Below are 113,373 nucleotides of genomic sequence, written 5' to 3'. Positions count from 1 at the left end.
GTCTGGATGATCCGGGTCTGGCTGGGCAGAAGCAGCCCGCATTGCTCGGAGAGCCGCGTCGCGTCCAGAGGTCCCTGCTCTTCGAGGACCGTGAGAATCCGCCACTGCTGTTCCGTGAGATGGGACCGCGAGGCAAAGGCGCGGATCGGCGAGATCACGCGTTCGCGGGCACGGTGGATACGCATCGGCAGGGAATCGGAAGTGCCGCCGAAGAGCGGCGAAATGACGTTCATTCTGGTTTCCCCCGGTGAGCCGCCGGTTTTGGTTAACTGGCTAACAACACGTTATCGCGATGTGAACTTATTGTCTATGAATTCGAAACGAATGAACAGCTTTACCGGGAATTTCGTCACGGCAACCTGAAGTTGTTCATTTTTTTGGCGCAAAACAGGGGCATGAGCGGATTAGCGCCCCGCAAGGCCACGCTACACCATGATTTTCCGGGAGTGTACTGCGGGCGGGACCGGACCTTGTCCGTATCCCTGCCCTGTCAGGATTGGTGCGGTCGAGAAGACTCGAACTTCCACGGGAGTTACCCCACAGCGACCTCAACGCTGCGCGTCTACCAATTCCGCCACGACCGCACTCTGTCCTGACTGGCAGTGGCGGGTTACTACCCTCGGCTTCCGGGAGCCGCAAGAGGGGAAATGCAACTTTTCCTACAAAAGTGGACAGCCCCTCCCGCAGGCGGTAATCCGCCCTTGAAATACAGGAGTCCGACGATGTCCCTTACCTGGAAAACCTCTGAAAATCTCGTACCTTACCCTGAGGCATTGGCCGAAATGGAGCGCATCGCCGACGGAATCGCGCAAGGGTCGGAATCAGAGACGCTGTGGCTCCTCGAGCATCCGCCGCTCTACACCGCCGGAACCAGCGCCGATCCCCGCGATCTCGTCGATCCCGAGCGCTTTCCGGTCTACGGCACCCGCCGCGGCGGCCAGTACACCTATCACGGTCCGGGCCAGCGCGTGGCCTATGTGATGCTCGACCTGTCGAAGCGCGGCCGCGATGTCCGCCAGTTCGTCCACCAGGTCGAGGAGTGGGTGATCGCGACGCTCGCGGAGTTCAACGTCAAGGGCGAGCGCCGCGAGGGCCGGGTCGGCGTCTGGGTCGTGCGCCATGACAAGCCCGCCGGGCCGGACGGACAGCCGCGCGAGGACAAGATCGCCGCGATCGGCCTGCGCATCCGCAAATGGGTCAGCTTCCACGGGCTGTCGATCAATGTCGAACCGGACCTGTCGCATTTCTCGGGAATCGTGCCCTGCGGCATCTCCGAGCACGGCGTCACCTCGCTGGTGGATCTCGGCCTGCCGGTGACGATGGAAGATGTCGATGTCGCGCTGAAGAAGACCTTCGGCGAGGTGTTCGGCGAAGAGCCCGCGGACGCCGTTCCGTCCATCTAGGGCGCGGCCAGCCAAAGCTCCATCCGCCCGGTCGGCAGGTTGCGGTAGCGGTCGCCGAGATAGATCAGCTTCGGCTTGCCGAAGCCCCCGGTCGCGGCGATGTCCTGCGCCAGCTGTTCGGCGCAGGCCAGCTGTTCGGCATGGTAGTAGCGGATATCGCCGTTGCTGGGGCTGGCGGAGACGACCTCGGTCGCCAGCAGCACCCAGCCCTTGTCGCCGAGCGCGCTGCGCAGCGTTTCCGCCCGCGCCTTGCCGTCCTCGCTGCCGGCCTGCGGATAGATCACCGGGCGCACCGCCTCGGGTCCGCAGGCCGCGGCCTCCGTGCCGTCCTCGCCGGACGGCTCGCCCGGATCGCAGGGCGTAGCCATGTCGGCACCCGCGCCTGCGACCGGAACGATGACCCGCATGATGACCCGCCGCTCCCCCGTCCGGACAGCCTGCAGGAACGCCCGCGCCGCGGCTGCCATGCAGCGCCCGGCCGTTCAGGACCAAGCCGCAAACGACCGGTTGCAGCGCGCCGTCCGCGGCGCCGGAGCGCTTCCCTGTGGGCATTGATGATGTAACCGCCCCCCGACGGCATCGAGGTGCCAAGGTGGGATCGCAACACTCCGAATTAGGAGGCGGTCATGTCGGAGATTGTCACGGTCGGGCTCGATCCGCTGACCGGCAGGCGAATGCAGGGCAATCGCCGAAAGGTTGGCGAAGAATGCGGTCCAGGTCCACGGCGCTGACGCCAGGGGCGCTGCAGTCCTGCGCAGGAAACTCCGACGGGCCGAGGTGCTGGAGTTCTTCGCGAAGCTGCCGTCCTGCCTGGTGGCGATGGAAGCCTGCGGCGGCGCGCATTTCCGGGGGCGCGAACTGTCCAGGTTCGGTCACGACATCAGGTTCGTCCCGCCTGCCTATGTGAAGCCCTTCGTAAAGCGGCAGAGTGAGGCGGGGTCCGGAACAGTCCGGGGGGCTCCGGTCCGCGCAAGCGGAAAATTCTCCGGCGGGGTTCCCTCCTCACATTGTCCCAGCGGACAGTGTGAGGAGGGAAAGGGCGGAGCCCCTAAGGGCCGGACGGGCGGAGCCCTGCCCGGCACACGCCATCCATGTCCATGTCTGGCAGATGGCGAAGGTCCTGTTCGGTCTGCCGCTCCGGCAAATCTGGCCATGGGACCGCCACGGGTCCGAATGACCATGGCGCAGCGGCATGGGGTCCAGCATCCGCGAAATGGCAGGGCTGGACTGGCCGGTGCCGGACGTCTCCACGCTCTGCCGCCGTCAAAGGGAGACGGGGCCATGGCCCCAGCGGGGCCGCGCGAAAACCCGTTCGAACGATCACCGTCGCGCTTTCGTTCCGCCGGGCCCAGGGTCACCTCGAAGGAGACCGGCCGCGAGACCGCCGAAATCCGCATCCGCGTCATTCCCGGCTGCGCTCGGACCAAGGACGCTTGCCGCTCAGTCTCGAGCCGCGTCGACGCCCCCGGCACCGCCGAGAGCGAGCGGGGAAGGCTCAGCTAGGGAAAGGCGCATCACGTCCCGACGCCGGCGTCTGCAACAATGCCCCCGGTTCATCCTCCGGACGTGCGTCGCCCTGATCCGCAGGATGGCCGTTGTCCCGCCTTCTGTTCCGCAGCCATCTTCCAATGGCCCCTCCTGCTGACGCGGACCTGACGGCCGCTCCTGCCCTGCTCCGGCCTGCCCTCCGCTTCGCCCGGATGTCGGCCATCGGCAAGCCGCAGCCGCAGCCGCAGCCGCAGCCGCAGCCGAGAGTTTGACCCGAGGAAGATACTGGCCAATCCCTCAGTCCTTGCGGAGCGGCCACGGGGGACGGCGGCTGCGCCGCGCGGCGGGCACCGCTCTGGCGCACGGGAACAGCCGGACGGCGCAGCGCATCAAGACCGACGGCACCCGCCGGATCGAGGGAACTGCCGGGGGATCGCATCCGAATGCAGGAACGACGGGCACAGCCACCGGAGACATGGCCGCGGCGGGACCGGCTGTCCGACCGCCCCCTTGCCGACCCTTCCCTCGGGAGGCGGGACTGGCGCGTCCTGACGGCACGCTGATTGGAATTCGGCCGGCCCTCTCGGCAAACCCTCAGGATGCCGCGCCGGATTGCACCCAGCCGAAGGAGGATGGGACCCGGCCAGCGGACAGACCCCGCGCCGCCGCCATTGGCATCCCGCCGGGGCGCGGTTCAAGCCCCCCGCAAACCGCAGTTTTCCGCCTGCCGGAGCGCTTCCGGAGAACGGCGCGCAGATGGAGCTGCCTGCGCGTCGCGGACGGCCATGGCAATGACCGGGAGCCCCGCAGCAACCGCGGCGTGCCACCGAAGCGGCTCTGCGGGCGCGCAATTCCGTCAGCGGTCCCGACGGTTCGAGCCCCGCCGGTGACGAAGGCGGCGCGTCCCTCGAAGCCGGTCAGGCGCATGCCGGTTCTCCGGCCAGCACCTCTGCGGTCGCCGTCACCCCGCCGCAGCAGCCCGCGACCCAGGCCATCGCCATGTCGTGCCGCGCCCGGTCGAAATCCGCCTGGGCATCGGCGATGGCAAAGGGCTGGATGTCGCGCTGGAAGGCCTCGGCCGCGGTGGCGAGGCAGCCGATATGGGCATAGATGCCCGCGATCATCAGCTGGTCGCGGCCGCGGGCGCGCATCAGCGTTCCGAGATTGGAGCGCTGGAAGGCGCTGTAGCGGTGCTTGACCAGAACGATGTCGCCCGGCTCCGGCGCCAGCTCCGGCAGGATCGCCGTATCGCCGGGATCGGGGCTCATTCCCGGTCCCCACAGGTCGGCCTGCAGCCCGCGGTCGGGCCGGAACTGGCCGCCCTCCTGCGCGGTGTAGAAGACCGGGATGCCCGCGCCGCGCGCCATGCGCAGCAGCCGGGCGATGTTCTGCGTCACCGGTTCCAGCGGCGCGCCGCCGAACGGACGGCAGAAATACCGCTGCATGTCATGGACGAGGAGCGCCGCGCGCGCGCGGCAAACGCGCCGCATGTGCCGGGCCGCCGGGCCGGAGCGTTCAAGATGCAGGCCGTCCCCGGCTGCCGAAAACAGTTCCGGGCCCGGCGCGCAGCGGAGAGCCGGCCGACTCAACCCGCGGCGGACCCGTCGACCGCATTCCCCCGCCCGGCGTGCAGGCGCCGAGATGCCTGCTTGCCGAAGCATTTGCAGCATGCGAGAGCCGGACCGAAAGCTTCCCCGGGAATCGCCATGACGACCTCCGCGCATCTGCGCCTGACCCCGCTCGCCCTCCTTGCCCTTGTCGCCGCCTGCGGCACGCCGGTGCATCTGCAGACGCCGCCCGAGCCCGCGCCGCAGCCCCTGCCCGCCCCGGTCGAATCCTCCGACCCGCTGGCGCCGCATACCCCGCTGAGCTCGCGGGACTACGGCGCCTGCGCGGTGGTGCTGCTGACATCGCGGGCGCTCGACGATCCCGACGGCTTCGACGCGCGCCGCCGGGAAATGCAGGCCGCCGCAAGCAGCCTGATGTCCCAGGCCCCCGATCCGGACAAGGCCCAGGCCACCGCCGAGGCGGTCAGCGCCACCGAGGACGGCCGGTTCTTCAGCTATGTGCAGGCGAACCGCGACGGCTGCCGCAGTCGCTATCCCGCCTATGCGCGCCAGATCGGCGCCTGACCGGCCGACGCCGGCAATTCAAGGCAAAGTCCCGGCATCTTCCCGCCGGGCACTGCCGCCCGTCCCGCGAAACCCGTTGCAGGCGCGCCGCGGATCCCCGAGGCTGGCGCCGCCATTTCCCGCCGCCCGGTGCGGCCCCGATCGATGAGCCCGCCATGACCGACCTCCTGCCCCGCTGGGCGATCGCCTTCCTGCTGGTCGCCGCCACCTTCAACCCGACGCCCTACAACTACATCTCCTGGTCGCTGCATCACGGCTGGAACACGCTGTCGGTCGCGGTGCTGGCGGGGCTCCTGCTCTTTGCCGTCTGGGTGGTGTTCCTGCGCGCCACACTGCGCTCGATCGGGCCGTTCGGCATGGCGCTGGTCGCGGCGATCTTCGCCGCCGCGGTCTGGGTGCTGCACGATCTCGGCGTGCTGACGCTGGAAAACGACGCCGCCACCGCCTGGCTGGGGATTCTCGGCCTGTCGCTGGTGCTGGGCACCGGGCTTGGCTGGAGCCATGTCCGCCGCCGGGTTTCGGGCCAGGCCGATGTCGACGATGTCGAGGATAACTGAGGCAAAGCGGCGCCGCTCCGGCGCCTGTCTGCGCGGCACGGCCCGCTAAGGGTTGCGTCCGCGCGCCGCGGGCTCTAGTTAGGCCGCGATCCGAACACCAGGTCCCACGCATGCAAAACGTCCTACTCATCATCCACCTGATCCTCGCTCTCTGCCTCATCGGGGTCGTGCTTCTGCAACGGTCCGAAGGCGGCGGCCTCGGGATCGGCGGCAACAGCGGCGGCGTGATGTCGAGCCGGGGCGCGGCCACCGCGCTGACCAAGCTCACCTGGGCTTTCGCGGCAGCCTTCATCGCGACCTCGATCGCGCTGACGATCATCGCGGCACAGACCTCCTCGGGAAGCTCGGTCCTCGACCGCATCCAAGAGGCCCCGGCGACCGCGCCGGCAACCGGCAGCGCACCCGCCCTGCCCGGCGGCGACCTGCTGCCGCCCTCCACCGGCGCCGAGCCCGTCGCTCCGCCGCGCGCAGAATAACTGCGCAAACACAACACCTTGTAAAATCACGACATCCCGCAACAGCATGTTGCGGGATCACTGCGAATCCTATATGGGTTTAATCCCGTGGTCAGGTTTCGCAGCCATCACTTTTTCGGCCGACATCTACGGGGGTTCCGAGCAACATGACGCGCTATATCTTCATCACCGGCGGTGTGGTGTCCTCGCTTGGCAAGGGCCTGGCTTCGGCGGCGCTCGGCGCGCTCCTCCAGGCGCGCGGCTTCACGGTCCGCCTGCGCAAGCTCGACCCCTACCTGAACGTCGATCCGGGCACGATGTCGCCCTTCGAGCATGGCGAAGTCTTCGTCACCGATGACGGCGCCGAGACCGACCTCGACCTCGGCCATTACGAGCGCTTCACCGGCGTCGCCGCGCGCAAGACCGATTCCGTCTCCTCGGGCCGCATCTATTCCAACGTGCTGGAGAAGGAGCGCCGCGGCGACTATCTGGGCAAGACGATCCAGGTGATTCCGCACGTCACCAACGAAATCAAGGACTTCCTCTCCACCGGCGAGGGCGAGGTCGATTTCATGCTCTGCGAGATCGGCGGCACGGTCGGCGATATCGAGGGCCTGCCCTTCTTCGAGGCGATCCGCCAGTTCGGCCAGGACCGGCCGCGCGGCCAGTGCATCTTCGTGCACCTGACGCTGCTGCCCTACATCGCCGCCTCCGGCGAGCTGAAGACCAAGCCGACCCAGCACTCGGTGAAGGAGCTGCGCTCGATCGGCATCGCGCCGGACGTTCTGGTCTGCCGCTCCGAGGGCCCGATTCCGCAGAAGGAGCGCGAAAAGCTGGCGCTGTTCTGCAACGTGCGCCCCGAGGCGGTGATCGCCGCGCAGGACCTGAAATCCATCTATGACGCGCCGCTGGCCTACCACGCCGAAGGCCTCGACCAGGCGGTGCTGGACGCGTTCCAGATCTCGCCCGCGCCGAAGCCGGTGCTGACCAAGTGGAAGGACGTTTCGGACCGCGTGCACAACACCGACGGCGAGGTCCGCATCGCCATCGTCGGCAAGTACACCCAGCTCGAAGACGCCTATAAATCCGTCTCCGAGGCGCTGACCCATGGCGGCATGGCCAACCGGGTCAAGGTCCGCACCGAATGGCTCGATGCCGAGATCTTCGAGAAGGACGACGCGGCGGCGCGGCTCGAAGGCTTCCACGGCATCCTGGTGCCCGGCGGCTTCGGCGAGCGCGGCACCGAGGGCAAGATCAAGGCGGCGGAATTCGCCCGCACCCGCAACATCCCCTATCTGGGCATCTGCCTCGGCATGCAGATGGCGGTGATCGAGGCGGCGCGCCACCTCGCCGACCTGGAAAACGCCGGGTCCGAGGAATTCGACGACGAGAAGGGCAAGAAGCGCTTCACCCCGGTCGTCTACCACCTCAAGGAATGGGTGCAGGGCAACCACAAGGTCGAGCGCAAGAAATCCGATGCCAAGGGCGGCACGATGCGCCTGGGCGCCTACACGGCCTATCTCGCCGAGGGCAGCCGCGTCGCCGAAGTCTATGGCGGCACCGTCATCGAGGAGCGCCACCGCCACCGCTACGAGGTCGACATGACCTACCGCAAGCAGCTGGAGGAACGCGGCCTGATCTTCTCGGGCGTGTCGCCGGACGGCCGCCTGCCGGAGATCGTCGAGGTCAAGGACCATCCGTGGTTCATCGGCGTGCAGTTCCACCCGGAGCTGAAGTCGAAGCCCTTCGCGCCGCATCCGCTGTTCCGCGACTTCGTGCGCGCCGCCAAGGACCTGTCGCGGCTGGTCTGACCGGGCAGCCGGATTCCGGCTTCCCCGCGGCAACAGGACATGCAAGCATTCCCCAGCGTCATCTGATCCTGGGGGCTTGCATGCCGAAGCTGAAATTCAAGATCGCCTTCGCCGCCCGGTCCGACAACACGCCCTCGGAGGGCGGCTGGACCTACCATCACGTGCTGCCCTGGCGGTACTACTACCTGATGGGCTACGTGATCGCGAACGTGGCGCGGCTGCGCTACCTGACCACGGACTACACGATCAAGGACGACGCGCTGGCAGCGGCCATCAAGGCCGAGAAGGCCGCGTCGGGCAGCAAGACCAAGGACGAATTCGGCGACGAGGCGGCGGATTTCCTGCGCGAGATCCGCGAAAGCGGGCCCGCGCTCCTGCGGCTGCTCCAGCCGCTGCACGGATCGGCCGCCGGCCGCGAGCCGAATTCGATCCAGCAATCGATCATCTCGGCAGGGAAATTCGACCTCGGCGCGATCGGCAATCTCTGCGGCGCGCCGAGATTCGGCGGCTTCCTCGGCATGGCCCCGGAACACCGCGCCGCCGATCCGGGCGACCTGCCCGAGCGGCTGAAGCCGCTCTCGGCCGACGAGGGCTGGTGGGGTCTGCTGGCGGTGCTGTCGGAGACGGTTTCGGGCATCTGCCCCGCCATCGCCGGAACGAAAGCCGGAGAGACCAAGGATGCCGCGCTGGACGTGAAGCAGTTCCGCCTGCTCCTGGAAACCGTGCGCAAGCTGACCGACAGCCACAATTCCAAGCCGAAGAAGATGGATGCCGCAGACTGGTACATCGACAATACCGGACACGGGTCGCGCCACGACTGGGCCTATCTGAGCGGCATCCGCGACGCGCCGGGGGCCGGCACCTGCGGCAAGATCTTCGCGATCCGCACCGGCGACATCCCGCAGTCGGGCCTCGTCGTGCCCGGGGCCGAGATCGAGGGCTGCAGGCTGGACTACCGGGTGTTCAGCCCCAGCGCCGGCGACCGCAAGCACCTGAAATTCTATCCGCGCCCGAAAGGCTGAACCCCGCGTCAGTCCGCGGCAGCAACCGCGATGCCCCGGATCCGGCAGGCCGCGGCCACCGCCGCCGCGACCTGGTCCTCCGGCGTCGCCGGAGCCCCGCCCGCCTCGGCGAGGTCGGAATAGGTCTCCTTGGGCGCCTGCCCGCCGCCGACCTTCTTGAGCACCTGGGTCAGCTGCGACAGCCCGCTGAACACCTTGTACCAGAACGGCCCGCCGAGCCCGATCAGGAAGCCCGCGATCGCCACATTGGCGAACCAGATCGGCAGGCCCGACCACCAGGGCTCGCGCAGTTCGCCCGCCACGCAGGCAAGTGCCGGGCGGTCCGCCGCCACGCCCTGCTCGGCCGCCAGCTGCTGCGCCTTGTTGATCGCCGGGGCGATCAGGCAATGCGGGTAGTAGGTGAAGCCGATCGGCAGCGCGGCATTTTCCGCAAGCAGCCCGAGATTGTCGTCGACGAGCTTGCGCAGTTCCGCCAGCTCGTCCTCCATGGCGCGGATCTCGCCGGCCCCGGCGCCCTCCTCCCTGGCCGCGGCCAGCGCCTGCTCCCGCTCCGAAATGCTCGACAGGATGTCCGGCGACGCATCCAGCAGCGCCTCGCGGGCGCTCCGGTCGGTCATCACATGGACGAAGACCCGCCCGGCATCGATGTTGAAGGCCAGCGCCACCAGGAAGGCCATGAGGATCGACATCGACTGCGCCTTCTTGCGGTAGCGCTCCTGGCCGAGCAGGCGGTAGCGGGCATAGGTTTCGACCAGGAGCCGCCATTCGCCCTCGGTCGCGAGCTGGCTGCCATAGGGCTCGAGCCGGGCGAAGCGCTCGGCGAAGCCGCGGGGGCTGAGCGTGTCCACCCGCAGCACATTGCGCAGCTTCACCTCCGTGTCCGCCTCCCCGTCCGGCGCCGCGGCCGGGGCCAGGCTGTCGAGGAAGACCTTGTAATGGCTGGCCGGCGCCAGATCGGCGATCCATTGCCTGGCGGTTTCGGCGACGCCCGGCTTGCGGCGCAGCTCCTCCAGCGGGCCATGGACCGGATTGAAGGTCAGCTCGTCGACGAGGCGCGGGATCCAGTCGCGGCGCGCACCGCCGTTGCGCAGCGCCAGCTGCGGGACCTGGCCCGCCGCCACGTCCCGGATCATCCGCGCCAGCGCGACCGCGAGGAAGGCCTGCCGCGTCCGCCGGTTACGCAGCCAGGCTTCGGTCAAGCCGCTGACGATCGTCGCCAGCACGATCATCACGACGGAAAATGCCAAGGCGCCTTCGAGAATTTCCATGCCGCCCTCCCGATGACAGCCCCGGGCAACGCACCCTTTCCCTAACGGAATACCGCAGCGGTTCCGGTCCTGGCAAGCATGGCCTTCCCGGCCGGACCATGGCAGGGAGGCGGCATGGCCCTGTCCAGACGCTCCCTGTTCCTCGCCGCCGGCGCCGCTGCCATCGCCCTCGGCGTGCCACGCGCGATCCGGCATTTCGCGCCGCTGCCCCCGGCCCGGCCGATCCCCGGGCTCTCCGGCTTCTCGCAGATCGAGACCGGCGGGATCAGCCTGCCCCCCCGTGTCGAGCACGGCCTGTGTTCCGCGGCTGCGGAACGGCGTGGCGGCCGGGTCGGGCAGGACCGGCGCGGCGGCCGCGGGCGGGTTGTCGCGGAAGAAGATGCGCAGGTCGCGGGCATCCATCAGCGGTTCCAGCTCCTGGATCAGCCGCAGCGCCGGGGTGTTCACCAGCTGGACGATCTGCAGCCCCGGCAGCCGGGCCAGCACGTCGATATCGGTGATCCCGGTATTGCCGAGGTCGAGCGAAGACAGCCGGTCGAGCTGCGCCAGCTCCGGCGGCAGCCGGTCGAGCCCGGCAAGCCCGTATAAGCTCAGCTCGGCCGCCCCGCTGGCCTCTGCCTCGCGGATGCGCCGCAGCGCCTCTGCCTGATCCGTTCCGTTGTCCCCGGGCATGGCCGCTGTCCTTCCGCTGGCTCTCCGGCGCGGAAACTGGCGCTGCGGCCTGCCGGGGTCAAGCCGTCTCAGGCGGCGCGGGCGGCGGGCAGCACCGTGTCGGCGAAAAGCGCCATCAAATCGCCGAAATAGCCCTGGCTGCGCGCCGGGCGCGTCGGGTCCGAGGTGATCACCACCGACAGCGCGAGGTCCGGCACCACCGCCACGACCTGGCCGCCATAGCCGCGCGCCAGCGCGTACCCTGGCGGTTGCCGCCGCCGGCTGGGCGGGTGTCCGTTCACCCGGAGATTGCCCCGCCATCCAATTTCCGCCACCTCCGAGACACGACCGACCATCGAAGCCTGCCGGACTTCGCGGACAATGCCGCTCGTCCGGCACTCCTTGCTCCGGAAGGATCGCTTTTCCCCGGCGGACTCGGCGACCTTGCCTGCGCCTGCCGCCTGGGCATTCGGCACGGCCGAGCGTTCCCGGGAAGATCGTCTCGGCAGCACCGACCGCGTCCTCCATCCCGGACCGCCGCTTGAATGCCTGTGGAAGCGCCGCCCGGATTCTGCGGAGGAAAGCGATGACGGCCGTGTGGCAGTCCTCGGTCTGCCCAAGCCGCGGAAGCCGCGGAGCAGGCGGGTGCCGCTGAGCCGGGGGGCGCTCGGCACGCGCTGCGGTTTATCGGCCTCATGGGGGGCGATGGCGCTGATGCCCAGTCCCGTGTCCGGGCTCTTCCGGAGCGATGTCTGCTCACGTCGGGGAACCAGGCGCCCCCGCCGATCGCCACGCGGCCCGGAGCGGCGGTGCGACATGGCCGCCGTCATCTGTGGGCCCGTACCCCGTCCTTGGGACACATATGGCAAGTGCCACCCGGCGCCGCCATGTTCCGGAGCCTGGCGCTCCGGAAATCGAAGAGCCTTAACTCGTCCGGGGAAATTTTTCCCTCACTCGGGCGAGATTGTGCCCGTTGCCTCGCCGGATATGCTCCGGGCTTCCCGCTTCGGAAACCTGCGGCGTGCGACCGGGCCGGGCCGCGGCCCGGCACGCTGCGGCACATTGCGATGCAGGGCCGATTGCCGCTTCGGCGCGATTGCGTCGTGCCGGACGAAGATGCCCCGCTCCGGCGCATCAAGCTGTCAAGAGGGTCTTGGCGGAGCTCGAGGGCCGCCCATGCCTGGGGCGGGGCCGCAGCCCGCGTTCCTCCGCAGCCTCCATATCCCGGCGGAGGGCCGCGACACGGCAGATGCCGTCCGCAGCGACGGCTGTGCGATCAGGATCGCATGGAGCTGTCCGAGCCCCGCGGCTCGTTCGGCGGCGGCGTCCCAGGCGGATTGCGCGGAAAGCCGCGGCGCGGCGAGGAGGGCGGGCAGGGCGAGGAGCGTGGCGCGTCTGGTGATCATGGCGCGATCATGCGCGAGCCGTCTCCGCCCGGCCAGTCACGAGCCGGTGAGATCAGGCGATGCCGCGCGCCCTGAGGACCTGCATTGCCGCGCGTTCCTAAGGGGGGCGGGACTCCCCTTTTGCAATCCGGCGGGCTCATGGCCTTGCATCACGAAGTCCGGACCTGGCCTGGCTGGACAAGGATAGACCTGGCGCGCCCTGAAGGCGGCAAGCCGGGGCGTCTGCCGGTGTTCCCTGAATGAGCAGGACCCGCAGGCGGTCAGGGCGAGTCCGGTCCGGTCCGCGCAGGCGGCAAATCCTCCGGCGGGGTTCGCTCCGGTCCTCTGCGGAAGGCAAACTGTCCCGGCGGACAGTTTGGGGAGGGAACGGGCGGACCCCCTGAGGGCCCGACGGGCGGAGCCCTCCCCGGCGAATGCCATCCGGGTCTGCCTCACGGTGACGGTCCTGTTCGGCTTGCTGATCCGGCAGATCGAGCCACGGGAACGCCATCGGTCCGAGTGAGTTGTCCATCGTGGCGCCACCGGTTCGAGCCCGATGGGCGACGGCGCGGCGGAATGGTCGCCAGAATCCTCCAGGTGGCAGGGCTGGACTGGCCGATGCCTGATGTCTCCACGCTCTGCCGCCGTCAATGCGTGACGGCCCGTGGCCCCAGTGGGGCCGCGAAGGCCCGTCGAGCAATCGCGGTCCAGCTTTCGTCGCGCCGGGCACAGGGCCCGCTCAGCCTCCGCGTGGACAGCTCCGGCATCAAGTTCCTTGGTGACGGAGAATGGCTGGCCAGGAAGCACGGCACGCAGCGGCGACGCCGGGACCGCAAGGTCCATCTGGCGATGGACCCGGCCACCGACGACATCCGGGCGGCGGAGTTCACGTCCGGCCGAGAGGGCGACAGCCCCGTGCTGCCGGACCTTCTGGCCCAGAGCCCCGAGAACGGGGACCTCGGCACCGTTGCTGGCGAGTTGCCAGCGGATGCGCCGTCACCCATCGGGCTCGGACCGATGGCGCCGCGATGGGCGCGACGCCCGACGGCCCGGTCCTGCAGGTGGCTTTCGATGCAGGAGCGACCGCGGAGGCGGCACCGCGCTGCTGCAAGCTGCCGGAGCCAAGGTGGTCGATGGCCCGAGCGCGATCGGGCTCTACACGCTGGGCTTCGCGGACGAGGCGGCGCGGTCAGCGGCCGAAGCCTCCCTTGCCGCACGGCCCGACCTGGTTGCCGCGGTCTCGCGCCCCTGATCAGGCGCGCCTCCCCAGGCAATGCATCAGCGCCCGCTTGGCGTGGAAGATCCGGGTCTTGACGGTGCCTGCGGGAATGCCCTCGATCTCGGCGATCTCGTCATAGGGCAGCTCGTCGTAGAAGGCGAGGCGGATCACCGCCAGCTGCGCCTTCTTCAGCTTGGCAAGGCAGGCGCGCAGTTTCGAGGCGTCCTGCGCAGCGCCGATCACCGCAACCGCATCCGGCGCGTCATCGGCGCTTTCGGGGACATCCTCGACATAGGACAGGCGCGAGGAGCGGCGCCACTGGTCCGAGAGCTTGTTGCGCGCGATCGCGAAGATCCAGGTCCGCACGCTGCTTTTCCCGGCGAATTTCGGGGCGCTCCGCCAGACTTCGAGCATCGCCTCCTGCAGAACGTCCATCGCGGTCGCGTCATTGCCGCAGCGCAGGCGCAGGAAGGCGTATAGCGCGTCGTGATGGCGCGCATAGAGGCGGCGCATCGCGTCGCGGTCGCCGCGGGCCGCGCCCGCGAGCAGCGTCCTGTCTTCCTCGGGGGGCGGCACAGCCATGGCGGTCGGTCATCCCGGTTGCAGGTGGTTCCTGCCAAGCGCATACCCCCTGCGGGGCCCGCTTGGCAAATAGCCGCATGCCGCATGGCCCGGGCCGCCGCCCCGCCCCCGCCGGATCAGGCCGAGAGGGCGGCGGGATAGCTGAAGGTGCCGGAAGTATAGACCAGGCTGCGGGCGCTGTCGTCCTGCCGGATCGCGGCGACGCGGCCGATCAGGATGGCATGGGTGGGCGAGTCGTGCTCGCAGTCGAGATGGCAGTCGAAGACCGAAAGCGCGTCCTCGAGCACCGGCGCCCCCGTCGCGAGCCGGGACCAGGCCCCGCCCGCGAAGCGCTCTGCGCCATAGACCTTGGTCATCCCGGCAAAGCGTGCGGCGACGGCGCTTTGCGCCTCGGTCAGGAAATTCGCCGAGAAGCATCCATTGGCGCGGATCGCGGGCAGGACCTTGCTGTTGCGGTTGATGCAGGCGAGGATCATCGGCGGGGCATCCGAAAGCGAACAGACTGCCGAAGCCGTCAGGCCCTGGCGCGCGTCGCCCTCGCCGGTCGCGATCACCGTGACGGCGGTGGCGGGCAGGCGCATCGCCGCGCGGAAGGCGGCGGCATCGACGGGCGGGATGTGATCGGTCATCTTGGGTCCTCTCTGTCTGTCGCGGCGCTGCCGCCGTTGAGCCATGTCAGGATCGCCGACAGATGGGTGCGCATCACCCGTTCTGCTTCGGCGGCATGGCGGTCGCGGATGGCGGCGGCAATCTGGTCGTGATGGCGCCAGCCGGTTTCGTCGGTATAGGCGGGCAGGCGCGTCCGGAACGCCTCGTCCCGGGTCAGTTCCAGGATCTGCGCCAAGAGGTTGGCCGCCAGCGCATTGTGGCAGGCGGCGGCAACCGCGCCGTGGAAGGCGATGTCATGTTCGAGATCGAAGACGCCGGGCTCGGCCGCGGCATGGGCGGCGAGGATGGCGTCGATCTCGGCCGGGGTGCCGCGCACCGCGGCCAGCCGGGCGATCTCGGGTTCGATGAGCAGGCGCACCTCCCAGACCTCGGCCGGGCTGGTCAGCTCGGCGAGCTTCTGGCGCCCGCTGCGCCCCGCCGCTGCCCCGGCCGAGACCGCGCCTGCCCGTCCGCGCGGTTCGCTGAACGGCACCGATGTCCACGGCGCCGCGCTGGATGCGCGCTACACCTTCGACACCTTCGTGGTCGGCAAGCCGAACGAGCTGGCCCATGCCGCCGCGCGCCGCGTCGCCGAGGGCGGTCCCGTGACCTTCAACCCGCTGTTCCTCTATGGCGGCGTCGGCCTCGGCAAGACCCACCTGATGCACGCCATCGCCTGGCACATGCGCCAGCAGCAGCCCGACCTGAACATCCTGTTCCTGTCGGCCGAGCAGTTCATGTACCGCTTCGTGCAGGCGCTGCGCGAAAAGCAGATGATGGATTTCAAGCAGCTGTTCCGCTCGGTCGACGTGCTGATGGTCGATGACGTCCAGTTCATCGCCGGCAAGGACTCCACCCAGGAGGAGTTCTTCCACACGTTCAACGCGCTCGTGGACCAGAACAAGCAGATCGTCATCTCCGGCGACCGCACCCCGACCGAGATGTCGGACATGGAGAACCGCATCGTGTCGCGGCTCCAATCCGGCCTCGTCGTCGACCTGCACCCGACCGATTACGAGCTGCGCCTCGGCATCCTGCAGCAGAAGGTCGAAGCCTATGCGGAGCAGTATCCGCAGCTCTCGATCGAGAACGGCGTTCTGGAGTTCCTCGCCCACCGGATCAGCACCAATGTCCGCGTGCTCGAAGGCGCGCTGATGCGGCTCTTCGCGATGGCCTCGCTGGTCGGCCGCAAGATCGACATGGCGATGACCCAGGACTGCCTGGCGGACATCCTGCGCGCCTCCGAGCGCAAGGTCTCGATCGACGAGATCCAGCGCCGCGTGGCCGAGCACTACAACATCCGCCTCTCCGAAATGATCGGCCCGACCCGCGTGCGCACCGTCGCCCGGCCGCGCCAGATCGCCATGTACCTGTGCAAGTACATGACCACCCGCAGCCTCCCGGAAATCGGCCGCCGCTTCGGCGGGCGCGACCACACCACGATCATGCATGGCGTGAAGCGCATCGAGGAACTGAAGGAGAAGGACACCCAGATCGCCGACGATCTGGAGCTGCTGCGCCGCTCGCTCGAGGCCTGACGCCCGCAGCGGTGTGGTCATTCTGCCGCATCCGCGGGCATTCGGCGTTAGCGCCTGTAAAACCGGCCGAAAAGGGCTTGAGCCGACGGGCCGTTAGGATAGTGTCGCAATCCCGTCCCACCGGAAAAGGTTGCGCGCCATGAGGATCAGCATCGAACGTGCCGCACTGCTTCGCGCGGTCTCCCAGGCACAGTCCGTCGTCGAGCGGCGCAACACGATTCCGATCCTCGGCAACGTGCTGATCGAGGCCGAGGGCGCCGACGTCACCTTCCGCGCGACCGATCTCGACATCGAAGTCGTCGACAAGGCCCCCGCCATGGTGGAGCGGGCCGGCTCGACCACCGTCTCGGCCGTGACCCTGCATGAAATCGTCCGCAAGCTGCCCGACGGCGCGCTGGTGACGCTGAATGCCGACCCGTCCTCGAACATCGTCACGGTGGAAGCCGGCCGGTCGCAGTTCCAGCTGAACACCCTGCCGAAGGAAGACTTCCCGGTGATGCCGTCGAGCCAGTACAGCTCGACCTTCACGGTGAAGGCCGAGGTGCTGCGCCGCCTGTTCGACAAATCGAAATTCGCGATCTCCACCGAGGAGACCCGCTACTACCTCAACGGCGTCTACATGCATGTCGCCGAATCCGAGGAGGGCCGCGTGCTGCGCTGCGTCGCCACCGACGGCCACCGGCTGGCCCGGATCGACGCGGAGCTGCCCTCGGGCGCCGAGGAAATGCCGGGCGTGATCGTGCCGCGCAAGACCGTGGGCGAACTGCGCAAGCTGCTTGACGAGGACGAGGCGGAGATCGAGGTCTCGGTCTCTGAAACCAAGGTGCGCTTCGCCACGCCCGACGTGACGTTGACCTCCAAGGTCATCGACGGCACCTTCCCGGACTACACGCGGGTGATTCCGGCCAACAACCCGAAGCGGCTGGAAGTCGATGCCAAGGATTTCGCCAAGGCCGTCGACCGCGTCGCCACCGTGTCTTCCGAGCGCTCGCGCGCCGTGAAGCTCAGCATGGACGAGGACCGGCTGGTCCTGTCGGTCAACGCCCCCGACAGCGGCGCCGCCGAGGAAGAGCTGGCCGTGGCCTATGGCGACGAGAAGCTGGAGATCGGCTTCAACGCGAAATACCTGCTGGAGATCGCCTCCCAGGTCGACCGCGAGAATGCCGTCTTCATGTTCAACAGCTCCGGCGATCCGACCCTGATGCGCGAAGGCTCCGACACCTCCGCCGTGTATGTCGTGATGCCGATGCGGGTCTGACGCCGCCCCACCCCGAAATTCCGAACCGCGCCCCGGAGGCGCGGTTTTTTTTGGCCCTGCGGGAGCGCGGCCATCCCCCTTGGGACCGTAGCAGGCAAAGCTGCCCTCCGGGACCAATCCCTGCGCTCCGCCCAAGACCGGCCGCGCCCGCCCCGATGGCCGCGCCCGGAGAACAGGCACCGGCCTGCCCCATGCCGAAACCGGCGCGGTCGGCATCCACCGGGTTCTCTGCAACCGCGGCCAGAAGCAGATCGGCGCCAACGGCCCGCTGTCCAAGGCGAGCGCGCCACCTTGGACTGTCACAGGTGGCGCGCACGGCTTGGACCACGACCTTCCGGGAGCCGTCACGGCTGGCGCCGCGCCCTGCAGGACGCGGCCTTCTCCGAAGCGAGCCGACCGCTTCCCTCCTTGGGCGGCCTTCACATCCCTCCGCCTCTTGGCGGACCCGGTTGCGGACCTGGTCCGGACCGCGATGCAATGCACCAGATTGGCCAGCGCCCGGCATGGCCTGATGTACCCCAGCCGCGTTCGCCCCCACCATGCGCCGCATTTCCGACCCTCCGGCCTGCGGCGCCACCGATCCGGGCGCCACTGGCCGCCGCGCAGCCGGCAAACTGACCGCAACGCTCCATGCCAGGCCCCGGTGAAGCCGCTACCATTTTGGGCGCCCGGTATCCGGCAGGGGCACGCTGACCGGTCCGGCTGGCGCAGCTCGCAGGCCATCAGGCGTTTGCCGGGGCTGTGGCCGGGCCCCACCAGCAGGGCTAGGCTCCACATGCCTGACAAGGCGCAGCGCCGCCGCGGATGCCTCGGAGACGCTCCGCCGGAGCCGCATGGCCCTTTTTCCGGGATCGCGGACGGGCTGGCCTCGTCAGGCCGGGAGGCACGAACCGTCATGATCCTTGCCATGTTGCTCAAGGTCCAGAGGACAGCCCGCCGCCGGGCCATGACCATGGCAAGCCCGGGCGGTTGAACGGGCCGAACTCGCGGATCGGGCCGTCGACCGGCATCCGCCTGTCAGCGTCGCTCTCGCAGGACATGCGGCGCAATGCACGGCCAAATGGGCGAACGCATGGCGCGCGTCTTGGCCGGCGCGACGCGCGGCATCCGGGCGCGGAGGCGAACCGGATTGCCTCCAGGGCGGACGCAACGGCGCCTGCCGCTCATCTCAGCCCGCTGAAGGTCAGAGCCCCCTCCGGGCCGACGGACTTGCCCAGGGAGGCCGCGCGGGAACACCTGGGCGGCGCGCCACCGGCGTGCCTGCCGGTTTCGGCGTGCTCGGCACGGCCTTCAGGACCGGCTTTTCGGCTTTGGGCGCTGCCGCGGCAGGCGCGGGCTTCGCTGCGGCGACCTTCGCCTTCGGGGCGGGCTTGGCCGCCTCTTCCCTCAGCTGGCGCGCGGCGGTCAGCCCGATATCCCAGGCGGTGCAGGCGCTCATCATCTTCATGGTCATGTCCATCTGCGCCTCGGCAGAACGGAGCCACAGCTCCATGCCGTTGCGCCACATGTCCATCGGTGTCACGAATTGTTTCTGCATGTCTCCCCAGACTCCAAGTTTGGCCGGCTTGCCAGAGCACATATTCAAGAACATCAGTCAAGCGCCCCCATCACGGCCTGGTTGAACCCGTAGACCTTGCGCGCGCCCGACAGCGGCACGAGCGTCACGGTCCGGCTCTGGCCCGGCTCGAAGCGCACGGCGGTGCCGGCCGCGATGTCCAGCCGCTTGCCGCGCGCCGCGGCGCGGTCGAACTGCAGCGCGGCATTGGTTTCGGCGAAATGATAGTGGCTGCCGACCTGGACCGGACGGTCGCCGGCATTGGCAACCTCCAGCTCGGTGACGTCTGCGCCATCGTTCAGGGTGATGTCGCCGTCGGCGGTCATCACTTCTCCAGGAATCATGCGGAGCTCTCCGTTCTCTGCCGGTCCGGCGTCTCGGCCGGTCCCGTTATCCCCTGCGCCGGCGGCGCATGTCTCTGCGGAGGTGCGCCCCTGCACGGGGGCGGCGGCCTCCGGGACAGGCCGGCCGTTGCTGCCGCCCTGTCCATATTACCTTCGCGAAACCGCTGCCTGCTTCCAGTCCGGCGATGCGCAGGCCCAAACTAAACGGAGCTCTGCCCAAAGAATAGCCGAAAGCGAATGGGTGGCGCCATTTCTGCAGCGTTACTTGGTCGCGAACCCGGGCTCAGCGGATCGGGTGATGGACGGTCACCAGCTTGGTGCCGTCCGGGAAGGTCGCCTCCACCTGAACGTCATGGATCATCTCGGGGATGCCCTCCATGCACTGCTCGGCGGTGACGACATGGGCGCCCGCTTCCATCAGGTCGGCGACCGAGCGGCCGTCGCGCGCGCCCTCGACCACGTAGTCGGTGATCAGCGCGATGGCCTCGGGGTGGTTGAGCTTCACCCCCCGCTCCAGCCGGTTGCGGGCGACCATCGCGGCGAGGCTGACCAGCAGCTTGTCCTTTTCGCGGGGGGTCAGGTTCATGTCGTTCCGTCCTTCTTCAGATCGTCCAGACGCGGGGCAAGGGCTGGCCCCGCAATTCGTCGAGAACCCGCGCCATCCAGCGGCGCAGGTCGAATGGCTTGGCCGCGAGGGCGCGCAGCACCAGCTTGCCGTCCCAGCCGGAGGCCGCGGCGCGGATGCCGGGCGCCTCGCAGAGCGGCAGAACGCGGGTCACGAGATCGGGCGCATGCGGCGCGATCAGCGCCGGCGCCGGGCGGCGGCGCGGTGCGGTTCGGCTTCGGCGGCACCGGCTCCGAGAACCCCTCCGGCGTCTACCATGTCGGCGACAATCCGGTGATCGACATCCGCCTGCCCGAAGGGGTGTCGGACGGCTATCTCTGGGTGTCGATCGTCGATGTGAAGGGGCTGGTGTTTCACTTGCTGCCGAACCGGGTGCGGCCGGAAAACGCGGTGGCGGAGCTGCGCGGCGAGGCCGAGGACGGCTGGCTGCGCGTCGCCTATCCGGCGGCGCGGGCGCAGGCCGAGGGGGTGATCGCCTTCTCGGTGGATGACAGCGTGCTGGGCAAGTCGAAGCTTTTGGTGCTCTGGACGCCGGACCGGATTTTCGGCGAGCTGCGGCCGGTCACGGAATCCGCCGAGAGCTATGCCGATGCGCTGGCGGCGGCCGTGGCGGAGGGCGGGAGCGGCGGCTACCGGCTGGACAGCGCGATCCTGGTGACCGAGCGCTAGCCCGGCCCGGCCGCCGGGGGCAAGCCCGGCGGGCAGTTCGTCATTCCCCGCGCGGGCGGTGGCTTCGACGGCCTCGGGCGCGCGGCCTTCCTCGACCCAGGCTTCGAGCGCGGCGAACAGGTCGAACCCGTCGGCGGCCGGGCCGCCGGTGCAATGGGTCATCCCGGGCACCGGATGGAAACGCGCGAACTCCGCCGCCGCGAAGCCATTGTTCCTGTCGAGCTTCGCATGCCAGTCCGCGGTGTCATTGACCGAGAAGACCGGGTCCGACACGCCGTGGAACAGGATCATCTTCCCGCCCGCCTCGCGGAAGGCCGCTAGCTCGGGGTCGTCCGAGCCGGGCGGCGTCATCAGCGCCATCGGGCTTTCCGGGAAGGCGTCCGAGACGGCATGGATCCGGCCTGCTTCCGCAGCGAGGTCGAAGACCATCAGGAAGGCCTCGAGCGCCTCGGGGGTCCCCCCGACCTCGCTCGGCGGCACGGTGAAGACGCGGGCCAGCGAGGCCGCCCCCATGGTTGCGATGACCGGCCGGTGGCCCCAGGCCGGGATCGGGCTTTCCAGCTTCCACATCCGCCAGTCTTTCGCTTCGATCCCGGCATCCCAGGACCACTCCGCATAGAGCGGCGCGCCGACCGGTCCGCGCGGCCCGTCGAGCACGGCCTCGAGCGCCGCGAGCTTCTCCGGCGCGAGGCAGGCGCCGGCCTGCAGCGGCAGCCCCCGCGGCGGCCCCGGCTCCGGCGCCGTCCCATGGCGGCGGCGTCTTCTCGACCGTCTTCGGCGGCGTTCTCGCCGCGCTGGTCGGCTTCGGCGCCGCACAGTTCATCAAGGTCGACTGGATGGCGATGACCGGCCTCGGCAAGGACCCGGTCGCGGCCCAGCTGGAACAGGTCGAGGCACGTCTCGGCCAGCTCGAGACCGACAATGCCGGCTCGGTCGAAGCCGCCGTCGGCAATGTCGCGAGCGGGCTGTCCGGCGAGTTCGGCAGCATGTCCGGCCAGTTCGAAGAGCTGGTCTCGACCCTCGGCGGGCTGCAGGAGTCGGTCTCGGGCACGCTCGGGTCCGTCAACGAAACCCTCTCGGGCGCGCGGGACCAGATGGAGACCGTTGCCACCGCGATGGGCAATGTCGATTCGCGCCTGGCCAGCTTCGGCGAGCGGATCGGCGGGCTGGACCAGCGGCTTGCCGAGGTCGACCAGCGCCTCGTGGCGGTCGAGCAGCGCCCGCTGGTGGAAAGCTCCGACACCGCCCGCGCGGCGTTCGATTCCTATGAGCGGCAGCTCGAGGAGCTGCGGGCCATCCTGGCGCAGCAGCGCGAGGATGCGGACGGGCTGGAACAGCGCCTGACCGACATCTCCGCCGCCTCCGCCGCCGAGCTGACCGCGATGCAGGAAGCCGCGCAGGAAGACTTGGCCTCTGCCCAGGACGCGGCGGCCGCCCAGGTTGCGGCGGCCGAAGAGCGCCCGACAGAACCCGCGCAACCCGCCCTTGTCGCGGAGCCCCCGGCGCAGGGCCAGCGCTCAGGGGTGGTAGCGCTGGTTGGCTTCGATGGAGAGCGGCGAGAGCGGCTTGGCTTCGGGCAAGGTCCAGCCCGAGCGCCCCCGGCCGACCAGATCGCGCATCGCGACGGTGTCGCCACTGTCCAGCATCGCCAGCGGCACGCCCATGCTGCGCATCCGGTCCCTGAGCCCGCGGCCGTCTCCGACCAGCCAGATCCGCTGTGCATAGGGGCCGACCAGCTGCGCCGTCGATGCCGCGCCGAGAAAGGCGAAACTGCGCATGCCGTGATGCTTCATCGCCAGGGTCGCCATGTCCTGGGCCCGCCGTCCGGTGCAGGTCACGGCAGCGCGCAGTCCCAGAGCCTCGCAGAGCCAGAGTGCCCAGTCCTGCGGCAGGGATGTCAGGAGCTCGGCCTGCCCGCGGAACCGCCGCCAGAGCCGGAGAAGCTCCAGCGCCGGACGGTTGATGCGCAGATCCGCCGGATCGGGCGCCGCCAGCTGCGCCTCGGGCACCGCCAGCAGCCCGTGATCGAGATCGACCACCAGCGGCTTGGGATAGCGCAGGTGGAAGGGCGGCTGGGACAGGGTCGGGGCGGGCACGGCGGACCTCGTTCGCAAGGACCGCCCCAGCATGACCGGGCGCCGCTAATTTTCGGTTGCCGCCGCCTCTGGCCGGAGCCGCCGCTGCGGACTACCTGAGGGGCGTGACAGAGATGCCCGATCATATCGCCCGCTGGATGGCCGCGCGTGGCTGGACGCTGCATCCCCACCAGGCCGGGATGCTGGCGGCCAAGGACCTGCCTGCGCAGCTCCTGATCGCGCCGACCGGGGGAGGCAAGACGCTGGCCGGGTTCCTGCCGACGCTGGCCGAGCTCGGCCCCGCGCCCGGACCGGGGCTGCATACACTCTATGTCTCGCCGCTGAAGGCGCTGGCCGCCGATATCCGCCGCAATCTCGAAGCCCCGATCGCGGGCAGCGGCGCCGCGATCCGGGTGGAGGACCGCACCGGCGATACCAGCTACACGGCCAGGCGGCGGCAGCGCGCCGACCCGCCGCATATCCTGCTGACCACGCCGGAAAGCCTGGCGCTGATGATCTCCTATCCGGATGCGCCGCGGATCTTCGCCGGGCTGCAGCGCATCGTGCTCGACGAGATCCATGCGCTGGCCGCATCGAAGCGCGGCGACCAGCTGATGCTTGCGCTGTCGCGGCTGCAGGCGCTGTGCCCCGGGCTGCGCCGGGTCGGCCTCTCGGCAACGGTGGAGGACCCGCCCGCGCTGGCGCGCTTCCTCGCCCGCCATCCCGATCCCTGCCCCGTCCTGACGGCGGATCCCGGTCCCGAGCCGGATATCGCGATGATGGCGCTGCCCGAGCCGCCGCCCTGGGCGGGGGGCGGCGGGCGCTACGCCATCCGCCAGGTGCTCGAAGAGGTGAAGCGCCACCGCACCACGCTGATCTTCCACAACACCCGCGCGCAGGCCGAGATCTTCTTCCGCGAGCTCTGGCTGCAGAATGCCGACGGGCTGCCGATCGGCATCCATCACGGCAGCCTCGCCCGCGAGCAGCGGCAGAAGGTCGAGGCGGCGATGGCCGAGGGCGCCCTGCGCGCCGTGGTCTGCACCGGCTCGCTCGATCTCGGCATCGACTGGGGCGATGTCGATCTGGTGATCCAGATCGGCGCGCCGAAGAACGTCAAGCGGCTGGTGCAGCGGATCGGCCGCGCCAACCACCGCTACAACGCGCCGTCGAAGGCGCTGCTGGTGCCTGCCAACCGCTTCGAGGTGGTCGAATGCCAGGCGGCGCTGGAGGCGGCCGCGGCCCGCGACCTCGACGGCGATCCGCGCGGGCCGGGACCGAAGGACGTGCTTTGCCAGCATATCCTGATCGCCGCCTGCGCCGGAGATTTCCATGCGGACGACCTCTATGCCGAAGTCACGCAGGCCGGGGCCTATGCGGGTCTGAGCCGGGAGGATTTCGACGCCTGCCTCGATTTCTGCGCCACCGGCGGCTACGCCTTCCGCGCCTATGACCGCTGGCAGCGGCTGAAGCAGCGCGACGACGGCCGCTGGGGGCTGCGCGATCCGCGCGCGGCGAAGCTCATCCGGATGAATCTCGGCACGATCCAGGACAGCGATCTGGTCAAGGTGCGGATGCGCGGCCGCGGGCCAAGCCTGGGCGAGGTGGAGGAGGCCTTCGCCGCGACGCTGACCCAGGGCGACAGCTTCCTGATGGGCGGCCAGGTGGTGCGCTACGAGGGGCTGCGCGAGATGACAGTCGAGGTCAGCCGCGAGAAAGGCCGCGAGCCCAAGGTCGCGGTCTTCGGCGGCACCAAATTCGCCACCTCGACGCAATTGTCGGACCGTATCCTCGCCATGCTGGCGCAGCAGGACTGGCCCGCCCTGCCCGGCCATACCGCCGACTGGCTGCGGCTGCAGGCCGAGGTCTCGCAGATGCCGCGGCGCGACCGGCTGCTGGTCGAGAGCTTCCCGCATGACGGACGGCACCATGCCTGCATCTACGGCTTCGCAGGCCGCAACGCGATGCAGACGCTGGGGCTGCTGGCGACGCAGCGGATGGAAAGCCTCGGGCTGGCGCCGCTGGGCTTCGTTGCCAGCGACTATGCCGTGCTGATCTGGGGGCTGGAGCCGCTCGAGGATCCGGCGCCGCTCTTCGCCGCCGGAAACCTGCGCGAGGGGTTCGAGACCTGGCTCCGGGGCAATGCGGTGATGAAGCGGACCTTCCGCTCCGTCGCCACCATTGCCGGGCTGATCGAGCGCAACCATCCGGGCAGCCGCAAGACCGGACGGCAGGCGACCTTCTCGACCGACATCCTCTATGACACGCTCAGGAAATACGACCCGGACCACCTGCTGATGCAGATCACGCGCGAAGAGGCGCTGAAGGGCCTCGTCGATTTCGGCCGGATCGAGGAGATGCTGGCGCGGATCGGCGGGCGGATCGACCATGTTCGGCTCGGCCGGATCACGCCGCTGGCCGCGCCGCTGTTCCTGGAAGCGGGCCGCGTGCCCGTCGACGGCGCCGGACGCGACCGGCTGATGGAGCAACAGGCGGCGCGGGCGATGGACCCGGCCGGGCGACAGTCCCGGGAGACCCCATGACCGACATGACCGCCCCCCTGACACAGGCCCGCCCGAGGGCCCTGCGGCAGGAGCCCGATCTCGAGGCCCGCCGCCGCCGCGCCGCCTTCTGGTTCCTCGCCCCGATGCTGGCCATGCTGGTCTGCGTCGCCGCCTGGCCGCTGGCCCGCTCGATCTATTTCTCCTTCACCGACACCACGCTGACCAGCCTCTATGACGGCCGCTGGGTCGGCTTCGACAACTACCTGAGCTACCGCCAGCTCTCCTCGGGCCGCGCCGTCTGGCGCGGCACGCTGGCCGATCCGGCCTGGTGGAACGCGGTCTGGAACACGGTCCGCTTCGCCGCGATCTCGGTGTCGCTGGAAACCGTGCTGGGGCTGATGGTGGCGCTGGTGCTGAATGTCCGCTTCCCGATGCGCGGCCTCGTGCGGGCGGCGATCCTGATCCCCTGGGCGATCCCGACCATCGTCTCGGCCAAGATGTGGGGCTGGATGCTCAACGACCAGTTCGGCATCCTCAACGACATGATGCTGCGCGCCGGGCTGATCTCGGAGAAGATCGCCTGGACCGCCAATGCCGAGACGGCGATGGCGGCGGTGATCCTGGTCGATGTGTGGAAGACCACGCCCTTCATGGCGCTGCTTTGCCTCGCCGGGCTGCAGATGGTGCCGCGTGACATCTACGAGGCGGCGAAGGTCGACGGCGTCCACCCGGTCAAGGTGTTCTTCCGCGTGACCCTGCCGCTGGTGCGCCCGGCGCTGATGGTGGCGGTGATCTTCCGGATGCTCGACGCGCTGCGCATGTTCGACCTGGTCTATGTGCTGACGCCGAATTCCTCGGCCACCAAGACCATGTCGATCCTCAGCCGCGAAAACCTGATCGAATTCGACAAGTTCGCCTATGGCTCGGCGCAGTCGACGCTGCTCTTCGCGCTGATCGCGGTTTTCGTGAGCCTTTACATATGGCTCGGCAAGGTGGATCTCGGCGGGAGGAAACCGGCATGACCGCGCTCGACATGACGAAGAAGGCCGGTTTCGCGCTGGCCGTGGCAACCATCGTGACCGTCTCGGTCTTTCCCTTCTACTACGCCGTCATCACCAGCTTCGAGACCGGCACCGCGCTCTTCGAGGTGAACTACCTGCCGCAGGGCTTCGATTTCGGCAACTATCTCGCGGTGCTCGGCCAGCAGGCCTTTCCGCGGAATGTGCTGAACTCGGTCTTCATCGCCACGGCGACGGTCGGCGCCTCGCTGCTCCTCGCGGTCACTGCCGCCTATGCGCTGTCGCGGGTGCGGTTCCGCGGCCGGGGGCTCCTGCTGATGACCATCCTCGCGGTGTCGATGTTCCCGCAGATCGCGGTCCTGTCGGGGCTTTTCGAAATGGTCCGCTTCCTCGGCCTCTTCAACACGCCCTGGGCGATGATCCTCAGCTACACGATCTTCACCCTGCCCTTCACCGTCTGGGTGCTGACCACCTTCATGCGCGACCTGCCGGTCGAGATCGAGGAGGCCGCCATCGTCGACGGCGCCTCGCCCTGGGTGGTGATCACCCAGGTCTTCCTGCCGCTTCTGTGGCCTGCGCTGGTCACCACCGGCCTGCTGGCCTTCATCGGCGCCTGGAACGAGTTCCTCTTCGCACTGACCTTCACCGCCTCGGAAACCACCCGGACGGTGCCGGTCGCCATCGCGCTGCTGTCCGGAGCGTCGCAGTTCGAAACCCCCTGGGGCACCATCATGGCGGCGTCGGTGATCGTCACCGTTCCGCTGATCGTCCTCGTCCTCATCTTCCAGCGCAAGATCGTCGCGGGCCTGACGGCCGGCGGGGTCAAGGGCTGAACCGGGAGACCCGAAACATGGCACATATCCAGCTCAACGACATCCGCAAATCCTACGGCGCCGCCGAGGTGATCAAGGGCGTCGACCTCGAAATCCGCGCGGGCGAGTTCATGGTCTTCGTCGGCCCCTCGGGATGCGGGAAATCCACGCTGCTGCGGCTGATCTCGGGACTGACCAGCATCAGCTCGGGCGACCTGATGTTCGACGGCGCGCGGATGAATTCCAAGGTGCCCTCGGACCGCGGCATCGCGATGGTGTTCCAGTCCTACGCGCTCTATCCGCACATGACCGTCTACGAGAACATGGCCTTCGGCATGAAGCTCGCTAAATCCGGCAAGGCGGCGATCCGCGCGCGCGTGGAGAAGGCGGCCGAAATGCTGCAGATCGGCCATCTGCTCGACCGGCTGCCGCGGCAGCTGTCGGGCGGGCAGCGCCAGCGCGTCGCCATCGGCCGCGCCATCTGCCGCGATCCGCGGGTCTTCCTGTTCGACGAGCCGCTGTCCAATCTCGATGCCGCGCTGCGCGTCGCCACCCGCCTGGAAATCGCCAAGCTGCATCACGAGATGGAGCAGACCACCATGGTGTATGTCACCCATGACCAGGTGGAGGCGATGACGCTGGCGGACCGGATCTGCGTGCTGCGCGACGGCAAGGTGGAACAGGTCGGCACCCCGGCCGAGCTCTACGAGAAGCCCAATTCCACCTTCGTCGCGGGCTTCATCGGCTCGCCCAAGATGAACCTGCTGACCGGCGAGGTCGCGGGAGACTTCGGCTGCCGCACGCTGGGCATCCGCCCCGAGCATGTCGACATCACCGCCGAAGGCGCGCTCTGGACCGGGACGGTCGTCCATGCCGAGGATCTGGGCTCCGACACCTATCTCTATGTCGATGTCGGCGCGGAGGAGCCGGTCGTCGTCCGCCGCGAGGGACGCCGCGCCGTGGCGCTCGGCGAAACCCTGGGCCTGCGCCCCCGCCCCGAGCACCTGCACCGTTTCGATGGCGGCGGCCTGCCGCTGCACTGAGCCCCGGAGGACACCCCATGCTGCATGATCCGCCCCCCCTGAAGGACGCGACGCGCTGGTGGCACGCCGCCACCGGCTACCAGATCTATCCGCGCAGCTTCGCCGACAGCAACGGCGACGGCATCGGCGACATTCCCGGCATCCTCTCGAAGCTCGACTACCTCGAAGAGCTGGGGATTGGCTTCATCTGGCTCTCGCCGGTCTACCGCTCGCCGATGCGCGACAACGGCTACGACATCTCGGATTACCGCGGCATCGCCCCGGAATTCGGCACGCTCGAAGATTTCGACCGGCTGGTGGCCGAAGCCCGGGCGCGCGGCATCGGCATCGTGATGGATCTTGTGGTCAATCACAGCTCGGACGAACACGCCTGGTTCCGCGCCGCCTGCCGCTCGCGCGAAGCGCCCGAGCATGACTACTACATCTGGCGCGACCCCGCCCCGGATGGCGGCCCGCCGAGCGATCTTCAGGCCTGCTTCGGCGGCTCCGCCTGGACCTATGTGCCGGAAACCGGGCGCTGGTATCTGGGCTATTTCAGCCCCGGCCAGCCGGACCTGAACTGGCAGAACCCGGAGCTCCGCCGCGAGATCCACGACATGATGCGCTGGTGGCTCGACCGCGGCATCGCCGGGTTCCGGATGGACGTGATCAGCCTGATCGGCAAGGACGTCGATGCCGGCATCTTCGAGGAAGGCCCGCATCTGCACGGCTTCCTGCAGGAGATGCACCGCGAGGTGCTGGCCGGGCGCGACCTGCTCGCGATCGGCGAAAGCTGGTCGGTCAGCCGCGATACCGCACTGCTCTATTGCGGGCGCGGCCGGGCCGAGCTCGACATGGTGTTCCAGTTCAACCACGTGGTCGAGGGCTGGGACCCCGAGCACGGCAAGTGGCAGCCGAAACCCTTCGATCTCGGCCGCTTCCGCGCGGTGCTCGACGGCTGGCAGGAGACGCTGGGGCGGGATGGCTGGAACGCGCTCTTCCTCGGAAATCACGACCTGCCGCGCCAGGTGTCGAAATATGGCTGCGACGGACCGCTCCGGGTCGCGGCCGCCAAGATGCTGGCCACGGTCACGCACCTGATGAAGGGCACGCCCTTCGTCTACCAGGGCGAGGAGATCGGCATGACCAATGCCGCCTTCTCCGACATCGGCGAGTTCCGCGACGTGGAGACGCTCGGGCATTACGAAGCGGCGATGGCGCGCGGCATGTCCCCCGAGGCCTTCATCGCGGGCGCCAACAGCAATGGCCGCGACAATTCCCGCACGCCGATGCAATGGAGCGCAGCCAGCCAGGCGGGCTTCACCGCGGGCACGCCCTGGATCGGGGTCAATCCGAACCATGCCGCGATCAACGTGGCCGCCGAACAGGCCGATCCCGGCGGGATTCTCGCGCATTACCGCCGCCTCATCGCGCTGCGCCGCGAACTTCCGGTGATCGTCCATGGCCGCTACCGCCCCGTCGCGCCGGACCATCCCCAGGTCTTCGCCTATCAGCGCGAACTCGAGGGCGAGCGGCTGGCGGTGATCGCGAATTTCTCCGCCGAGCCTGCGGTGTTCGAGGTGCCGCAGGAGATGCAGGGGACCGGGCGCTGCCTGCTCGCCAGCCACGCGCCGCGCGCCGCGCTCGGAACCCGGATGGAGCTTGCCCCGTATGAGAGCTTCGCGCTCCTCTGTCCCGGCACCATGTGAACGGAGTTCGCCNGCAGAGCCGGGGCGCCCAGCCGCTCGCCTCCGGCCCGCTGGAGCTGACCGGCCGCAGCCTGATGGAGGCCGGGATCGCCCTGCCGCTGTCCTGGCCCGCGACCATGTGGGTGATCGAGGGCGAACGGCTGTGACCTCGGTCCGGTCTGGGCAGGACACGGGGGCGGCCATTGCGCCGGCCCCGGCAACCGCAGGGAAAGGAGGGATCGCATGCCCCTGACACTCGACGGCAAATGGATCTGGGACAGCTGGTACCTGCAGCAGGACGGGCGCTGGCATGCCTGGTTCCTGCAGGCCGACCGCGCGCTCGGCGATCCCGAGCTGCGCCATTTCAACGTCTCCCAGGGCCATGCGGTCAGCGACGACCTGAAGAGCTGGAGCTACCTGGGCACCTCGCTCGCGCCGCAGCAGACCGGCTTCGACAGCATGGCAACCTGGACCGGCTCGGTCGTCACCGGACCGGACGGGCTGCACCACCTGTTCTATACCGGCTGCGACCGGGCCGAAGGCGGGCTCTGGCAGCGCATCGGCCACGCGGTCAGCCGCGACCTGCACGCCTGGGAGCGGGTGGGCAGCGGGATGTGCCTCGACCTGACCGGCCCTGCGGCGGTGCATTACGAGGCGGAACACGCCGCCGGCCATTGGCCCGACCGGGCGATGCGCGACCCCTGGGTGATGCCCGATCCCGAAGGCGGCGGCTGGCTGATGTACTTCACCGCCCGCGTGCCCGGCCGGGCGGAGCCGAACGAGGGCGGCGCCATCGGCTTCGCCACCTCGCCGGACCTGGTCGAATGGACCCTGCCGATCCTGTCGCGCGACCCGGACGGCGGCATGTTCGGCCCCGAGCCGGTGCCCGCCGATCTCCATGTCGACCCGGACCACCCGGTCGCCCGCCGCATCGCCGCGCTGTCCGAGCCGCGGCTGAGCCTGCTGCGCCGTCCCTTCGACGAGAAGACCGGGCGGCTGAAGGCCGAGATCCCGGTCGATGCGGTGCGCGCGCTGAAGCGGTTCCTCTCGATGTCCGCCGCCGATGGCGGCGCCCGCGTGGTGATCGTCGATGCCGCCGACGAGATGAACACCTCCGCCGCCAACGCGCTTCTGAAACTGCTCGAGGAGCCGCCGAAGGACACGGTGCTGATCCTCGTCAGCCACCAGCCCGGACGGCTGCTGCCGACGATCCGCTCCCGCTGCCGGGTGCTCAGGCTGCCGCCGCTGGCGCCCTGGGCGATGGCCGAGGCGCTGGCCCATACCGGCGCCGACATTCCCGGCGAGCAGGCCGCGGTCGAACGGCTGGCGCTTCGCCATCCGCGAAGGCGGCCGCACCGTCGGCGCAGGCGTCGTCTCCAAGATCATCGAGTAATCTCGGCGATCGCCGCTGCTCTGCGGAGCGGACAGGTTTCCGAAAGGCCCCGGCATTGCCGGGGCCTTTTGCGTTCCGGGCGCGCGAGACCGAGACAATTCAAGGTAAATTTCCGGCCGGGAGCGGGCGGGAATAGGGACTATCTTAGGAAAATCCGCGGCACCCTCGGAACGCGCATTCCAGGGAGGCTCGCATGGCCCAGGCCCGCTATCTGTCCGTCTTCCGGTATCCCGTCGCCGCGGATCTGCCGGTCAACATCACCCATATGGCGCCGACGCTCTTCGGCTATGCCGACGGCACCCGGCAGGTGCTGATCCAGGGCAGCTTCTCCTACCAGTATTTTCCGGGCTATGTGCTGCCGATCGGCACCGCGGCCAGCTTCACCGTCAGCGAGAGCGGCGTCGACATCTACACCGTGACCGGCAGCTTCCTCGATGCTTTCGCCTTCGGCTACACGCCGATCCACGACCATGGCGGCCTGGGCATGCTGCAGGTGCTGGAGGAGTACCTGTTCCGCGAGGCCGACGAGATGACCGGCACCGACCTGGCGGATTCGCTTCAGGGCTTCGGCGGCGACGACGTGATCTTTGCCGGGCTGGGCGAGGACACCGTGCTGGGCGGCATCGGCCAGGACACGATCGACGGCGGCATCGGCTCGGACCATGTCGACGGCGGCCGCGGCGACGACCTGATCATGGGCCAGAAGGGCATCGACACGCTGATCGGCGGGGCCGGACGGGACACGATCCATGGCGGGCTCGGCCCTGACTGGATCGAGGGCGGCGAGGATGACGACGATATTTCCGGCGACGAAGGCGCCGACAGCATCAAGGGCGGCGAGGGCAATGACCGGATCTTCGGCGGCTTCCGGTCCGACGTGATCAGCGGCGGGCCGGGCGATGACGACATCATGGGCGGGCTGGGTGCCGACGCGCTGTCGGGCGACGAGGGCGACGATTTCCTGTTCGGCTTCAACGGCCGCGACACGCTCATCGGCGGGACGGGCAACGACACGCTGATGGGCAGCGCGGGGGGCGACTGGCTCAGCGGCGGCGAGGGCGATGACGAGATCGTGGCCGGCATGGGCCATGACAATGTCTGGGGCGGCGAGGGCAATGACCGCATGTTCGGCCGCCTCGGCAACGACACGCTGCGCGGCGACGACGGGGACGACCGCATCTTCGGCGGCGCCAGCGACGACCTGATCTTCGCCGATGCGGGCAATGACGTGATCCGCGGCGGGCTCGGCACCGATACCTACACTTTCCAGACCGACCGCTACGGCGTGGCCTTCTCGCTGGCCATCACCTCGGTCCAGGCCAGCGGCAGGTACGGACGGGACAAGGTCTCGGCGATCGAGAACCTGACCGGCGGCTCGGGCGACGACACGCTGGCCGGGGACGGCCGCGCGAATGTCGTCGATGGCGGCGGCGGCGACGACCGGATCGACGGCGCGGACGGCAATGACAGCCTCGAGGGCGGCCATGGCGACGACACGCTCGAAGGCGGCACCGGCAACGACACGCTGCATGTGGCCAGCGGCTACGGCTACGACATGCTGCGCGGCGGCGAAGGCGACGATCTGCTGGTCGCGGCCGAGATGGGCCATGTCGCCTATTTCGAGGGCCATGACCAGCTGCATGGCGAGGCGGGCGACGACACGCTCTGCGGCGGCTACAACGCCCGCATGACCGGCGGCGAGGGTGCGGATGTCTTCGTCTTCTCGATCCCGGTCACCCGCGACGGCTCGATGACGATCACCGATTTCGAGCCCGGCATCGACCTTCTCGACCTCAGCCAGCTGCCGGCTGGCGCGGCGGTCTCGCTCGGCAACGACTGGGGCGCCGAGATCACCTATGACGGCTACACGGTCGAGATCCTCGTCCGCATGGCCCTGTCGGAGGACGACGTGCTGCTCGCGCTCTGACCCGGCTCAATGCGCGGGGGCGGATTTGCGCTCCCCCGGCTTCTGCATCATCAGCGTCATCGCCGCGAGGCCAGGGAACAGGAAGGTGAAGAGCGGGAAGACGTCGATGAAGGACATCACGCCGGCCTGTCCAAGGACGATGCCCTGAATCTGCGACAGCGCCGCGGTGCGGGCATCCAGTCCGTGCGCGGCATTGTTCGCCGCCATCGCATTGAGCTGTGCCAGCGCCTCGGGGTTCGACCAGGTGACATGCTCGGCCAGCCGCCCGCAATGGAAGGCGCGGCGGTGGCTCAGCACGGTGTTGATCACGGCCAGCCCCACGGCGCCGCCGAGGTTGCGCGTCAGGTTGAACAGGCCCGAGGCGCTCTTCAGCTTGTCGGGCGGCAGCGTGCCGAGCGCGAGGTTGTTGATCGGCACCATGCACAGCATCAGTAACACGCCGCGCAGGATCTGCGGCAGCAGCAGCTCGTTGAAACCCCAGTCCGCGGTCAGCCCGGTCAGCAGGTGCGAGCTGGCCGCGAAGCCGAGGCCCATCATCACCCTCGGGTCGGGATTCGAGGACAGGACCCCCGCCAGCGGCGCGGTCAGGAACATCGCCAGCCCCGAGATGAAGGCCGCCTCGCCGATCATCAGGCTGTCATAGCCGCGGATCTGCGCCAGGTAGAGCGGGCAGAGACAGGTCATGCCGTAGAGCCCGCTGCCCATGACGAAGGAAACAGCGGCCCCCTCGCGAAGTTGCGGTCGCCGAAGGCCGTGAGGTCGACCGCTGGCTCGCCGCGGTTCAGCGCCCGCCAGAAGAACAGCACGCTGCCCGCGCACATCACCGCGACGGCGAGGACGACGATCTCGTCCTGCATCCAGTCATTTGCAGGGCCTTCCTCCAGCGCGAATCCCATCGCGCCGCGGAAGGCGGGCATCGCCGCCAGCCCGGTCCAGTCGGGCTCGTCGAAATCCACGAGCAGGAAGGTCGCGACGGCGACGCAGATGCCGGGGATCACGTTGACGAGGAACAGCCAGTGCCAGGAAAACCGTCGGAAAGATAGCCGCCGGCGGTCGGGCCGACGGTTGGCGCCAGCGTGGCGATCAGCCCGATCAGCGGCGAGGTGACCGAGCGTTTCGAAGCCGGGAAGATCGTGTAGGCGGCAGCGAAGACCGACGGGATCGTGCCGCCGCCGATGAAGCCCTGCGCCGCGCGGCAGACGATCATCTGGTCGATGGTCTGCGCGGTGGCGCAGAGGAAGCTGGCCGCCGCGAAGCCGAGCGCCGAGACGGTGAACAGGAGGCGCGTCGACATCACCCGCCCGAGGAATCCCGAGAGCGGGATCATGATCACTTCGGCGATCAGGTAGGAGGTCTGCACCCAGCTGATCTCGTCGGCGGATGCGCCGAGCCCGGCCTGGATTTCCGGCAGCGAGGCGGCGACGATCTGGATGCCGAGGATCGCCATGACCATGCCGAAGATCATCGCCGCGAAAGCGAGGATCCGGCGCACCGGGATCGGCTCCTCGGGGGCGTTCATGGCGTCAGGACCCGGTGCGGGCATCGACCGGGACGACGGTGGAGCGCCCGGTGCGCAGCCGCCCGTCCGCCGACGCCCCGGCGGGCAGGGCGATCCGCACCCGCGCGGCCTGCGGGCCGTGCCGGACGGGACGCGCGCCGCGCCCGCCGCATTGGGCGCTGCAAAGCAGAAGGGCCGCCCCGGAGGGCGGCCCTTCGTCGTTCAGGGGACGCGGGACGCTTATGCGCCGGCGCGGCCGAATTCCGGATAGGCTTCCATGCCGAGTTCCGCCATGTCGAGGCCCTCGATCTCGTCCTCTTCCGGCGCGCGGATGCCCATCACGCCCTTCAGGATCAGCCAGACGATGCCGGAGGCCACGAAGGTGAAGACGGTGATGGAGAGGAAGCCGGTCAGCTGGGTCACGTAGTTGGCGTCCGAGTTGGTGAACGGAACCACCAGGGTGCCCCAGAAGCCGCAGACGAAGTGCACCGGGATGGCGCCGACGACGTCGTCGATCTTCATCTTGTCGAGCATCGGGACGACCAGCGTGCAGAGGATGCCGCCGATGGCGCCGATCAGGGTTGCGGTGCCGAGGCCCGGGGCCAGCGGTTCCGCGGTGATCGACACGAGGCCGGCCAGCGCGCCGTTCAGCACCATGGTCAGGTCCGGCTTGCGGTAGAGGACCGTGGTCATGATCAGGGCTGCCAGCGCGCCGCCTGCTGCTGCGGTGTTGGTGTTGGCGAAGATGCGCGACACGTCGGCCACGTCGGAGACGGTGCCCATGGCGAGCTGCGAGCCGCCGTTGAAGCCGAACCAGCCGAGCCACAGGATGAAGGTCCCGAGGGTGGCGAGGGTCAGGTTGTTGCCCGGCATCGGGATGGTGCGGCCGGCCGAGTCGTACTTGCCGATGCGCGGGCCGAGGATCAGGACGCCTGCCAGCGCTGCTGCGCCGCCGCAGGCATGCACGACCGTCGAGCCGGCGAAGTCGGAGAAGCCCATCTCGGACAGGAAGCCGCCGCCCCACTGCCAGGAGGCGGTCAGCGGGTAGATGAAGCCGGTCAGGACGGCCGTGAAGATCAGGAACGGCCACAGCTTGATGCGCTCGGCCAGGGTGCCGGAGACGATCGAGGCGGTGGTTGCGCAGAACATCAGCTGGAAGAAGTAGTCCGAGCCGGTGGAGGCATAGGCCAGGTCGTCGACCGCATCGACGGCGACGCCGACGGGCTCAAGAACGGCCACGGCCGGGAACAGCGCCGAGAAGTAGCCCTCGATCGCCCAGTCGCCCAGCGGGTACATCAGGTTGTAGCCGATCAGGTAGTACATGATGCCGGCGATGGCGAAGAGCGCGACGTTCTTCAGGCACTGCATCGTGACGTTCTTGGAGCGGACGAGGCCCGCTTCGAGCATGGCGAAGCCCGCGGCCATGAACATGACCAGGAAGCCGCCGACCAGGAAGAGGACGGAGGTCAGGATGAACTTCACCTGATCGGTTGCCTCGCCGGTCGGGGCGGCTGCTTCGACGGCCTCGGCGGCCTCCTGGGCATACCCGATCGCGGGCAGGGCAAGCGCAGCAGCGGCCGCCACCAGCAGGGTTTTGTTGAGTTTCATTTCAAAAAGGTCCCTCACTTCACTCTTACTGTCAGAGCGCGTCTTCGTTTTCTTCGCCCGTCCGGACGCGCACGGCCTGCGCGACATCGAGGACGAAGATCTTGCCGTCGCCGATCTTCTCGGTGCGCGCGGTCTCTTCGATGGTCTTGACGACCTGGTCGGCCATGTCGGCCTTCACCACGATCTCCAGCTTGACCTTCGGAACGAAGTTCACCGCGTATTCCGCACCGCGGTAGATCTCCGTATGACCGGACTGCGAGCCGAAGCCCTTGATTTCCGTCACCATCATGCCGCGAACGCCGATGGAGGTCAGCGCCTCGCGGACCTCCTCCAGCTTGAACGGCTTGATTGCAGCAATGATCAGTTTCACGATTGTCCCCTTCCAGTATGCGCGCCTGCATCGGCATGGATCGGCCTATCACAGGCTTGAGACGCTGATGGCCGGATCTGCGGCTCTTGCGGTAGGTGACACAAGCGACCACCTGTGGATTCACGGGGTTTACCGGGGTGCTGGCGCCTAATATCTGTGCATGAATCGCAATAACGATATATTTTAGGCACTATGAAAACTCCGGGAGCATCCCGTGGCGGGCTACCGCTGCGCCTGCGAAAAGGTTAAAAAGGATGCGAATGCCCGAAGACAGAGCGAGCAGAACATGAGCAGGCCAACCACGCCGCGGCGCCCCGTGCGCGCCACGGGAGAGCGCCCCGCAGCCAGGCGGACGGCGCCTGCTTCCGGACAGAAGAAACCCGTTCAGAAGAAACAGGTTCGCAAGAAGGCAGCCCCGTCCCGCAGGGGCCGGGGCGGTTCCGGCGGCGGCCGCAGGACGCCCTGGCCGGTGCGGCTGGTGCGCGGCATCTTCGGCGCCGTCTGGGGCGCGGGCTGGCGGCTGGCGGTGTTTGCCGGGATGATTCTCGCGGGCTGGGTGGCGGTGGTCTATTCCACGCTGCCGCCGGTGTCGCAGATGATGGACGGGCGGGTGCGCGGCTCGGTCACGCTGATGGACCGCGAGGGCGAGACCTTCGCCTGGCGCGGCGACCAGTATGGCGGCGGGGTCCATGCCGACAGCGTTTCGCCCGATCTGAAGCACGCGATCGTCGCCACCGAAGACCGCCGGTTCTACATGCATCCGGGCGTCGACCCGATCGGCATCGCCGGGGCGATGCGGATCAACATGTCCGAGGGGCGCTCGCCGCTTTCGGGCAACGGCGGCTCGACCATCACCCAGCAGACCGCCAAGCTGCTCTGCGTCGGCCGTGCCTTCGACCCGTCCTCGGGCCAGACCGAGGCGCAATACGAGGCCGAGTGCCGCGAAAGCTCTCTGGCGCGCAAGGCGCGCGAGGCGATCTATGCGCTGGCCATGGAGGTCAAGTACTCCAAGGACGAGATCCTGACGATCTACATGAACCGCGCCTATCTGGGCGCGGGCACGCGCGGCTTCGAGGCCGCGAGCCAGCTCTATTTCGGCAAGCCGGCAAGCCAGGTCGGCCCGGCCGAGGCGGCCATGCTGGCGGGCCTGCTGAAGGCGCCGAGCCGCTTCGCCCCGACCGCGAATCTCGCCCGCAGCCAGGAGCGCGCCAACGTGATCCTCGGGCTGATGGAGGACCAGGGCTACCTCTCGCATGAGGAGGCCGAGGATGCCCGCGCGCATCCTGCCACGCTCTCGGCGGCGGCGGCGAACCGCACGGGCGGCTATTTCGCGGATTGGGTGATGGGCGTCGTGCCGGAATATTACGGCAAGGGCACCACCGAGGACGTGACGATCCGCACCACGCTCGACATGAAGATGCAGCAGCAGGCCGAGGCGGCGCTGGCCGAGGTGTTCCGCACCAAGGTGCGCGCAGGCTCCGAGGCCGAGGCCGCGATCGTGGTGATGGGCGCGGACGGCGCGGTGCGCGCCATGGTCGGCGGCCGCGATGCCGACGTGCCGGGCGGCTTCAACCGCGCGGTGCAGGCCAAGCGGCAGACCGGCTCGGCCTTCAAGCCTTTCGTCTACGCCACGGCGCTGGATCTCGGCTATTCCTACAATGACCGGGTCGAGGATGCGCCGCTGACCATCAACGTGCCGGGCTCCGGGCCCTGGACGCCGCAGAACTACAGCCGCAACTTCCGCGGCTGGGTGAGCCTGACCCAGGCGCTCGAGGACAGCCTCAACATCCCGGCGGTGAAGGTCTCCGAGGCGGTCGGCCGCCAGAACGTGATCCGCGTCGCGACCGATTTCGGCATCGATTCGACCATGTTCAACGGGCCGTCCCTGGCGCTCGGCGTCTCCGAGGCCTCGCTCCTCGAGCTGACCGGCGCCTATGCGGGCATCCTCAACGGCGGCCAGTCGGTGGCGCCCTACGGGCTGACCTCGCTGTCGGTGCGCGGCGAGACCGGTCCGGTCATGGAGAAGGAAGGCGGCATCGGCGAGCGGGTGATCTCGCGCGACGCGTCCCAGCAGCTCGTCTACATGATGAACCAGGTGGTCGAGCACGGCACCGGCCACCGTGCCAAGCTCGACGGCCGCCCGGCGGCCGGCAAGACCGGCACGACCAGTTCGGCGCGCGATGCCTGGTTCATGGGCTTCACCGGCGATTTCGTGGTCGGCGTCTGGATGGGCTATGACGACAACACGCCGCTGACCGGGGTGACCGGCGGCGGCCTGCCGGCCGAGATCTGGCACGAGGTCATGGTGCGGATCAACCAGGGCCGTCCGGTCACGCCGCTGCCGATGATCACGCCGAGCCAGAACCAGCCCGAGCGGATGGTCGGCGGCGGGCAGGGCGGGAGCCAGGGGCAGGGCGGCCAGGCCACGCCCCAGATCCCGGTGCCGGACCTGTCGAAACTGCCGGAACAGGCGCAGGGCTTGGCCGAGCGCATCATGCGCGACGTGCGCGGCCTGTTCGGCCGGAACTGATCCGGCCCGGCACGCGGGTCAGCCCGATCCGCGTGCCTCCCCGGCGAAGTACCGCGCCAGCTCCGCCGCAGCCTGCTCGAGCGGCCCGGTCCGCCCCAGCCCGATCGGCCCGCATGCCTCGCGTTCGAGCTGCCGCAGCTCTGCAGGCAGCGCCTTGCGGCCGACGAATTCCAGCAGATGCAGATGGCTGGCACTGGCCACCGCGATCATGTCGCCCAGGGGCGTCGCGATCCAGCTGGCCAACAGCAGCTGCCCTTGCCGCAGATCGGAGGGCGCACGGCCGAGCAACCGGGCGAAGGCCGCGCGGAAGGCGCTCGCAGACTCGAACCCGGCCTCATGCTGGGCAGAGATCACCTTGCCGCCCTGCTCCAGCGCCGCGAAGCCTTCGCGCAGCCGCCTCAGCCGCGCCATCTCCAGGAAGGTCATGCCGAAATGCCGCCGGAAGGCGCGGCGCAGGGTCGAGGGGTCGTGACCGGCAGCGATCAGGTCCCGCTCGGTCCAGCGCCGCCCCGGATCCGCCTCGAGCGCGGCCATGAGCTCCGCCACCGCTGGCCCGGCACCCTCCCGGTCCAGCGGGCGGCAGCGCTTGCAGGGGCGGAACCCCGCCTCGAGGCAGTCCGCGACGGTGGCATGGAAACTACAATTCTCCGGCAGCGGCTTGCGCGCCGGGCAGGTGAGCCGGCAGAAGATGCCGGTGGTGGCAACGCACACATAGGCTCGGCCCTCCCAGCGCGGATCGCGGGCAAGAAGGGCGGCATGCATCGTGGCGTGATCGGGCAGGTCTGAGAGCATGCCTCCCTTCTACCATCCCGTCCCGCGACGCGGCGCCGGAAATCGGGCGGCAATTTCCGGTGTCCGGGCTCAGCCTTCCCGCGGTGCGTGCCAGGCCCCCAGCGGGCCGAGCCGCGCGAATTTCTTGGCGTAATGCCGGTCCATCTGGCCGAGCACGCGGCGCAGGAAGGCGACCGCCTCGGCGGCATGCGGGCCCTTGTTGAGCATCACGCATTCGGCGCGTTGCGCCATTGCCGCATCCGTCGCCTCGGCCCGGGTGGCATGGCCCTGCTTCGCCAGCGACTCGAGCACCTGCGTCGCCCAGACCACCGGCACGCCCGCCGCCTCGCAGAGCCACAGGATCTCCTCCTGGATCTCGGCGAGCCGCGCCAGCCCGATCTCCACCGCCAGGTCGCCGCGCGCGATCATCACGGCAGCCGGCCCCGCAGCCAGCGCCTCGGCAATCAGGCCAGGCAAGTTCGCCACCGCGCGGCCGGTCTCGATCTTCAGGACCAGCGCCGGGACGGCGGCACCTGCGGGGAGCCGCGGGGAGAGCGCCGCGCGCAGGTCACGGATGTCCTGCGGCGCCTGCACGAAGGACAGCCCGATCGCATCGGCGATCTCCGCTGCCGTGTCGAGCGCGGCGAGATCGGCGGCATCGAGTGCCGGAATGTCGAGCGGCGCACCCGGCAGGTTGATGCCCTTGCCGGGCTTCAGCCGGAGGCCCTCGGACGGCAGGCCGGCCAGCTCGACCAGCGCGTGATCGGCATCGCAATCGGCGATCACCCCGCCGAGCTTGCCGTCGTCGAACCAGATCTCCGCCCCGGCCCGCGCCGCCATCAGCAACTCGGGATGGCTTGGCACCGCCTCCGGCAGTTCCGGCTTCTCCGAGAGCTTGCGCACCAGGCAGATCCGGTCGCCGGGCATCAGAACCGGCCCCTGCGCCGATGGATCGAGCCCGGCCTTTTCCAGCTTCTTCAGCTGGCTGTCCTTCTCGCGGCGCAGGACGGCCTTGGGCAGGCGCCAGGCGGCGATGCGGACCTTCGGCCCGGCAAGATCCATGGCGATCTTCAGCTCGCGCCCCGCGGCCTCTGCGGCCCTCCGGCCATGGGCCGCCATCGCCCGCCAGGCCTCCGGCCCGTCATGCGCGCAGTTGATCCGCAGGCAGGTGGCGCCCGCCCGGACCATCGCCGCCGCCACCTCGTCAGCGGGCAAGCATCGGGCAGCGCGCCGGCCCGCGCGGCCTCGATCCGCGCGAGCGTGTCCTCGTCGGTCAGGTCGAAGCCCTGCGAGTTGATCCGGCCCCCGCCGAAGATCGCCTGCGGCGCAACGAGGCCCGAGGGGGCCGTCGCCGTGGGCAGCGCGTCGAAGGGATCGGCGGCGATCTCCTCGGGCTTCACCGCTTCGTCGACGATCTGGTGCACGAAGGACGAGTTCGCGCCGTTCTCCAGCAGGCGGCGGACCAGATAGGCCAGCAGGTCGCGATGCGCGCCGACCGGCGCGTAGATGCGGCAGCGGCCCCTGGTGTCCTTCAGGACGATGTCATGCAGCCGCTCGCCCATGCCGTGGAGCCGCTGGAACTCGAAGCTCTCGTTCCCGACCATTTCCAGGATCGCAGCGACGGTATGGGCATTATGCGTGGCGAATTGCGGGTAGATCCGGTCGGCATAGCCGAGCAGCCGCTTCGCGTTGGCGATATAGGACACGTCGGTCGCGGTCTTCGAGGTGAAGAGCGGGAAATCGTCCAGGCCTTCAACCTGCGCCAGCTTCATCTCGGTGTCCCAATAGGCGCCCTTCACGAGCCGCACCATGATCCGCCGGTCGAGCCGGGTCGCGAGCCCGTAGAGCCAGTCGATGACCAGCGAGGCGCGCTTGCCATAGGCCTGCACCACTACGCCGAACCCGTCCCAGCCGGCCAGCTCGGGGTCGGACAGCACCGCCTCGATCACCTTCAGCGACAGGACAAGCCGCGCCTGTTCCTCGGCATCGATGTTGAGCCCCATCCCGGCGCGCTTCGCCGCGCGGGCCAGGTCGCGCACCACCGGCACCAGCTCGGCCATGACGCGCTCTTCCTTGGCGACCTCGTAGCGCGGATGCAGCGCCGAGAGCTTGATCGAGATGCCCGGATTGGCCTCGACCGAGCCCTTGGTGCAGGCGCCCGCGATCACCTCGATCGCATCGGCATAGGACTGGGCATAGCGGCGCGCGTCGAGATCGGTCATCGCCGCCTCGCCGAGCATGTCGTAGGAATAGGTGTAGCCCTTGGCCTCCATGCCCTCTGCGCGCTCCAGCGCCTTGCCGATGGTCTGGCCCAGCACGAACTGGCGGCCCATCTCCTTCATGGCGCGGCTGACCGCGGTGCGGATCACCGGCTCGCCGAGGCGGCGCACCGCGCCGCGCAGCACGCCGGCCATGCCGGGCGCGTCGTCGTCCAGCACGCGGCCGGTCAGCATCAGCGCCCAGGTCGAGGCATTGACCAGCGGCGAGGCGGCGTGCCCCATGTGGCGGCTCCAGTCCGAGGGCGCGATCTTGTCCTCGATCAGCGCGTCGATGGTCATCGCGTCCGGAACCCGCAGCATCGCCTCGGCGAGGCACATCAGCGCGACGCCCTCGCGGGTCGAGAGCCCGTATTCCGCCAGGAACTGCTCCATCATGCCGGGTTTCGAGCCGTCGCGGATGCGCCGGACATAGCCCGCGGCGCGCTGCGAAGCTGCCTTGCGCACGGCTTCGGGGATGGCGGCTTCGGCGATCAGCCGGTCCAGCACCCGCGCTTCGGGCGCGGTCTTGGCATCGAGGGTGAAGGCGTCGAGGGTCATGAGCGGGCTCCGGTCTGAGCGGTCGGGGATCCAGGCAGTGGTCATGGCGGCGGTCCGGGCTGGAGAACTGTTGCCCGGAACCTAGTGGAGTTCCCTTGGCCAATGGGTCTAATATGGGGTCATGCTATGGTCGATCCGACCATTTTCAAGGAGAAATGCAGGCGATGCCCGTCGAATTGGACGCTATGGACCGGAAGATTCTCCGCGAGCTCACCGCCAATGCGCGACTGCCGACCGCAGAGCTCGCGCGCAGGGTGGGCCTGTCGAAGACGCCGGTGGCCGCGCGCATCAAGGCGATGGAGGACAGCGGCCTGATCTCGGGCTACCGCGTGCAGCTTTCGCCGATGAAGCTGGGACTGGCGCATGTCACCTATGTCCAGGTCAGCCTGTCGGACACCCGCGAGAAGGCGCTGCGCGAGTTCAACGCGGCAGTGCGCCTGATCCCCGATGTCGAGGAATGCTACATGATCGCAGGCGGATTCGACTACCTCCTGAAGGTCCGCTCGCGCGACATCGGCGATTACCGGCGGGTCATGGCCGAGGCGATCTCCGCCCTGCCCCACGTGAATTCCACCTCCAGCTTCGTGGCCATGGAAGCGGTTGTGGAGAACGCGCTGACCGACCAGCCGCCCGGCTGAACGGGGCAAACGTGGCATCATGTCCGCGGCTCCGGCACCTTGTCCGATTGATCTGGCGGCCAAGCTGTTCTAGGCGGGGATCGACCTGCGCCCGCGCGCAAGTTGTCGCCCGCAGGCGCCATGGCCGGATCCGGCCGAGGCCGGGCGGCGCAAGAGATCACGACCAAGGGTACGAAAAGGGCGGACATCATGGCGGACACGACGACCCCGGATATTGTGTATACGATTGTGGACGAAGCACCGGAGCTGGCCAGCGCCTCGCTTCTGCCGATCATCCGGTCCTTCGCCGAAGCAGCCGGCATTTCCGTCGGGACGAAGGACATTTCCCTCGCCGGCCGGATCCTGGCGAATTTCCCGGAATACCTGACCGAAGACCAGCGCATCTCCGATGACCTGGCGGCGCTCGGCGAGCTGGTGAAGACGCCGACCGCGAATGTCATCAAGCTGCCGAACATCTCGGCCTCGCAGCCGCAGCTCGACGCGGCGATCGCGGAGCTGCAGGCCAAGGGCTACAAGCTGCCGGCCTATCCGGCGGCGCCTGCGACCGACGAAGAGAAATCCGTCCGCGCGCGCTATGACGCGATCAAGGGCTCGGCGGTGAACCCTGTGCTGCGCGAAGGCAACTCCGACCGCCGCGCGGCCGGCGCGGTGAAGGCCTATGCGATGGCCAACCCGCATTCGATGGGCAAGTGGACGGCCGAGTCGAAGACCACCGTCGCCTCGATGCCGGGCTTCGACTTCTACTCGAACGAGAAATCCGAGACCGTGACCGACGCCCAGGCGGCTGCCGGGCCGGCGAAGATCGTCCTGACCGGCAAGTCCGGCAGCGAGACCGTGCTGAAGGACGGGCTGGCCCTGACCGGCGGCACCGTTGTCGACGCGACCTTCATGTCGGCCAAGGCGCTGCGCGACTTCATCAAGGCGGAAATGGAGACCATGCCCGAGGGCGTGCTGTTCTCGGTCCACCTGAAGGCCACTATGATGAAGGTCTCCGACCCGATCATCTTCGGCCATTTCGTGTCGGTCTGGCTGGAGCCCTTCCTGCAGAAGCACGCCGACGTGCTGGGCGGCGTCTCGACGAATGGCGGCATCGGCTCGATCGAAGCCAAGATCAAGACGCTGCCGAATGCCGACGAGCTGATGGCCGAGCTGAAGGACATGCTGGCCGCGCGCCCGCCGCTCTACATGGTCGACAGCGACCGCGGCATCACCAACCTGCACGTGCCGTCTGACGTCATCATCGACGCCTCCATGCCGGCCGTGATCCGCGCGGGCGGCATCGGCTGGGGTCCGGACGGCAAGGCGGCCGACACCAAGTGCTGCATCCCCGACAACTGCTATGCGCCGGTCTACGAAGAGACCGTCAACTACTTCAAGGAAACCGGCGCGCTGGACCCGACCAGCTCGGGCACCGTGCAGAACATCGGCCTGATGGCGCAGAAGGCCGAGGAATACGGCTCCCACCCGACCACCTTCGAGATCCCCGAAGACGGCACCGTGACCTACGTGCTGGGCGACGGCACCGTGCTGCACAGCCACGAGGTCGAGAAGGGCGACATCTGGCGGTCCTCGACCGCGAAGAAGGCGCCGATCGAGGACTGGGTGCAGCTCGCCATCGACCGTCAGGCCGCGACCGGCTACCAGGCGATCTTCTGGCTCGACGCCAACCGCGCCCATGATGCCGAGCTGATCAAATACGTCACCCCGATCCTCGAGGCGAAGGGCGTCGCTGACAAGTTCGAGATCCTGGCGCCGCGCGAAGCGACCCGCCTGACCCTGGAGACCATCCGCAAGGGCGAGAACTCGATCGCGATCACCGGCAACGTGCTGCGCGACTACCTCACCGACCTGTTCCCGATCCTCGAGCTCGGCACCTCGGCGAAGATGCTGTCGATCGTCAAGCTGATGCAGGGCGGCGGCCTGTTCGAGACCGGCGCCGGCGGCTCGGCGCCGAAGCACGTGCAGCAGCTGGTGAAGGAAAACCACCTGCGCTGGGACTCCCTGGGCGAGTTCTGCGCGCTCGGCGAGAGCCTGAACTTCCTGGCCGATGCCAAGGGCAACAAGAAGGCCGCGGTGCTGGGCAAGGCGGTCGATGCCGCGACCCAGGGCGTGCTGCTGAACAACAAGTCGCCGGAGCGCAAGGCGGGCGAGCCCGACAACCGCGACAGCCACTACTGGTTCGCGCGCTACTGGGCCGAGGCGCTTGCGGCACAGGACGAGGACGCGGATCTCGCCGCGCATTTCGCGCCGATCGCCGAAGCGCTGGCCGCAAAGGAAGCCGAGATCACCGGCGAGCTGGCTGCAGCCCAGGGCGCAGCGGCGGATCTGGGCGGCTACTACAAGACCGATGCGGCGAAGACCGCCGCGGTCATGCGCCCGAGCGCCGCGCTGAACGCCATCATCGGCTGACAGCTCCGCTGACCTGATCCGCGCGCCTCCCGGCAACGGGGGGCGCGCTTGCGTTTCAGCCGCCCGCGACAAGTCGCAGCTCCGGCGCCGCGGTCCCCGCCCGAAGCCGCTCGAGCATCGGCGACAGATCCGGCGCGGACCGTGCGGCGAGGTCGAAGAGCTTCCGGTCCTGCGCCACGTAACGCTCGCCGGCCGCCTCCAGGGCGGCGGTCCTGCGGAACCGGCTGCTCTTGCCGCCATTGATCCGGCCCTCGGCGGGCACCGGAATCCCCGCATCGGCAAGCCCGTCCTTGAACTGGGCCAGCGTCACGCAGAAGGCGAGGCGCGACAACCGCTTGTCATCTGCGCCGGAGCCAGCCTTTCGAGATCCGCCAGTGCCAGGATGTCGCCGGCCCGCGGCGAAAACAGCATGGCCGACTGGATGTTGAAGAGCATCCGGGCCTTTGCCAAGCTGTCGAGCACGAACAGCCGCCGCATGTCGGCCGCACTGTCCGGGTCGAGCGCCGCGAGGCTGCGGATGAAGTCCTTCATGTCGCGCTTCAGCACGGCGTGGGAATGCAGGTCGATGCCTTGGTTGAACCGGTCCAGCCAGTTCAGGTGCGAGACCAGCCGGTCGACCGGGTCGCGCAGCACGGTGAAAATCCGGTAGTGGCGGTGCACCCCGGCATTGCGCAGCGTTGCCATCGGGCTGTGTGCGCTGACGAAGCCATGGCCGAGAAACGAGAGCGGGACTTTTTTGCTGACGGCGTGCTGGACTTCCCGCTCCTGGAAGGACAGGCAGGTATCTGCGCCGAGATGATCCTCGAAAATGCGGGCGACGAAGGACCCGGCGGTTTTCGGGATATGCAGGAAGAACAGGCCCTTGCAGGCCTCCCCTTCCCGGCGCCCGGCCTCTGTTTCCGCTGTCTGGGCCATTTCCGCCTCCTCCGCTGCGTCGCGGAACAGACTAGGAAGGCATGGTTTACGGAGCCTGAAGGCGCGTCCCGTCACGGCGAGAAAAGCGCCGCGATCTCGATCTCCGTGCCATGCCCGTCGAGGCGCAGCACGAGGCTGTCGAAAACCAGTTCGACGCCGCCGCTCCAGGCGCGGACCGCGGGTGCCGAGCTGACGCCGTCATAGCCCGCGACCACCAGTCGATCGGTGCCGATCTCGAAATCCTCGATCCGGTCGGTTTCCGCCAGCCGCGTCGTGTTGAAGGCAAAGACATCCGCCCCGAAACCGCCGCGCAGCAGATCGTTGCCGGGGCCGCCGTTGAGTTCGTCGCTGCCGTTGCCGCCGTCCAGCGTGTCGTTGCCGAAGCCACCGGAGAGGCGGTCATCCTGCGAGCCGCCGCTCAGCCGGTCATTGCCGTTGCCGCCCGACAGGCTGTCATTGCCGGCGTTGCCCTCCATGGTGTCGTCGTCGTCGCCGCCGCCCATCAGGTCGTTGCCCGCCCCGCCGGAGAGGGAATCGAAACCGAAGGAGCCTGCCAGCGTGTCGTTGCCGTCGCCGCCCAGGATCGTGTCGTTGCCGTATCCCCCCGTCAGCCCGTCAGAATCCTCTGCGCCGTCCAGGTAGTCATGGCCCGGACCGCCGCGCAGCGCATCGGCACCGATCTCGCCGAACAAGCGGTCATTGCCGTTGCCGCCACCCATCAGGTCGCGGCCGGTGCCGCCGATCAGCGTGTCGTTGCCGTCGCCCGCGCCGATGGAATCGTTGCCGTTGCCGCCGACCAGCAGGTCGTTGCCGCCCATGCCGTAGAGCCGGTCGGCCTGGTTGTTGCCGTGCAGGGTGTTGCCCAGACCGTCGCCGCGGATCAGGTCGGCGCGGCCGGTGCCATGGACCGTCTCGATGCTGCGCAGCGTGTCGACATGGCCCCAGCTGTCGGTCACAAGGCCGGTGCCCAGATCGGCATCGATCGGCGAGCTGCCGCCTTCGGCGCCGTAATCCGCGATGTCGTCGCCCGCCCCGCCGTCGAAGAGATCGCCGCCTTCATGCCCGGTCAGCGTGTCGCTGCCGTCGCCGCCTTCCAGCGTGTCGGAGCCGGAGCGCCCCAGCATCAGGTCGCCACCGCCGCCGCCATTCATCCAGGATCCCACCGGATCGGCCTGCATCACGTCGGCATAGCGCGACCCCTCGGCCAGCTCGAAGAACCTCACCGTGTCCGTGTCGCCATGGGTGTCGATGACGGTCCGCGCCTCGATATCGAGGAGGATGCCCCGGCCGCCGGTTTCCTCGGCATAGGACAGCGTGTCCTGCCCGAGGCCGCCATCCAGCGTGTCATCCCCCGGACCGCCGCCCATCACGTCATTGCCCTGATTGCCGACCATGAATTCGCTGCCGCTGCCGCCGAGCATGGTGTCTTCCGCGTCGCCGCCGGCCAGCGTGGAGTTGAAGCTGCCGCCCTGGATGTAATCCGCGTATTTCGTGCCGGTCAGCCGCGCCATGCCGAAGACCCGGTCCGTGTCGCCATGGGTGTCGCGCACGGTCAGCGCCTGCAGATCCGCGACGATGCCCCGCGTGCCCCCGTCGCTGCTGTAATCGGCCTCGTCGGTGCCGCCGCCGCCGGCCAGCGTGTCGTTGCCCGCGCCGCCGGTCATCGTGTCCCGGCCGCTGCTGCCATTGAGGTAATCGGCGCCGCCGAAGCCCAAGAGGTGGTTGTGGTCGGCATCCCCGAAGATCCGGTCGTTGCGCCAGCTGCCCTGCACGTCCTCGAATTCGCTGACGCTGTCGGCATTGCCGTGCGAGTCGGTCGCCGTGCCTGCCCCCAGGTCGGCCGTGATGCCCTGCGCGCCGGTATCGTCGAGATAGCTCAGCGTGTCGCGTCCCTCTCCGCCCTGCAAAGTGTCGTTCCCGGCGCCGCCCGCCACGATGTCATTGCCCGCATTGCCGGAAATCAGGTCGTTGCCGCCCTTGCCGCTGAGCGTGTCGTCGCCGGTCCCGGCCTGGAAGATCTCGGCGGCATCGCGGCCGATCACGTGGTCGTCCTCGGTCGTGGTCGCGGAGGCCAGCGCGGCGAGGTCCAGCGCCTGCCCCGCTGCCAGTCCGCCGGCCGGCCGGGCATAGCTGGTCTGGTCGATCTGGGTCAGCATGAAGCGGGCGAAATAGCTGATCGTCGGGATTGGCGGCAGCTCGTCGCCGCCGAGATGGAAAACGGCGAAGACGCTGCGGCCGGCAGCCGGCCCGCCGAGATCGGCATTCTCGATCAGCCGCGACAGGACGGTGCTGCGCCGGGTCACGCCATTGGCGTCCCATTCCAGCGCGAAGACCTCGTCGGTCGGCGTCAGCCCGTAGCCCGAGATCGACAGCGCGCCGCTGACCGAGGTTCCGGCCGACAGCGGGGTGCTCAGCGCCGCCGACAGCGTGCCCGGCGCGAGATAGTCGTAGCGCAGCACGGGAGCCCGGCCCTCGAACCAGGTGAAGTCCATGCTGGCATCTTCGACCGACAGGACCGTGTCGGCGACCGTATCGAAAACCGCGGCGAAGCCGGACAGGCTGTAGGTCGTCATCGCATATCCCCGGAACTCGGCTCCGGGGATACGCCATCTCGGTTAACGGCGGCTTGTCAGCGGGCCGAGAACTGCTGTTCCAGCCCCATCAGCGCATAGGTGATCTGGGCGGCAGTGAAGTCGGACACCCGGCTGCCCTCTTCGGGCGCCAGTTCCACCACGTCGATGCCGACGATCTGCCGGCCCGCGCAGAGCCGCTCCAGCAGGTGGATCGCCTGCCAGAAGCCCAGGCCTCCCGGAACCGGCGTGCCGGTGGCGGGCATCACCGACGGGTCGAGCCCGTCGACGTCGAAGCTGACATAGATCTTCTGCGGGAAATCCTCGGGCAGGACCGGGTCCTCGCCGCGCGCCAGCGCTTCGCCGTCGCAATGCACCACGCCCAGACGTTTCCTGGCCTCGGCTTCCTCGGTGCAGAGCGCACGCACGCCGTATTGCGCCAGCGCGACGCCGTCCTCCTCGGCCAGCAGCCGCATCACCGAGGCATGGCTGTGGCGCTCGCCCTGGTAGTCGTGGCGCAGGTCGGCATGGGCGTCGATCTGGACGATGCCGACCGGGCCCTCGGTCGCCGAGACCACGCCACGCACCGCGCCGTAGCTCAGCGAATGCTCGCCGCCCAGCACCACCGGCACGGCGTCGGCTTCGACCGCCGCATGCGTGCGCTCGGCGATGCGCTGCATGACGAGGTGCAGCGGCCCGTCGCAGAGCACCGGGCCCTCGGTCGCGATCCCGGCCATGCAGGGCTCGGCGCCGCGCCAGAGCCGCTCCAGCTCGACCGAGGCCTCGAGGATCGCCTGCGGCCCCTCGGCCGTGCCCGATCCGTAGGAAACGGTGCGCTCCAGCGGCACCGGGATGACCCGGAAACGCGCGGTCGCGGGATTGAGTTCGTCTGCGGAGAGTTCGCCGTCGAGAAAGGTCATAGCCGCCCCAGGAAGTCCTGATATCCGAAGTCACGCACCATGGTCAGTGCATCCGTGTCCGAGTTCCACAGCGCGATCGCCGGCAGCGGAACCCCGTTGAAAGTGTTGGTTTTCACCATCGAATAGATCGCCTGGTCGAGGAAGGCGAAGCGGTCGCCGACCTGCCAGGGCGTGCCGGGACGGTAATCGCCGATCACGTCGCCCGCCAGGCAGGAAGGCCCGCCGAGGCGCACCGGCTCGCCGGTCTCGGCCTCGCCCAGCAGCTTCGGCCGGTAGGGCGCCTCGATCACGTCGGGCATGTGGCAGGTCGCAGAGATGTCGGTGATCGCCAGCGGCATCGAATTGGTGGTCAGGTCGAGGATCTCGCCGACCAGGATGCCGGCATGCAGCGCGACGGCCTCGCCCGGCTCCAGATAGACCTCGATGCCGTATTTCGCGCGGATGCCCTTGACGAACTCGATCAGCCCGGCGCGGTCGTAATCCGGCATGGTGATGTGGTGGCCGCCGCCGAGGTTCAGCCATTTGAGCTTCGGCAGCCAGGCGGCGATCTTCGGCTCCACCGCCGCCCAGGTGCGCTGTAGCGGCTCGAAGCCCTGCTCGCAGAGCGTGTGCATGTGCAGGCCTTCGAGGCCTTCCATGTCGGCATCGGCCAGCTGCGAGACCGGCGCGCCGAGCCGCGAACAGGGGGCGGCGGGATCGTATTTCTCGGTCCAGCCCTCGGAATGCTCGGGGTTGATGCGCAGCCCCGGGCTGGCCGGGCTCGGCTCGACGATGTCGCGGAAGCGGCGGAACTGCGCGGGCGAGTTGAAGATCACATGGTCCGAGATCTTGACGATGTTCTTCAGGTCCGCGGCCTTGTAGCCCGCGTTGAAGGTGGCGACATGGCCGCCGAAGACCTCGCGGCCGAGCCGCGCCTCGAAGATGCCGCTGGCGGCGGTGCCCGAGAGGTACTTCATCACCACGGGCGCCACGGCGGGCATGGAGAAGGCCTTGAGCGCGGCGAAGATCTGCGCGCCGGAGGCTTCGGCCACCTCGGCGAGGATGCGGCAGTTGCGGGCGATGGCGGCCTCGTCCACGACGAAACAGGGCGAGGGCACGCGGGTCAGGTCGAAGCGGGCAAAGCGCTCGGCGGCATCGGCTTCGATATCAAGGGGCTCGGTCACGTCGGTCTCCTCAGGTCTCGGCGCACAGATGCGGCCAAGCTCGCCGCAGGGCAAGGCCGAATCCGGACCCGCCCGAAAATTCGGCAGCCGTGCCGGAAATGCAGACGCCCGAGCGGTGCCGGACGTGGCCGCTGCCGCCCGGGTCGGCGGCAACAGGCCTTTCCCGAGCCGCCTGGATGGCCTCGGGGACGCCCGCCGACGCGATGGGCGGTGGCCCGGCGGGGCGGCTTCCGATGATCCTGTTCCGCGCCGCGTCGCGCGCAGCGGCGGCAGCGGCCCCGGCGAAGCCGCTGGCCTCGGGGCTGGGGCTGAAGGACGTGACCCTGCACGAGCGGCGGCGGCCCTATTCCAACTATTTCACCGTCGAGGAGCTGGTCTATTCCCATGCCCGCTTCGGCGGCGGGACGAGCGAGCCGGTGCTGCGCGCGGTCTTCATGGCTTCGGATGCGGTCACCGTGCTGCCTTATGATCCGGTGCGCGACCGGGTGCTGGTGGTCGAGCAGGTGCGCGCCGCGCCGATCGCGCGCGGCGATGCCACCGCCTGGATCCTCGAGCCCGTGGCGGGGCGGATCGAACCGGGCGACAGTCCCGAAACCACCGCGCGCAAGGAGGCGCGCGAGGAGGCGGGGCTCGAGCTCGGCGCGCTTCACCATGTGGGCGACTACTATCCGTCGGCGGGCTGCTTCTCGGAATACATACATTCCTATATCGGCATCGCCGACCTGCCGGACGGCGCGGCCGGGCTGGGCGGGCTCGAGGAGGAGGGCGAGGATATCCGCGGCCATGTGATGCCGCGGGAGGAGCTGGTGCGGCGCCTGCGCGCGAACGAGATTCCGCATGCGCCGCTCATGGTTTCAGCCTATTGGCTGGAACTCAATCTGGCACGGCTGCGCAGCTCCGGTTGAACCTTGCCCCGGCCGCGCGTACATAGGCCGGGCTTCGACGAAAGGGTGCATTATGGCGATCTACAAGGACCTCGCTTCGGCCATCGGCAACACGCCGCTGATCCGGCTCAACAAGGTGAGCGACGAGACCGGCTGCGAGATCCTCGGCAAGGCGGAATTCCTCAATCCCGGCCAGTCCGTGAAGGATCGCGCGGCGCTCTGGATCATCCGCGACGCGATCGCCAAGGGCGAGCTGAAGCCCGGCGGCACGATCGTCGAGGGCACGGCCGGCAATACCGGCATCGGCCTGGCGCTGGTCGGCGCCTCGATGGGCTTCAAGACGGTGATCGTGATCCCCGAGACCCAGAGCCAGGAAAAGAAGGACATGATCAAGCTCGCCGGTGCCGAGCTGGTCCAGGTCCCGGCCGCGCCCTACAAGAACCCGAACAACTACGTGCGCTATTCCGAGCGTCTCGCCGCCAAGCTGGCCGAGACGGAGCCGAACGGCGCGATCTGGGCGAACCAGTTCGACAACGTGGCCAACCGCATGGCCCATATCGAGTCGACCGGCCCCGAGATCTGGGATCAGACCGGCGGCAAGGTCGACGGCTTCATCTGCGCGGTGGGCTCGGGCGGCACGCTGGCGGGCGTGGCGATGGCGATCCAGCCCAAGGGCGTGAAGATCGGCCTCGCTGACCCGGACGGCGCGGCGCTGCACAGCTTCTACACCACCGGCGAGCTCAAGGCCGAGGGCGGCTCGATCACCGAGGGCATCGGCCAGGGGCGGATCACCGCGAATCTCGAGGGCTTCACCCCGGATTACAGCTACAACATCTCCGATGCCGAGGCGCTGCCCTACGTGTTCGACCTGGCCGAGCAGGAAGGCCTGGTGATGGGCGGTTCGACCGCGATCAACATCGCGGGCGCCGTGCGCATGGCCAAGGAGATGGGCCCGGGCCATACCATCGTGACGATCCTGTGCGACTACGGCTCGCGCTACCAGTCGAAGCTGTTCAACCCGGCCTTCCTGAAGGAAAAGGGCCTGCCGGTGCCGCGCTGGCTCGAAGGGCCGGGCCGCGACCTGCCCGAAGTCTTCGAGGACGCATGACCTCTGGCGGGGGAAGGTGGCTGCGCGACCGCGTCCCGGGATGGTTCCGGGGCCTGCTGCCGCTTTTCCTCGCCACGCTCCTCCTGGCCGCGCCGCTGCGCGCCCAGGAAACCGGCGACTATTCCGCCTGGGAACGGCTCGCGGGCCGGGTCGACCAGACGCTGGCCGTCGATGCCGCCCCCGATGCCGCGCTGCTGGCGCTGCGCGAGCAGGTGGTGTCGTGGCGCGACAAGTTCCTTGCCGACAACACCGCGAACAGCCGGCGGCTCGAAACCATCGACCGGCGCCTCTCCATGCTGCCGGCGCCGCCCGCCGAGGGCGCGACCGAGCCCGAGGCCGTCACCTCCGAACGCAATTCCCTGACCGAACAGCGCCGCGTCCTCGAGGAACCCTCGGTGCGCGCGCAGCTGGCCTATGCCCATGCCGACGGGCTGGTGCGCGAGATCGACGAGGTGCTGCGGCTGCGCCAGGCCTCGGCGATGATGCAGCGCCTGCCGACGCCGCTCAACCCGACCCGCAGCGCGCGGCGGGCGAGATAGCGGAAATGCACGGCCTCGTCGGAGGCGCGCGGCCGGTAGCCGAAGACCTCTGCGGTCGAGAGCGCCCGGAACCGCCCCCTGCGCATCCGCGCCACATCGGCCGACAGCCCCTGCGGGTTGGTGCGGTAGCGGACCAGGGTCTCGGCAAGCGGCACGACGCGGTGGCCGGTGCCGACCAGCCGGATCAGCCATTCCAGGTCCTCGGCATGGACCATCTCTTCGTCGAAGCCGCCGGAATCGAGGAAGGCGGCGCTGCGCACGGCGATGTTCGACATGGTGCAGACCGGGTTCTCTCCGAGCAGCGCGGCAATATCCAGGTCGTCCTGCCCGGGATCGGACAGCGACTGCGCGCCGGCATCGGAAAAGAAGGCGACGCGGGCGAAGGCCGCATCGACGGTCTCGTCCCCGAACAGCCGGTCGAGCCGCGCCAGCTTGGCCTCCATCCACTGGTCGTCGGCATCGCAGAAGGCGAGGATCTCCGCCGATGCGGCGGCCACGCCGGCATTGCGGGCGCGCGACGGGCCCTTGCCGGGATTGGCGACCGCGCGGAAGCGCGGGTCGGCGGCGCAGGCCGCGGCGATGATGCCGGGGGTCGCATCGGCCGAGCCGTCATCGACCAGCAGGCATTCCCAGTCCCCGAAGCTCTGGGCCCGCAGGCTGTCCAGCGTCGCGGGGAGCGTTCCGGCGGCGTTGTAGCAGGGGATGATCACGGAAAAGCGGGGCATGTCAGATGGCCTTTGCAGTGGTGGGACGGAAGGAAGCGGCGAGCACCGGCAGGGCGACGCCGGCCTGGATCACGGTCGCCACGGCGAGATAGCCCCAGGCGATGGCCGTGACGCCATGGGGCGCCAGCAGGGCGGCATTCGCGGTCAGCGCGGCTGCCAGGACCAGCGTCAGCGCCAGTTCGTCCTGCGGCCGGTTCCGGGCCCGCAGCCATTGCGCGGTGCCCTGCCACAGCACGGTGGGAATGGCGGCGAGGCAGAGGATGGAGACGATGTCTTCGGCCCCGGCCCAGCCGCTGCCGAAGAGCAGCGGAACGTAGTAGGGAGCCGCCAGCGCCTGCAGGACCACCGCCGGGGCGATCACCGCGAGGCTCAGCCCCAGCGCCCGGCGAAGCGCGGCAGCAGGATCGCCCGCGCGGCACAGATGCGGAAAGAGCGCGGTGGAAAAGGCCTGCGCGAAGGCGGTGGACAGGCCCAGCCCGGCATTGAACGCCATGAAGTAGAGTCCGAGCGCCTCCGGCCCCATCAGGGCACCGACGACCAGCTTGTCGGCCTGCGCCGCCGCAGCCTTGGTCACCTCGGTGCCCAGCACCGCGCGGCCGTAGCTCAGGAAGGGGCCGGCCGGCGCAGGGGGAACGGCCGGATCGGGCGTCCAGGGATGAAGGCGGCGCATCGCGGCCAGCCAGAGCGGGCGCTGACCTGGTCCTCGGCGGCCTTCCTGCAGGCCGCCGAAGCGCGCGGCAGGGCGCGTCAGGCGCTGGCGGGCAGCTGAGGCGAGGAAAATCCGAGCGCGGCCAGCCCGCGCCGGATCTCGGGCCGCCGCATCACCAGCGTCCAGAGCAGCCCCGAGCGGTGGTTTTCCAGCCCGACGACGATCGGCCCCTGGTCGATCGCCAGCCGGCTCTCCGCCACCCAGTCGTGATGCAGGCTGAACCCGTCGACGAAGCCCATCTCGCCGAAGATCCGGTCGCCCAGCCCGTCATGCATGTGGCGGATCACCGGCATCGCCTCGTCCGGCACCATCGGGAAGGAGGTCAGCACCGCGGTCGGCGTGATCACCCCGGTATCCTCCTTCGGCGAATGCGCGACATAGCCCGAATGGTCGTCGCCGGCGGTCAGCCCCCAGAGGTCCGGGCCGTAGCCGGCATAGCCATGCGGGTTGATCAGGCAATGCGCGCGGTTGATCAGCGCGTGGTTGCGCGACAGCACGCCGTAATCGGCATAGGCGTCGCGCAGCCCGCGCGGGTCGATGCCGAGGAACGGGTATTGCGACAGGAAGAGCGGTCCGCCCCAGTCGGGGCCCAAGGGCAGCGGGATGCCCGCGAACTCCTTGCCGTTCAGGAAGCTGCGCGCCTTTGCCCAGCGGTCATGGTAGATGTTCGCCGGGATGCGATGCGAAGGATCCTCCGCCCCGGCGCCGAGCACGAAGACCGGAAAGGCCTCGTTCCAGCCGCCGAGGTCCAGCGCCTTCCCGGCGAAGGGCCGGTCGGGATGGGCGTGCCACATCACGCCTTTCGGGCCGACATGCGCCGACCAGTCGATGCCCGCGACGATCGCCTCCATCCGCGCCGCCAGTTCGGGCGCGTCCGTGAAATACTCCGCCGCGGCCAGGAGGCCGATGGCGAGGAACGAGGTCTCGACGATGTCGCCGCCGTCGTCCCCGGCCATGAAGGGGATCACCTTGCCGGTCGAGCCGTAGTAGAAATGCGCGAAGACGCCGTTGAAGCGGTCGGCGGTTTCCAGGAACCCGGCCAGCCGCTCCATCCGGTCGAGGATCGCTTGGCGCGGGCGCCAGCCGCGCTCGGCGGCGACGATCTGCGCCATGATGCCGAAGCCGGTGCCGCCGGTCGTCACCGTTTCTTCCACGTCATAGCCGAAGGCCCCGGCCGAGCGTTCCCGGGCCATGCCCGAAACCGGATGGCTCCAGTCGAGGAAATAGCCTGCCGTCGCCTGCGCGATCCGGTCGCGCAGCGCGGCATCGTCCAGCCCGGCCATCACGCCCCCCATGTGATCTCCGCCGATTTGGTGGCGCGGCTGTCCGGGCCGACATGGACGATGATCCGGCCGGGGTCCCAGACCCTGCGGGCCTCGCGGAGGCTCGGGGCGACGTGATAGCTCAGCATGTCCGCAGTGATTTCGAAGGTGACGCGCTTGGTCTCGCCGGGGGCGACCGGAACGCGGCGGAAATCCTTCAGGAGCCGGCCCGGCCGGGTGATCTGCGCCTCGGGGTCGGAGATGTACATCTGCACCGTCTCGGTCACCGCGCGCTCCGAGGTGTTGGTGATGTCGACGGAGATCTCGGCCATGCCGTCCTCGCCGCCGCCGGGCACGTCTGCCATCGGCGCGGAATACTCGACATGGCCATAGGTCAGCCCGAAGCCGAAGGGAAAGGCGGCCGGGACCGCGCTGTCCTCGAGATCGAGCCAGCCGGTCAGGAATTTCCGGAACTGTCCGGCGAAGGGGCGCCCGGTCGGCTCGGCCGCATAGCTCAGCGGCGTCTCGCCCGGATGCATCGGCAGGGTGACGGCGAGCCGGCCGGTGGGCTCCGCCGCGCCGGTCAGGATGTCGGCCACGCCCTCGGGGCCGGCGATGCCGCCATGCCAGGCATAGAGCAGCGCATCGACCTGCTCGGGCACCTTGCCCAAGGCCAGCGGGCGGCCCGCGAAGATCACCGCGACGACCGGAGTGCAGCCTGCCGCCAGCTCGGCCACCAGCCGCCGTTGCGGTTCGGGCAGGTCGGGGCAGAGCCGCGACGAGCTTTCGCCGGCATGTTCCTTGGCCTCGCCGAGCGCCAGGATCACCACATCGGCGGCCTCGGCGATCTCCTTGGCCTCGCGGATCAGCTCGGCTTCGCTGCGCGGATCGGGGCTGACGGTCACGCCATGGACGTTCAGCCGGTCGACCATCCATGGCTCGCTGACCAAGTTGGCGCCGATGGCGGTCTTCAGGCTGGCCCAGTCATGCGCCTTCAGCGCCTCCTCGAGGCTGGTCACGTCGCGCGCATCGCCCGAGACCGACCAGGTGCCCAGCATGTTGGCGCGGTCCGCGCCCAGGGGGCCGATCAGCGCGACCTTCTGGCCGGCCTTCAGCGGCAGCAGGTGGGTGTTCTTCAGGAGCACGCAGGAGCCGGCGGCGGCCTTGCGCGCCAGCGCGCGGCCCGCCGGAGCGAGGGGCCGCGCGATCATGGCGTGCTCGCCAGCATGGGCGGCGATGACGGCCGGCTTCGCGTTCACGGTTCCGCCGCCCGCTGCGCGACGCAGCTCGGCCAGTTCGGCGGCCTCGGCCTGCTGGCGCCGGATCGCTTCGGCAGACCCTGCAGCCGCCAGTTCAAGTCGCCAGCCTAACAGCTGCGAGGGGATAACGCCGAGTTCCCGGGCAACGCCGGCCTGAGCGACGCCGGGCTCGGAAAGTCGGGCAACAGCCTGCTCCTTGAACGCGGCGGCGAAGTGGCGGCGGGGCTGTCTGCTCATCCGGGATCCCTCTCTCTAGGAGTAATTTTACTCCCAGTCCGGGATCCAAGGGCAAGGTCAACGCACCGGCCTGCATCGCGGGACGTCGAGGCTGCGGAGATGGGCGAGCCGCGCCTGCATGGAGCGCGGAACCGCAGCGGGCAGGTCGGCCTCCGGCCCGGGAAGCGACCTCTGCGGCATGGCGGGCCGCCCGGGGCCGGACGTCACGCCGTCGCGGACTGCTCCGCGGCAGGCTGCTGGCCGCGTCCGGCGAACAGCATCCGGGCATGGGCCGAGAGGGCGGCCTCCACATGCTCCAGCGCTTCGGTCGAGCTCTTCTTGCGCCGCAGCTTGCGCGCCAGGGCGGATCTGGGATTTTCCGCCTCCTCGGACAGCGACAGCAGCGTGATCTCCGAAAGCCGGTGGAAGATGTGGTCGGCCTCGTCCCAGGGCAGATGCACCGGCATCTCCGCCGGAGTCCGGCACTCGCCCAGCAATTCCCAGATCATCCGGCCGCGGCGCGATTGCCGCGCCGCCGCCAGGCAGCGGTCCGCAGCTTCGGCCAGTTCGGATTGCAGATCGGCGAACGGGGCGGTCATGGAGTCGGCGGCATGGCGCCCGATGCGCATCAGATGCAGCAGGGCCGGCGTCCCGGGACGGTAGCGGAGCGCGAGGCCTTCCAGCTCCAGTCCCAAAGGCAGCGGGCGGCCGGACTGCAGATCGCAGATTTCGCAGAACGCGACCAGCCGTTTGAGACCGGCAGCGGACAGATCGCAGGACAGGCGGGATATCCCCGGCTGGCTGGGGGTCCGGTAGATGAACGACAGGCGGGCGGTTCCGTCGTCGCGCAGGGTGATCGAGAAGCTTTTCGTTGCCATTCTGCGGGTATACGCGACGCGGTCGCGCCTTCAAGCAGATCCGGCCGACCCAGTCCCACGCAAGGGTGCCGGGCCGGAAATTGCCCGTCCGGACGGGCATCGGACGGAGGTCCCGGTCCCGCCCCCTGTCGCTCGACGGGCGCTGGCCGGGGCCATGGGCCTGTGCGCAGGCGCGGCAAGGCTTACCGCTCCATGATGCCGGCCGGAGAGGTTCGTCCGCAGCGCCTCTCCGCCGAGGGCTCCGGGCGCGGACATCCCGCGACCGGGACGCGCTGGCAGCGGCGGCGCGGGAGGCGGGCATCGGCTTGGCGGAGGATGACGGCTGGTCCGACATCTTCTCGCGCATCCTGTCGGAACGGGTGGAACCGCATCTGGGCCACGGGCGGCTGACCATGCTCGACCGCTATCCCGCCGTCGAGGCGGCGCTGGCGCGCAGCTGTGCCGGGGACCCGCGCGAGGCGGAGCGCTTCGAGGTCTATGCCTGCGGCGTGGAACTCGCCAACGGCTTCGGCGAGCTGACCGATGCCGCCGAGCAGCGCCGCCGCTTCGAGGCCGAGATGGACGAGAAGGCCCGCGTCTATGGCGAGCGCTATCCGCTCGACGGGGAGTTCCTCGCCGCGCTGGAGATCATGCCCGAGGCCTCGGGCATCGCGCTCGGCTTCGACCGGCTGGTGATGCTGGCCACCGCCGTGCCCAGGATCGACGACGTGCTCTGGACCCCGGTGCCCTGACCGGCCTCAGCCCTCCTGTTCCGCCGCGGCGACATGGGCCTTCACGGCGAGGAAGCTGTCGGGGGTGACCGAGATCGTGTCGATCCCGGCCCTGACCAGCAGCCGCGCGAAATCGGGATGGTTGCTGGGCGCCTGGCCGCAGAGCCCGATCTTGCGCCCGGCCGCCTTCGCCTTGGCGATCACGGTCTCGATCATCCACAGCACCGCCGGGTCGCGCTCGCTGAAGAGATCGGCCAGCGCCTCGGAGTCGCGGTCGATGCCGAGCGTCAGCTGGGTCAGGTCGTTCGAGCCGATCGAGAAGCCGTCGAAGCGTTCGGCAAAGGCCTCGGCCTCGATCACGTTCGCCGGGATCTCGCACATCACATAGACCTCGAGCCCGTTCTCCCCGCGCCTGAGCCCGTTTTCGGCCATGACCTCCAGCACGCGGTCGGCCTCGCCCGCCGTGCGGCAGAACGGGATCATCACCACCGCATTGGTGAATCCCATCTCCTCGCGCAGCCGCTTGATCGCCCGGCATTCCAGCGCGAAGCCGTCGCGATAGGCCTCGGAATAGTAGCGCGAGGCGCCGCGGAATCCGATCATCGGGTTCTCTTCCTCGGGCTCGAAGACCCGCCCGCCCAGGAGATCGGCATATTCGTTGGTCTTGAAATCGCTCATCCGGATGATCGCAGGAGCGGGATGCCAGGTGGCGGCGATGCGCGACAGGCCGCGCGCCAGCGTCTCGACGAAATAATCCCGGCGGTCGCCATAGCCGCGGGTCAGCCGGTCCACCGCCTCCCGCTCGGGGCCCTCGGGCAGGCTGTCATAGCGGGTCAGCGCCAGCGGATGCACCTTCACCTCGTTCGAGATGACGAATTCCATCCGCGCCAGCCCGACGCCGTCCGCCGGCAGCCGCCACCAGCGCGCCGCCGCCGCCGGATTGGCCATGTTGAGCATGACCTTCGTCTTCGTCTGCGGCACGGCATCGAGCCGGGTTTCCTCGACGGTGTATTCCGCCGTCCCGGCATGGACCACGCCCTCGTCGCCCGCGGCGCAGGACACTGTCACCGTCTGCCCGTCATGCAGAACATGGGTGGCGTTGCCGGTGCCGACCACCGCCGGGACGCCCAGCTCGCGGCTGATGATGGCGGCATGCGAGGTGCGCCCGCCATGGTCGGTGACGATGGCGGCGGCGCGCTTCATCACCGGCACCCAGTCGGGATCGGTGGTCGAGGTCACCAGCACGCTGCCGTCGACGAAGCGGGAGATGTCCGCGGCGCTCTCCAGGAGGCAGACCTCGCCGGTGGCCACCGCACCGCCGACGCTGAGCCCCTTGACCAGCGCCTCTCCCGCCTTGCCCAGCCGGTAGCTGCGGAACGCCCCGGCCGCGCTGCGCGACTGCACCGTCTCGGGCCGGGCCTGCACGATGTAGAGCCGTCCGGTGCCGCCGTCGCGCGCCCATTCCATGTCCATCGGACAGCCGTAATGCGCCTCGATCTTCACCGCCATCCGCGCCAGCTCCAGGATTTCGGCATCCGACAGCACGAAGCTTTCGCGCTCGGCCTTCGAGGTCGGCACGTTGCGGGTCGGCATGTCGGTCCCCGTGCCGTGGATCATCTTGATCTCCTTCGCGCCGAGCGCCTTGTGCAGGACCGGCACCAGCGACGGGTCGGCGAGGAAGGGCTTGTAGACCTGGTATTCGTCCGGGCTGACCGCGCCCTGCACCACGGTCTCGCCCAGGCCCCAGGCGGCGTTGATCAGCACCATCCGGTCGAAGCCGCTCTCGGTGTCGAGCGAGAACATCACCCCCGAGCCGCCGGTATCCGAGCGCACCATCAGCTGCACCCCGACCGAGAGCGCGACCGAGAGCTGGCCGAACCCCTTGAGCCGCCGGTAGGTGATCGCGCGGTCGGTGAAGAGCGAGGCGTAGCAGCGGCGGCAGGCCGCCAGGAGCGCCTCCTCGCCGCGGATGTTGAGGAAGGTTTCCTGCTGGCCGGCGAAGCTGGCATCGGGCAGGTCCTCGGCAGTGGCCGAGCTGCGCACCGCGACCGAGGGCTCCGCCTCCCCTGCCCGTTCGGCCAGCTGGCGGTAGGCGGCGCGGATCTCGGCCTCCATGCCTGCGGGCCATGTGCCGCCCAGCACGCGCAGCCCGGCCCGCGCGCGCAGCGCGCCCAGCTGGTCCCGGCGCTTGGCATCCCAGCCATAGGCCGGGAGCTGGCGCAGGTCGAGCACCGGCGGAAGCCGTCCGCTGCCGGCCATCGGCACGGTTGCATCCACCGAAACCAGCCCGGCGCCGCCGTATTCGTCCAGCCAATCGGCCGACAGCGTGTTGCGCATCCAGGCGATCTGGCCCGACCGGTCGAGGAAACCGCAGGAATTGACGGAGGTTGCGCCGAGCGCGGTGCAGATGTCGACGGTCGCCTGCCAGCGCGCCTCGCCGTCCTGCGCCGCAGCCATCCGGTCGGCCGTGTCGATCAGCAGGTTGCCGAAACGCTGACGCCCCATCTCTGTCTCCGAGATCATTCGACTCAATGGTATGGAATCATTTTATCCATCGACAGAAACTATGCTGCAGGACAGCGACACGCAAAAGGGGAAAACCGCTCCGCCGCAGCGGCGTCATGTTACCCCGGTTGTCCGGGGCGGGACTTGTGCTAAGCCTCCGGTCGGGCCGCGCCCCGGCCCGCAGAGATAACCGGAAGGACACAGGCGATGGCACGCAAGCTCGCAGCAGGGAACTGGAAGATGAACGGCCTGAGCGCCGACCTCGCGGAGGTGCGGACGCTGCTCGAGGGCGACGCACCCGGCTGCGGCGTCCTGCTCTGCCCGGCGGCGACGCTGGTCGCCGCGATGGCCGAGACCTGCCAGGGCAGCTTCATCGCGGTCGGCGGACAGGATTGCCACGGGAAAGCCTCGGGCGCGCATACCGGAGACATCAGCGCCGCGATGCTCGCAGATGCCGGTGCCAGCCACGTGATCCTCGGCCATTCCGAACGCCGCGCCGATCACGGCGAGACCGACGCGCTGGTCAGGGCCAAGGCCGAGACCGCGCTGGAGGCCGGGCTGCTGCCGGTCGTCTGCGTCGGCGAGACAGAGGCCGAGCGCGATTCCGGCGAGACGCTGGCCGTGGTCACCGCGCAGCTCGCAGGCTCGCTGCCCGACACGCCCGGACTGGTCATCGCCTACGAGCCGGTCTGGGCGATCGGCACCGGCCGCACCCCGACGCTTGAGCAGATCGCCGAGGTGCATGACGCGATGCGTGCCGCGCTGACCGGCCGCTTCGGCGCCGCTGCCGCCGACATCCCGCTGCTCTATGGCGGTTCGGTGAAGCCCGGCAACGCCGCCGAGATTTTCGCGGTCTCGAATGTCGACGGCGCGCTGGTCGGCGGCGCCTCGCTGAAGGCCTCAGATTTCGGGGCGATCATCGCCGCGCTCGACGCCGCCTGATCCCTGCCGCCCGGCGGGGGAGCTAGACGCTTCCCCGCCGCCCCTGCCGTGCCCGCCGCCGGACAGCATCCCGCAGGCTGGCAGGCGGAGGCGGCCGGAGCTTCGACCGGTTTTCCCTGCGCCGTCGGGAGCAGCCAGGATCCGGGCCGCGATTCAGCTCAAGCAGGCCTGTTCCCCGACCCGACGCGGACAGGCAACTTGCCCGTTCTCCCGTCCAAGCCCCGGAGACTCCTTCCCCCGGTCGTGGCCCGCGCGCCATCTTCGCTGCGCAGCATGCGGCGGAGAGGCGGAACAGTCCGGTCCCCTGCCGCTCGGCCTGAACGACCGGCTGCCCTCCCTGCATCCCACCGCCTTGCGCTGTCCGTCCCGGTTCCGGCCGCTGCGGCCCAGACAGCGACGCTGCTGCGCCAATCAGCGGATGGCAGCCCCCATCCCCGCAAACCGCGGTCAGAGACCCGGTTTGCGGCGGCCATCCGGCCCTGCTTCTCCGCCACCCGACGGCCGGAGACACGGGACATCAGACGCTGCCCGGCCAGCCTCACGCGGATCCCGCACTCGCGGGAGGCAAGCTCGAACCGCTTCCGGACCCGGCCCATGTCTTGTCCCTGCCCCGGCCGTGCCCGGTTTCAATGGCCTTGAGGGGGGGGGCAGCGGCACCGCGGGCAGCGATGGCGTCGCGGCGGGCGTGCGGGACGCAGGCAGCATCAGCTGCCCATGTGGCAAAGCCCTCGCCAGCCGCGCGCCGCGCGTTCGGAACCGACGGCACCCCAGCCGATCCCGAGCGCGCCATGCCTGCGCCTGTGCTAAGCGCCGCCTTCGAACTTGACGTCGGGCTCTCCGCTGCCCGGCAGGGCATTTCCCCGCAATCCTCGAGACGGGGCGGACAGATGCAAAGATCCCTCGGACCCCGCGCCACGGAAGGGTCACGCCAAGGTTTTCCTCCGCCGCGCCAGGGCGCTGGCGTCCGGCACGGCCCAGCCGGATCCGCGCAGGTGCAGAAGGCTCGCCCGGCGGATCGGCAGACCGGAGCCCCCCTTGAGCGCGACGTCTGCGCTTGCCCGGCGCGGCCGCATTCCACGCCATCTCGGCATCGCACCAGACGGACGGGCACAGCTCTGCCTCAGCGCCCGATCATGCGCGTACCAGCTCGCGGCCTCATGCGTCGTCTTCGGAAGCCTGCTCCAGCCCGGCAGCGCACAGGCTGAATTCACGACCCGCGTTCCGCCGGGCATTTGCGCTGCAAGGCCCCAGACGGCAATTGAACTCCGTTGTTCGGCACAGCGCCGGACCTCGCCCGCAAAGTCTCCGGCACAACCGGACATCTGCGGCAGCGCCGGAAAGCCGTCCATCATGACCTCCACATGCATCCGCGCGCCATTCGCCAGACGCTCCCCCGGCCGGCTGGCAGGGCTTGTCCGCCCCGGTGATCCTGTCCCACTTTGTGGTGCGGTTAGCGATGGGCCTCGCGCTGGCTGGCGGGCGAGCTGGGCCGCCGCTCTGCGCTGCAGGCAGGCTGACGGCGAGCGGGCTGAGAACCGGACATCGATCCGGGAGATCGATTTCCCGAAGGGCCTCGACTGGCCGGGGCTGATGCGGGCGGGGCTGCACGAGCTGCGGCTGACCCCGCGCGAGTTCTGGGCGCTGACGCCTGCGGAACTGGTGATCATGCTCGGCCGCGACGCGCGGGCGGGTCCTCTGGGCCGGGCCGGGCTCGAAGAGCTGGCGCGGCGCTTTCCCGATGTGACGAAGGATGCGGATGATGACTGAGGTGACGGGGCTCGACGATTTCTCCGACCAGGTGGATGCGCTGGAAGAGAGCCTGGCCGGGACGCAGGTGGTGGCCTCGGCCTTCGCGGGCGAGCTGGAGCAGATGCGCGCCACCATCGCGGATACCTCGAAGCAGGTCTCGACCCTGTCGGGCGGGATCAGCCGCGGGCTGCGCTCGGCTTTCGACGGCGTGATCTTCGACGGCATGCGGCTGCAGGATGCATTTTCCAAGATCGGCGAGTCGATGGTCAACGCAGCCTATGCTTCGGCGGTGAACCCGGTGATGAAGCATGTCGGCGGCATGCTGGGCAGCGGCGTCTCGGCGGTGATGTCGGGGATCATGCCCTTCGAGAAGGGCGGCAGCTTCGCCCAGGGACGCGTGATGCCCTTCGCCAAGGGGGGGATCGTGTCGGGCCCGACGGCCTTCCCGATGCGCGGCGCGACCGGGCTGATGGGCGAGGCTGGGCCCGAGGCGATCATGCCACTGAGCCGCGGGCCCGACGGATCGCTCGGCGTGCGTGCCCAGGGCGGGGCCGGGGTCAGCGTGGTGATGAACATCAGCACGACCGATGCCGAGAGCTTCCGCCGCAGCCAGGGCCAGATCGCCGCGCAGATGGGCCGCGCGCTTTCGCGCGGACAGCGCAACCGTTGAACGGAAAGGACAGTTCGATGGCATTTCATGAGGTCAGGTTTCCCGCCTCGCTGAGCTTCGGCTCGATGGGCGGGCCGGAGCGGCGCACCGCGATCGTCACGCTGGCGAACGGATACGAGGAACGCAACACGCCCTGGTCGCATTCGCGCCGCCGCTATGATGCGGGGATGGGGATGCGGTCGCTCGACGATATCGAGATGCTGATCGCCTTCTTCGAGGCGCGGCAGGGGCAGCTCTACGGTTTCCGCTGGAAGGACTGGGCGGATTACCGCAGCGGCGCGCCCTCGGCGGAGGTGACGGCAACGGACCAGGCGATCGGGACCGGAGACGGCAGCGAGCGGGTGTTCCAGCTGAGCAAGACCTATGCCTCGGGCGCGCAGAGCTATGACCGGCCGATCAGGAAGCCGGTCGAGGGCACGGTGAAGGTCGCCGTGGAGGGCGCCGAGGTGGCAGACTGGGTGCTGGACCCGGCGGCTGGGCAGGTGGTGTTCACGGCCGCTCCGGCGGCCGGTGCGGCAATCACCGCAGGCTTCGAATTCGACGTGCCGGTGCGGTTCGATACCGACCGGATCGTGACCTCGGTCGCCAGTTTCCAGGCGGGCGACGTTCCCAATGTGCCGATCGTGGAGCTGAGGGTCTGATGCCTGTTACCGGAGATTTTCTCGACCACTTTGCGGGCGGTCATACCACGGTTTGCCATTGCTGGCGGCTGACGCGGAAGGATGGCGCGGTGTTCGGCTTCACCGACCATGACCGGGACCTGAGCTTCGGCGGCGTCACCTTCCGCGCGGGCACCGGCCTGACCGCCAATGCGCTGTCGCAGACCACCGGGCTGTCGGTCGACAACAGCGAGGCGGCGGGCGTGCTGAGCGACAGCGCGGTATCCGAAGACGAGCTGAAGGCGGGGCTGTTCGACGGCGCGGAGGTGTCGGCCTGGCTGGTCAATTGGAGCGACGCGGAGCAGCGGGCGCTGCAGTTCCGCGGCGCGCTGGGCGAGGTGAAGATGGAGGCGGGCGAGTTCCGCGCCGAACTTCGCGGCCTGTCGGAGGCGCTGAACCAGACGCAGGGGCGGGTGTTCCAGCGCGGCTGCTCGGCGCAGCTTGGCGATGCGCGCTGCGGGCTCGACCTGTCGGGGCCGGACTACACGGTCGAGGCTTCGGTGGCCTCGATGACGGGGCGCAGCCGGTTCGCTCTGCCCGCGCTGGGCCAGTATGCCGACCGCTGGTTCGAGCAGGGCCGGTTCGAGGTGCTGGACGGGGCGGCGGCCGGGCTGTCGGGCCATGTCAAATCCGACCGCGCGGGTCCGGTGCGCAGCGTCGAGCTGTGGGAGGAGATCCGCGGCGGCATAGCGCCGGGCGACCGGGTCCGGCTGGTGGCGGGCTGCGACAAGCGGGCGGAGACCTGCAAGGTGAAATACGGCAATTTCCCGAATTTCCGGGGCTGTCCGCACATTCCGGGCGAAGACTGGCTGCTGAGCTATCCCTCGCGCAGCGGCGGCAATGACGGCGGGAGCAGGTACAGATGAGCACCGAGACACGCGATGTCGTCGCGCTGGCGCGCGGCTGGATCGGCACGCCCTACCGGCACCAGTGTTCCACCCGCCAGGCGGGGACCGATTGCCTCGGGCTGATCCGCGGCATCTGGCGCGAGCTGCACGGGCGGGAGCCGACCGCCGTGCCGGGCTATTCGGCGGACTGGGGCGAGCCGCAGCGCGAGGAACGCCTCTGGCGCGCCGCTGCCGATCATCTGCGTCCGGCGCCCGATGGCCGTGTTCTGCCCGGCGACGTGCTGCTCTTCCGCATGCGGGATGGCGCGGTGGCCAAGCATCTGGGGATCGCCGCGGAGCTGCGCGGCATGCCGACGGTGATCCACGCCTATTCCGGGCATGGGGTGACCGAAACCCCTCTGACCAATCCCTGGGCCCGCCGCATCGTGGCGCGGTTCCGTTTTCCTGACGAGGTGAAGTGATGGCGACAATCGTCCTCGGTGCAGTCGGCGCCTCGGTGGGCGCTTCGATCGGCGGGTCCGTGCTGGGCATCTCGGCGGCGGTTCTCGGCCGGGCGGCCGGGGCGGTTGCCGGACGGATGATCGACCAACGGTTGCTGGGATCGGGGTCGCAGGCGGTGGAGACCGGGCGGGTCGACCGGCTGCGGGTAACTTCGGCGAGCGAAGGCGCGTCGATCCAGCAGGTCTATGGCCGGATGCGCGTGCCGGGGCAGGTGATTTGGTCGACGCGGTTCAAGGAGAGGAAACGCAAGCAGAAATCCGGCGGCGGCAAAGGCAGCGCGCCCTCCACCACGGTCACCAGCTACAGCTATTCGATCAGCCTGGCGATCGCGCTCTGCGAGGGCGAGATCTCGGATATCGGACGGATCTGGGCGGACGGGAAAGTCATCGGCCGCAGCAAGCTCGACATCTCGGTCTATCGCGGCACCGAAGACCAGGACCCGGATCCGAAGATCGCCGCGGTCGAGGGGCTGGAGAACGCGCCGGCCTATCGCGGGCTGGCCTATGTGGTGATCTCGGATCTGGAGCTCGAGCGCTTCGGCAACCGCGTGCCGCAATTCAGCTTCGAGGTGCTGCGCCCGGCCCAGGCCGCGAGCGAGGGCGAGGTGCCGTCGCTGGCCAGTGCGGTCAAGGCCGTGGCGCTGATGCCCGGCAGCGGCGAATACACGCTGGCGACCTCGGTCGTGCATTACGACAAGGGCATCGGCCGGTCGGTGCCCGGCAACCGCAATTCGCCCTCGGGCAAGTCGGATTTCCTGACCTCGATGGACCAGCTCGATGCCGAGCTGCCGAATTGCGGCTCCGCGCTCATGGTCGTGTCCTGGTTCGGCAACGACTTGCGCTGCAACCGCTGCACGCTGAAACCCAAGGTCGAGCAGAAGCTGGTCGGGTCGAGCAGGATGCCCTGGACGGTATCCGGGACCGACCGGCTGGAGGCCGGGGAGGTCCCGCTCTATGACGGGCGGCCGCTCTATGGCGGGACGCCGGCCGATGCTTCGGTGGTCGAGGCGATGCGGGAGCTGCGCAGCCGCGGCAAGGATGTCGTGTTCTATCCGTTCATCCTGATGGAGCAGCTCGAGGGCAACGGGCTGGTCAATCCCTGGTGGGGCGGGCCCGAGCAGCCGCCGCTGCCCTGGCGCGGCCGGATCACCGGATCGCTTGCCCCGGGCGTCGGGGGCAGCCCCGACGGCAGCGCGGCGGCGCGCGGCGAGGTGGCGGAGTTCTTCGGCACGGCGCAGGTTTCGGACTTCTCGGTCGATGGCAGCACCGTGTCCTATTCGGGGCCGCAGGAGTGGAGCTACCGCCGTTTCATCCTGCACTACGCGCATCTGTGCAAGGCGGCGGGCGGGGTCGATGCCTTCGTCATCGGCTCGGAGATGCGCAGCCTGACGCAGCTCAGGGCCGAAGATCACAGCTTTCCGGCAGTCGAGGAATTCTGCCGCTTGGCCGAGGACGTGCGCCAGGTACTGGGGGCGGGGGCCAAGCTTGGCTATGCGGCGGACTGGTCGGAATATTTCGGCTATTCCTCGCATGACGGCAGCCGCTATTTCCATCTCGACCCGCTCTGGGCGTATGCCGATATCGACTTCATCGGCATCGACAACTACATGCCGCTGTCCGACTGGCGCGACGATGCGGAGCATGCCGACAGCCATTGGCGCAGCATCCACAGCATCGACTATCTCAAGGCCAATATCGAGGGCGGCGAGGGCTATGACTGGTATTATGCCGACGATGCCGGACGCAACGCGCAGGAGCGGCTGCCGATCACCGACGGCGCCCATGGCGAGCCCTGGATCTGGCGCTACAAGGACATCCGGTCCTGGTGGTCGCTGCCGCATCACGAGCGGATCGGCGGGGTGCGCCAGGAGGCGCCGACGGCCTGGGTGCCGCAGTCGAAGCCGGTCTGGTTCACCGAATTCGGCTGCGCGGCGATCGACAAGGGCACCAACCAGCCGAACAAGTTCCTTGATCCGAAATCCTCCGAGTCGGACATTCCATATTACTCGACCGGGGCGCGCGACGACCTGATCCAGATGCAGTATGTCCGCGCCGTGCAGGATTACTGGGAACAGGCTGAGAACAACCCGGTCTCGACGGTCTATGGCGGGCCGATGATCGACATGACGAAGGCACATGTCTGGGCCTGGGACGCGCGGCCCTATCCGTATTTCCCGGCGCTTGGGACTGTCTGGGGCGACGGCGAGAACTACATCCGCGGCCATTGGATCAACGGCCGCACGGCGGGGCGCGACCTGGCCGAGGTGGTGCGCGAGATCTGCCTGCGCTCGGGCGTGACGGAGATCGATACCAGCGCGCTCTGGGGCTATGTGCGCGGCTATGCGGTGACCTCGCTCGACGGGGCGCGGGCGGCGCTGCAGCCCCTGATGCTGGCCCATGGCTTCGATGCCGTGGAGCGCGACGGCGTGCTGTCCTTCCGCAGCCGCACCGGCCGCGCCGACCTGCGGCTCCTGCCGGAGGATCTGGCCGTGCATCCCGAGCAGGACGGCGACCTGCTGCAGACCCGCCAGCCCGAGGCGGAGGTCGCGGGCACGGTGCAGATCGCCCATGTCGCCGCGGACGGCGCCTATGAGGCGCGCAGCAGCAGCGCGTCCTATCCGGCCGACGATGCGCGCGCGGTGACGATGTCGGACCTGAACATGTCGCTGACCTTCGGCGAGGGCCAGCGCATGGCCGAGCGCTGGCTCAGCGAGGCGCGGGTCAGCCGCGACACGGTCAGCTTCGCGCTGCCGCCATCCTACATCAACGTGAGCGCGGGCGACGTGGTGGAGATCCAGGAGGCCGCCGGACCGGCGCTCTACCGGATCGACCGGATCGAGGATTTCGGCATCCGCCTCGTCGAGGCGGTGCGGGTGGAGCCGGGCGTCTACATCCCCGGCGGTGGCTACGAGGAGGGCGATCCGCTGGCCGTGCCGCCGCCCTCGGCGCTGCCCTTCCCGCTGTTTCTCGACCTGCCTCTGCTGCTGGGGGACGAGGACCCCTATGCGCCGCACCTGGCGGTGGCGGCCGCCCCCTGGCCGGGCGATGTCGCGGTCTACTCCTCGGCTTCGGATGCGAATTACGGGCTGAACACGCTGGTGGAGGACAGCGCGACGCTGGGCCTGACGCTGAGCGTCCTGAAGCGCGCCGATCCGGGACTGCTCGACCGCGGCGATCCGCTGGTCATCGACCTGGCGTCCGGGGAACTGAGCGGCACCGACTGGGACTCGCTGCTCAACGGCGCGAATGCGCTGGCGATCGGCGACGGGCAGGGCGGGCCCTGGGAGATCTTCCAGTTCCTGGATCACAGTCTCGACGAGAACGGCAATGCGGTGGTCAGCCTGCGGCTGCGAGGCCAGCAGGGCACGGATGTGTTCATCCCCGACGAATGGCCCGCCGGAAGCCTGGTGGTGCTGCTCGACGGATCGGTGCCGCAGGTGACGGTGCCGCCGATCCGCGGGCTGAACCGCCACTACCGGATCGGCGCGGCGGATGCGCCGCTGGACAGCCCCGACTACCTGCATGTCCAGCATGCCGCCGATGCCACCGGGCTGCGTCCCTATGCGCCGGTCTCGCTGGAGGGCGAGGTGCTCTCCAGCGGCACGCACCGCTTCACCTGGGTGCGGCGCACGCGGCTGGGCGATGACTGGTCGCTGCCGGAAGTGCCGCTGGGCGAGGCTCGCGAGCTTTACCGGGTGACGGTGCGCACCGGCGGGGCGGATATCCGCGTCCGCGACGTGACCGTGCCGCAATTCGACTACACCGAGGCCCAGCGGGCCGCCGACGGCCTCACCGGCTCCTATGCCGTGGAAGTCGCCCAAGTTTCGGACCTCTACGGTCCGGGTCCTGCAAGGAGGATAGAGCTCTATGTCGTCTAGCACCGCCAATCTCGCGCTGCCGCTGCTGCAGCAGTCGCAGGCGCAGAAGCACATCGTGGTCAACGAGTCGCTGGCCATTCTCGACGCCGTCACGCAGCTGACGCTGGAGTCGCTGAGCGTGCAGTCGCCGCCCGCCGATCCGGTCGAGGGACAGGCCTGGGGGCTGCCGACCGGGCTGGGGGGCGCCTGGGCGTTCCAGCGGGACAGGATCGCGGTCTTCGTCAATGGCGGCTGGATGTTCATCGATCCGAAGGCGGGCTGGAAGGCCTTCGTCAAGGACGAGGCGCGGCATTACCTGCATGACGGCACGGCCTGGCAGAGCGATGCCGTCGCCGTCTCGCCCTATGGTGCCGCCACCGCCATCGAACTGGCCGAGTTCGAGCAGGCGATCGGCACCGGGACCTCGGTGACCACTGCATGGAAGATTCCGGCCTACACGACCGTCCTCGGCGTGACCGCGCGGGTCGTCCAGAAACTCAATGACGGCAGCCTGTTCCGCTGGCAGCTGGGCGTGCCGGGCAGCCTGTCGCGCTATGGCTACGACCTGCGGCTCCTGGCGAACAACTGGACCTACGGCCTGACCGGCGCGCCGATCACCTATTACGAGGACACGCCGCTGGTGCTGACCGCGCGGAACGGGGCGTTCAACGGCGGCCGGGTGCGGATCGCTGTGCATCTGCGCCACCTTTCCGTGCCGCGCTTGTGACGCACTGAAACAAACCGATACGAAATTCCGGTTTGTCCTGCCCCTCCAAAGCCCCTATCTTGCTGCGCATTGGAGGGAAGCCCATGCCCGAAGCGAAGATCTCTGTTGCCGCCTTCGACCCGGTCTGGTCGAACATCGTCGAGGAAGCCGAAACCGCGCTCCGCGACGAGCCGAGCCTTGGCGGCTTCTTCCATACCAGCGTGCTGCATCACCGCACGCTGGAATCGGCTTTGGCGGCCCGGATCGCGACCAAGATGGCCTCGGCGGATCTGTCCGAGCCGATCCTGCGCGACCTGGCCGAGCGGGCCTATGACTGCGAGCCGTCGCTGGGCCGCGCGGCGCGGGCCGACCTGATGGCGGTCTACGAGCGCGATCCGGCCTGCCACCGGCTGCTGCAGGCGTTCCTCTATTTCAAGGGATTCCAGATCCTGCAGGCCTATCGCGTGGCCAATTGGCTCTGGACGCATGAGCGCCAGGATCTGGCCTATTACCTGCAGATGCGCATGTCCGAGCTCTACAGCGCCGATATCCATCCGGCGGCGAAGATCGGGCAGGGGATCATGATCGATCACGCCCATTCCATCGTCATCGGCGAGACTGCGGCGGTGGGCGACAATGTTTCGATGCTGCACAGCGTGACGCTGGGCGGGACCGGCAAGGAAGACGGCGACCGCCATCCCAAGATCGGCGACGGCGTGCTGATCGGGGCGGGCGCGAAGGTGCTGGGCAATATCCGGGTCGGCAACTGCTCGCGGATCGCCGCCGGATCGGTGGTGCTCCAGGAAGTGCCCTGCGGCAAGACGGTGGCGGGCGTTCCCGCCAAGATCGTCGGCGAAGCTGGCTGCGATCAGCCTTCGGTCCGGATGGACCAGTTCATCGGCTGACGGAATTCTCGTCGATGACCAGCTCGTCGGCGCGCATCATTCCCAGAACCGAGCGGGCCTGCTCGTCGAGCAGGTCGAGGTCGAGGTAATCATCCGACATGCGGCGGGTCTTGTTCGACAGCTGCGCGATCTGCTCTTCCAGCCCGGCCTTCTCGGCTTCCAGGTCCTTCAGCTGCGCGCTGATCACCAGCCTCTCGATTACGCCGAGATCGCCGCGCACGGCTGCATAGGCGAAATAGCCCGAAAGCAGGGTCGCCACGCAGAGATAGAGCAGGAAGGTCGCGGAGGGTCTGGAACTGCGCTGCATCGGTGCCTCTTGTTTTCGCCGGACTATGCCACAGGCCGGGGCCTGCGGGAATCCCAAGTTTCAGCCTTCTGCGGCGCGCCCCTCGCCGGGGCCGCGCCTTTTTCCTGTCAGGCCTTGCCCCGGTAGATCTCGACCAGCTTGCCGAGCATTTCGAGCGCGTCTGCGCGCGGCCGCTGGAAGCTGTTGCGTCCGATGATCGAGCCGTTGCCGCCGCCGTCGCGGATCGCGCGGGCGTCGTCATAGACCGCGTCCGCGCCCTTCGAGGCGCCGCCCGAGAAGACGATCAGGCGGCGGCCCTGGAAGGCGGAGTCGACGCAGTGCTTCACCCGCGCCGCCATGGTCGAGATGTCGATGGCCTTCTCCTCGTAGACCTTCTTCGCCTCGGGCTGCATCAGGTGGTCCGTCGACAGCTTGATCTTGATCACATGCGCGCCGAGGAGCGCCGCCATGTGGGCGGCATAGGCGGCGACGTCGACCGCGGTCTCGCCTTCCTTGGTGACGCCCTCGCCGCGCGGATAGGACCAGATCACCGTGGCCACGCCCTTGGCGGCGGCCTCCTTCCGCATCTCGGCGATCTCCTCCATCATGTCGACCGCCATGTCCGAGCCCGGATAGATGGTGAAGCCGATCGCCGCGCAGCCGAGGCGCAGCGCATCGTCGACCGAAGCGGTCACCGCCTGGTTCTTGCCCGCCGTCCCCGACATCAGCGAATTGGCGGAGTTCACCTTCAGGATCGTCGGGATCTGCCCGGCGAAGGTGTCGGCCCCGGCCTCGAGCGGCCCCAAGGGCGCGGCATAGGCCGAGAGCCCGGCATCGATCGCCAGCTGGTAGTGGTAATGCGGATCGTAGCCGGCCGGGTTCGGCGCGAAGCTGCGCGCGGGACCGTGCTCGAAGCCCTGGTCGACGGGCAGGATGATCATCTTGCCGGTTCCGCCGAGCTTGCCGTGCATCAGCATCTGGCAGAGCTTGGCCTTGACGCCGGGGGTCTCGCCCTCGTAGTTCTTCAGGATGCTCTGGACGGTTCGGGTCGCTTTCATCGGGTCAATCCTTGTCGCAGCCGTCTTCGGTCCTCCTAGGGCTAGCGCAGGTCGGGGCGCGATCAAGCATGAGGGCGCTAACAGGCGCGGATTTGGCGCCCTTTGCCGGGACGGCACGAAAAGAGCCGGGCGCCATGGGCGGCCCGGCTCCCGAGCTGTCGGGGCAGGCGGATCAGCCGAGCGCGGCGACGCCCGGCAGTTCCTTGCCTTCCATCCATTCCAGGAAAGCGCCGCCGGCAGTGGAGATATAGGTGAACTTCTCCGCGGCGCCGGACTTGTTCAGCGCCGCGACCGTGTCGCCGCCGCCCGCGACCGAGGTCAGCTTGCCTTCGGCCGAGAGTGCCGCCGCGTAATCGGCGGTGGCGTTGGTCGCCGCGTCGAAGGGCTCGATCTCGAAGGCGCCGAGCGGGCCGTTCCAGATCAGCGTCTTGGCGCCGTCGAGCGCCTCCTTGATCGCCGCGACCGCCTGCGGACCGGCATCGAGGATCATCGCGTCGGCGGGGCATTCGGTGGCCGGGACGGTCTCGTTCGCGGCGCCGGCCTTGAATTCGCGGGCGACCACGACATCGGCGGGAAGCAGGATCTTGCAGCCTGCCGCGGCCGCCTTATCCATGATCTCGCGGGCGGTGCCGGCCATGTCGGCCTCGGCCAGCGACTTGCCGATCTCGGTGCCCTGGGCGACGAGGAAGGTGTTGGCCATGCCGCCGCCGATCACCAGGTAGTCGACCTTGGAGACCAGGTTGCCGAGGAGGTCGAGCTTGGTCGAGACCTTGGCGCCGCCGACCACCGCCACCACCGGGCGGACCGGCGTGCCGAGCGCGCCTTCGAGCGCCTCCAGCTCGGCCTGCATGCAGCGGCCCGCGCAGGAGGGCAGCAGCTTGGCCAGGCCCTCGGTCGAGGCATGCGCGCGGTGCGCCGCCGAGAAGGCGTCGTTGCAATAGACCTCGCCGAGCGCGGCCAGCGCCGCCGAGAAGGCCGCGTCGTTCTTCTCCTCGCCCGCGTGGAAGCGGGTGTTCTCCAGCAGCAGCACCTCGCCCGCGCCGAGCGCCGAGACGGCCTCCTTGGCGGGGCCGCCGATGCAGTCGGAGGCGAATTTCACCGGCACGCCGAAGACTTCGGCCAGGGCGGGCACCAGGACTTCGAGCGACATCTCGGGGACGACCTGGCCCTTGGGACGGCCGAAATGCGCCAGCAGAACAGGCTTGCCGCCCTTGGCGAGGATGTCTGCCACGGTGGGGGCGATGCGCTCGATGCGGGTGGCGTCGGTCACCTTGCCGCCGGAGACGGGGACGTTGATGTCGACACGGGTCAGGACCGTCTTGCCGGAGAGGTCCATGTCGTCGAGGGATTTCCAGGCCACGTGCATACTCCTGAATCTGGAATTTCGACCGGAGTCGTGACGGTTCGGCCCCGGCGCGTCAACCGCGCCATCTGACGCCCTCCTGCCGGGGCCCCTCCGCCTGCCGCGGAACGCCGCGCGGAACCTTGCCGGGCGGGGTTTGCATTCGCCCGCGGCTCCGCCTAGTGTCCGCCCGACCCGTTACGAGAGGACCTGTCATGGCCGAGATCAAAGATCCGGAAAACACCATCATCATCGAGCTGAAGGACGGCCCGGTGACCATCGAGCTGCTGCCCGACGTGGCGCCGAAGCATGCCGAGCGGATGAAGGAACTGGCGCGCGCAGGCAAGTACGACAATGTCTGCTTCCACCGCGTGATCGACGGCTTCATGGCGCAGACCGGCGACGTGGAGCACGGCAACATGGAAGACGGCTTCAACATCCGCCGCGCCGGCACCGGCGGCTCGGACATGCCCGACCTGCCGGCCGAGTTCTCCAAGCTGCCGCATGACCGCGGCACGCTGGGCGCGGCGCGCTCGATGAACCCGAACTCCGCGAACTCGCAGTTCTTCATCAACTTCGCCGACAACCACTTCCTGAACGGCCAGTACACCGTCTACGGGCGCGTGCTGTCGGGCATGGAGCATGTCGACAAGATCGTGCGCGGCGAGCCGCCGGCGAGCCCCGACCGCATGATCTCGGTGAAGGTCGCCGCGGATGCGTAACCTGGTTGCGGCTTTCGCGATCCTGGCTGCGGGTCCGGCGCTGGCCACCGGGCTCGACATCCAGGTCGCGGGCGAGGCATCCGGCCTCGTCCATATCGAGCTGTTCGACGATGTCGCGCCCGAGCATGTCAAGCAGCTGGCCACGCTGGCCGAAGAGGGCGCCTATGACGGCGTCGTCTTCCACCGGGTGATCGACGGCTTCATGGCGCAGACCGGCGATGTCGAGTTCGGCAAGTCCGACGCGGACGGCTTCGACATGCGCCAGGCAGGCCGCGGCGGGTCGCAGCTGCCGGACCTGAAGGCCGAGTTCTCCGACCGCACCTTCGACCGCGGCACCGTCGGCATGGCGCGCGCCTCGGATCCGGACAGCGCGAATTCGCAGTTCTTCATCATGTTCGCCCCGGCGGGCCACCTGAACGGCCAGTACACGGTCGTCGGCGAGGTGACCGAGGGCATGGACGTGATCGATGCGATCAAGCGCGGCTCGGGCCGCAACGGCGCGGTGGTCGGCGAGCCCGACCGCATGGTCAAGGTCACCGTCACCGAGTGATCCCGGCGCCGGGCCCTGGGGCCCGGCTCCTTCCGACTCACCAGGCGAGCGCGGCGATGTCCCCGGCCAGCGCGCGCGACCCGGCCGCGATGATCCGGCCGCTCTGCCGCGACGGTGCATAGGCGCCGCCATCAGCCAGCACGCATCCCCCGGCTTCCTCCAGCGCCAGCACCCCGGCGGCATGGTCCCAGGGGTTGGCCGTGCTGTTGACCGCGAAATCCGCCTGGCCCGAGGCCAGCATCCGGTATTCGTGGCAGGAGCAGCGCAGCGAACGGACATTGCGCGCCCCCTCGAAGGCCTGCATCAGCCGGGTGCGATCGGGCCCATGGCAGAGCTCCAGCGGCACCGTGCCCTCGGCCTCTTCCAATCCGGCCGCCTGCCGCACGGCGAGCCTGCGCCGCTGCCCGTCGGCGGTGACATGATGCGCGCCGCCGCCGCGATGCGCCTCGACCCAGTCATCGGCCAGCGGATCGTAGAGCAGGCCGAACACCGTCTCTCCATCGCGCAGCACCGCCAAGATCACGCCGAAGACGCCGAGCCCGCGGGCGAAGTTGAAGGTGCCGTCCACCGGGTCGATCACCACGCAGGTGCCCGGGGCCATCGACCGCTCGATCAGCCCCGGATCGGCGGCGGCGGCTTCCTCGCCCAGCACGCCGCAGCCCGGCAGCACGCTCCTTGCGCCCGCCGCCAGGAAAGCCTCGGCTTCGCGGTCGGCGACGGTCACCAGGTCGGTCGGATCGCCCTTGGCGTCGATCTCCGCCCCCGCGAGGTTGCGGAAGCGCGGCAGGATGATTTCCTTGCCCGCCTGCCGGACCAGCGCGACCAGCGCCGCGGCCTCGTCCGTGCGGAGCGCGCTCACAGCAGCACCAGCGGTTCGAAATGGTGCATGTGCTCGAAATTGCACAGCTCCACCCGGCCGAGCCGGATATCCTGCAGGCGGTGGCCATGTTCGGCGAAAAGCGCCTGCGACAGCGCGGTGACCTCTTCGGCCTCGCTGTCGCCGAGCCAGCGCAGCAGATAGGCCAGCGTGATGTGGAAAGTGTAGGTCGCGTAGCCCTCGGGTTCGATGCCGGTGGCCTGGCGCAGTTTCGCGCGGGTGTCGCGCAGGCCGTCCTCGTCCGGGCCGATGCCGTCGACGGTCATCGAATGGCCGCCGAACACCTCGAGCGCGCGGATGCGGCGGCTTGCGGGCAGCGCGATCCCCTCGAGCCGCTGTTTCAGCACCGCGGTCACTTGGTTGCGGGTCGCGCCCCGGTCCACGCCCTCGGGCCAGTCGAAGCGGTTGGCGAAGGGACCGGAGATGCCCTGGAACACCGTCATGTGCAGCGACTCGCCCGGCAGGAAGGAGAAGCAGCCGGCATGCGGCCCGGCCATCAGCCCGGCGCGGATCTCCATCAGCGCGGCATGGGCGTCGCTTGCCGGGTCGACATGGCAGATCATCGTGTTGCCGGGCCAGATCAGCAGCTGGCCGCCGGGCGTGAACTTGCCGCCGCCGCCGGGTTCGGAAATGCCCGGAGGCACGGAGAGCCCGGGGCGGGTGCGGCCGGTGAGATACTCGATCGGGTCAGGACGGAAGGTGGTCATGCTCTGCTTTCATGGTCGCGGGGGCGGGACGGGCGGCAAGCGCCCGGCCGGTGGAAATGTCGAAGAGATGCAGCGCATCCGCGGCGGGCGCGATGCGCAGATCGGCGGGCAGGGCGGCGCGGCTGCCCAGATCGGTGGCCATGCGCAGCCCGGTGCCGTCGGACAGCCGCAGCGTCAGGACGGCATGGGCGCCCAGATCCTCGCGATAGGTGACGGCGGCGGGCAGCCCGTCCGCCGCCGGACGGATCTGCTCGGGACGGATGCCGAGGATGGCCGCGCCGCGATGCGGATGGCGGGCGACGGGGGTGCCGTCCGACAGGCGCAGGTGGCTGCCGTCGCCGGTCACGTCGATCAGGTCGCGTCAGGACCTGTCCAACGCGCAGGCCGAAGGTCTTGTGGAACACTTCTCCACCGTCCTGTCGGACAACGGCGGCAAAGTCGTCGAGTCCGAGTACTGGGGCGTCAAGACGATGGCCTACAAGATCAACAAGAACCGCAAGGGCCACTACTCCTTCCTGAAGACCGACGCGCCCGCGCCGGCCGTGCAGGAAATGGAACGCCTGATGCGCCTGCATGACGATGTCATGCGCGTCATGACCATCAAGGTCGACGAGCATGCCGAGGGCCCCTCGGTCCAGATGCAGAAGCGCGACGAACGNCGACCGCGGCGACCGCCGCCCGCGCGACCGCGACCGGTAAGGAGAGACAGACATGGCCACCAAACCGTTTTTCCGCCGCCGCAAGGTCTGCCCGTTCTCCGGCGAGAACGCGCCGAAGATCGACTACAAGGACACGCGTCTGCTGCAGCGCTACATCTCCGAGCGCGGCAAGATCGTCCCGTCCCGCATCACCGCCGTCTCGGCGAAGAAGCAGCGTGAGCTGGCCCGTGCCATCAAGCGCGCCCGCTTCCTCGCCCTGCTGCCCTACGCCGTGAAGTAAGGAGCGACATCATGGATGTGATTCTTCTCCAGCGCGTCGCCAAACTCGGCCAGATGGGCGAAGTCGTCTCGGTCAAGGACGGCTACGCACGCAACTTCCTGCTGCCGACCGGCAAGGCGCTGCGCGCCTCGGACGCCAACGTGAAATCCTTCGAGGCCCGCAAGGCCCAGCTCGAGGCGGACAACCTCGAGACCAAGAAGGAAGCCGAGGCTTTTGCCGCCCGTCTCGACGGCCAGCAGTTCATCGTCATCCGCTCCGCTTCGGATGCCGGCGCGCTCTACGGCTCGGTCACCCCGCGTGACGCAGCCGACGCCGCGTCGGCCGAGGGCTTCGCCCTCGACCGCAAGCAGGTCAAGCTGTCGAAGCCGATCAAGGAACTGGGCCTGCACACCGTGCACGTGACCCTGCACCCGGAAGTCGAAGTCGACATCGCGCTGAACGTCGCCCGTTCCAAGGAAGAAGCCGAGCTGCAAGCCTCCGGCAAATCGATCCAGGAACTGGCCGCCGAACAATGAAGACATGCTCGTAGAGAGGCATGTGTGCTCCAGTTCTGTTCAGGCGCGTTTCATAGAAGCGGATGATCCCTTCGCCCCGCTCCGCGAGAGGCCGCGCCGTTCATCTGTGTCTGCGAAGGATGCGCCTTCATACACATTTTCCGCGGCGTGGCAAGGCCTGTCGGGCGGGTGTCGGCAGGGGCCATGCGGCATGGAGGCACAGATCGCCGCAGTTCTGTTCGCTGTTGCACAAGGAACGTGAAAATAGCCGGAATGGACTTGGCGCGGGGGAGGCCCGACATTCTGCGGGAACACACAATCCTCCGGAGTTGATCCATGAAGACCTTCCTGCTTGCCACTGCCCTGTCCGCTGCTGCCGCAACCGGCGCCATGGCTGCCGAGACCTACACCGTCGACACCACCCACGCCCAGATCGTCTACAACTACAACCATCTGGGCTTCTCGACCACCTACGGCATGTTCTCGGACATCACCGGCGAGATCCAGTTCGACGAAGCCGATCCGGCAGCCTCCTCTGTCTCCGTGACCTTCCCGGTCGCGTCGCTGTTCACCGGCGATGACGAGCGCACCACGCATTTCAAGACCGATGACTTCTTCGGCGCAGAGGCGAACCCGGAAGCCACCTTCACCTCGACCGCGATCGAAGTGACCGGCGAGAACACCGCCAACATCACCGGCGACCTGACGCTGAACGGCATCACCAAGCCGGTGACGCTGGAAACCACCATGACCCAGATGGGCGAGCACCCGATGGCCGGCAAGCCGTGGATCGGCTTCAACGCCAGCACCACCATCATCCGCTCGGATTTCGACATGGGCATGTTCGCGCCCTACGTCTCCGACGAGGTCGAGGTCTTCATCTCGATCGAGGCCATGGACGCGTCCGCCGAAGGCTGAGCCAGTCCTGCCAGGGAGTTCCCGAGGGGCCGTCTGTTCAGGGCGGCCCTTTCGCATGCGGGGGGTCCGGCTCCGCCAGCGCGTCGAGCAGCGCGGAGAGATCCTCCACCTCCTCGGCGACGACATGGGTGATGCCGGCCTCGCGCTGCAGCCGCCCGGTCACCCGCAGCAGCCGCCCGGCGATCACCGCGCGGCGGAAGCGGTCGTAGATGCCGCGCCAGACGATCACGTTGGCCACGCCGGTCTCGTCCTCGAGCGTCACGAAGATCACGCCTTTGGCGGTGCCCGGGCGCTGCCGCACCAGCACCAGCCCGGCCACGGTCACGCGCGCTGGCATCCGCCCCGAGGCCTTCGCCGCCGCCGATGCCGCGGCCTGCGCCTTCCGCGCGCAGGCGACGATGGTCGAGCATCTGGGCGCCACGTCGCTCGTGCATTTCTCCCATGCCGGACAGGACTGCGCCGCGCTGATGGAGCCTGCCGCCGCGCCGCGCGCCGGGCAGGACGTGCTGCTGTCGGTGGATCCGTCGCGGCTTTGCCTTTTCGACGCGGATTCGGGCCGCGCCGTCTGACGACCAAGAAAAAAGACCCCGACAGGAAGGATTTGACGATGAAACCAGTGCTGTTCGCCACTCTGATCGGGGGCACCGCGCTTGCCGCGCTGCCCGCGCTTGCCCAGGACGCCGCCTGCGAGGGCGAGCCGGTGACGCTGCGCATCCTGCGCACCCCCGGCAACTATCCCTATCCGGCGCCGATGGAGGCCTGGCAGAAGGACCACCCCTGCGTTTCCTTCGAGATCAACGAGGTGCCGTTCGCCCAGCTCGCCGACACGATCTCGGTGCAGGCCTCGTCGGACAATCCGCCGGACATCCTGGTCTATGACGGGCCGAACACCCAGTCCTATGCCAAGGCGGGGATCCTGCTGCCGCTGACCGGATACCTGCCCGAGGGCTGGGACGACGAGATCCTGCCCGCGACCAAGGCCGAACACAGCTACGATGGCGAGGTCTACAGCCCCGGCATCGAGCAGACCACGGTCGCGATGTACTACAACAAGGCGCTGACCGGCGCGGCCGGGATCACCCCGCCGCAGACGCTCGACGAGGCCTGGACCTGGCCCGAGGCGCTGGAGGCGTTCAAGGCCTGCCAACAGGGCGAGCCGGGCGCGCCTGAGGTCTGGGGGCTGGGGCCGACGCGCTTCGGCAACGGCCAGCCGGGGCTGGTCTACCAGGACCTGATCTACCAGCGCTCCGCGGGCGACCCGGACGCCGATCCGGAGAGCTCCGCCTGGAAGACCTTCTGGGCGATGGCGCCGGATGGCTCGACCGCCGAGGGCTATCTCGACACGCCCGAGGCGATCGAGGCTCTGGACTTCTACCGCAGCCTCTTCAATGAGGAGGGCGTCGCGCCGAAAGCCGGGATCCCGAACGCCTTCTTCGACGGCAAGGCCTGTTTCTACATCGACACGCCCGCGGCCGGTTCGGCGCTGCTGAAGGATCCGGTGATCGAGTGGGGCATCACCCCGATCCCGTATTTCAAGACGCCGGTCGTGCATACCGGATCGACGACGTTCGGGGTCGCCTCGCGCTCGCGCCATCCGGAGATCGCCGTCCAGTTCGCGGTCGACATGGCCTGGGGCGAGTATGCCTACATGAATGTCAGCCAGCGCGGCAACCTGCCGACCCTGGCATCGCTCTTCGAGCGCTTCCCGGTCTATCAGGACTACCCGATGAAGGTCTTCGTGGACCAGCTCGAGGCTTGGGGCCAGCCGCGCCCGCCGAGCCCGCATTTCGCCCAGTATGACCGCATCGTCACCGACGCGCTGCGCTCCGTCGCCTTCGGCGGCGACCCCGAAGAGGCGATGGCCGATGCCGAGCGCGAGGTCGCCCGCGCCCTGCGCCGCTGACCTGACATCCCCTGCCGGGCGGCCCGCGGGCGGCCCGGCCCCTTTCTCGGAGCTTCCATGACCGCGATCGACTGCCCGGGCCTTGCCGCCCCGACACGCCCGCGCCGCACTCCGCGGCAGAGACGGGACACCCGCGCGGCTTACGCCTTCGTCGCGCCCTTCCTGTTCCTGCTCCTGCTGTTCCAGTACATTCCGCTGGCGATGATGGCGAAGAACGCCTTCATGGACTATTCGCTGCTCAACCCGGATGCGGCGAAATTCGTGGGCCTGCTGAATTTCGAGGACATGCTGGTCTTCGACGATGCGCGCGAGAGCCTGGCCGCGACCTTCCTCTTCGCGTTCGGCGTGGTGGCGATCGTCATTCCGCTCGGCTTCGTGCTGGCGCTGTTCCTGAATTCGAAGCTGCCCGCGCGCGGCATCGTGCGCACCATCATCATGCTGCCCGTCGTCACGTCGGCGGTGGTCGTCGCGACCATGTGGAATTTCCTGCTCGACCCGTCGAACGGGCTGGTCAACGGCGCGGTCACGGCGGTAGGCCTGCCGCGCCAGCCTTTTCTGACCTCGCCGGACCAGGCGCTCGTCATGATCGCCGTGATGACCGCCTGGCAGCAGGTCGGCTTCGCCGCGATCCTGTTCCTCGGCGGGCTGCAGGGCGTGCCGAAGGAGCTGGCCGAGGCCGCCCGGATCGACGGCGCGACCGCCGGGCAGGTTCTGTGGAACATCACCATTCCGCTCTTGTCGCGCACCACGCTCTTCGTCGTGGTGATCATGACCGTCTTCTCGCTCCAGGCCTTCGCGCCCGCCTTCCTGATGACAGATGGCGGCCCGCAGGACAGCACCAACCTGATCGTCTACCACATCTACAAGACCGCCTTCGTCATGCAGAATGCGGGCTATGCCTCGGCGCTGTCGGTGGTGCTGCTCGTGATCGTCCTCGGTATCTCGCTGCTGCAGATGTGGCTTCTCCGCGCAAGGTGGAACTACTGATGGCCCGTTTCCGCAAGCCCGTGCTGCTGGCCCTCGTGCTGGCGCTGATCCTGCTGTGCTTCTTCGCGCCGTTCCTGTGGATCGTGTCGAACAGCTTCAAGCCGCAGCTCGGCATCTTCTCCGACGTCACGCCGATCAGCTGGCGGACTTTCCTGCCGATGGACCCGGTCTGGGAGAACTACCGCTCGCTCTTCGCCCGCACCAACATCCTGCAGGCGCTGCTGAACACCGCGATCGTCGCGGCGGGGCAGGTGGCGCTGACGCTGCTCCTCTGCGCCATGGCCGCCTATGCGCTGACCCGGATCAGGTTCCGCGGCTCGCAGGCGGTCTTCGTGGTGATCCTGCTGACCTTCCTCTTGCCGGTCGAGGCGCTCCTTGTGCCGCTCTACCAGGTGGTCTCGGGGCTCGGCCTGTCGAACACGCTCACGGGCATCATGATTCCCTGGATCGCCTCGCCTTTCGGGCTGTTCCTGTTGAAGCAGGCCTTCGAGGAGCTGCCGCGCGACCTCGAGGACGCCGCCCGCATCGACGGGGCCGGTCATCTGCGTATCTTCGTCTCGGTGATCCTGCCGAACGTCAAGGTGCCGCTGCTGACGCTCGGGCTCGTCACCTTCCTCTTCTCCTGGAACAGCTTCCTCTGGCCGCTCGTCATCGCGCAGAGTCCCGAGGTGCAGGTGATCCAGGTTGCCATCGCCCAGCAGGGCTCGCCTACGCAATTGCCGAACTGGGGCGAGACCTTCGCTGGCGCCACCGTTGCCACGCTTCCGCTGATCGTCCTGTTCCTGCTGCTGCAGAAATACTTCACGCAGGGCATGGCGATGAGCGGGATCAAGGGCTGAGACATGCCCGCAAGACCTGAAAAGGGACCTGAAATGACCGACTATCCGAAGCCCGGCCGCTATTCCGACGCGGAATGGGAGGCGCGGGTCAGCCTTGCCGCCTGCTACCGCATGGTGGCCAAACTGGGGCTCGACGACCTGATCTACAACCACATCTCGCTGCGCGTGCCGGGGACCAAGGACCAGTTCCTGATCAATCCCTACGGCCATCTCTTCGGCGAGATCACCGCCTCGTCGCTGGTCAAGATCGACACAAGCGGCGAGGTGATCGAGGAGACGCCGCATAGCGTCAACAAGGCCGCCTTCGTCATCCATGCCGCTGTGCACAAGTCGCGCGAGGATGCCCATTGCGTGCTGCATACCCATTCGGACGCCTCGACCGCCGTCTCGGGCCAGCCCGAGGGGCTGCTGCCGCTGACCCAGTTCGCGATGCGGTTCTACAACCGCCAGGCCTTCCACGAATATGAAGGCGTCGCGATCGACGAGGCCGAGCAGCAGCGCATCATCGCGCATTTCGGCGACAACCCGGTGATGCTGATGCGCAACCACGGCATCCTGACCGTCGGCCGCACGCCGGGCGAGGCCTTCATGCTGCTCTATTATTTCGAGCGCGCCGCGAAGATCCAGCTCCAGATGCAGGCCGCCTGCGCCTCGGGGATCGCGCTGGTGCTGCCCGAGCCCGAGGTCTGCGAGAAGGCCGCCCGCCAGTTCTGGGAAATGCAGGGCGACATCCTGATCCCGGGCGAGCGGGAATGGCCGGCGCTGATGCGCGATCTCGACCGTGCCGATGCCGGGTACCGGGCATGAGCCGCGAAATCCGCCTCGGGCTGTTCCTGCTCGGCACCGGCAGCCATATCTCGGGCTGGCGGATGGCGGGCGCCGCCGACGATTTCTCGGATCTCGCGCAGATCCAGGAGATCTGCGAGGAGGCCGAGCGCGGCCTCTTCGACCTGATTTTCATGGGCGACAACCTCAATGCCGATCCGTCCGCGCATCCCTCCTATTGCGCGCGGCTGGAACCGCTGACCATGCTGTCGGCGGTTGCGATGTCGACCTCGCATATCGGGCTCGGCGCGACGGCCTCGACCACCTATGGCGATCCCTGGAGCCTGGCGCGCGCCTTCGGGTCGCTCGACCACATCTCGGGCGGGCGCGCGGCCTGGAACTCGGTGACGACTTCGAACCCGCAGGCGGCGGCGAATTTCGGCACCACCCATCCCGACCATGCCAGCCGCTACGAGATGTCGGCGGAATTCATCGAAGTGGCGAAGAAGCTCTGGGATGCCTGGGAACCGGAGGCGATGCCGAAGGACCGGGAGACCGGCGCCTATTTCGATCCGGCGAAGATCCATCCGGTCGACCATGACGGCAAGTTCTTCAAGGTGAAGGGCCCGGTCAACATGCCGCGCAGCCCGCAGGGGCGGCCGCTGATCCTGCAGGCCGGCGGCTCCGAGCCGGGGCAGGAGCTGGCGGCGAAACATGCCGATGTGGTCTTCACCGTCACCCAGGACCGCGGCGAGGCGGCCGACTTCTATGCCGGGCTGAAGGCGCGCCTGCCGAAGAACGGCCGCAAGGCGGAGGACCTCGTGGTCCTGCCGGGCGTCATGCCGGTGGTGGGCCGCACCGAGGCGGAGGCGCGCGAAAAGCTCGCCCGGCTGATGGGCTTCGTCGACGACACCACTGCGCTCGGGATGCTGTCAGAACGGTTCAACACCGATTTTTCCGGCGCCGATCTCGACGGGCCGATCCCCGATCTGGGCGAGAACGACGCCTATCACGCCTTCGCCCGCGCCATGCTGTCGAAGGCCAGGCGCGAGAACATGACGCTGCGCGACCTCTATGCGCTGGTGGCGGCGGCGCGCGGCCACTGGGTGCTTTGCGGCTCGGCCGAGCAGGTGGCGGACACGCTGCAGGACTGGTTCGAGACCGGCGCGGCGGACGGGTTCAACATCATGCCCGGCTGGTTCATGGAGGGCTTCACCGATTTCATCGATCTGGTGGTGCCGATCCTGCAGGCGCGCGGCCTCTACAAGACCGGCTATGCGCCGGGCACGCTGCGGGACAAGCTGGGCCTGCCTGCGTGATCTGGCAGCACCGGAACGGCGCGGGACGGGTCTCGCTGGCGGAGGCGGGCGGAACCGGCGCGCCCCTGGTGCTGGTCCATGGCTGGGGCGGCAGCAGCGCGCAATGGCAGGCGCTGCTGCCCGGGCTGTCCGCGGGGTCCGCGGCAATGGCGCGGTCCCAGGCGGCGACCGCTTCGCCGGCCTGCCCGGCCGCCTCGTGCCATTCGCCCAGGCGGTACCAGCCTGCGGCCCAGTCGGGGACCAGCGCCATGGCATCTCCCAGCACCTCGATCGCCGCGGCCAGGTCGCCCGACAGTGCCAGACCTTCGGCGAATTCCAGGCGGCGGTCCGCATCCAGCCGTCCCGAGCTCGCGCAGATTGCGTTCATGTGTCCATCATCCGAGAGGGCTGCTCGTCGGGCCGGGTCTCCGGCCGCACGCGGCAGCACACGCCACACCCTCGCTCCGGGTGCGGTCCTGCCGATAGCCGGCCTGCCGGTTTCCGGTCAAGCGGCATCGCGGGGCTTGCGGCGCGGCAAGGGCTGCGGCAGCGTCGGCGCAGGGGAACGGGAGGACTGTGCATGGCAGGAAATGGCGGCAAGCTTCTGGTCGAGTGTCTCGTCGCGCTCGGCGCCAAGAAGGCGTTCGGCGTGCCGGGGGAAAGCTATCTGGCAGTGCTCGACGCGCTGCACGACACCAGGGGCGTGCTGGATTACGTGCTGTGCCGCCACGAGGGCGGCGCTGCCTTCATGGCCGCCGCCTGGGGCAAGCTGACCGGCGAGCCCGGTATCTGCATGGCCACGCGCGGTCCGGGCGCGGCCAATGCCGCGATCGGGGTCCATACGGCGATGCAGGACAGCGCGCCGATGATCCTCTTCGTCGGTCAGGTCGGCACGGACATGAAGGGGCGCGAGGCCTTCCAGGAGCTGGACTACCGCGCGGTCTTCGGGACGATGGCGAAATGGGCGGTGGAGATCGACCGCACCGACCGCATCCCCGAGATCCTGTCGCGGGCCTGGACCCTCGCCGTGTCGGGACGGCCCGGTCCGGTGGTGGTCGCGCTGCCCGAGGACATGCTGTCCGGCCTGACCGATGCGGCGCCCTTGCGCGGGCCGGTGGCGGTGGCCGAGCCGCATCCCGATCCGGAGGCGATGCAGCGCCTGCACGGGATCCTGTCCGGGGCCCGCCGCCCGCTGATCCTGCAGGGCGGCTGCAACTGGCGCGGCGCGGGGACGGCGCCGATCCAGCGCTTCGCCGAGGCCAGCGACATTCCCGTGGTTTCGGTCTTCCGCTACCAGGACCGGTTCGACAACGGCTCGCCGGTGTTCTGCGGTGAGGCCGGGGTCGGCATGGCGCCGCATGTCCGGCGGCTGATCTCGGAGGCCGATGCGGTCCTCGCGGTCAATGCCCGCTTCGGCGAGAACTCGACCGCTGGCTACACGCTGCTCGACGTGCCGTTGCCGCGGCAGCGGCTGATCCATGTCCATGGCGACGCGGCCGAGCTGGGCAAGGTCTATGCCCCGGAGCTGGCGATCCAGGCGGGGCCGAATGCCTTCGCTGCCGCGCTGGAGGCCATGGCGCCGGTCAAGGCGGCCGATCCGGCCTGGCGCGCTGCGGCGCGCGCTGCCTATCTGGAGGGGTTCGGCCTGCCGGACCTGCCGTCGCCGGTCGACATGGGCAAGGTCTGCGCGCATCTGCGCGAAGTGCTGCCGCCCGATGCGGTGATCACCAACGGGGCGGGGAATTTCGCGGTCTGGCCGGGCCGGTTCCTGCAGTACCGTCCCGGGATGCGCCACCTGGCGCCGCAGGCCGGGGCGATGGGCTACGGCCTGCCCGCCGCGATTGCCGCCAAGATCGCCGATCCGGGGCGGACGGTGGTGTGCTTCGCCGGGGACGGAGACTTCCAGATGACCTGCCCGGAGCTGGCCACCGCGCTGCAGGCCGGCGCACAGCCGATCGTGCTGATCCTCAACAATGGCATCTACGGCACGATCCGCGCCCATCAGGAGCGCAGCTATCCCGCCCGGGTCAGCGGCACGACCATGGAGAAGAACCCGGATTTCGTCGCGCTGGCGCGCGCCTACGGCTTCCATGCCGAGCGGGTCGCGACGACGGCGGATTTCCCGGAGGCCTTCGCCCGCGCGATGGAGGCGCCCGGCGGCGCGGTGCTGGACCTTGCGATCTCGCCCGAGGCGCTGACCCCGGGCGCGAGCCTCAGCCAGATGCGGGCGGCAGCGCTGGGCTGCCGCGGTCGAGAGATGCCGCCGCCAGGCCCGCGCGCCGGGACGTCCGGCGAAAAGCCCCAGCATGTGGCGCGTCACCGAATGCGCCCGGCCGCCCGCCGCGACATGCGCCTCGATATAGGGGATCATGGCGCGGGCTGCCTCCTCGGCACTGGCCTGCGGGGCATCCGCGCCGAAAATGCGGCAGTCGGCCTCCGACAGGATCGCGGCCGGTTCGTGATAGGCAGCGCGGCCGATCATCACCCCGTCGAGCCCTTGGGCCAGGAAGGCCTCGGCCTCGTCCAGCGAGGCGATGCCGCCATTGACCGAGACATGCAGCTCGGGGAAGCGGTGCTTCATCGCGACGACCAGCGGATAGTCGAGCGGCGGGATGTCCCGGTTCTCCTTCGGGCTCAGGCCTTTCAGCCAGGCCTTGCGGGCATGCACCGCGAAGCGCCGCACGCCCGAGGCCGCCACGGTTTCGAGGAAGGCCGGCAGCACCTCTTCGGGCACGTCGTCATCGACGCCGATCCGGCATTTGACAGTGACCTCCGCCGGGCTCGCCGCGATCATCGCCGCCGCGCAGCGCACCACCAGCTCCGGGTCCTTCATCAGCACCGCCCCGAAACAGCCCGACTGCACCCGGTCCGACGGGCAGCCGACATTCAGGTTGATCTCGCCATAGCCCGCCTGCCAGCCGATTGCCGCGGCCTCGGCCAGCTCCTCCGGATCGGAGCCGCCGAGCTGCAGCGCCAGCGGATGTTCCACGGCGTCATGGTCCAGAAGGTGCAGCGCGCCGCCGCGGACCAGCGCGGGCGCGGTGACCATCTCGGTATAGAGCAGCGTTTCCTTCGACAGCTGCCGGTGCAGCATCCGGCAATGGCGGTCAGTCCAGTCCATCATCGGCGCCACGGACAGACGAGAGGCTTTGCAAATCAATGCTTTAGAGGTGTTGTTCGCGTTTTGGTCCATAGTCCGTTCGTCTGGATTTGTCGTTATGAATCAAGGTTTCCCATGATTGATGTTCAACCGATAGTCCTGAGGACTACCAAATCACAGGCGAGGACTACCAGCTTGAGGACTATCATAGAGCGAAAGCGCGCCGATGGCACGCCGTCTTTTCGTGCGCAAATCGTCATCAAGGAAGGCGGCCGCGCCATCCATCAGGAATCCCGGAGCTTCGACCGCCACACGACCGCCGCGGCCTGGATGAAGCGCCGGGAGAAGGAGCTAAGAGCACCCGGCGGGCTCAAGGTGGCCAAGAGCAACGCCGCGACGCTGTCGGACGCCTTCACGGCATATGTCGAGGACCACAAGCGGAAGATCGGGAAGACCAAAGCGCAGGTGCTGCGCTCGATCGGAGGTCACGACATCGCCACCATGCGGTGTGACGAGATCAAGAGCGACGACATCGTTGCATGGGCGCGCTGGCTGCTTACGGAAAGAGGCGCCAGCACGGTCGGCAACTACCTGTCCCACCTCTCCGCCGTGGCCGTAGTGGCGGAGCCAGCTTGGGGCATGCCGCTTGACCACAAGGAATTCCGAAAGGCGCGGGCCGTGACGCTGCGGCTCGGCCTAACCGCCAAGAGCAACAAGCGCGACAGGCGGCCGACTCTGGCCGAGCTTGATCGGTTGATGACCCACTTCCACGAGACCTGGATGCGCGGTCGGTCAATGCCCATGCACCGCGTCGTCGCGTTCGCAATCTTCTCGACGCGCCGCCAGGACGAAATCTGCCGGATCGCATGGGCCGACTACGAACCAGACCACCAGCGCGTTCTGGTCAGGGACATGAAGCACCCCGGAGAGAAGATCGGCAACGACGTGTGGTGCGAAGTTCCGCCTCGGGCCGCACATGTGATGGAGGCGCAGCGCGGCGCCGAAGAGGCGCGGATCTTCCCCTATACCGCCGACGCGATCAGTGCGGCCTTCTCGCGCGCTTGCAAGCTGCTTGGGATTGAAGACCTGCGGTTCCACGACCTGCGCCATGAAGGCGTCTCCTGCCTTTTCGAGCAGGGCCGCACGGTGCCGCTGGCCGCCAGCGTGTCCGGGCACCGCTCCTGGGGCAGCCTGCAGCGCTACAGCCATATCAGGAAGACCGGGGACCGTTTCGACGGATGGCCATGGATAGACCGAATTGGGCGCGACGCGTGAGACGCACGATCCTCAATCCAGATCATCCCGCACATCCGCCAGCGCGTTGACGCCAGAGCCATATGCCAGCCGCGACTCTGTCACCTGCCCCATCGCGCCGCAGGCCGAACACCGCAGGCACGCTAGCAGAGCTGGCCGGTCAAATGTCGGATCATCGATCGGCACGGCGCCGACGTGGCCACAGCGGCACCAGGCGTGGAGCGTGTATGGCAACTAACCCTCACTCAGGAGGGCCCACCGCAGTGTGGCCACGTGTCACCACCCTGGTTCTGGTTGCTGCAAGAATCAATTTGAATTGAACCTCTGAACCGCCGCGGGTCTGTCGGAGGCTTTGACTACACGGCCGGAGCCGCGGCGCGGCTGATGGCCCGGAGGTTCCGCCGGCAGGCCCGCCGTGTCGCCGACCCGCGCCGCGGCTCAGCGGGCCTGGGTGATGTAGCGGTTGTAGCGCGCTTCGAGCAGGCGGAAGATCCAGCTGATCAGCAGCGTCAGCAGGTAGTAGATCACCCCGGCGATGACGAAGACTTGGATCGGCTGGTAGGTTGCCGAGGCTGCCAGCCGCGCCACGCCGGTCAGTTCCAGAAGCGTGATCGTCGAGGCCAGCGAGGTGCCCTTCATCAGGATGATCACCTCGTTCGAATAGGCCGGCAGGCAGATCGAGAAGGCGCGCGGCAGGATCACCAGCCGGTAGGTCTTGGCCATGGCCATGCCGCAGGCGCGTGCCGCCTCGATCTCGCCCTTCGGCACGGCGAGGATGCCGCCGCGGACGATCTCGCCGGAATAGGCGGCGGTGTTCAGCACGAAGGTGATCAGCGCGCAGACATAGGCCTCGCGCAGCACGGGCCAGAGGAACGAGCTGCGGACGAAGTCGAACTGGCCGAGCCCGTAATAGACGAGGAAGATCTGCACCAGCAGCGGCGTGCCGCGGAAGAACAGCGAATACCCGCTGGCCAGCCCCGCGACGAGGCGGTTCTCCGAAAGCCGCGCCAGAGCGACCGGGATGGCGAGGCACAGCCCCAGCACGGCGGAGATCGCCACCAGCTGGACGGTCAGCCAGGTCCCCGACAGCAGGTCGAAGCCGTAGCGCTGGAAGAGGTCGGCGAAGATCTGCATGTCAGCGCGCTCCCGGCATGCCGCGGCTGGCGCGCTTCTCGGCCTTGGCGATGATCCACATCGACACCAGCGTGATGATCAGGAACATCAGCGAGGCGACGAGGTAGAAGGTGAAGGGTTCGCGGGTCGACTGCGCCGCCTGCTGGGCCTTGCGCATCACGTCGTCGAGCCCGATCACCGAGACCAGCGCCGTGTCCTTGACCGAGCCCTGCCAGAGATTGCCGAGACCGGGGATCGCGACCCGCCAGATCTGCGGCAGCTGGATGTAGCGGAAGCACTGCCAAGCCGAGAAGCCATAGGCGCGGCCGGCCTCGATCTGGCCCTTCGGCACCGACTGGAAGGCGGCGCGGAAGGTCTCGGAGGCATAGGAGCCGAAGACCAGCGTCAGCGCGGCGAGCCCGGCGAAGAACGGGCTGATGTCCGGGGCGCGGTCGCCGAAGACCTGCCCCAGCATCTGCGTGCCGCCGAAATAGATGACCAGCAGCACCAGGAATTCCGGGATGCCGCGCAGGAAATTGGTCACCCAATAGGCCGGCCGGGACAGCCAGCCATGGCGCGACAGCTTGGCCAGCGCCAGCAGGAGCCCGAGGATCAGCCCCAGCACCGCGGTCGAGACCGCCAGCTTCAGCGTGGTCGCCAGCCCCAGAAGGAGCAGCGGCAGATATTCGGTCACCGGCCCCATGCGCCGCTCCTTCCGTTCCCGGCCGTCACGGCATCACTTCGGCGAAATGTCCGAGCTCATGTATTTCGCGTTGATCTCGGCATATTTGCCCGAGGCGATGATCGCGGCCAGCGCCTCGTCGAATTTCGCCTTCAGCTCGGCATCGTCCTTGCGCAGCCCGATGCCCGCGCCCTCGCCGAGGATCGGATCGTTGACCGGCTCGCCAACCTGGGCAAAGCCCGCGCCATCGCCGGAGGCGAGGAATTCCTCGATCACCACGGAATCCGCGAAGACCAGGTCGACCCGGCCCGAGACCAGGTCGAGCGTCGCGGCGTCGAGCGTGTCGTAGTACTGGACGCGGGCGCCGGGCAGCTTCTGGTCGACATAGTCGGCCATGGTGGTGCCGCGCTGCACGCCGATGAACTTGCGCTTCAGAGCGTCCGCGTCCAGCTCCAGGCCGGCATCGGCCGGACCGATGAAGAGGCCGGGGGTGGCATAGTAGGGGCCCGCGAAGTCGATCGCCTTCAGCCGGTCCTCGGTGATGAACATCGAGGCGATGATCGCGTCGATCTTGCCGGCGTTCAGCGCCGGGATCAGCCCGTCGAAGCTCTGGTTCGAGATCTCGCAGGTCACCTGCATCTCCTCGCAGAGCGCCTCGGTGATCTCGACATCGAAGCCGGTCAGCTCGCCCGAGGGCAGGACATAGGCGAAGGGCCGGTAGGAGGCCTCGGTGCCGATGGTCAGCGTCTCCTGCGCGGCGGCGGGCAGGGCGGCGCCGGCCAGGAGCGCGGCGGAGAGCAGGGCGGTGATGCGGGACATGGCAGTGCCTTCCTTGTCTGGGCGTCCGGGCGGGGCGTCCGGCCCGGCGCGATGGCTATTTCAGGCTGCCCGACAGGAACTGCCGGAAGCGCTCGGAATTGGGGTTGGCCAGAAGCTCGCGGGGCTCGCCTTCGTCCTCGACGATGCCCTGGTGCAGGAACATGACCTTGTTGGCGGCCTCGCGGGCGAAGCCGATCTCGTGGGTGACGACCAGCATGGTGCGGCCCTCCTCGGCAAGGCCGCGCATCACGCGCAGCACCTCGTTGACCAGCTCCGGGTCGAGCGCCGAGGTCGGTTCGTCGAAGAGCATCACCTCGGGGTCCATGGCGAGAGTCGACGACCTTGTCTTCGAAGATCGGGGCGCGCAGCTGCTGCTGGGCCTGGGCGTTCTGCTGGATGAACTCGAAGAACTGGCGTTCCTGGCCCGGATACTGGCGCGCCTGCGCCATGACCGCCTGGGTCATCTCGGCTTCGGTCACTTCGATCTCGTTCACGCGGCCCAGCTCGGCCAGCAGCAGGCCGAGACGGACGCGGCGCTCGGCGAGCTTGTTGTGCTCGTCGGTCGGCGTGATTTCCGGATGGTCATGGCCGTGCACGTCGGGGTTTTCCTCGTGCCACAGCTGGTGCGCGATCTGGCCTGCCTCTGCCTCGACCAGGGTCGGCGGCAGCTCGAAGGACACCAGGCCGTCCAGCGCGTCCAGCAGCTTGCGCTTCTGGACCTGGCGGGACGCACCGGCGTATTCCGCTTCCAGGCGCTCGCCGATCTGGGCCTTCAGCGCGTCCAGCGACTCGGCGCCGTACTGCTTGGCCAGCTCGTCGTCGATCGCGGTCGGCTTCGGCGTGTCGATGTGCTTGATGGTGCAGTCGAAGGTGGCTTCCTTGCCGGCCAGGTGCTCGGCGCGGTAGTCATCCGGGAACTTGACGGTGACGGTCTTCTCGTCGCCGACATGCACGCCTTCCAGCTGCTCTTCGAAGCCCGGGATGAACTGGTTGGAACCCAGCTCCAGCGGGAAGTCCTCGGCCGAGCCGCCTTCGAAGGGCTCGCCGTCAACCTTGCCGACGAAGTCCATGGTGACCTTGTCGCCCTTCTCGGCATAGCCGCCCTCGATCCGGTCTTCCCAGCTCTTGGCGTTCTCTGCGAGGTTCTTCAGGGCTTCGTCCACTTCCTCGGCGGACGCCTTGACGACCAGCTTCTCCAGCGAAATCGACTTCAGGTCGACTTCCGGGATTTCCGGCAGCTTCTCGTAGGACATTTCGACGGCGACGTCGTCGCCCTCTTTCCAGTCCTCGTTGGTCATCTTGACCTGCGGCTGCAGCGCCGGACGGTCGCCGGACTGCTCGAAGTGCTCGGTCATCGCGCCGTCGATGGCTTCCTGCATGGCCTCGCCCAGGATGCGCTGGCCGAACTGCTTCTTCAGCAGCGGCAGCGGAACCTTGCCCTTGCGGAAGCCCTTCATCTCGATTTCCGGCTGCGCTTCGGTGAGCTTCTCGACCACCTTGGCGTCCAGCTCGGCCGCCGTCACGGTGATCTCGTAGCCGCGCTTCAAACCTTCGTTCAGGGTCTCGGTGACCTGCAACGTGTTCGAGCTGGCACAGGTCACCGAGACCGAAGTCTCCAAGGAAGACCTGGAGAAGGCAGTCGAGGCGCTGGAAGACGAGTGATCGTCTGCCGCACGGCAAAGCTCTTGCAGGGGCGGGTCTTCGGACCCGCCCTTTTGCGTTCCGGGCCGGCCTGCCGCGGCATCGCGCGTTCCCAGCGGTGTTAACCATTTGTTCATGTAAAACTTGAGAGAATCCGGCTCCGGCCCCCATGAAGGCTGGCCGGGCTGTCCCGGCTGCGTTCCTTCCATTCCGGAGCCTGGCCTCATGTGCCGTTTTCTTCCGCAGGCCGCCGCGGCGGTCCTTCTGCTCTCCGTTTCCGCCGCTTCGGCCTCCGTCGTGACTGCCGACCTCTTCGGCCGGACCTCGATCGACGGCGAGACCCTGACGCTCGATCTCGATGGCGATGGCACCGTCGATCTGAGCCTCCGCGACTTCCGCAGCGCCGCCATGCCGAGGGGCAGCTATGACAGCGAGATCGTCGCCAGCGCCCATGCGGGGACCGGGATCACCGGCGGGCCGGCCTTGGCGGCCGGGGACCTCGTTGACGGCAGGCTGGCCTTCGCGAGCGTGTCGAAGCTGGCCGATCTCTACTACAACGCCGCCTCCGGCAAGAGTTCCCATGCCGGCAGCTGGGCGGCGGATGGCGGCATGGTGCGCGGCTATCTCGGCTTCGCGCTGAGCGCGGCGGACGGGCCGCATTACGGCTGGCTCGATCTCGGGGTGAAGGGCGGCGGCGAGGTGACGCTCTACGGCCTCGGCTGGGAAACCGTGGCGGGCGTGGCCATCAAGGCCGGCAGCACCGAGAGCCTGCCGCCCGGCGCCGAGGTTCCGCTGCCCGCCTCGGGCCGCCGAGGATCAGCCAGACGCCTAGCCCGATGCCGATCGGCGCCAGTGCCGAGCGGCCGGTCTGCACCGCATAGGCCAGGAGCCCGACCGCCACGGCCAGCGCCGCCATCGGCCAGAGCTGCACCCAGGCGCGGCCGAGCTTGCCGCGCTTCCAGGGCAGCACCGCACCGAAGGGCAGGATGACCGCCATCAGCACCATGAAGGGGGTGAAGGCCGCGTTGAAGAAGGGCGGGCCCACGGTCAGCGTGCGGCCGAAGAGCAGTTCGGCGACCAAGGGCCAGATCGTGCCGATGAAGACCACGAAGCACGAGACCGCCAGCAGGATGTTGTTCGCCACCAGCGCGCTTTCGCGGCTGACGAGGCCGAAGACGCCCTTAGAGGTCAGCGCGCCGGCGCGGGCCGCGTAGAGGGTCAGCGCGCCGCCCATGAAGACCGCGAGGATGGCGAGGATGAACACCCCGCGCTCGGGATCGTTGGCGAAGGCGTGGACCGAGGTGATCACGCCCGAACGCACGATGAAGGTGCCGATCAGCGAGAAGCCGAAGGCGAGGATCGCCAGCAGGATGGTCCAGTTCTTCAGCGTCTCGCGCTTTTCGACGACGATCGCGCAATGCAGCAGCGCCGCGGCGATCAGCCAGGGCATGAAGGAGGCGTTCTCCACCGGATCCCAGAACCAGAAGCCGCCCCAACCGAGCTCGTAATAGGCCCACCAGGAGCCGAGCGCGATGCCGACGGTCAGGAACATCCAGCTGACCAGCGTCCAGGGCCGCACCCAGCGGCCCCAGGCGGCATCGACCCGCCCCTCGATCAGCGCCGCCACGGCGAAGGAGAAGGTCAGCGACAGCCCGACATAGCCGAGATAGAGAAACGGCGGATGGAAGGCGAGGCCCGGATCCTGCAACAGCGGGTTCAGGTCCTGCCCGTCCATCGGCGGCACGGCGAGCCGCAGGAACGGGTTCGAGGTGAACAGGATGAAGGCAAAGAAGGCCGCCGAGATCGCCGCCTGCACCGACAGCACGCGGGCCTTGAGGCTGGGCGGCAGATTGCCCCCGAACCAGGCCGCGAGCGCGCCGAACAGCGTCAGGATCAGCACCCAGAGCAGCATCGAGCCCTCGTGGTTTCCCCAGACCCCCGAGACCTTGTAGATCATCGGCTTCAGGCTGTGGGAATTCTCGGTGACGAGCTTCAGCGAGAAGTCCGAGGTGACGAAGGCATGGGTGAGCGCGGCGAAGCTGAAAGCGGTCAGCAGGAACTGCGCCGTCGCCGCCGGAACGGCCGCCGCCATCCAGGACTGCCAGCCGCGCTGCGCGCCGATGAAGGGCACGACCGTCTGGAACAGCGCGACGAAGCCGGCGAGGATCAGCGCGAAATGGCCGAACTCTGAAATCATGGGGGCCTCCTTCCCGTGGCTTGCCTTCTTCTAGCCGCCGCTGCCGCCCGCGCCAAGGGCCGCGGCCTGCCATCAAGGTCCTGCACGCAGATGTGTTGACAGGTGCCGCGCGGCGTCCGGACCCGCCCGGCGGCGGAAAACCCGACCCGGGAACCGTTTGGAATTCCGGACAACCTCAGGTAGCATTCACGAAGTCTTTACCGCTCATGGACCGCGCCGGAGGAGGAGCCCGCCATGCCCATAGACGTCTACCTCAAGATCCCCGATATCGACGGCGAGTCGCAGATCGCCGAGGCCGAACGGCTGGTCAAGGAATACGGCAGCCAGCTGACCGAGGAGGCCGCCGACCTGCTGCTGGCCTTTGCCGCGGTTGCCGACCGCCAGGACATCGACAGCTTCGATTTCTCCAGCCTGACCGCGCCGCCGCCGGGCACCCGCGCCGCCAGCGAAGAGATCACGCTCAATTTCACCAAGATCACCTTCGATTACGACCCCGAGGCCGGCGGCCGCGCGGGGATGCTCGAGACCCGCGCCTATGCCGCCGAGCTGGAGGCCATGCTGGAGGACCAGGGCTTCGACCTGAAGGTGAAAACCACCGGCACGAATTCCATCGATTTCTACCTGAAGCTCGACGGCGTCGAGGGCGAGGCACAGGACCGCAGCCCGCCGGATGGCCCCGACCTCACCGATACCGGCGATTTCTTCCTGCTCTGACGCATGGCAGCCCCGTGGGGCGGCGGCTATCCCGTCGCGACGCGCTATCTGGAGACCGCCCAGCCGCTGCAGGCCCCGGAGCTGATCGACCTGGCGCTGCTCGCGGCGGGGTTCCTTCCGCCGCGGCGGGGCTGCTTCCGCTATGCCGAACTCGGCTGCGGCACCGGCTTCACCCTGATCGGGCTGGCCGCACTGCATCCCGAGGGCCAGTTCCTCGGCGTGGATTTCATGCCCGAGCATGTCGCCCGCGCCCGCGCCTTCATCGCCGAGGCCGGGCTCGGCAACATCGAGATCGTCGAGGCCTCCTTCGCCGAGCTTGCCGCCGCCGCCCCGCCCGAGGCGTTCGACTATGTGGCGATGCACGGCGTCTGGACCTGGGTGTCGGAAGAGAACCGCGGCCATCTGGCGGCGATCCTCGGGCGCTGGCTGGCCCCGGGCGGGGTCTGCTACAACGGCTATGCGGCTGCGGCGGGCTGGCAGGAGACCGCGCTGATCCGCCGGATTTTCCGCGAGGTGCCGCGCCTGCCCGGCAGGCCGCCCTTCGAGGGCGCCCGCGCCGCGGTCGATGCCTTCCTCGCCAATGGCGGCGGCACGGAGACCACGGCGCGGCTCTGGGAGCGCTTCGCGAAGCTGCCCGACAGCTACCTCGCCCATGATCTGGGCGCCGTCCATGCAACGGCCTGCTGGTGCGCCGAGGTCGCCGGGGCACTGGCCTCCGCCAAGACGGAGTTCGCCGCCCCGGCGGATCTGTTCGACCAGTTCGACCTGCTGCGCTTCGAGCCGGGATGGGCAGAATTCGTACGCAAGGCGGCGGCAGAGGGCTGGGGCGAGAGCGCCCGCGACATGGCCTGTGCCCGCGGCTTCCGCACCGACCTGTTCGGCCGCGGCACGCCGCGCCTTGGCGAGGCCGAACAGCAAGCCCGTCTGGGCGCGCTCGGGATTCCTCGGGCGCCATGTCTGGCCGGGCGCCGCCTGAGCGCGGCGGGATGCCGGATCCGGCCGCGCCCTTGGCCGGACCGGCCCGGTGAAACATTTCCGTGCAGCTCGGCCGGAGACCGCGAGGCCGCTTCCTGAGGTTCAAGCCGGAGCGCCGGGCGGCGAGCGTTGCCGCGGCAATGCTCCCGTGGGGGGCACGCCGTGAATTCAGGGGGGTCGCCGACCTGCACGGGCGAGCCCGCGAAGACCACGCGAAAGACCGCCAACTGGCACAGCTGCGATCATGCTTCGGAGAAGCGCGGCTCGCCGACCGTCTGGGCCGATCCTTCGATGCGGCGGGACGCGGCGCCGTCCGGACGGCGCGGCCGTCGGCAGTCCTCTGGCGGCGCGGCCATCTTGGCTTGGCTGACCCGAACTTCGACCGGGCATGGCAGTCCTTTGCGGGGCGACGGGTTCAGAGGCGGATCTGGCCGACGTTGGTCCTGCCTCGGCAGCGGCGGTCGACCTCTCCCAGTCCCTTGCGAGCCTTCGTCATGGTCCGGTCCGGGCGAAGGACCGCTCGGCGTCCCGTCGCCGGGGCAGCGCCTCGAAGCGCTTCGCGATCCGGCTGGTCGCGACGCGGAATTTGCGCCTGCATGGCCGACATCGGCTCAGACGTTCCCGAGCCCGGGGCAGGAGCTGCGGATCGGGGCGGGCACGGCCTCGCGCGCCGCATCCGGACCCCGGACGGCCGTCCGCTCGCCAGCCGGACGGTAACGCGCTGGTCCGTCTTCACGCGGTCGCCCGCTTTCACGGGGAGCGGAAGAACGGGCGCCATGGGTCGGGAGAGCGCGACTGGCGGTGCCACGGCCAGGCAGGCATCGCCGGGCGCAGCGAGTTGCCTGCGAAACCCATGACCGCACGGGCACGGCTACATGGCAAAAGTGGAGCCACCGGCCTGACCCGGCCCGTTTGCGGATCGCCTTCGCCCGGTTCGGGATCGTGCCCAGGCGGGGACTCTCGCCGTGGCGTTCTCCCGCCGCAGCGGTCGCCAGGATCTTCGCCTTGCGCACATCCAGTCCGATGAAGAGGCTATCCTGCATCCGGTCTTTCACCCATTCCTTAGTCCCGGCACCGGGCCATCCGGCACTGCCCTCGAGGGAGAATGACGCGGGAAAGGCTGCGGCCCCAGCCGTCTCGTTCCGCGATGACGGGGTCCGGGAACTGCGCTGGCGACCCGCCGCCATGGCAGGACAGCCATCGGCGCCCCGGCGCGGCAGCAGGCATCGCCCGAACCGGTTTGCGGGCCGGTTGGGAAAGCGCCTGCGCTACGATGCGGGAACGGGTCCTCCGGCTCTGTCGGCGCAGCACCTCTCGCCGATCCGGCAGGCAACCGGCGCCCGGGCGGCGCCAATGCCCACGGCATGGGAACCGCAGGGCAACGAGTCCGGACAACGGCCGCCGCCATCCGGGAAAACGCTGCCGGCAGGGGGGCGGTCCGCCAATGGCGGCGCATGAAGGCCAGGTGCCGCGGCGCGGTACCCGGCGCGTCCAGCGCCTGCCGATCCGGACAGATCTGGCACGGAGGTTGCCGGTTTCCTTGCCGGGAGGGTGCGGTTGCCCCGCGACCGTGCCGTGGACCACCGGGAGAGAGGAAAAGAAAATGTCCCTTAGAAATCGTGCCGTGATCGTGGGCGTCGGCGAGAGCGACATCGGAAAGATGCCGCACATGTCCGGGCTCGGCCTCAACGCGCAGGCGGCCCGGCGCGCCATCGCGGATGCGGGCCTGAAACATTCGCATATCGACGGCCTGCTGACGGCTTATTCCTTCACCGAGCCCTATTTCATGCTGGGCTCGGTGCTGGCGGAATACCTGGGCATTGCGCCGACCTATTGCAGTTCGGTCGTGGTCGGGGGCGGCTCGCCCGCGGCGATGCTGCATCACGCGGCCCAGGCGGTCGCGACCGGCGCGGCGAACTGCGTGCTGGTCTGTGCCGGCGAGAACCGCGCCACCGGCATGAGCCGCGACGACACGGTCAGCACCCTGACCGCCGTCGGCCACCCCTATTTCGAGGCGCCCTACGGCATCGGCATCCCGTCGCTCTACGGCCTGGTCGCGCAGGCCTACATGCACAGATACGGCACCACGCGCGAACAGATTGCGGCGGTGGCGGTGAACACCCGCAACCACGCCTTGCTGCACCCGAATGCCCACATGAAAAAGCCGATCACCGTCGACGACGTGCTCGCCTCCAAGCCGATCTCGGATCCGCTGAACATGCTCGATTGCTGCCTGATCTCGGATGCCGGCGGGGCGTTCATCGTGACCACGCCCGAGCGCGCGGCGGATCTGCCCGGCAAGCCCGCCTGGCTGGCCGGAATCGGCGAATGCCATACCCACGAGCACCTGACATCGGCGCCGAGCCTCAGCGAATTCGGCGCGGAAGAGTCGAGCCGCCGGGCCTATGGCATGGCCGGGCTGGGGCCGGCGGATATCGACGTGGCGATGCTCTATGACTGCTTCAGCATCGTGCCGATCATCGAACTCGAGGAAACCGGGCTGGCGCCGCGCGGCGAAGGCGGTGCCTTCTTCGCCGAAGGCCATGCCGCCATCGGCGGCAAGCTGCCGGTCAACACCCATGGCGGCATGCTGAGCCATGCCCATGCCGGGGCGGTCGGCGGCCTCATGAGCATCGTCGAGGCTGTCCGCCAGCTGCGCGGCGAAGCCGCGGGCCGCCAGGTCGCGCGCGCCGAAACCGTTTGGCGGGAAGGCAGTTCATCCCATTGGATCACGCCAGTGGTGGACGGACAGCGCGGACAGGTCAGGCCGCGGCCCGGGGTGTCCCCGCGCGCGGAATTGGCTAAGGAGGACGCATCGGCAACGTCCGGGCAGTCCAGGAGCCTCCCATGAAATTCATCGTCCTTTCGGACCTGCACATGACCCGTCCCGGCGAGCTGCTCGCCGGGCTCGATCCTGCGCTCAGGCTGGAGTTGGCGATCGACCGGATCAACGCGGCGCATGGCGATGCAGATCTGGTCGTGCTGGCGGGCGATCTGACCGACCGGGCGCGGACGGCGGCCTACGAGGCGCTGCGCGGCGCGCTTGGCCGGCTGGTGCCGCCATGGACGGCGACGCTCGGAAACCACGACAACCGCGAAGTCTATGGCCGCATCTTCGGCGCCGGCAGCCTCGACGGCAACGGTTTCGCCCAGTCGGCGCACCATGTCGGCGGTGAGGTCGTGCTGGTGCTCGACAGCCTCGAGAAGGGGCCGGGTTCGGGCGGCTGGGGGCTTGCCTCGGGGCGGCTCTGCGGGTTGCGGCTCGACTGGCTGCGCGGCGAGCTCGGGCTGGCGGCGGGACGGCCGGTCCATGTCGTGCTGCACCATCCGGCGCTGCAGGTCTCGGCGCTGCCCGATGCCTACCTGCTGGAGGATCCCCGCGAATTCCTGGAGATCCTCGACGGCTATCCCGACATCCGCGGCGTGACGGCGGGCCATATCCACATGGCGACGACGACCCTGCGCCGCGGCATTCCCTATCACACGATCGCGGGCGGCCACGCCACCACGCGCGAGGAATTCGGTCCGCACGGGGCACGGGTGCGGCTCGAAGGGCCGGGGCAGATGGCGGTGGTGATCAGCGATGCCGAGCACACGGTGGTGCATTTCGACAATTACGTCGACCACCACCCGGTGATCGCGGAGTGAGGCGGCTCAGCCCGCGGCGCGCTGGCTGGGCTGGGCGGGCTCGACGCTGAGATCGAGCGTCGCGAGATGGCGCATCAGCGCCGGGCGGACCGACTGGTCGCCATTGGCGCGGGCCTCCTCGACGACCTTGCGCACCTCGCGCAGGTCGGAGCGGCGCAGCAGGTGCTTGACCGGGCCGACCGAGGCCGGGCGCATCGACAGCGAGCGCAGCCCCATCGCGGCGAAGCACAGCGCCTCGACCGGCCGGCCGGCATCCTCGCCGCAGAAGCTGACCGGGGTGCCGGTCTCGTTGCAGCGGTTGACGATCTGCTGGATGAAGCCGAGGAAGCTGCCGTTGAGCGTGTCATAGCGGCGCCGGACGCGTTCGTTCTCGCGGTCGGCGGCGAAGAAGAACTGCTTCAGGTCATTGCCGCCGATCGAGATGAAATCCGCCATCTCGAAGAACTGCCGCGGCGCGAAGGCCATCGACGGCGTCTCCAGCATGGCACCGATCTCGACCTCGGCGGGCAGGGCATGGCCCATCACCTTCTCGCGCTCGAGCTCCTCGAGGAACATCTCGCGGGCGGCGCGGAATTCGTCGAACTGGGCGACGAAGGGGAACATGACGGTCAGCGGGCGGCCATGGGCGGCGCGGATCAGCGCCTGCAGCTGCATCCGCATGATGCCCGGCTTGTCGAGCCCGACCCGGATGGCGCGCCAGCCGAGCGCCGGGTTCGGCTCCTCGGTGCGCTTCATGTAGGGCAGGACCTTGTCCGAGCCGATGTCGAGCGTGCGGAACACCACGCGCTTGTCGCCGGCCGCATCCATCACGCGGGCATAGATCTGCGCCAGCTCGCCGCGGCGGGGCATCTTGTTGCGGATCAGGAACTGCAGCTCGGTGCGGAACAGGCCGACGCCCTCGGCGCCGCAGGTCGACAGCGAGGGCAGGTCGACCAGAAGCCCGGCATTCATCTGCAGCGAGACGGTCTCGCCGCAGAGCGTGGTGGCGGGCTCGTTGCGGATCGAGGAATAGCGCTCCTGCGCCTTGGCCTGCATGGCGAGCTTGTCGCGGAAGGCATTGGCGATGGTCTCGTCGGGGCGCAGGTGGACGACGCCGTTCTCGCCGTCGACCAGGATCGGATCGCCGGTCAGCGCCTCGGTGGTGATGCCGGGGGCGTTGATCACCAGCGGGATCGCCCAGGCGCGGGCGATGATCGCCGCATGGCTGCCGACCGAGCCTTCCTCCAGCACGATGCCCTTGAGCTCGCGGCCATAGTCCAGCAGCTCGCCGGGACCGATGTTGCGGGCGACCAGGACCGGATTTTCGGGGCGCTCGGCGCCGGTATCGCTGCCCTGGCCGGTCAGCTCGCGCAGGAGCCGGTTCGACAGGTCGTCGAGATCGGTTCCGCGGGCGCGCAGATAGGGGTCGGAGGCGCGGGCCAGCCGGGCGCGGGCCGCGGATTGTTCCTTCTCCACCGCCGCCTCGGCCGACAGGCCGCGGGCGATGTCCTCTTCCATGCGTCTGAGCCAGCTCTTGGAATTGGCGAACATGCGGAAGGTCTCGATCACCTGGGTGGCTTCCTCGTCGCCGGAGGAGGCGGTGTCGAGCATCTTGTCGAGCGACACGCGCAGCCGCGCGACGGCGGCGCGCAGGCGTTCCAGCTCGGTCTCGGGATCGTCGCCGATCGGATTGGTGACCACCACGCGGGGATCGTGCAGCAGCACGCGGCCCTCGGCAGCGCCTTCCTGTCCGGTGCTGCCGCGGAACACCACGGGGCGCTGGTGCAGCGGCGACAGCGCCGCGCCTTCGTCGAGGAAGGCGCCCAGCTCGGTCATCTCGGCCAGCACCATGGCGACGACTTCGACGCCGTAGAGCTCGTCCTCGGAATACTGGCGGGCTTCCTTCGACTGGACGACCAGCACGCCGAGCACCTGGCCGAGCCGCTGGATGGGCACCCCGAGGAAGGAGGTGAAGATTTCCTCTCCGGTTTCCGGCATGTAGCGGAAGCCGGGCTCGGCCGGGGCATTGGTGGAATTTACCGGCCGCCTCGTGCGGGCGACCTTGCCGACCAGGCCCTCGCCGAGCCGCATCCGCGTCTTGTGGACCGACTCGGCCTTGAGGCCGAAGCTGGCGCAGAGCTCCAGCGTGTCCGCGTCGCGGAACAGGTAGATCGAGCACACATGCGTGCCCATCGATTCCGCGATCAGCTGCGTGATGCGGTCAAGCCGTTCCTGTCCCGCGCCGCCGCTTGCAAGGGCTTCGCGCAGTCGTCCGAGGAGCTTGCGGCTCTCTGTTTCCTGGGTCTGGCCCATGGGCCTCCGGTTCAGGCTGCTTTGTCCAGTCCGAAGGCATCATGCAGGGCCTGCACCGCGAGTTCCATATATTTCCGGTCGATGAGGACGGAAATCTTGATCTCGGAGGTGGAGATGACCTTGATGTTGATGTTTTCGGCTTTCAGCGCTTCGAACATTTTCGCGGCGACGCCGGCATGCGAGCGCATGCCGATGCCGACGACCGACACCTTGCAGGTCTCGGTGTCCTGGACCAGCTCGGCGAAGTTGAACTCGCCGCGCTCCTTGGCCTCCATCAGCGCGCGCTCGGCGCGCAGCACCTGGTCGACCGGGCAGGAGAAGGTCATGTCGGTGCGCCCGTCTGCCGAGACGTTCTGCACGATCATGTCCACGTTGATGCCCGACTGGGCCAGCGGGCCGAAGATGGCGGCCGCGATGCCGGGGCGGTCGGCCACCGACAGAAGGGTCATCTTGGCTTCGTCGCGGGAATAGGCGACGCCGGAGACAACTTTGCTTTCCATGATTTCCTCCTCGTCGCAGACCAGCGTGCCGCTGGTCTCGTCGGTTTCCTCGAAAGATGACAGGACGCGCAGGCGCACCTTGTAGCGCATGGCAAGCTCGACCGAGCGGGTCTGCAGGACCTTGGCGCCGAGCGACGCCAGTTCCAGCATTTCCTCGAAGGCGATCTTCTCGAGCTTGCGCGCCTTGCCGGTGATGCGCGGATCGGTGGTGTAGATGCCGTCGACATCGGTGTAGATGTCGCAGCGCTCGGCGTCGAAGGCGGCAGCGAAGGCGACGGCGGTGGTGTCCGAGCCGCCGCGGCCCAGCGTGGTGATCCGGCCCTCTTCCGAGATGCCCTGGAAGCCCGCCACGACGGCAACCTTCATGCCTTCGCCGAATTTCTGGTCGATATTCGCGCGCGGGATCTCGAGGATGCGCGCCGAGGAATGGGCCGAGGTGGTCTTCAGCGGCACCTGCCAGCCTTGCCAGCTGCGCGCCGGAACGTCCATTTCCTGCAGCGTCAGCGCCATCAGCCCGGCGGTGACGTTCTCGCCCGAGGAGACGACGGCGTCGTATTCGCGCGCGTCGAACAGCGGCGAGGTCTCGCCGACCCAGCCCACCAGCTCGTTGGTCTTTCCCGACATCGCCGACACGATGACGATCACATCATAGCCGCGGTCCACTTCGCGGCGCACCTTCTCCGCGGCATTGTGGATGCGGTCGAGGTCGGCAACAGAGGTGCCGCCGAATTTCATCACGAGGATGGGCATGGCGTATCCTTCCGGGCGGCCCGGAAGGTCCCCGGGCGGCGTAACACGGCGGCGGTCTTACGGTGCCGGTCCCGCATGCGCAAGGGCACTAACGTGCTGCGCCGCAGCAGGATGCGCGGATGCCGCAGGCGGCGCGGCCCAGAGCGCGGGAAGGAAGGGAAAGCGCGCCATGGCGGCCTCGAGCTCCGCCCCGGCGAGGGCAGCCCCGCCGAACATCGCGGGCCATGCGCGGCCACGGCGCTTGCCAGCTCCCCGCGGTCGAAGCTCATGGCTGCACCCGCTCCACCGCCCAGAGCAGCCGCTCGGGCGTCGCGGGCGCGTCAAGGCAGGGATAGGCGGCGCCGCAGGCCGCGACCGCGTCGGAGAGCGCCAGGAAATTCGAGATGCCCAGCATGAAGGGCGGCTCGCCCACGGCCTTCGAGCGGTAGATCGTGTCCTCGCGGTTCGGCCGGTCCCAGAGCGCGACGTTGAAGACCGGCGGCCGGTCCGAGCAGGCCGGGATCTTGTAGGTCGAAGGCGCATGGGTCCTGAGCCGCCCGGCCTTGTCCCAGACCAGCTCCTCCATCGTCAGCCAGCCCGCGCCCTGCACATAGGCGCCTTCGACCTGGCCGCGGTCGAGCGCCGGGTTCAGCGAGCTGCCGCAGTCATGCAGGATGTCGGTCCGCAGGATGCGGTTCTCGCCGGTCAGCGTGTCCAGAACGACCTCGGTGCAGGCGACGCCATAGGCGAAGTAGAAGAACGGCCGTCCATGGCCCGCGATCCGGTCCCATTCGATCTTCGGCGTCTTGTAGAAGCCGGTGGCCGACAGGCTGATGCGCGACTCGTAGGCGGCCTTGGCGACCTCCTCGAAGCTGTAGCTTTCGCGGCCCACCGAGACGCGGTCATCGGCGAAGATCACCTCGCGCGGGCTGGCCTGGTGGCGTTCGGCGATGAACTCCGCCAGCCGTCCGACGATCGTGTCGCAGGCGGCGCGGACCGCCATGCCGTTGAGGTCGCTGCCCGAGGAGGCGGCGGTGGCCGAGGTGTTCGGCACCTTGGCGGTGTCGGTGGCGGTGATCTTCACGCGGGCCAGCGGGACGCCGAAGCGGCTGGCGGCGACCTGAGCGACCTTCTGGAACAGGCCCTGGCCCATCTCGGTGCCGCCATGGTTCATCGCGATCGTGCCGTCCTGGTAGACATGCACCAGCGCGCCGGCCTGGTTCAGATGGGTCAGGGTGAAGCTGATGCCGAACTTCACCGGGGAAAGCGCGATGCCGCGCTTCAGCACCGGGCTCGCCTCGTTCCATTTGCGGATCGCAGCGCGGCGGGCGGCGTAGTCGCAGGACTCGGCCAGCGCCCCGGTCATCTCGTGCAGCTCGAAATCCTCGACCGGCATGCCATAGGGCGTGACCTGCGGCACCGCATGCGGCCCCGGCACCACGCCGCGGCCGTCCTCCATGCCCGCGGGCAGCGTTTCGGGCAGGCGGGGCACGGTGTCGTAGTAGTTGAGCTTTCGCACCTCCAAGGGATCGCGGCCGACCGCATGGGCGACATGGTCGAGAACCCGCTCGACCGCCACCATGCCCTGCGGCCCGCCGAAGCCGCGGAAGGCGGTGGCGCTCACCGTGTTCGTGCGCAGCCGGTGCGAGGTGATGCGCACATGCGGCAGGTGATAGGCATTGTCGGCATGCAGCATCGCCCGGTCGGCGATGGCGTGGCTGAGGTCCTGCGACCAGCCGCAGCGGCAGAATTGGGTGAAGTCGATCCCGGCGATCCTGCCCTCGGCATCGAAGCCGACGCGGTAGTCGATGCGGAAATCGTGGCGCTTGCCGGTGATCACCATGTCGTCGTCACGGTCATAGCGCATCTTGGCGGGCCGCCCGGTGCGCTGCGCGACCACGGCGGTGGCGATGGCCAGCCAGTTGCCCTGGCTCTCCTTGCCGCCGAAGCCGCCGCCCATCCGGCGGGTTTCGACGCGCACGGCATGCATCCCCACCTCCAGCGCCTCGGCGACCTTGTGCTGGATCTCGGTCGGGTGCTGGGTCGAGGAATGCACCAGCATGTCGCCGCCCTCCTGCGGCACCGACAGCGCGGCCTGGCTCTCGAGGTAGAAATGTTCCTGGCCGCCGATCTCCATCGAGCCCTCGACGCAGCGGGCGGCGCCGGTGATGGCGCGGTCCGGATCGCCCTGGCCCCAGACCAGCTTCTCTCCGAAGAAGCTCCGGGCCTTGAGCGCGTCGTCGATCGACAGGACCGGGGTCTCTTCCGCGATCTCCGCCTTGCCGAGCGCCGCGGCCCGCCGGGCGGCTCCGTGGCTGGTGGCGGCGACGAGGAACAGCGGCTGGCCCGCGAAATGGATGTCGCCGGTGCACAGCAGCGGCTCGTCATGCGCGCCGGGCGAGCAGTCGGGCACACGAGCGAAATCCGCCGCCGTCAGCACCAGCACCACGCCGGGCGCGCTGCGCACCGCATCGAGGTCGAGCGAGACGAGCTGTCCCTTCGCCGCTTTCGACAGGCCGAAGGCGAGATGCAGGCAGTTGGCGGGCACCGGAATGTCGTCGACATAGCGCGCCGCGCCGGTGACATGGAGGGCGGCCGCGTCATGCGGCAGGGGGGTCGCGACGCTCATGCGGACACCTCCAGCACATTGGCCGCGGTGCCCTGATCCTCGTGGAAATAGCGGATCAGCATGTTGGACGCGGCTTTCAGGCGGTACTCGGCGCTGGCGCGCATGTCGGAAAGCGGCGTGAAGTCTTCGGCCATCTTCGCGGCGGCGGCGGTGACGGTCTCCAGCGACCAGGGTTGGCCGACAAGGGCCGCCTCGACCGCGGATGCGCGCTTCGGGATGCCGGCCATGCCGCCGAAGGCGATGCGGGCGGCCGTGACGCGGCCGTCCTCCACGCTGACCGACAGCGCGCCCAGCACCGCCGAGATGTCCTGGTCGAAGCGCTTCGACAGCTTGTAGCATTTCAGACGGTCGGGCTGGCGCGGGATGCTGACGGCCTCGACGAATTCGCCCGGGTTGCGGTCTTGCTTGCCGTAGTCGAGAAAAAACGATTCCAGGGGCAAGTTGCGCTTCTTGGTGCCGCGGCGCAGGTGCAGCGTGGCGCCGAGCGCGATCAGCGCGGGCGGGCTGTCGCCGATCGGCGAGCCGTTGGCGATGTTGCCGCCGATCGTCGCCGCGTTGCGCACCTGGGTGGAGCCGTAGCGGCGGATCATTTCGGCAAGCCCCGGATGATGCGCTGCGATGGCGGCGCCGAAGTCGGTGACGGTGGTCATCGCGCCGATGCGGATCGCGTCCTCGGTGACGGTGATCCCGGCGAGCTCCGGGATGCGGTTGAGGAAGGCGACCGGGCCCAGCGGCCGGAACTGTTTGGTGACCCAGAGCCCGACATCCGTCGCCCCGGCGATCAGCGTCGCGCCGGGATGGGCGAGATACCACTCGGCCAGCGCCTCCACGGTCTCCGGCATGTCCGACCCGGGCGTGCCGAGCGCCGCCAGATCTTCCGCCATCCAGTCCGGCACCGGCGCGGCGGCAGCGGCCTCGGCGGCGCGGATGATCGGCGCATAGCCGGTGCAGCGGCAGAGATTGCCCGCCAGCTTGTCGTCGTAATCGGTCGCCCCGGCCATGTGGGCGACGGCCATCGAGGCGACGAAGCCCGGCGTGCAGAAGCCGCATTGCGAGCCGTGCAGATCGACCATCGCCTGCTGCACCGGATGCAGCTGGCCCTCCGGCCCGGCGATGCCCTCGACGGTGCGTACCGCGCGGCCATGCAGCTGCGGCAGGAACAGGATGCAGGCATTGAGCGCGCGCGCCCCGTCCCCGTCCGTCACCATCACGGTGCAGGCGCCGCAATCGCCCTCGTTGCAGCCCTCCTTGGTGCCCGTCAGCCCGCGGCTTTCGCGCAGCCAGTCCAGCAATGTCGTCGTGGGGGAGATGCCGTCGAGGCGCACAAGCTCTCCGTTCAGGAGAAACGAGACGTCGGCCATGGTCGTCCTGTCGCCGCTTTCTCTGCACGGGGACCCTGAAAGCAACCGGGTCCGGGCCGTCCCTGCCCGATGCGGCGGAAAGCGGGGGCGGCGAAAATGTCCGGAACCCAGCTTGGCGGAATTCCGGCCCATTGCAAGCGGGCCGGACCGGGGTGTTGCACTTTTCCGGGCGGTTGCCTCTCTTTTCGGCAACCGGCGAAAACGGTCAGATCTCGACGCGGCCCATCGGCAGGGCCAGCCGGTGGCGCAGCCCGTCCGCGCGCCAGTCGGTCTCCATCGTGCCGCGGAAATGGCCGCGCACGGTCATGTCGACGAGCCGCGAGCCGAAGCCGCTGCTCGAGGGCGCCTCGATCGGCGGGCTGCCGGTCTCGGTCCAGTCGAGCACCAGCCGTTCGCCCTCAAGCGTCCAGGTGACGGCAAGATGCCCTTCGGAGACCGAGAGCGCGCCGTATTTCGCCGCGTTGGTGGCGAATTCATGCAGCACCAGCGCCAGGTTGGTCGCGCCGCCCGCACCCAGAGACAGGGTCGGGCCGTCGACCGTGACATGGTCGTCCTTGCGCATCAGATGCGGCTCGAGCAGCGTCACCACCAGCGCCTGCAGCGAGACATCGGCGCGGCCCTCGGCCTCCTGGGTCACGACCGGGCGGATCAGGTCATGGGCGCGGGCCAGCGCGTTGATCCGGCCGCGCAGGGTCTGGGACATCTCGGCGGGGCTTTCCGCGGTGCGCGCGGTCATGCCGATCATGCCGGAGACGACCGAGAACAGGTTCTTCACCCGGTGGTTCAGCTCGCCGACCAGCAGCTGGCGCTGCGCGACCTCCTGGCGGAGCCGGATCTCGCTTTCGATGATGGCGCAGAGATCGACCAGCACCTTCAGCTCGCGGTCTTCCCAGTCGCGGGGCTTGTCGTCGATGGCGCAGAACGAGCCCAGCACCTGGCCGTCGGGACCGTGGATCGGCACGCCGAGATAGGCGACCACCGACATGTCCGCGACGGCGCCGTTGGCCTGCATCAGCGGATGGTCGCGGGCATCCTCGACGGCGAGCGGCCGGTCGCAGGTCACGACATACTGGCAGAAGCTGTGCGACAGCGGCGTCTGGCGGGCGCAGGCGACGGGCTCCGGCAGGCCGACATGGGCCTTGAAGAACTGCCGCTGGTCATCGACCAGCGCCATCAGCCCGACCGGCACGCCGAGCACGTCGGTCGCCAGCCGCACGGCACGGTCGAAGGCCTCCTCGGGCAGGGTGTCGAGCAGGGCGGTGCGCTCCAGGGCGGCAAGACGGTCGGGATCCGCGAGGCGGTCCTGGTGATCGGCGGGGACCTCCGGCGGAAAGCGGTGTTTCGGCACGCGTGTCTTGCTCCAAGGGGCACTGGGCCCAATTACTTAAAACCGAACGTTCTATAGACCGGCGCCTGTCGCGAGGGGAAGCCGGAAATGGGTAGGGCTGGGCGGACGGCGGGGACCCGCCGGAAGGCAGGGCATTGACCGGCATTCTGGCCCGGACATGCACATGGCTTGGCTATTGCCTTGCGCTTCTCCATCTCGGCATTGCCAACGCTTTTCCGGCGGCAAGTGCCGGCACCTGCACGCAGGGCCGGGCCGACCGGCTCGGCGGCATCGTGTTTTCCGCAGCGGCGCGCCTCGTTGGGGGCTGCATCTCGGCCGGCGGGCGGGACGCGGCCTTGCCCTGTCGGTGCCGGTGCCGCCCGCAGCGGGCCATGCCGTGCCGATGTGGCTGGTGCCGCGCGCTTCGGCTGCCGCGCCCCGCCCCCTGGACCGACCCAAGACCCCGACCAACACGGAGACCCTGCCATGAAGACCGCCCTGCCGCTTCTCGCCCTCGCGGGCACGATGGCCAGCCCCGCGCTTGCCGCCGACCGGACCCTGACCATCTCGGTCTATTCCTTCGCCCAGGACGAATACCGCGAAGCGCTCTACGATCCGTTCGAGGAGATCTGCGGCTGCGAGCTGGTGGTGGAGACCGGCAACAGCGTCGAGCGCATGGCCAAGATCGAGGCCAATGCCGCCGATCCGGTGATCGACATGGCGGTGATCTCCACCCAGGACGCGCTGAGCCTGGCGCGCAAGGGGCTGATCCAGCCGCTCGACAGCGCGAAGCTGTCGAATGTCGCCAAGCTCTACGACAGCGCCAAGGATCCGATCGGCGGCAACATGGCGGTGGGCTACACCTATTATGCCAGCTCGATCGTCTACCGCCCGGACCTGGTGGAGATCGGCAGCTGGGGCGATCTGCTGGGCGCCGATCTGGCAGGCCAGGTGGCGCTGCCGAACGTGACCACGACGCAGGGCCCGCTGACGCTGATGATGCTCGGCAAGGCGCAGGGGCACGAGGATGATTTCGCCCCGGTGATCTCGTCGATCGGCGACCATGCCGACGATATCGTCACCTTCTTCTCGCGCTCCTCGGAGCTCGTGCAGCTGATGAACCAGCAGGAAGTCATCGCCGCCCCGGTCGGCCGCTTTGCCTGGGCCAGCTTCAAGAATGCGGGCCTGCCCTTCGCCTGGGCCGAGCCCGCGGAAGGCCAGGCCGGCGGCATGAACGTGATGATCCTGACCAAGGGCAACGGCAACGAGGACCTCGCCTACGAGTTCATGGACTACTGGCTTTCGACCGAGGTGCAGACCCGGATCGGCGAGAGGCTGATCGACAGCCCGGCCAACAGGGAAGCCGTGCTCAGCGACGAGGCGGCGGAGAACCTGACCTACGGCGCCGAGGTGATCGAGGCGCTGAACATCCTTCCGGCGGCCGAGGTGCTCGACAAGCGCGAGGCCTGGGTCTCGCAGTGGAACGCCGAAGTGATCCGCTGACACGGCCGGGCGGCCTGCCAGCCGCCAGCGCCCCCCGCCATGGGCTCCGGCCGCTCCCCCGGGCCCATGGCTCCCTCCACCGTTCCAGACAGACGGGATCCCCTCTATGTTCCGCAACACGCGCGAAGGGCTGGCGCTGGCCCTGCCGGCCGCGATCTTCTCGACGCTCCTCTTTCTCGTCCCGGTCGGCATCCTGCTGTCCGAGGCCTTCCGCGGCAGCGCGGGCGGCTGGTCGGTCCAGGGCTACATCGACTTCTTCTCCGAGCCGCTGAACCGCACGGTCTTCCTGCGCACGCTGAAGCTCGGCCTGCTGGTCGC

93 protein-coding genes, 1 tRNA gene and 17 pseudogenes (2 of these 111 running past the window's edge) are annotated in these 113,373 nt (G+C 68.8%); 58 read left to right on the top strand and 53 right to left on the bottom strand.

Going from position 1 to position 113,373, the window contains the following annotated elements; translation table 11 throughout:
- Window positions 1-233, bottom strand: partial view of a MarR family transcriptional regulator gene (locus tag C7T91_RS17565; protein WP_108260380.1) — the 5' portion only. Its footprint begins 205 nt before the window's first position; only the first 233 of its 438 coding nucleotides appear in the window; the start codon lies at window positions 231-233; the stop codon falls past the left edge of the window.
- 264 nt (window positions 234-497) lie between these two features.
- Window positions 498-584 (bottom strand) — tRNA-Leu (locus C7T91_RS17560).
- 138 nt (window positions 585-722) lie between these two features.
- On the opposite strand from C7T91_RS17560, the gene lipB reads away from it, so the two are divergent.
- Window positions 723-1,403 carry a lipoyl(octanoyl) transferase LipB gene (gene lipB, locus C7T91_RS17555; RefSeq protein ID WP_108260379.1) on the top strand — a complete coding sequence of 227 codons (681 nt, stop codon included), beginning with the start codon at window positions 723-725 and terminating at the stop codon, window positions 1,401-1,403.
- Here lipB and C7T91_RS17550 read toward each other — a convergent pair.
- On the bottom strand, window positions 1,400-1,810 hold the full coding sequence (locus C7T91_RS17550) for a hypothetical protein (RefSeq protein WP_145962927.1): 411 nt from the start codon (window positions 1,808-1,810) through the stop codon (window positions 1,400-1,402). The genes lipB and C7T91_RS17550 overlap by 4 nt on opposite strands.
- A 277-nt stretch (window positions 1,811-2,087) precedes the next feature.
- Between C7T91_RS17550 and C7T91_RS17545 the strand changes: the two are divergent.
- Window positions 2,088-2,330: pseudogene (locus C7T91_RS17545) on the top strand (IS110 family transposase); the annotation flags it as partial.
- Window positions 2,331-2,511: 181 nt separating this feature from the next.
- Window positions 2,512-2,673: pseudogene (locus tag C7T91_RS39630) on the top strand (transposase); the annotation flags it as partial.
- 1,135 nt (window positions 2,674-3,808) lie between these two features.
- Here C7T91_RS39630 and C7T91_RS17540 read toward each other — a convergent pair.
- Entirely contained in the window at window positions 3,809-4,381 is a 573-nt protein-coding gene (locus C7T91_RS17540; protein WP_108260377.1) for an isochorismatase family protein, read from the bottom strand.
- A 216-nt stretch (window positions 4,382-4,597) separates the two neighbouring features.
- Here C7T91_RS17540 and C7T91_RS17535 point away from each other — a divergent pair, with 216 nt between their 5' ends.
- The 5 genes from C7T91_RS17535 (at window position 4,598) to C7T91_RS17515 (ending at window position 8,868) form a co-directional block, all read left to right on the top strand.
- A complete protein-coding gene (locus C7T91_RS17535) occupies window positions 4,598-5,023 on the top strand; it encodes a hypothetical protein (RefSeq protein ID WP_108260376.1) in 426 nt (141 codons plus the stop codon).
- Between the two features lie 155 nt (window positions 5,024-5,178).
- On the top strand, window positions 5,179-5,580 hold the full coding sequence (locus C7T91_RS17530) for a DUF6524 family protein (RefSeq protein ID WP_108260375.1): 402 nt from the start codon (window positions 5,179-5,181) through the stop codon (window positions 5,578-5,580).
- A 110-nt stretch (window positions 5,581-5,690) separates the two neighbouring features.
- On the top strand, window positions 5,691-6,056 hold the full coding sequence (gene secG / locus C7T91_RS17525; protein ID WP_108260374.1) for a preprotein translocase subunit SecG: 366 nt from the start codon (window positions 5,691-5,693) through the stop codon (window positions 6,054-6,056).
- Window positions 6,057-6,202: 146 nt separating this feature from the next.
- Window positions 6,203-7,846 carry a CTP synthase gene (locus C7T91_RS17520; RefSeq protein WP_108260373.1) on the top strand — a complete coding sequence of 548 codons (1,644 nt, stop codon included), beginning with the start codon at window positions 6,203-6,205 and terminating at the stop codon, window positions 7,844-7,846.
- 80 nt (window positions 7,847-7,926) lie between these two features.
- Window positions 7,927-8,868, top strand: a complete 942-nt coding sequence (locus tag C7T91_RS17515) for a hypothetical protein (RefSeq protein WP_108260372.1) — start codon at window positions 7,927-7,929, stop codon at window positions 8,866-8,868.
- 8 nt (window positions 8,869-8,876) lie between these two features.
- Here C7T91_RS17515 and C7T91_RS17510 read toward each other — a convergent pair whose 3' ends face one another.
- Together C7T91_RS17510 and C7T91_RS39625 are read right to left on the bottom strand one after the other, a co-directional pair.
- On the bottom strand, window positions 8,877-10,808 hold the full coding sequence (locus C7T91_RS17510) for a leucine-rich repeat domain-containing protein (protein WP_108260371.1): 1,932 nt from the start codon (window positions 10,806-10,808) through the stop codon (window positions 8,877-8,879).
- Window positions 10,809-10,876: 68 nt separating this feature from the next.
- Complete coding sequence (locus C7T91_RS39625; protein ID WP_407943307.1) at window positions 10,877-11,143, bottom strand: hypothetical protein; 267 nt, start codon at window positions 11,141-11,143, stop codon at window positions 10,877-10,879.
- A 1,590-nt stretch (window positions 11,144-12,733) separates the two neighbouring features.
- On the opposite strand from C7T91_RS39625, the pseudogene C7T91_RS17500 reads away from it, so the two are divergent.
- Both C7T91_RS17500 and C7T91_RS37945 read left to right on the top strand, forming a co-directional pair.
- A pseudogene (locus tag C7T91_RS17500) lies at window positions 12,734-13,150 on the top strand (transposase); the annotation flags it as partial.
- A 148-nt stretch (window positions 13,151-13,298) separates the two neighbouring features.
- Window positions 13,299-13,424, top strand: a complete 126-nt coding sequence (locus C7T91_RS37945; RefSeq protein WP_269102265.1) for a hypothetical protein — start codon at window positions 13,299-13,301, stop codon at window positions 13,422-13,424.
- Here the strand turns inward: C7T91_RS37945 and C7T91_RS17495 are convergent, their stop codons facing one another.
- From C7T91_RS17495 to C7T91_RS17485, 3 genes are all read right to left on the bottom strand, one after another.
- Window positions 13,425-13,973: an RNA polymerase sigma factor gene (locus C7T91_RS17495; RefSeq protein ID WP_108260370.1), complete on the bottom strand. Its 549-nt coding sequence runs from the start codon at window positions 13,971-13,973 to the stop codon at window positions 13,425-13,427.
- A 116-nt stretch (window positions 13,974-14,089) separates the two neighbouring features.
- Complete coding sequence (locus C7T91_RS17490) at window positions 14,090-14,602, bottom strand: flavin reductase family protein (protein ID WP_161555965.1); 513 nt, start codon at window positions 14,600-14,602, stop codon at window positions 14,090-14,092.
- Window positions 14,599-15,000, bottom strand: a complete 402-nt coding sequence (locus C7T91_RS17485) for a FadR/GntR family transcriptional regulator (protein ID WP_161555963.1) — start codon at window positions 14,998-15,000, stop codon at window positions 14,599-14,601. The genes C7T91_RS17490 and C7T91_RS17485 overlap by 4 nt, the downstream gene beginning before the upstream one ends.
- 43 nt (window positions 15,001-15,043) lie before the next feature.
- On the opposite strand from C7T91_RS17485, the pseudogene dnaA reads away from it, so the two are divergent.
- Window positions 15,044-16,159, top strand: a pseudogene (dnaA, locus tag C7T91_RS17480) (chromosomal replication initiator protein DnaA); the annotation flags it as partial.
- A 139-nt stretch (window positions 16,160-16,298) separates the two neighbouring features.
- Window positions 16,299-17,417 (top strand): DNA polymerase III subunit beta, encoded by a 1,119-nt coding sequence (gene dnaN, locus C7T91_RS17475; protein ID WP_108260368.1) that lies wholly within the window; start codon window positions 16,299-16,301, stop codon window positions 17,415-17,417.
- A 1,183-nt stretch (window positions 17,418-18,600) separates the two neighbouring features.
- Here dnaN and C7T91_RS17470 read toward each other — a convergent pair.
- From C7T91_RS17470 to C7T91_RS32695, 4 genes are all read right to left on the bottom strand, one after another.
- A complete protein-coding gene (locus C7T91_RS17470) occupies window positions 18,601-18,954 on the bottom strand; it encodes a hypothetical protein (RefSeq protein ID WP_145962926.1) in 354 nt (117 codons plus the stop codon).
- 53 nt (window positions 18,955-19,007) lie between these two features.
- The gene (locus C7T91_RS17465) at window positions 19,008-19,316 is read right to left on the bottom strand and encodes an urease subunit beta (RefSeq protein ID WP_108260366.1); all 309 of its coding nucleotides are present in this window, start codon (window positions 19,314-19,316) and stop codon (window positions 19,008-19,010) included.
- A gap of 283 nt (window positions 19,317-19,599) precedes the next feature.
- A complete protein-coding gene (locus C7T91_RS17460) occupies window positions 19,600-19,902 on the bottom strand; it encodes an urease subunit gamma (protein ID WP_108260365.1) in 303 nt (100 codons plus the stop codon).
- Window positions 19,903-19,918: 16 nt separating this feature from the next.
- Window positions 19,919-20,095 carry a hypothetical protein gene (locus C7T91_RS32695; RefSeq protein WP_161555961.1) on the bottom strand — a complete coding sequence of 59 codons (177 nt, stop codon included), beginning with the start codon at window positions 20,093-20,095 and terminating at the stop codon, window positions 19,919-19,921.
- A 50-nt stretch (window positions 20,096-20,145) separates the two neighbouring features.
- On the opposite strand from C7T91_RS32695, the gene C7T91_RS36045 reads away from it, so the two are divergent.
- Complete coding sequence (locus tag C7T91_RS36045) at window positions 20,146-20,610, top strand: DUF4384 domain-containing protein (RefSeq protein WP_236638304.1); 465 nt, start codon at window positions 20,146-20,148, stop codon at window positions 20,608-20,610.
- A 51-nt stretch (window positions 20,611-20,661) separates the two neighbouring features.
- Here the strand turns inward: C7T91_RS36045 and C7T91_RS39620 are convergent.
- Window positions 20,662-21,426: pseudogene (locus tag C7T91_RS39620) on the bottom strand (tannase/feruloyl esterase family alpha/beta hydrolase); the annotation flags it as partial.
- A gap of 20 nt (window positions 21,427-21,446) precedes the next feature.
- On the opposite strand from C7T91_RS39620, the gene C7T91_RS17450 reads away from it, so the two are divergent.
- The 9 genes and pseudogenes from C7T91_RS17450 to C7T91_RS17410 all read left to right on the top strand — a co-directional run bounded on the left by C7T91_RS17450 (window position 21,447) and on the right by C7T91_RS17410 (window position 33,047).
- A complete protein-coding gene (locus C7T91_RS17450; RefSeq protein ID WP_145962925.1) occupies window positions 21,447-22,805 on the top strand; it encodes a DNA repair protein RecN in 1,359 nt (452 codons plus the stop codon).
- A 14-nt stretch (window positions 22,806-22,819) separates the two neighbouring features.
- Complete coding sequence (locus C7T91_RS17445; protein WP_407943306.1) at window positions 22,820-25,225, top strand: ligase-associated DNA damage response DEXH box helicase; 2,406 nt, start codon at window positions 22,820-22,822, stop codon at window positions 25,223-25,225.
- Entirely contained in the window at window positions 25,222-26,208 is a 987-nt protein-coding gene (locus tag C7T91_RS17440; RefSeq protein WP_108260362.1) for a carbohydrate ABC transporter permease, read from the top strand. Before C7T91_RS17445 ends, C7T91_RS17440 begins: the two co-directional genes overlap by 4 nt.
- Window positions 26,205-27,038 carry a carbohydrate ABC transporter permease gene (locus C7T91_RS17435; protein WP_108260361.1) on the top strand — a complete coding sequence of 278 codons (834 nt, stop codon included), beginning with the start codon at window positions 26,205-26,207 and terminating at the stop codon, window positions 27,036-27,038. The genes C7T91_RS17440 and C7T91_RS17435 overlap by 4 nt, the downstream gene beginning before the upstream one ends.
- A 17-nt stretch (window positions 27,039-27,055) precedes the next feature.
- Window positions 27,056-28,060 (top strand): ABC transporter ATP-binding protein, encoded by a 1,005-nt coding sequence (locus C7T91_RS17430; protein ID WP_108260360.1) that lies wholly within the window; start codon window positions 27,056-27,058, stop codon window positions 28,058-28,060.
- Window positions 28,061-28,077: 17 nt separating this feature from the next.
- The gene (locus tag C7T91_RS17425; protein WP_108260359.1) at window positions 28,078-29,748 is read left to right on the top strand and encodes a glycoside hydrolase family 13 protein; all 1,671 of its coding nucleotides are present in this window, start codon (window positions 28,078-28,080) and stop codon (window positions 29,746-29,748) included.
- Between the two features lie 222 nt (window positions 29,749-29,970).
- Window positions 29,971-31,047 (top strand): annotated as a pseudogene (locus tag C7T91_RS36040) (hypothetical protein); the annotation flags it as partial.
- Window positions 31,046-31,120, top strand: a pseudogene (locus C7T91_RS39615) (EF-Tu C-terminal domain-related protein); the annotation flags it as partial. The pseudogenes C7T91_RS36040 and C7T91_RS39615, both read left to right, overlap by 2 nt.
- Before the next feature lie 193 nt (window positions 31,121-31,313).
- Complete coding sequence (locus C7T91_RS17410) at window positions 31,314-33,047, top strand: calcium-binding protein (RefSeq protein WP_108260358.1); 1,734 nt, start codon at window positions 31,314-31,316, stop codon at window positions 33,045-33,047.
- A 6-nt stretch (window positions 33,048-33,053) separates the two neighbouring features.
- Here C7T91_RS17410 and C7T91_RS36035 read toward each other — a convergent pair whose 3' ends face one another.
- The 5 genes from C7T91_RS36035 to C7T91_RS17395 all read right to left on the bottom strand — a co-directional run bounded on the left by C7T91_RS36035 (window position 33,054) and on the right by C7T91_RS17395 (window position 36,523).
- Entirely contained in the window at window positions 33,054-33,752 is a 699-nt protein-coding gene (locus C7T91_RS36035; protein ID WP_236638302.1) for an MFS transporter, read from the bottom strand.
- Window positions 33,728-34,045, bottom strand: a complete 318-nt coding sequence (locus tag C7T91_RS36030) for a hypothetical protein (RefSeq protein WP_236638301.1) — start codon at window positions 34,043-34,045, stop codon at window positions 33,728-33,730. Before C7T91_RS36030 ends, C7T91_RS36035 begins: the two co-directional genes overlap by 25 nt.
- Window positions 34,042-34,566, bottom strand: coding sequence for an MFS transporter (locus tag C7T91_RS36025; protein ID WP_236638300.1), 525 nt, complete (start codon window positions 34,564-34,566; stop codon window positions 34,042-34,044). The genes C7T91_RS36030 and C7T91_RS36025 overlap by 4 nt, the downstream gene beginning before the upstream one ends.
- Before the next feature lie 219 nt (window positions 34,567-34,785).
- Window positions 34,786-36,153, bottom strand: coding sequence for an ammonium transporter (locus C7T91_RS17400; RefSeq protein WP_108260357.1), 1,368 nt, complete (start codon window positions 36,151-36,153; stop codon window positions 34,786-34,788).
- A 31-nt stretch (window positions 36,154-36,184) separates the two neighbouring features.
- On the bottom strand, window positions 36,185-36,523 hold the full coding sequence (locus tag C7T91_RS17395) for a P-II family nitrogen regulator (protein WP_108260356.1): 339 nt from the start codon (window positions 36,521-36,523) through the stop codon (window positions 36,185-36,187).
- A 286-nt stretch (window positions 36,524-36,809) separates the two neighbouring features.
- Here C7T91_RS17395 and C7T91_RS17390 point away from each other — a divergent pair, with 286 nt between their 5' ends.
- Window positions 36,810-39,053: a transglycosylase domain-containing protein gene (locus C7T91_RS17390; RefSeq protein WP_108260355.1), complete on the top strand. Its 2,244-nt coding sequence runs from the start codon at window positions 36,810-36,812 to the stop codon at window positions 39,051-39,053.
- A gap of 36 nt (window positions 39,054-39,089) precedes the next feature.
- Here C7T91_RS17390 and C7T91_RS17385 read toward each other — a convergent pair.
- The 3 genes and pseudogenes from C7T91_RS17385 to C7T91_RS17375 form a co-directional block, all read right to left on the bottom strand.
- Window positions 39,090-39,845: pseudogene (locus C7T91_RS17385) on the bottom strand (bifunctional transcriptional activator/DNA repair enzyme AdaA); the annotation flags it as partial.
- A gap of 69 nt (window positions 39,846-39,914) precedes the next feature.
- Entirely contained in the window at window positions 39,915-40,943 is a 1,029-nt protein-coding gene (locus C7T91_RS17380) for a pyruvate kinase (protein WP_330848854.1), read from the bottom strand.
- On the bottom strand, window positions 40,895-42,640 hold the full coding sequence (locus C7T91_RS17375; protein ID WP_407943314.1) for a proline dehydrogenase family protein: 1,746 nt from the start codon (window positions 42,638-42,640) through the stop codon (window positions 40,895-40,897). Before C7T91_RS17375 ends, C7T91_RS17380 begins: the two co-directional genes overlap by 49 nt.
- Window positions 42,641-42,804: 164 nt before the next feature.
- On the opposite strand from C7T91_RS17375, the gene C7T91_RS17370 reads away from it, so the two are divergent.
- Window positions 42,805-43,278: an Lrp/AsnC family transcriptional regulator gene (locus tag C7T91_RS17370; RefSeq protein ID WP_108260795.1), complete on the top strand. Its 474-nt coding sequence runs from the start codon at window positions 42,805-42,807 to the stop codon at window positions 43,276-43,278.
- Window positions 43,279-43,467: 189 nt separating this feature from the next.
- A complete protein-coding gene (locus C7T91_RS17365; RefSeq protein WP_108260352.1) occupies window positions 43,468-45,687 on the top strand; it encodes an NADP-dependent isocitrate dehydrogenase in 2,220 nt (739 codons plus the stop codon).
- A gap of 55 nt (window positions 45,688-45,742) precedes the next feature.
- Here C7T91_RS17365 and C7T91_RS17360 read toward each other — a convergent pair whose 3' ends face one another.
- The 5 genes from C7T91_RS17360 to C7T91_RS17340 form a co-directional block, all read right to left on the bottom strand.
- Window positions 45,743-46,018 (bottom strand): hypothetical protein, encoded by a 276-nt coding sequence (locus C7T91_RS17360; RefSeq protein ID WP_108260351.1) that lies wholly within the window; start codon window positions 46,016-46,018, stop codon window positions 45,743-45,745.
- Window positions 45,994-46,602, bottom strand: a complete 609-nt coding sequence (locus tag C7T91_RS17355) for a sulfotransferase family 2 domain-containing protein (RefSeq protein WP_108260350.1) — start codon at window positions 46,600-46,602, stop codon at window positions 45,994-45,996. Before C7T91_RS17355 ends, C7T91_RS17360 begins: the two co-directional genes overlap by 25 nt.
- Window positions 46,603-46,673: 71 nt before the next feature.
- Window positions 46,674-49,175, bottom strand: a complete 2,502-nt coding sequence (locus C7T91_RS17350; RefSeq protein ID WP_108260349.1) for a calcium-binding protein — start codon at window positions 49,173-49,175, stop codon at window positions 46,674-46,676.
- A 56-nt stretch (window positions 49,176-49,231) separates the two neighbouring features.
- On the bottom strand, window positions 49,232-50,092 hold the full coding sequence (speB, locus tag C7T91_RS17345) for an agmatinase (RefSeq protein WP_108260348.1): 861 nt from the start codon (window positions 50,090-50,092) through the stop codon (window positions 49,232-49,234).
- Window positions 50,089-51,255, bottom strand: a complete 1,167-nt coding sequence (locus C7T91_RS17340) for a carboxynorspermidine decarboxylase (protein WP_108260347.1) — start codon at window positions 51,253-51,255, stop codon at window positions 50,089-50,091. Before C7T91_RS17340 ends, speB begins: the two co-directional genes overlap by 4 nt.
- A 176-nt stretch (window positions 51,256-51,431) precedes the next feature.
- On the opposite strand from C7T91_RS17340, the gene C7T91_RS17335 reads away from it, so the two are divergent.
- From C7T91_RS17335 to C7T91_RS39610, 3 genes are read left to right on the top strand one after another with little or no spacing between them, the layout of a single operon-like run.
- Entirely contained in the window at window positions 51,432-52,160 is a 729-nt protein-coding gene (locus tag C7T91_RS17335; protein WP_161555957.1) for an NUDIX domain-containing protein, read from the top strand.
- A gap of 52 nt (window positions 52,161-52,212) precedes the next feature.
- On the top strand, window positions 52,213-53,247 hold the full coding sequence (locus C7T91_RS17330; RefSeq protein WP_108260345.1) for a cysteine synthase A: 1,035 nt from the start codon (window positions 52,213-52,215) through the stop codon (window positions 53,245-53,247).
- On the top strand, window positions 53,244-53,786 hold the full coding sequence (locus C7T91_RS39610) for a DUF3772 domain-containing protein (RefSeq protein WP_108260344.1): 543 nt from the start codon (window positions 53,244-53,246) through the stop codon (window positions 53,784-53,786). Before C7T91_RS17330 ends, C7T91_RS39610 begins: the two co-directional genes overlap by 4 nt.
- Before the next feature lie 137 nt (window positions 53,787-53,923).
- On the opposite strand, the pseudogene C7T91_RS17320 reads toward C7T91_RS39610, so the two are convergent.
- From C7T91_RS17320 to C7T91_RS17300, 5 genes and pseudogenes are all read right to left on the bottom strand, one after another.
- Window positions 53,924-54,511: pseudogene (locus tag C7T91_RS17320) on the bottom strand (glycosyltransferase family 2 protein); the annotation flags it as partial.
- A gap of 1 nt (window position 54,512) precedes the next feature.
- Window positions 54,513-55,181, bottom strand: a complete 669-nt coding sequence (locus C7T91_RS17315) for an oligosaccharide flippase family protein (protein ID WP_108260342.1) — start codon at window positions 55,179-55,181, stop codon at window positions 54,513-54,515.
- A 77-nt stretch (window positions 55,182-55,258) separates the two neighbouring features.
- Window positions 55,259-56,515: a glucoamylase family protein gene (locus tag C7T91_RS17310; RefSeq protein WP_108260341.1), complete on the bottom strand. Its 1,257-nt coding sequence runs from the start codon at window positions 56,513-56,515 to the stop codon at window positions 55,259-55,261.
- Window positions 56,503-57,978 carry a glycoside hydrolase family 3 C-terminal domain-containing protein gene (locus C7T91_RS17305; protein ID WP_108260340.1) on the bottom strand — a complete coding sequence of 492 codons (1,476 nt, stop codon included), beginning with the start codon at window positions 57,976-57,978 and terminating at the stop codon, window positions 56,503-56,505. The genes C7T91_RS17310 and C7T91_RS17305 overlap by 13 nt, the downstream gene beginning before the upstream one ends.
- A 203-nt stretch (window positions 57,979-58,181) precedes the next feature.
- Window positions 58,182-58,835: a hypothetical protein gene (locus C7T91_RS17300; protein ID WP_145962923.1), complete on the bottom strand. Its 654-nt coding sequence runs from the start codon at window positions 58,833-58,835 to the stop codon at window positions 58,182-58,184.
- A 260-nt stretch (window positions 58,836-59,095) separates the two neighbouring features.
- Between C7T91_RS17300 and C7T91_RS36020 the strand changes: the two are divergent.
- A pseudogene (locus tag C7T91_RS36020) lies at window positions 59,096-59,566 on the top strand (amino acid--tRNA ligase-related protein); the annotation flags it as partial.
- Window positions 59,567-59,572: 6 nt separating this feature from the next.
- Here the strand turns inward: C7T91_RS36020 and ppsA are convergent.
- The gene (gene ppsA / locus C7T91_RS17290) at window positions 59,573-62,050 is read right to left on the bottom strand and encodes a phosphoenolpyruvate synthase (RefSeq protein ID WP_236638299.1); all 2,478 of its coding nucleotides are present in this window, start codon (window positions 62,048-62,050) and stop codon (window positions 59,573-59,575) included.
- Between the two features lie 207 nt (window positions 62,051-62,257).
- Here ppsA and tpiA point away from each other — a divergent pair, with 207 nt between their 5' ends.
- The 9 genes from tpiA (at window position 62,258) to cysE (ending at window position 72,886) form a co-directional block, all read left to right on the top strand.
- Complete coding sequence (gene tpiA / locus C7T91_RS17285; RefSeq protein ID WP_108260337.1) at window positions 62,258-62,992, top strand: triose-phosphate isomerase; 735 nt, start codon at window positions 62,258-62,260, stop codon at window positions 62,990-62,992.
- A gap of 1,554 nt (window positions 62,993-64,546) precedes the next feature.
- Window positions 64,547-64,759 (top strand): rcc01693 family protein, encoded by a 213-nt coding sequence (locus C7T91_RS36015; protein WP_269102256.1) that lies wholly within the window; start codon window positions 64,547-64,549, stop codon window positions 64,757-64,759.
- On the top strand, window positions 64,752-65,411 hold the full coding sequence (locus tag C7T91_RS17275) for a phage tail tape measure protein (RefSeq protein WP_108260335.1): 660 nt from the start codon (window positions 64,752-64,754) through the stop codon (window positions 65,409-65,411). The genes C7T91_RS36015 and C7T91_RS17275 overlap by 8 nt, the downstream gene beginning before the upstream one ends.
- 17 nt (window positions 65,412-65,428) lie before the next feature.
- Window positions 65,429-66,052: a DUF2460 domain-containing protein gene (locus C7T91_RS17270; protein ID WP_108260334.1), complete on the top strand. Its 624-nt coding sequence runs from the start codon at window positions 65,429-65,431 to the stop codon at window positions 66,050-66,052.
- Complete coding sequence (locus tag C7T91_RS17265) at window positions 66,052-66,936, top strand: DUF2163 domain-containing protein (RefSeq protein WP_108260333.1); 885 nt, start codon at window positions 66,052-66,054, stop codon at window positions 66,934-66,936. The genes C7T91_RS17270 and C7T91_RS17265 overlap by 1 nt, the downstream gene beginning before the upstream one ends.
- Entirely contained in the window at window positions 66,933-67,379 is a 447-nt protein-coding gene (locus C7T91_RS17260; RefSeq protein WP_108260332.1) for an NlpC/P60 family protein, read from the top strand. The genes C7T91_RS17265 and C7T91_RS17260 overlap by 4 nt, the downstream gene beginning before the upstream one ends.
- Entirely contained in the window at window positions 67,379-71,296 is a 3,918-nt protein-coding gene (locus tag C7T91_RS17255; protein ID WP_108260331.1) for a baseplate multidomain protein megatron, read from the top strand. The genes C7T91_RS17260 and C7T91_RS17255 overlap by 1 nt, the downstream gene beginning before the upstream one ends.
- Window positions 71,286-72,002, top strand: a complete 717-nt coding sequence (locus C7T91_RS17250) for a DUF2793 domain-containing protein (RefSeq protein WP_108260330.1) — start codon at window positions 71,286-71,288, stop codon at window positions 72,000-72,002. The genes C7T91_RS17255 and C7T91_RS17250 overlap by 11 nt, the downstream gene beginning before the upstream one ends.
- 83 nt (window positions 72,003-72,085) lie before the next feature.
- Window positions 72,086-72,886, top strand: a complete 801-nt coding sequence (gene cysE / locus C7T91_RS17245; protein WP_108260329.1) for a serine O-acetyltransferase — start codon at window positions 72,086-72,088, stop codon at window positions 72,884-72,886.
- Here cysE and C7T91_RS17240 read toward each other — a convergent pair.
- The 3 genes from C7T91_RS17240 to C7T91_RS17230 form a co-directional block, all read right to left on the bottom strand.
- Entirely contained in the window at window positions 72,876-73,193 is a 318-nt protein-coding gene (locus tag C7T91_RS17240; RefSeq protein ID WP_108260328.1) for an FtsB family cell division protein, read from the bottom strand. The genes cysE and C7T91_RS17240 overlap by 11 nt on opposite strands.
- Window positions 73,194-73,300: 107 nt before the next feature.
- Window positions 73,301-74,230 carry a class I fructose-bisphosphate aldolase gene (locus C7T91_RS17235; RefSeq protein WP_108260327.1) on the bottom strand — a complete coding sequence of 310 codons (930 nt, stop codon included), beginning with the start codon at window positions 74,228-74,230 and terminating at the stop codon, window positions 73,301-73,303.
- A 172-nt stretch (window positions 74,231-74,402) separates the two neighbouring features.
- A complete protein-coding gene (locus tag C7T91_RS17230; protein WP_108260326.1) occupies window positions 74,403-75,590 on the bottom strand; it encodes a phosphoglycerate kinase in 1,188 nt (395 codons plus the stop codon).
- Between the two features lie 197 nt (window positions 75,591-75,787).
- Between C7T91_RS17230 and C7T91_RS17225 the strand changes: the two genes are divergently transcribed.
- Both C7T91_RS17225 and C7T91_RS17220 read left to right on the top strand, forming a co-directional pair.
- Window positions 75,788-76,294, top strand: coding sequence for a peptidylprolyl isomerase (locus C7T91_RS17225; protein ID WP_108260325.1), 507 nt, complete (start codon window positions 75,788-75,790; stop codon window positions 76,292-76,294).
- Window positions 76,287-76,844, top strand: a complete 558-nt coding sequence (locus C7T91_RS17220; protein ID WP_108260324.1) for a peptidylprolyl isomerase — start codon at window positions 76,287-76,289, stop codon at window positions 76,842-76,844. Before C7T91_RS17225 ends, C7T91_RS17220 begins: the two co-directional genes overlap by 8 nt.
- A gap of 37 nt (window positions 76,845-76,881) precedes the next feature.
- Here C7T91_RS17220 and C7T91_RS17215 read toward each other — a convergent pair whose 3' ends face one another.
- From C7T91_RS17215 to C7T91_RS17205, 3 genes are read right to left on the bottom strand one after another with little or no spacing between them, the layout of a single operon-like run.
- Entirely contained in the window at window positions 76,882-77,703 is an 822-nt protein-coding gene (locus C7T91_RS17215; protein ID WP_161555955.1) for an inositol monophosphatase family protein, read from the bottom strand.
- Complete coding sequence (locus tag C7T91_RS17210; RefSeq protein ID WP_108260322.1) at window positions 77,700-78,428, bottom strand: DUF1868 domain-containing protein; 729 nt, start codon at window positions 78,426-78,428, stop codon at window positions 77,700-77,702. The genes C7T91_RS17215 and C7T91_RS17210 overlap by 4 nt, the downstream gene beginning before the upstream one ends.
- Window positions 78,409-78,774: a TOBE domain-containing protein gene (locus tag C7T91_RS17205; protein WP_161555954.1), complete on the bottom strand. Its 366-nt coding sequence runs from the start codon at window positions 78,772-78,774 to the stop codon at window positions 78,409-78,411. The genes C7T91_RS17210 and C7T91_RS17205 overlap by 20 nt, the downstream gene beginning before the upstream one ends.
- On the opposite strand from C7T91_RS17205, the pseudogene rpsF reads away from it, so the two are divergent.
- The 4 genes and pseudogenes from rpsF to C7T91_RS17185 all read left to right on the top strand — a co-directional run.
- Window positions 78,758-79,099 (top strand): annotated as a pseudogene (gene rpsF, locus C7T91_RS17200) (30S ribosomal protein S6); the annotation flags it as partial. The gene C7T91_RS17205 and the pseudogene rpsF sit on opposite strands and share 17 nt — an antisense overlap.
- Before the next feature lie 40 nt (window positions 79,100-79,139).
- The gene (gene rpsR / locus C7T91_RS17195) at window positions 79,140-79,367 is read left to right on the top strand and encodes a 30S ribosomal protein S18 (RefSeq protein WP_093361330.1); all 228 of its coding nucleotides are present in this window, start codon (window positions 79,140-79,142) and stop codon (window positions 79,365-79,367) included.
- 11 nt (window positions 79,368-79,378) lie between these two features.
- A pseudogene (gene rplI, locus C7T91_RS17190) lies at window positions 79,379-79,876 on the top strand (50S ribosomal protein L9); the annotation flags it as partial.
- Window positions 79,877-80,197: 321 nt separating this feature from the next.
- Complete coding sequence (locus C7T91_RS17185; protein WP_108260319.1) at window positions 80,198-80,779, top strand: YceI family protein; 582 nt, start codon at window positions 80,198-80,200, stop codon at window positions 80,777-80,779.
- A gap of 37 nt (window positions 80,780-80,816) precedes the next feature.
- Here C7T91_RS17185 and C7T91_RS17180 read toward each other — a convergent pair whose 3' ends face one another.
- The gene (locus C7T91_RS17180) at window positions 80,817-81,116 is read right to left on the bottom strand and encodes an OB-fold nucleic acid binding domain-containing protein (protein WP_236638297.1); all 300 of its coding nucleotides are present in this window, start codon (window positions 81,114-81,116) and stop codon (window positions 80,817-80,819) included.
- On the opposite strand from C7T91_RS17180, the gene C7T91_RS17175 reads away from it, so the two are divergent.
- Genes C7T91_RS17175 through C7T91_RS17150 form a run of 6 tightly spaced genes read left to right on the top strand, consistent with a single transcriptional unit; the run spans window position 81,061 to window position 86,592 of the window.
- Complete coding sequence (locus tag C7T91_RS17175; RefSeq protein WP_161555953.1) at window positions 81,061-81,348, top strand: TOBE domain-containing protein; 288 nt, start codon at window positions 81,061-81,063, stop codon at window positions 81,346-81,348. The two genes, C7T91_RS17180 and C7T91_RS17175, sit on opposite strands and share 56 nt — an antisense overlap.
- 38 nt (window positions 81,349-81,386) lie before the next feature.
- Entirely contained in the window at window positions 81,387-82,682 is a 1,296-nt protein-coding gene (locus tag C7T91_RS17170) for an extracellular solute-binding protein (RefSeq protein WP_108260316.1), read from the top strand.
- 57 nt (window positions 82,683-82,739) lie between these two features.
- The gene (locus C7T91_RS17165; protein WP_108260315.1) at window positions 82,740-83,669 is read left to right on the top strand and encodes a carbohydrate ABC transporter permease; all 930 of its coding nucleotides are present in this window, start codon (window positions 82,740-82,742) and stop codon (window positions 83,667-83,669) included.
- On the top strand, window positions 83,669-84,508 hold the full coding sequence (locus tag C7T91_RS17160) for a carbohydrate ABC transporter permease (protein WP_108260314.1): 840 nt from the start codon (window positions 83,669-83,671) through the stop codon (window positions 84,506-84,508). The genes C7T91_RS17165 and C7T91_RS17160 overlap by 1 nt, the downstream gene beginning before the upstream one ends.
- A gap of 33 nt (window positions 84,509-84,541) precedes the next feature.
- Window positions 84,542-85,315, top strand: coding sequence for a class II aldolase/adducin family protein (locus C7T91_RS17155; protein ID WP_108260313.1), 774 nt, complete (start codon window positions 84,542-84,544; stop codon window positions 85,313-85,315).
- Window positions 85,312-86,592, top strand: a complete 1,281-nt coding sequence (locus C7T91_RS17150; RefSeq protein WP_108260312.1) for an LLM class flavin-dependent oxidoreductase — start codon at window positions 85,312-85,314, stop codon at window positions 86,590-86,592. The genes C7T91_RS17155 and C7T91_RS17150 overlap by 4 nt, the downstream gene beginning before the upstream one ends.
- Here C7T91_RS17150 and C7T91_RS31695 read toward each other — a convergent pair.
- Window positions 86,495-86,959, bottom strand: coding sequence for a tetratricopeptide repeat protein (locus C7T91_RS31695; RefSeq protein ID WP_145962921.1), 465 nt, complete (start codon window positions 86,957-86,959; stop codon window positions 86,495-86,497). The genes C7T91_RS17150 and C7T91_RS31695 overlap by 98 nt on opposite strands.
- A 192-nt stretch (window positions 86,960-87,151) precedes the next feature.
- Between C7T91_RS31695 and C7T91_RS36010 the strand changes: the two are divergent.
- Window positions 87,152-88,810: pseudogene (locus C7T91_RS36010) on the top strand (thiamine pyrophosphate-dependent enzyme); the annotation flags it as partial.
- On the opposite strand, the pseudogene dusA reads toward C7T91_RS36010, so the two are convergent.
- Window positions 88,811-89,695, bottom strand: a pseudogene (gene dusA, locus C7T91_RS36005) (tRNA dihydrouridine(20/20a) synthase DusA); the annotation flags it as partial.
- Here dusA and C7T91_RS38540 point away from each other — a divergent pair.
- A complete protein-coding gene (locus C7T91_RS38540) occupies window positions 89,672-90,946 on the top strand; it encodes a tyrosine-type recombinase/integrase (protein ID WP_330848863.1) in 1,275 nt (424 codons plus the stop codon). The pseudogene dusA and the gene C7T91_RS38540 sit on opposite strands and share 24 nt — an antisense overlap.
- A 417-nt stretch (window positions 90,947-91,363) precedes the next feature.
- On the opposite strand, the gene C7T91_RS17140 is transcribed toward C7T91_RS38540, so the two are convergent.
- From C7T91_RS17140 to C7T91_RS17120, 6 genes and pseudogenes are all read right to left on the bottom strand, one after another.
- Window positions 91,364-92,059 carry an ABC transporter permease gene (locus C7T91_RS17140; protein WP_108260310.1) on the bottom strand — a complete coding sequence of 232 codons (696 nt, stop codon included), beginning with the start codon at window positions 92,057-92,059 and terminating at the stop codon, window positions 91,364-91,366.
- A 1-nt stretch (window position 92,060) separates the two neighbouring features.
- Entirely contained in the window at window positions 92,061-92,741 is a 681-nt protein-coding gene (locus C7T91_RS17135) for an ABC transporter permease (RefSeq protein WP_108260309.1), read from the bottom strand.
- Window positions 92,742-92,774: 33 nt separating this feature from the next.
- Complete coding sequence (locus C7T91_RS17130) at window positions 92,775-93,539, bottom strand: transporter substrate-binding domain-containing protein (RefSeq protein WP_108260308.1); 765 nt, start codon at window positions 93,537-93,539, stop codon at window positions 92,775-92,777.
- A gap of 55 nt (window positions 93,540-93,594) precedes the next feature.
- Window positions 93,595-93,870: pseudogene (locus C7T91_RS35995) on the bottom strand (histidine/lysine/arginine/ornithine ABC transporter ATP-binding protein); the annotation flags it as partial.
- A gap of 1 nt (window position 93,871) precedes the next feature.
- Window positions 93,872-95,116 (bottom strand): annotated as a pseudogene (gene tig, locus C7T91_RS17125) (trigger factor); the annotation flags it as partial.
- 872 nt (window positions 95,117-95,988) lie between these two features.
- Window positions 95,989-97,377 (bottom strand): annotated as a pseudogene (locus tag C7T91_RS17120) (heme lyase CcmF/NrfE family subunit); the annotation flags it as partial.
- Window positions 97,378-97,611: 234 nt separating this feature from the next.
- Between C7T91_RS17120 and C7T91_RS17115 the strand changes: the two are divergent.
- The 4 genes from C7T91_RS17115 (at window position 97,612) to C7T91_RS17100 (ending at window position 102,714) form a co-directional block, all read left to right on the top strand.
- Window positions 97,612-98,091: a hypothetical protein gene (locus C7T91_RS17115; protein WP_108260305.1), complete on the top strand. Its 480-nt coding sequence runs from the start codon at window positions 97,612-97,614 to the stop codon at window positions 98,089-98,091.
- Window positions 98,092-98,094: 3 nt separating this feature from the next.
- Complete coding sequence (locus tag C7T91_RS17110; RefSeq protein WP_108260304.1) at window positions 98,095-99,165, top strand: class I SAM-dependent methyltransferase; 1,071 nt, start codon at window positions 98,095-98,097, stop codon at window positions 99,163-99,165.
- Between the two features lie 1,504 nt (window positions 99,166-100,669).
- Complete coding sequence (locus C7T91_RS17105) at window positions 100,670-101,917, top strand: thiolase family protein (protein ID WP_108260303.1); 1,248 nt, start codon at window positions 100,670-100,672, stop codon at window positions 101,915-101,917.
- Window positions 101,914-102,714, top strand: coding sequence for a metallophosphoesterase (locus C7T91_RS17100; RefSeq protein ID WP_108260302.1), 801 nt, complete (start codon window positions 101,914-101,916; stop codon window positions 102,712-102,714). Before C7T91_RS17105 ends, C7T91_RS17100 begins: the two co-directional genes overlap by 4 nt.
- A 6-nt stretch (window positions 102,715-102,720) precedes the next feature.
- Here C7T91_RS17100 and ptsP read toward each other — a convergent pair whose 3' ends face one another.
- The 5 genes from ptsP to C7T91_RS17075 form a co-directional block, all read right to left on the bottom strand.
- Complete coding sequence (ptsP, locus tag C7T91_RS17095) at window positions 102,721-105,006, bottom strand: phosphoenolpyruvate--protein phosphotransferase (RefSeq protein ID WP_108260301.1); 2,286 nt, start codon at window positions 105,004-105,006, stop codon at window positions 102,721-102,723.
- 11 nt (window positions 105,007-105,017) lie between these two features.
- Window positions 105,018-106,256, bottom strand: a complete 1,239-nt coding sequence (locus C7T91_RS17090; protein WP_108260300.1) for an aspartate kinase — start codon at window positions 106,254-106,256, stop codon at window positions 105,018-105,020.
- 265 nt (window positions 106,257-106,521) lie between these two features.
- Complete coding sequence (gene xdhB, locus C7T91_RS17085; protein WP_108260299.1) at window positions 106,522-108,864, bottom strand: xanthine dehydrogenase molybdopterin binding subunit; 2,343 nt, start codon at window positions 108,862-108,864, stop codon at window positions 106,522-106,524.
- Window positions 108,861-110,225 (bottom strand): xanthine dehydrogenase small subunit, encoded by a 1,365-nt coding sequence (gene xdhA / locus C7T91_RS17080; protein WP_108260298.1) that lies wholly within the window; start codon window positions 110,223-110,225, stop codon window positions 108,861-108,863. The genes xdhB and xdhA overlap by 4 nt, the downstream gene beginning before the upstream one ends.
- A gap of 205 nt (window positions 110,226-110,430) precedes the next feature.
- On the bottom strand, window positions 110,431-111,573 hold the full coding sequence (locus C7T91_RS17075; protein WP_108260297.1) for a sensor histidine kinase: 1,143 nt from the start codon (window positions 111,571-111,573) through the stop codon (window positions 110,431-110,433).
- Between the two features lie 465 nt (window positions 111,574-112,038).
- Here C7T91_RS17075 and C7T91_RS17070 point away from each other — a divergent pair, with 465 nt between their 5' ends.
- Window positions 112,039-113,055, top strand: coding sequence for an extracellular solute-binding protein (locus tag C7T91_RS17070; RefSeq protein WP_108260296.1), 1,017 nt, complete (start codon window positions 112,039-112,041; stop codon window positions 113,053-113,055).
- A 106-nt stretch (window positions 113,056-113,161) separates the two neighbouring features.
- Window positions 113,162-113,373, top strand: the 5' portion of a protein-coding gene (locus C7T91_RS17065) for an ABC transporter permease (RefSeq protein WP_108260295.1). Its footprint extends 613 nt past the window's final position; only the first 212 of its 825 coding nucleotides appear in the window; it begins with the start codon at window positions 113,162-113,164; its stop codon lies beyond the right edge, outside the window.

The sequence above is a fragment of the Mangrovicoccus ximenensis genome, assembly GCF_003056725.1.
GTDB lineage: Bacteria > Pseudomonadota > Alphaproteobacteria > Rhodobacterales > Rhodobacteraceae > Mangrovicoccus > Mangrovicoccus ximenensis.
This window is presented reverse-complemented; position numbering and strand designations above follow the sequence as displayed.

Coding starts and splice junctions, on each gene's coding strand:
- lipB (WP_108260379.1), top strand. CDS start 723: ATGTCCCTTACCTGGAAAACCTCTGAAAATCTCGTACCTTACCCTGAG.
- C7T91_RS17550 (WP_145962927.1), bottom strand. CDS start 1,810: ATGCGGGTCATCGTTCCGGTCGCAGGCGCGGGTGCCGACATGGCTACG.
- C7T91_RS17540 (WP_108260377.1), bottom strand. CDS start 4,381: ATGCGGCGCGTTTGCCGCGCGCGCGCGGCGCTCCTCGTCCATGACATG.
- C7T91_RS17535 (WP_108260376.1), top strand. CDS start 4,598: ATGACGACCTCCGCGCATCTGCGCCTGACCCCGCTCGCCCTCCTTGCC.
- C7T91_RS17530 (WP_108260375.1), top strand. CDS start 5,179: ATGACCGACCTCCTGCCCCGCTGGGCGATCGCCTTCCTGCTGGTCGCC.
- secG (WP_108260374.1), top strand. CDS start 5,691: ATGCAAAACGTCCTACTCATCATCCACCTGATCCTCGCTCTCTGCCTC.
- C7T91_RS17520 (WP_108260373.1), top strand. CDS start 6,203: ATGACGCGCTATATCTTCATCACCGGCGGTGTGGTGTCCTCGCTTGGC.
- C7T91_RS17515 (WP_108260372.1), top strand. CDS start 7,927: ATGCCGAAGCTGAAATTCAAGATCGCCTTCGCCGCCCGGTCCGACAAC.
- C7T91_RS17510 (WP_108260371.1), bottom strand. CDS start 10,808: ATGCCCGGGGACAACGGAACGGATCAGGCAGAGGCGCTGCGGCGCATC.
- C7T91_RS39625 (WP_407943307.1), bottom strand. CDS start 11,143: ATGGTCGGTCGTGTCTCGGAGGTGGCGGAAATTGGATGGCGGGGCAAT.
- C7T91_RS17495 (WP_108260370.1), bottom strand. CDS start 13,973: ATGGCTGTGCCGCCCCCCGAGGAAGACAGGACGCTGCTCGCGGGCGCG.
- C7T91_RS17490 (WP_161555965.1), bottom strand. CDS start 14,602: ATGACCGATCACATCCCGCCCGTCGATGCCGCCGCCTTCCGCGCGGCG.
- dnaN (WP_108260368.1), top strand. CDS start 16,299: ATGAGGATCAGCATCGAACGTGCCGCACTGCTTCGCGCGGTCTCCCAG.
- C7T91_RS17470 (WP_145962926.1), bottom strand. CDS start 18,954: ATGCAGAAACAATTCGTGACACCGATGGACATGTGGCGCAACGGCATG.
- C7T91_RS17465 (WP_108260366.1), bottom strand. CDS start 19,316: ATGATTCCTGGAGAAGTGATGACCGCCGACGGCGACATCACCCTGAAC.
- C7T91_RS17460 (WP_108260365.1), bottom strand. CDS start 19,902: ATGAACCTGACCCCCCGCGAAAAGGACAAGCTGCTGGTCAGCCTCGCC.
- C7T91_RS17450 (WP_145962925.1), top strand. CDS start 21,447: ATGGCGATGACCGGCCTCGGCAAGGACCCGGTCGCGGCCCAGCTGGAA.
- C7T91_RS17445 (WP_407943306.1), top strand. CDS start 22,820: ATGCCCGATCATATCGCCCGCTGGATGGCCGCGCGTGGCTGGACGCTG.
- C7T91_RS17440 (WP_108260362.1), top strand. CDS start 25,222: ATGACCGACATGACCGCCCCCCTGACACAGGCCCGCCCGAGGGCCCTG.
- C7T91_RS17435 (WP_108260361.1), top strand. CDS start 26,205: ATGACCGCGCTCGACATGACGAAGAAGGCCGGTTTCGCGCTGGCCGTG.
- C7T91_RS17430 (WP_108260360.1), top strand. CDS start 27,056: ATGGCACATATCCAGCTCAACGACATCCGCAAATCCTACGGCGCCGCC.
- C7T91_RS17425 (WP_108260359.1), top strand. CDS start 28,078: ATGCTGCATGATCCGCCCCCCCTGAAGGACGCGACGCGCTGGTGGCAC.
- C7T91_RS17410 (WP_108260358.1), top strand. CDS start 31,314: ATGGCCCAGGCCCGCTATCTGTCCGTCTTCCGGTATCCCGTCGCCGCG.
- C7T91_RS36035 (WP_236638302.1), bottom strand. CDS start 33,752: ATGGGCAGCGGGCTCTACGGCATGACCTGTCTCTGCCCGCTCTACCTG.
- C7T91_RS36025 (WP_236638300.1), bottom strand. CDS start 34,566: ATGAACGCCCCCGAGGAGCCGATCCCGGTGCGCCGGATCCTCGCTTTC.
- C7T91_RS17400 (WP_108260357.1), bottom strand. CDS start 36,153: ATGAAACTCAACAAAACCCTGCTGGTGGCGGCCGCTGCTGCGCTTGCC.
- C7T91_RS17390 (WP_108260355.1), top strand. CDS start 36,810: ATGAGCAGGCCAACCACGCCGCGGCGCCCCGTGCGCGCCACGGGAGAG.
- C7T91_RS17380 (WP_330848854.1), bottom strand. CDS start 40,943: ATGGCGGCCCATGGCCGGAGGGCCGCAGAGGCCGCGGGGCGCGAGCTG.
- C7T91_RS17375 (WP_407943314.1), bottom strand. CDS start 42,640: ATGACCCTCGACGCCTTCACCCTCGATGCCAAGACCGCGCCCGAAGCG.
- C7T91_RS17370 (WP_108260795.1), top strand. CDS start 42,805: ATGCCCGTCGAATTGGACGCTATGGACCGGAAGATTCTCCGCGAGCTC.
- C7T91_RS17365 (WP_108260352.1), top strand. CDS start 43,468: ATGGCGGACACGACGACCCCGGATATTGTGTATACGATTGTGGACGAA.
- C7T91_RS17355 (WP_108260350.1), bottom strand. CDS start 46,602: ATGGCCCAGACAGCGGAAACAGAGGCCGGGCGCCGGGAAGGGGAGGCC.
- C7T91_RS17350 (WP_108260349.1), bottom strand. CDS start 49,175: ATGACGACCTACAGCCTGTCCGGCTTCGCCGCGGTTTTCGATACGGTC.
- speB (WP_108260348.1), bottom strand. CDS start 50,092: ATGACCTTTCTCGACGGCGAACTCTCCGCAGACGAACTCAATCCCGCG.
- C7T91_RS17335 (WP_161555957.1), top strand. CDS start 51,432: ATGGCCTCGGGGACGCCCGCCGACGCGATGGGCGGTGGCCCGGCGGGG.
- C7T91_RS17330 (WP_108260345.1), top strand. CDS start 52,213: ATGGCGATCTACAAGGACCTCGCTTCGGCCATCGGCAACACGCCGCTG.
- C7T91_RS39610 (WP_108260344.1), top strand. CDS start 53,244: ATGACCTCTGGCGGGGGAAGGTGGCTGCGCGACCGCGTCCCGGGATGG.
- C7T91_RS17315 (WP_108260342.1), bottom strand. CDS start 55,181: ATGCGCCGCCTTCATCCCTGGACGCCCGATCCGGCCGTTCCCCCTGCG.
- C7T91_RS17310 (WP_108260341.1), bottom strand. CDS start 56,515: ATGGGGGGCGTGATGGCCGGGCTGGACGATGCCGCGCTGCGCGACCGG.
- C7T91_RS17305 (WP_108260340.1), bottom strand. CDS start 57,978: ATGAGCAGACAGCCCCGCCGCCACTTCGCCGCCGCGTTCAAGGAGCAG.
- C7T91_RS17300 (WP_145962923.1), bottom strand. CDS start 58,835: ATGGCAACGAAAAGCTTCTCGATCACCCTGCGCGACGACGGAACCGCC.
- ppsA (WP_236638299.1), bottom strand. CDS start 62,050: ATGGGGCGTCAGCGTTTCGGCAACCTGCTGATCGACACGGCCGACCGG.
- tpiA (WP_108260337.1), top strand. CDS start 62,258: ATGGCACGCAAGCTCGCAGCAGGGAACTGGAAGATGAACGGCCTGAGC.
- C7T91_RS17275 (WP_108260335.1), top strand. CDS start 64,752: ATGACTGAGGTGACGGGGCTCGACGATTTCTCCGACCAGGTGGATGCG.
- C7T91_RS17270 (WP_108260334.1), top strand. CDS start 65,429: ATGGCATTTCATGAGGTCAGGTTTCCCGCCTCGCTGAGCTTCGGCTCG.
- C7T91_RS17265 (WP_108260333.1), top strand. CDS start 66,052: ATGCCTGTTACCGGAGATTTTCTCGACCACTTTGCGGGCGGTCATACC.
- C7T91_RS17260 (WP_108260332.1), top strand. CDS start 66,933: ATGAGCACCGAGACACGCGATGTCGTCGCGCTGGCGCGCGGCTGGATC.
- C7T91_RS17255 (WP_108260331.1), top strand. CDS start 67,379: ATGGCGACAATCGTCCTCGGTGCAGTCGGCGCCTCGGTGGGCGCTTCG.
- C7T91_RS17250 (WP_108260330.1), top strand. CDS start 71,286: ATGTCGTCTAGCACCGCCAATCTCGCGCTGCCGCTGCTGCAGCAGTCG.
- cysE (WP_108260329.1), top strand. CDS start 72,086: ATGCCCGAAGCGAAGATCTCTGTTGCCGCCTTCGACCCGGTCTGGTCG.
- C7T91_RS17240 (WP_108260328.1), bottom strand. CDS start 73,193: ATGCAGCGCAGTTCCAGACCCTCCGCGACCTTCCTGCTCTATCTCTGC.
- C7T91_RS17235 (WP_108260327.1), bottom strand. CDS start 74,230: ATGAAAGCGACCCGAACCGTCCAGAGCATCCTGAAGAACTACGAGGGC.
- C7T91_RS17225 (WP_108260325.1), top strand. CDS start 75,788: ATGGCCGAGATCAAAGATCCGGAAAACACCATCATCATCGAGCTGAAG.
- C7T91_RS17220 (WP_108260324.1), top strand. CDS start 76,287: ATGCGTAACCTGGTTGCGGCTTTCGCGATCCTGGCTGCGGGTCCGGCG.
- C7T91_RS17210 (WP_108260322.1), bottom strand. CDS start 78,428: ATGACCACCTTCCGTCCTGACCCGATCGAGTATCTCACCGGCCGCACC.
- rpsR (WP_093361330.1), top strand. CDS start 79,140: ATGGCCACCAAACCGTTTTTCCGCCGCCGCAAGGTCTGCCCGTTCTCC.
- C7T91_RS17185 (WP_108260319.1), top strand. CDS start 80,198: ATGAAGACCTTCCTGCTTGCCACTGCCCTGTCCGCTGCTGCCGCAACC.
- C7T91_RS17180 (WP_236638297.1), bottom strand. CDS start 81,116: ATGCCAGCGCGCGTGACCGTGGCCGGGCTGGTGCTGGTGCGGCAGCGC.
- C7T91_RS17170 (WP_108260316.1), top strand. CDS start 81,387: ATGAAACCAGTGCTGTTCGCCACTCTGATCGGGGGCACCGCGCTTGCC.
- C7T91_RS17165 (WP_108260315.1), top strand. CDS start 82,740: ATGACCGCGATCGACTGCCCGGGCCTTGCCGCCCCGACACGCCCGCGC.
- C7T91_RS17160 (WP_108260314.1), top strand. CDS start 83,669: ATGGCCCGTTTCCGCAAGCCCGTGCTGCTGGCCCTCGTGCTGGCGCTG.
- C7T91_RS17155 (WP_108260313.1), top strand. CDS start 84,542: ATGACCGACTATCCGAAGCCCGGCCGCTATTCCGACGCGGAATGGGAG.
- C7T91_RS17150 (WP_108260312.1), top strand. CDS start 85,312: ATGAGCCGCGAAATCCGCCTCGGGCTGTTCCTGCTCGGCACCGGCAGC.
- C7T91_RS31695 (WP_145962921.1), bottom strand. CDS start 86,959: ATGAACGCAATCTGCGCGAGCTCGGGACGGCTGGATGCGGACCGCCGC.
- C7T91_RS38540 (WP_330848863.1), top strand. CDS start 89,672: ATGGCGGTCAGTCCAGTCCATCATCGGCGCCACGGACAGACGAGAGGC.
- C7T91_RS17140 (WP_108260310.1), bottom strand. CDS start 92,059: ATGCAGATCTTCGCCGACCTCTTCCAGCGCTACGGCTTCGACCTGCTG.
- C7T91_RS17135 (WP_108260309.1), bottom strand. CDS start 92,741: ATGGGGCCGGTGACCGAATATCTGCCGCTGCTCCTTCTGGGGCTGGCG.
- C7T91_RS17130 (WP_108260308.1), bottom strand. CDS start 93,539: ATGTCCCGCATCACCGCCCTGCTCTCCGCCGCGCTCCTGGCCGGCGCC.
- C7T91_RS17115 (WP_108260305.1), top strand. CDS start 97,612: ATGCCCATAGACGTCTACCTCAAGATCCCCGATATCGACGGCGAGTCG.
- C7T91_RS17110 (WP_108260304.1), top strand. CDS start 98,095: ATGGCAGCCCCGTGGGGCGGCGGCTATCCCGTCGCGACGCGCTATCTG.
- C7T91_RS17105 (WP_108260303.1), top strand. CDS start 100,670: ATGTCCCTTAGAAATCGTGCCGTGATCGTGGGCGTCGGCGAGAGCGAC.
- C7T91_RS17100 (WP_108260302.1), top strand. CDS start 101,914: ATGAAATTCATCGTCCTTTCGGACCTGCACATGACCCGTCCCGGCGAG.
- ptsP (WP_108260301.1), bottom strand. CDS start 105,006: ATGGGCCAGACCCAGGAAACAGAGAGCCGCAAGCTCCTCGGACGACTG.
- C7T91_RS17090 (WP_108260300.1), bottom strand. CDS start 106,256: ATGCCCATCCTCGTGATGAAATTCGGCGGCACCTCTGTTGCCGACCTC.
- xdhB (WP_108260299.1), bottom strand. CDS start 108,864: ATGAGCGTCGCGACCCCCCTGCCGCATGACGCGGCCGCCCTCCATGTC.
- xdhA (WP_108260298.1), bottom strand. CDS start 110,225: ATGGCCGACGTCTCGTTTCTCCTGAACGGAGAGCTTGTGCGCCTCGAC.
- C7T91_RS17070 (WP_108260296.1), top strand. CDS start 112,039: ATGAAGACCGCCCTGCCGCTTCTCGCCCTCGCGGGCACGATGGCCAGC.